This window comes from Desulfosarcina widdelii, assembly GCF_009688965.1.
Lineage (GTDB): Bacteria > Desulfobacterota > Desulfobacteria > Desulfobacterales > Desulfosarcinaceae > Desulfosarcina > Desulfosarcina widdelii.
Window position 1 is genome coordinate 4663062 of record NZ_AP021875.1, and the last position, 115343, is coordinate 4778404.

Consider the following 115343-nt stretch of genomic DNA (forward strand, 5'->3'; position numbering starts at 1 on the left):
GGCCATCCGAAATCCCGTGTCAAGCCGGGAGTGCTGTCCCTTGATGGTACCGGCTCCGAAATTGAAAACCCCCTGGGCGACAGGAGCGAGCACCCAGGGGGTTTAAAACCCTGCAGTGATAAATGAAAGACACTACAGGAGGCCTTACAGGGGCTGGTCAAGCCCCAGCAGCCGGAAACGTGGGAAAGGAGTTAGAAGCACACACCCGGCAACTTCGACGATTCTTACGGTCATCGCCGCCCGACCGCTTACGGTGACAAAAAGGCCCGCTGCCCCATGCAAGCCCTAAAGCCAATCGTAAACCCGTAAAATCATTTTCACCGACTTGCCGGCGAATCCCCGTGCTCATTTACAGCAATGCCAATGCCTAACTTTGTATAGGCGTCAGCCTCATCGACGGGAGAGGATCTAAGATCAAAGCCTTGCGGTCCGCATGGCTCGTTGCACTTTGATTGCAGGCCAATCCAATGGGCAAGAAAGACCTCTCGGATATCCGCTCCGATCCGGCCGTTTTGAATCTCGAAATATTCGGCCGGGCTCAACTCCTCGAGCTGGACGGACAGGCTGGCCAGCTCCGCCTCGATATCTTCCAGGCGCCGTTCGCGTTCATCGTCGGTCAAACCGTTGCCATAGGCTTTGAGGTTCTCGGCAGCTTCTTCGACGTCCGCCCAGGTGATCGGCGGGCCAAGCTTTTTCATGAAACGGTCGGTATCGAATTCGAGACGCCCGAAAACATCGTTTGAGCGTTCATTTTTGAGGATGTATTGCTGCAGGTAGGAAATTTTCCGTACCTGGAAGGCTTCGAAGGAGGCCTTCAGTCTCTTCAGGAGATCCTCCCGAGAGGAGGGAATGAATCGAAGCGCTCGCTTCTCTTCATTGACCCTGCGAATGATGCTCTTAATCCGTTTCGCTTCAAGAAATGCCGGAATCCATTGATAGTCTTGAAGACGGCGGTAATGTGGCACCGCAGCTTTCGATTTCCATTGAATTTGATTCATGGTTTTACGTCCGTTAGCTGGTGGAGATGTTGGAGAGGAGATACGCACAGGTTGCGGCGATATCGCTTACCACGTTGCCCGATTCATCCTTGCTCTGGATGAAAGCTTCGTCGACATGGTGGCGGACCCGGACGATATCGCAGCGTCTGGCTTCCTCGCGGTACATTTCCACGATAGGATTCTCTTGCGAATCCTCGATCCAAAGAAATGTCCGACCAACACCCGGCTGGCTGATATCCGGCCCGGAGGAAATTTTGATCAATTGGGCATATTCTTTCGACCACAAGTCCGTGATAATCGCATCCTGCCCTTTGTTTGCGCTGTTGCATACGGCGCCGCCAACGAGGACACTCTTGACATTGAGCACCTGGGCAAGCAGGCTTGCGGTCATGCTGTTTATGTCGGTTCCGGGATAGGAGTATTTCAGCCGGTCAACGATCTGATCGCAGCTTTTCAGATTGACGAATGTTGAGTAGCTGATAATCAAACCATCCGGCAGCATGCCGCATTGATTGCGAAAAGAAAGCGTGGCGTCGTTTACGTCATCGATCGGCGTGGCATCCGAAAAATTATCCCATTCGTTAGTCACGGCGTGGGCGGTAAAGTTTGCTTCGTTGAACATCCTGGAAGAGATGCGCTTTTCCTGGTTTCGCAAAATCTTTTTGTAAGCCCGTTCGGTGGCGATGAAATCGGCAGATCCGGCGGTTTCCGCGTCGAAAAGTTCGCGTTCGACATCGTCAATCGGTTCTTCAGTACCTTTTTCCGAAGTCTTATAAGTGCCCCTCTCATATTCCCAATCACTTCGACTGTAAGTAGCGCGAGGTGCCCGACTGAGATCCTTATCCGGAGCAAGGATTGCTTCGATGGGGATCACCGGAAAGGTCGACGTGTTGAGCGTGGTGCGAAAGATCGGCATGACCTCCAGGCCGATAAACTCGGTGGACTTGTCTTCTACCAACTCAAGGGCCATTGCGCCAAGGTCGGGCCGGAAGACTACGGAATTAGCAGATGGTCTCATAAGTATTAACCTTTCAAAAAATTGATTGATAAGATGGGCGATTAAGCGCCAGGTCGCCCGGGAAAAAGGGAAGACTTGTTGAAAGGTTTAACACAGGCCGTTTAAATTACACGAGAACAGGTGGCGCAGATGGCACGGGTGGCACAGATGGCACAGTTTATTTCCATGCCTCTCCACTTAAGAGGCCCTCTTCAAGCGAAAATTCGCGAATCCTCTTTTTTACATACTGGCGTGCCGATTCTGATGTTACGATTAGGGTTGAACCGGGCCCGCCAGTCCGGAATGCTACAAACTCGCCTTGAGCGATAAGCCGATATACCGCGCGTCGGCTAATGTTCAGGTAGTCGGCGAGTTCGTCGACTCGAAGATGGGCTTTCATTTTTTTCATTTCAGAACTCCAAAAGGATCGGGGACACGGTTTTAACATCTCCTTTGATCTTACCCGCCCAAAAACCACAGCTTTCGCACAAACACACACTGGGACGCGCTTGAGGCGGTCATTTGGTCCATGTAATCGAAAATTCGCTCCGGAATGGTCCAACCATGTGCCATTCCGTCAAGTGTCTCAGGTTGCAGACCGCGTGGCCGTGATAATAAAAAGAGACGGATAGGACATGCTATATAGGCGAAAATTCCGTTTTCCGTTCCTTTTCAAAATTCTAAGTGGACACGGTTTCTGAGCCTGATGCCGCCCCACTGGGTAAGGCTCCCAGAAGGACCCATAGACTCAATCTATAGCGACCAAAACATAGTCGTGGAAAGATCCGTCATGGCAATGCGCTGTACGATGTCCTAAATAATCCAGTGGATTATCTTCGATTCTACCAGCTCCATGAACATGGCGCTTGCCACACCATGGGCATCGAGGAACGATCCACTGCCTTACGGTTTCGGACTCCTTGAGGTGGCAACGGGCAATCATGGTGTTCCGTGCTTTTTCCATCATTAATAACCTCCTAACTGTTTGATAATATAATGTATGTCCAGGACGTCCACTTCTATTTTTGCCATCTGGCGACATAACACATTGTTATTGTTAGAAATGTCCAGCGCGTCCAGATGTCCAGTAATTTTTCGAAAATTCTTTATAAATCCGTAAATCGTTTTTCATCTTCTTCCGTATGCGTATCGATTAATATTCCAATAATACGCGTGGACAAGTGGACTTGTGGACATATAATGCAAATTCAACAAGTTAAGGCCTCCCAAAAATGGACACAAAGTGGACGTAGTGGACGTTAAAAAGGCACCTGGTCATCATCATCCCAGTCGATTTTAAACTTGAGTTTTGATTCGAATTGCTGCCGGCAGGCCTCCAACGGGGGTAAGCGCCAGGTACGAAACCGCTTGCCTCCAACGGTAAAGGCCTTCCTTGGCCCGCCATAAACATCAACCATCTCTTGGAGGCGCCGCTGTAATTGTGTGTGGGAGAGTCTGCGGTTGCGCACATTAATTTTGTCGCAATAGCGTTCATAAAGATGAAAGAGACCTTCTCTGGAAACAAGAGTTGGCCATCCTTCGGGTGGTTTCTCGTCGGAAGGGTCTTGTAAATTTCCCTCCTGCAAACAGTAAAACCAGAACACTTGTTCCGGCTGCATGGTCTCGATGGCCTGGTTTAGAAATTCAGGGGTTCGAGGAGCAAACCGCAAATTACTTTTGACCTTGCGAGCTAAAAGGTATTTGGCCAGATCCGCAACACCGCCGTTTTCCATCTGCTTGTAAAGCATGTTCCAATATTCGGTATCGCCAACCCGTTCATTGGAAACGTGGACAACCATAAATCGGCGCTCCTCCAATCCGGCAGGAACTACCCAAACGTTGTTGCTGGCAATAACTAGATGGCAGTGGTTTCTGATTTCAAAGGGGTCAACAAATTTATTTTCAACTAGAATTACATCCTCGCTTATAATTCCCTTCAGCAGGCCCTCTGATCTCTTGTCGCCGCCGTAAAAACTTTCATCGACAAAAACCAAAATGCCGTATTTTAAATGGCCGTTGAACCGGCCGGTAATCTGATTTTGGTGAATAATGTGGATAAAATGATTTTGAAACAATTCTCCTATGAATTTAACGAAAGTGCCTTTCCCACAGCCTTGGCTCCCGCGTGCTACTATCGACGTCCCTTGGCGTTTTTGCCCTTTGTTCTGAAAAAGCCAGGCTACCCAATCCATTAACCATTCGTAGATTTCCTCATTCCGGCTGCAAATAACGGTCTTTATAAATTCAAGAAAAAGCTCGCAAGTCCCAGGTCCAGGTTTGAGAATTGCAGGCTTATACATATTGAAAAGGCGGCTTGTCTTTAAAAACGGATCAAAGGTGATCCCATCGTATTCACGTCGATGTGGCGATTTTAACCAAATGTCGGCAAAGGTGGCGAAGGTGGGCTTGCCTTTCGTATAACCTACAATGATGCTTTTATTCTCATAACGAAAGCGGAAATCCTGCCGGCTTAAAAGGGAGAAGTCCGGTCGACCGCTCACGGGGTTTTTATGCTCGTATATTATTTGAAACTTTCCTCCGACCATGCATGTTCCATGTGCCCGGTTGATGATTCGAATAATAGCGGCCTTGGCCGTACGGATCTGCTCTTTGTCAGGTTCATCGATCTTGCGAAAATCCTTGAGGAGCTGCTCATCTGAAACGGATTCTGATTTATCTCCTCGTTTCTGTGAAATAGGGTCCTCTGCCCGGTCGGTAAAGTAACCGCGAGCCTTGTCAATTTGAGGTTGTAGCCAACGCTCCCGGCCGTTACCAAGTTCCCTATATTTCTCACCGATAGGATATGATTCAAAGAGTGAGAAAATCTCCGAATCGGACAAGCCCGAAAAAATCAAGCCGCCCAGCACGGTAAAGATAGCCTCGGACCGCTGGCCTTTAGCCGCACCATTACGAATCAAAGACCGGGTTTCGGGCTTGATCGGCAATCGGTCAATGTCATCTGCAGCTATTTTCCTTTTTGACTTTGGGGAAGGTTTCGGTTTCGCTTTCTGTTTGGAAAACTCAAGCAACCATTGAGGAGCTTTGGCCATCGGGCGGTTATTCAAAATTATATATTTTTTTCCGGTATCGGGATGGACTGATCCAGGGGCAACCACTTGACCACCATGGCCACGGACATCAAAACCCATGACCTTGCTTGTTCGGTTGCCGTATTTCTGTCCATCTTGCGGATATTGGAAATAGTAATGATGGCCACCGCTGCCGGTTTCAACAGTGTAGGTTTCCGGAACCGTCCATCCTTTTTTTTCACAAGTTGTTGTGAAGGCGCCGGCGTCATCGACATCCAGGACAAGGCACCCGGATGCCGGCCCGCAGGCAATACCGCAGTTCCGACCCTTTAGATCCGCTGGGGATAAAGGGCTCTTTTCAGCGCAATACCGCTGCCATCTCTTATCAACTGGCTTTTTGCTATGCCCTCTCAGTAAGATCAGCGAAAAATCTTCTATCTTCGGGCCTTCGGATGATTTAAACTTACTCATGAGGAATCTCTTTAACGACTAAAATAGGAGATAATAGCTTCATCCCAAGCCCTTCCTTTTGATATATCGCCGTTTGCCGGTAAGGGGATCCGTTATCCAGTTTTGTACTGGTCGATCATCATCCGGAAGGTATGCAGCCAATTCAGCTTTCATCAGTCGAATTTCCTTTTCAAACTGTTCAAGCATAAACATGGCGCGCTCTATGGGAGAGGCTTCGCGCATTAGTCAAAAAGTCTCTCACGCCTCATATTTAAAGCAGCCGCATATTTTTGTTGCTGTTTTTCCGTTAAATTAATTCTTCCGTTAATCACCATGTTTACGCGGGTGAAATGTTCACCAACCAATTTCGCAAAATCTCTTTGTGTAAGGCCTTTTTCCTTAACAGCCTGCCATAATCTCCCATTAGGTTTAATGCTCATGACAATTTCCTTTTTACAGTAATATGTAAATTAGGTTACAAAAAAAATTAGGGTTTAATACGATCATAAAGTTTCGAAATATTAACTACTAACGCGCTGGTATATTTCGATAATTTTATATCTACAATATTGGACCTTTTCATGGTCTCTCTTTCCCTAACACCGTGAAAATGAATGTCTTCTCCCCCATCAAAAATAACTAAAAAAAATCCACTTGGTTTATCCACTTGGTGTGTTGAGCAAGTAAGCATTGATGGCCAACGTTCTTTTAGAGCTTCAAACACAAATTTTATTTTTGACAGTTCAAGTCTGCAAACGCTGCTCAATTCCTCAGCAAGAAAAAGCTCAAGGAGATTATCACAGGAAAATGTTCTGCCGGTCGGTCCACGCCCAGGGTTGTCCTGGCAATTGACAAGCCCAGCATCTACAAAATATTGAATGCGCCTCGTTGGAATCCCGTATTGCTCATATATTTCTTTAGCTTTTAGTGGCATACGTCCTATTTTTCTATTTACACGATTATGTAAATTAATATAATTTGTTTGTCAATAGATTTTAATATATGTTGACCTTTATGGCAGTTGTCCAAAAAACAGACGGTCGATGGTGTGTAGTCCATTATGTTGAAGGGCGCCAGCGCTGGAAATATTTTGGCCGTGGCGCCGAAGCGGAAAAGAAGGCCCGCGACTATGATGCCTCCTTGAAAAATTCCGGTGAAGTCCGTTGCTACAGAAAACGATCCAAGACCTTCGGCCCGACATTAACCGAATTGGTTGATGCTTACCTTAAAGCGAAAATAGCAACCATCTCACCAGTCTCAATTCTTAATATGACCTGCAAGTTTGAATCGGTGATCCTGCCTCAAATCGGTCATCTTAAGGCAATGAAGCTAACTCCGAGCATTCTAGATGAATATATTGTCACGCGATCATCCGATGTGAAGATGACAACCATCCATCGTGAACTCTCGGACTTGCAGGCGGTCCTCAATTGGTCTGTAAAACGGCGTTTATTGATTCGCAATCCGGTGCAAGGTTATGAAAAACCGAAACGCGATGATGAGGTAATTCGCCCACCGTCACAGTCTGAAATTCGAGCGATCCTGAGCAAGGCCCCGGATCACCTTAAACGGGCATTGACAATCTGTTATTTCACAGGCCTGCGGCCTGGTAACAGCGAACTATTTTCCCTCACCTGGGGGGATGTCGATCTTGATGCCGATTTCATCCATATACTCTCGGCCAAAAAAGGTGGGATCCGGCATCGTTCCATTCCTCTGCATCCATCGTTCAAACGATCCTTGGAAAAATGGAATGATCAAGATAGCCCTAAAAGTAAAGATCCCGAAAAAAAGAAAGAACCGGACAAAGGGAAACCTTTGGTGCACTACCGTGGCAAATCCATCAAATCTATCAAAACCACATGGAAAACTGTCAAGAGAAAAGCAGGAATTACGAGACGCTTGCGGCCATATGATTTCCGGCATGCTTTTGCGACAGCAATGCTATCGGCCGGTGGAGACCTGAAATCTACAAGTGAGATGCTCGGGCATACAAGGTCTGACACGACCACAAGAATTTACCAGCACACAAATGAAGTGATGCACAGGCAAAATATCGACCGTTTACCGGACATTGACTAACAAAAGATATTAGCCAATTTATAGCTCTATAACATGTCGTTTTATCATTATTTTCTGAACGGCTTCTGTGTTCGCAACGCTAAGGTCAGGGGTTCGATCCCCCTCATCTCCACCAAATTACAATCCAGCTTAGTCCGACTAAGCACAAAAGGCCCTGAAAAATCAGGGCCTTTTTTATTTGTATATTCCGACGATGGTCCAATGAAATCCGTTTGCGTCCATGATAGCCGACAACTAAGTCAAAGATACTCGATTAAGTTTAACTTAGAAAAAGTCTAAGGTAAGGTTTAAACGCAGTAGATCGCCTCTGCTGCTGGCCGGTAATCTGGTTCGATTTTGTTCCTGCCAAAGAAAGAGACAAGGCCCGTGCAGGGGCCTTGTCTAAGTGAGGTGTGATTGGAGATGAGATGGAGGTTGATCTTATCCACGGTTACAGCAGGTTGCATGCCATTTTGTTTTTTACGATTTATCATAATAATAAAAGATAGTTAAGATGCCATTTAAAACAATCGAATACAACTGTCTCGATAAAATGGCGTATAATTTGAGATTTAGTCTCAAGAAATGAAATTTATTGAGACAGAAATGGGCAAGAGCACTAAACGAATTGCCACCACCCTCAAAAGGGAGAAAGATTCTTGCCGTTATCCGGATATACAATATAGATCGGTAGAAACAGAACAAGCCCTGGGCCTGGGGCTTGTTCTTGGGAGAGGAGCGAGAGGCTGTGATCCATTCCGTTGACTATCTGGTCCCACAATGGTCAGCACAGTATCAACAGAGATCAATGGGTTATAGCATCCTTCGCTGGGCAATATAAGAGCAGATGTCGTGCCAACATAAAATACAACATAATATCAAAATGTTGTCAGTTTGCAGATCTGGCTATTCGACAAACTTTGTCAAGATCGGTTGCATAAATTGTCAAAAGGAAAGCTTCCGCAGGATATGGGCTGCAGGAGCTTAAAAGGAGGTTGGTAGAATGGGGGATGATGGTATTTTTCCACTCTGTAAGTGAAGAACCAGGCATTTTGGATCGGTTACATCCCGGTTTTTCCACCCTAATACGCAGCCAATATTCACTTTTTATAAAATCCTCCACTATCCAGATTTGCTGGGAACATTGCTGACCTGTAAAGGGGACCAGAAGGCCCGGGTGAAAGCAGCGTGCATTCAGCTTGGGCTTTTTCATTACCCCTACAGCTAAGGCGCGTCCTGTGCACAAGGTTACTGCCACTGCGAGAGCGTTGGATATCCTCAACCGGAAGGGTAAGCTGCTTGAGGATGACATGAGCCAACAGGATCCGATCTATGTCAACTTGTTAGTTCCCAGACCGGGGTAAAGAACATCCTTGCAGTCCGGACATATGGTGTGGGTAAATTCGGAATCGGTGTGTTCCTGAACGTATGCATCCAACGGCCACCACTTTCCGGAATCGTCCCGGATTCTCCTGCAGCCGCTGCAAACAGGCAGCAATGCTTGCAACACCTTAATTTCTTTCAGTAGGAGTTCTTTTTCCGCCAATGCGTCAGCCAGTTCCCGGTTCTTTTTCCATTTGCAGCGCGACGGTTTTTCTGGCGGTAATATCCCGCGTAACGCCCACAATCTTGAGTGGACGGCCCGGCTCTTCAATCAACTTTGCTTTTATTTCTACCCAATGTTTATCACCGTTTTTGCGAATGGCTTCCATTTCAAATGATTTTGTCTCATGCTTGCCTTGATCGTAGTCATCAAGCGCCTGCTCCAACATTTCCACCGCAATTTCAGCATCCCGCGGAGCGAGTTCCTCGAGAATTGACCGGCCGATAAGTTCTTTTGCCGTGTAACCGTCACGTCTGTTGAAGGGAGGGGCAACATATTCGTATCTTAAAGTCGCAGCATTTAGCACCCAGATAGAATCCACCAGATTGCTCGTCAGGAGTTGGTTCTGGTTTTCAAGGTTTTTTAACTTTTCCTTGATCGATTGGCTCATGGTTTACCCTTCTTGTCGCTCCAAAAAATAGATCGGTTTTTTTGCTCATGAACTTGATTCAAAAAAACACCCTCTTTCTACAGGCAGGCACTCCTGGCGGGATACAATTACCCTGCATGGTGAACACGGTTGCCGCAGGCAACGTAAAAGATGGGTTCCGAAAGCCAGACCGAATTGTGACGAAATTAGAACAGGTGTGCATATGCCAAAATTCAGCCATTCCAACAAGTCTGGTATAGAAACATTGATAGAAGAGAGTTCAAGGAGGGTTATAGGTATGACTCGGACTGGGTAGGCCAGCCTCTCAGGGGCAATAAAAATCCGTTCCTTTGACTTTCGCCCTGGCACTTTTACCGCTGCCGTCTTCCACAATGATTTCACACGGCGGCCGGCCGAATTTGGATGTGATGGCCTCATAGCGGCCGTGGCTGCATTTCGGGGCGCTGATGATTCGCTTGTCGCCTCTGGTCCCCGGCATTACAAACAGAACATCGCCTTCATTGCCGCACGTGCCCTTGATACGCAGTTGGCCCTTGACGAACTCGCAGACGTCTATCGTCGTTTCCTTCTGATCTGGAACACCGAATCCCGGAATATTCTTGAAATCGAACCACTTGTTGTCGTCGCTGCAACCGAATAAAAACAGGGCAATTAAGGGGATAAACAGTTTCTTCATATGATCGGATCTCAACCTTGTATTGGAACCTTGCCAAAACTGAAGAATCGGCGGATTTGGTAAAAACTTGAGCGATGGCGAATATCTTAATTTTTTGCACAAGGCAACCGTAGACTTTCCGACTCAAGCCAGGTTAAAAAGGTCCAATAGATCTTATATTCATAACGAGTACAAGGGAGGGTGAATGATGGGAAAAATCAAATCGTTGGCGATGGCTTTTCTGGTTGTAGTGACAACGGCCGTCTCCGCTGGAGCCTTTGGGGTGGAATTCGCCATTGGCGGGTGGGCCCAGGAGCCAAGCGGGACCTTGGGTTACAAGGTCTTGTCCAGTAACGATATCCTGGATGTGGAGAAAGATCTGAATTACGATACGGAAAACCGGATTACCGGTCGGGTCAAGGTCGATATGCCTCTCTTGCTGCCCAATATTTACCTCATGGCCACCCCCATGGAGTTCAAAGCCATGGGCAGAAAAGAAGGCGGTTTCAAATTCGGCGATATCTTCTTCGATCCGGGTCCGTTTGAAACCGAAACTGTTCTGGATCATTTCGACGCCGGTTTGTATTATGGTATCCCCCTGTTGGAAACCGCGACCTTCAACAAGTTGAACATCGATATCGGACTCAATGTTCGTATTTATGACTACGACTTAAAAGTTCGGCAGGCATCGACCGGACTCAGTGAATCGGAAACCGGAACGTTTCCCGTGCCCATGGTCTTTGTGGCGGTTCAGTTGCGCCCCCTTGAGCTGCTTTCCTTCGAAGCCGAAGGCCGGGGCATATCCTACAGCGGCAATGACGTTTACAGCCTGATCGGACGGATCAAGTTCAATATCGCCGGACCGTTGTTTGTCGCCGGAGGATACCGCTATGAAAAGGCCAAAATCGACGAGGAAGATGTTCTTGCCGATATCGAAATCAGCGGGCCCTTTCTTGAGGCGGGATTTTCCTTCTAATCGTAACGGAATCGCAAAAAGGCCGATATCGGCGTTACGCTTCATCCTTCGCCACTGCGGAGTATAATCAATATGCCTCACACCTCAGTATGGAAGACGAATGTTCGCCGGAAGGATAAAATCGATTTATTGTTCGCTGGCGCATGATCGCTATCGCGGCCCGCAAGCCTTGATCTATGCCTTTTTGCGAGCCCGCAGGAAATGCGACTTCTGAGGAAATGACATCTAACAGGTATCGGTTATTCATTCCCGGCTTTTTTCGAAGGCCACATCAATGTGATCCACGATCTGATCGATCCAGACGCACTCCCTTTCGTTAAAGGCTTCGTCTTTCAACCGGCCCGTGAAGCAAAGACCGATAGACTGACCGTTGACGACGATAGGCGCCAGGTAGGCGTGTTTGAAAGGTATCTTTCCAAACGGCGTATGGGGAAGGCCGAGCCCATCGGGGCCGGCATGCCATTCACTGACCGAGAGCGACTCGAGGCTCCGTACAATGGCTGAATTGGCCTGGTCCATGGGAACGGCAAAATCCCGGGGGGTGATGTCCGTCACGGTGCCCACGTAAAATTTTCCCTGCAAAATCGGCCGGGGGCCTTTGATCTGAAAAGCGATGAAGATTTCGCTTTCCGGCAGGCAGCGAAACAGGGCCTCCTGGGCCAGCATCAGTAATTGATTGATTTCACCGCCGCGCTTGCGGCACAAGGCCAGTTCGGTGAGATAATTACCGATCAGAACTTCGGGCGTGTCGGCGGGGGCCGGGGCGTCGATGGAGGAACCAAAATCCATGTGGGTGACGATTTCCATGGGACTGGCCTTGCCCCACTCCAGGATGTTGACCATCATTTCCACATCGTCACCGCTTAAGTTGAAGAAGTCTTTCACATTGGCGTCGGTTTCAAAGGTCTGACGAATCAGATCGGCAACGGAAAATTTCGGTCGATCGAGAATTTTGGCGATTCTTCTTTCGGATTTGCGAAGGGTGTTTTTTCCATCCGACCGGTCTCCGAAGAGCATGGCTGCAAGGGAGGCCGATTCTCCCACCAGTGAAATCAGCGGGTTGTCCGCCGACTTTTTTTCCTGAATAACCTGCTCCAGGTCCTTCGGCAGGTTGTAAAATGCCATTACGGCATCACAGATGTCGTCATAGCGTACCTTGAAAATTTGGTGGCAGGCACGATTGACATCGATTTCTTTTTCGTTGATCAGTCGATCCATCTCCTGGAACTGCTCCGGGAAAGTGTTCGCCAGAGCCAGACCAGGCAGGCGGTACAGCAGGCCGGCAATGAAAATTTCTTCAGGATTTTTGTGGCAATAGGCTTTGGACAAGGCCATGGCGAGGATGCCGGAAAAATAGGAAACAGCATAAAGCTTAAGCAGTTTGCGTTTCTGCAGCGTTGCCATGGAGTGCCTGAACAGGCCCAGCCCCAGGGAAAGTAGATAGACCTTATCGAAGCCGAGGTAGGTCACGGCGGAAGTTATGGTTTTGATGGGAAAGCGCGGGGCATAGTATGATGAATTGACCGTGGCGAGAAGGTTGCTGGCCAGCCCGCAGTCCCGCATGATGACGGTGGCCAGGTCAAGGGCGCTGGAGTCCTGTTTTTTGGCCAGTCGCGATATTTCAATGACCGTTTCGTTCAGCGCCGGCAGGTTGCCTTTACTGCGCATCTCTTCCATCAGTTTGTTAAGCATCGGTTGTTCGTGTTCGGAACTCATCGAAAAAGATTCTCCTCGTGCGGCGTGGCTGGATGCGACAATCGTCTTATCGGCCGGTTTGACAGTATCCGTAATATCGGCCGATATGCAAATGACCTTGAATATCCAAATCATGGCATCAGACCTTCGCGGCGATATTGCCGACCTGTCAGTGCAGGCGTTTCCATTTATCGTAAAACCACATATCCTGTTTTTTTTCAGGGCCTTGATTTATATGGGGCTGGTGCGATATAAATATTTCCCTGCGGTGGTTCAATCGGGATTGTCAGTAAGCGTTCACAGGGTACTGCATCTGTTTTTTTCCCGGGCACTGAATGTTGACCAAACCGTCTGCTAACCCGGCACCTCACATCTATGGCACCCCGTGAACGCTTATGCTTGTTAAGCAGCGCCTGCGCTTTGAGTGACGTTTCGCAGTTCTTCCTTGCACGGAGCTCGATTTGGTTTTTAACTATTTGATAGTATTAATAATCAGTACCGCTCTGATTGGTTTTTCCTTCATTCCGGCGTATTCTGCGGAGGCTTTCACCAGCGGCGTGTCCGAAGAACACGCCGACGGCGTTGTTGCCCACATCATGGAGAGATTGGCAGAAAAACTGGACATCGAGATAAAGATGTGCCTGGCACCCTTTTTACATCGGCATATCCAGGCATTCGGTCTTGATGAAAGACAAAAAGAGGGTGGAAGCCGCTGTTCGCCAATTGGTCGAAACCGGCGAGATAGAAAGAATCATAGAATCTTACTATAAGCCGCTGGGAAATGGCCCCCCTGCCCCAATCGTATTAAAGAATCCAGGGTCCGATCCGGAACAATAGCAGGACAAAAGATCGCAACAACGGCAACCCATGAACAGCAATAAGACAACCGAGCATGTAGCGGGCGGACATTTGGGGACGTTTGCCGGCGTGTTTACCCCCAGCATCCTGACTATCCTGGGCATCATTCTCTTTTTGCGCCTGGGGTATGTGGTGGGCGCTGCCGGGTTGGGCCGGGCGCTGGTCATCATCGCCCTGGCCAATCTGATCAGCGTACTTACCAGTATTTCCCTTTCCGCTGTGGCCACCAACCTGACGGTCCGGGGCGGCGGAGACTATTATCTGATTTCGCGAACACTGGGGCTGGAGTTCGGCGGTTCGATCGGCCTGGTGCTGTTTCTGGCCCAAAGTGTATCCGTTGCATTTTACTGCATTGGCTTTGCCGAAGCAGCGGCTTCTTTTTTTCCCCAGGCATCTCCGGCGATCGTCCAGATGATTGCGGCCGGCGCCGTGGCTTTTCTTTTTATTTTTGCCTGGCTGGGGGCGGATTGGGCCGCCCGTTTTCAATTCGTCGTCATGGGACTGCTCATTGCGGCCCTGGTTTCGTTTTTTTTCGGCGGCGTTCGCAGTTGGGATTCTGCGCTGCTGGCCGCCAACTGGGCCACACCGGAAAACGGGGTCCCGTTCTGGGTGCTTTTTGCTATTTTTTTCCCCGCGGTCACCGGCTTTACCCAGGGCGTGAGCATGTCCGGCGATCTGGCGGACGCCGGCAAGAGCATTCCCTTGGGGACGTTTTCGGCCGTGGGGTTGTCCATTGTGGTCTATCTGGCCGTTGCCGTTCTCTTCGCAGCCGCCCTGCCCAACGCGGCTCTGTCGACGGATTACGGCGCCATGAAAAAGATCTCCGCGATAGGCTTTTTCATCGATGCCGGAGTGATCGCGGCCACGCTTTCCTCGGCCATGGCCTCCTTCATGGGAGCGCCAAGAATTCTCCAGTCTCTGGCGGCTGACCGGATCTTTTCCGTGCTGAAGCCCTTTGCCGCGGTAAGCGGGCCGACCGCCAACCCCAGGCGCGGCATCCTGCTGACCGCGGCCATCGCCTTTGTCACCATCGCCCTGGGACAGCTCAATCTGATTGCCGGCGTAGTGTCCATGTTTTTTCTCATCTCCTACGGTCTGCTCAACTATGCCACCTTTTTCGAAGCCAGAACAAACAGTCCGTCTTTTCGCCCCCGCTTCAAATGGTTTTCTCCGAAACTCAGCCTGATCGGGTTTCTCATCTGTCTGGGGGCCATGCTGGCCATCGACCCCAAAAGCGGAGCCGCCGCTATTGCCCTGCTGTTTGCCGTTTACCACTATCTCAAGCGTTCCGACGTCCCGGCACGCTGGTCGGATAGCAGCCGGTCCCATCATTTGCAGCAGGTTCGTCAACACCTGTTGGCCGCCGATGAAGATCCTGAGCACGCGCGCGACTGGCGCCCCCAGCTATTGGTGTTTACTCAGGAATCGGATCGACGAATCCCCTTGCTGACATTTGCCGCCTGGATCGAGGGCGGGAGCGGGTTTACCGAGGCGGTGCAGATTGTGGAAGGGGAAGGCCCGGCTGCCAGAAAAACGCGGGAATCGGCGCATCGCAAGCTCATGGAAGCCATTGCCCAGGGGCACCATGACATGTTTCCCCTAACCGTGAGTGCAACCGACTACGTCCAGACGGTGAGCGTTCTTCTCCAGAGTGCAGGCATCGGTCCCCTGCGCCCCAACACGGTCGTCGTGAACTGGATGGGCGACTCGGCCAAAGCCATCTCCGGCATCGGGGCATACACGTATGTCCAAAATCTTCGACTCATTTTCCGTTTGGGGAAAAACCTGGTCATCCTGCGCCAGGATGCGGAATCGTGGGATCGACTCGAGGCTGCCCCCCGAAAGGGGCGCCGGATCGACATCTGGTGGCAGGGGGACGCAACCGGCCGTCTGATGTTGCTTCTGGCGCACTTGATGACCCGCAGCGAGTCGTGGGAAAACAGTTCCCTTCGGGTATTGACCCGGGGTGACGGTTCCCGTATCGAAACGGAAAAAGAGAATTTGCAAAAAAGATTGGAACAGATTCGTATTGAAGCCGAGGCCGCCATTGTAGAGGATTTCGAGGCCGACACCATCGTGGAGCACTCGTCGGACGCGGCCTTTGTTTTTCTTCCCATGAAATTCGAATCCAACAGAATCCTCGACCCTAGCGGAAAATCGTTCGAACGGTCGCTTCCACGGCTGCCGGTTTCGGCCGTCGTCATGGCCGCGGAGGATATCGATCTCGACGCGGCGCCTGAAGAAGGCCTGGCGGCCAAGGTTGCCTTGGCCACCGACGACCTGGATGCGGCCCTTAAAAAGGCAAAAGCTTCCGAAAAAGTGGCCGCTGAAAAAAAAGCGGCTTTGGAAGAGTTGAATAATCAACTTAAAAGATTGGAAAACGAAGGCGTTTCCGGTGCGGTTCCCTTAGAGGAACGGGAGGCGCTTAAAGCGGATCTAAAGGATGCCGAGTCCGGCGCCGAAAAGGCCTACAGGCGGGCCGTCAAAGCCAAGGTCAAGGCCGACGATGCGGCCAAAACCGTCGATGCGTTGAAGCCGGGCGCGACTACGGAAGCGCAGCCACCGAAAAAGTCTTGATTGTTGATTGATTTTGGGTTCAGATAAAAAGGTTATTCGCTGATTCGAAAATGATTTGCCGGATGAAGAGGGATTGCCCAGTATCCACGGATGATCGATTATGATCGTTTATTGCGAGGAATGCGGTTTTAAAAATACGATTGACGAGGCTGACGTCGACAGTCGGAATCCCCAAATTCCCTGTCAGAACTGCGGCGACATGCTTCGTTTTTATGGGCTGAAGGCCAAAGCCATTAAAAAAGCGCCTGCGCACAAGAAAAAAGAGGCACCCAGTCATTGTCTGATCCTGAAATATGGCAAGGTCGTCGTGGTGGTGAACGAGAAAAACGCCCGCGTAGAAATCGGGCGCCAGAAGAGCAACGACATTCAAGTGGTCAACAACCGCGTTTCCCGGACACACGCATTGGTTGAACTGAGAAACGGCAAGTATTATCTCACCGATCAAAGCTCCAACGGAACCTACCTCCTCCTGGAAGGCCACAAAGGCATCACGGTCAAGAAAAAAGAAGTGTTGCTGACCGCCAAAGGGGTGATCGGACCCGGCTACAAGGTCAATCTTAAATCCACCGACGCGATTCAGATTTTATTCGAACCTGCCCCCTGACAACTTCGAAAAAAGCCCGATATCCACAAACCGCGTTAAACCCCTTCACGGCGGGGCTCCGATGCATATGCTGCCTCTTTCCTTGAGTATATCGTCATGAAGCGGCAACGACGTTTGGGTCGGCGTGAGCAATTTTGGGTTTTCAAGCCGGAGAAGCCGCCTTTTGACATCCATTCCGCCGCCGTACCCGGTCAGGCTGCCGTCGCTGCCAATGACCCGGTGACAGGGAATGATAATGGAGATGGGGTTGCGGCCGTTGGCGGCGCCCACTGCCCGCATGGCTTTGGGCTTGCCGATGCGGTCGGCGATCCAGCGATAGGACACGACGCTGCCGTAGGGAATCTCCTTTAGCGCCGCCCACACCTGCATTTGAAATGGCGTGCCCTCCGGAAAAAGCGCAGCGTCGAACGATTGGATTTCACCGGCGAAATAGGCGGATAGCTGATCTTTGAGCGCCGAGAAATACGCAGGGTCCCGCCGCCATGTTTTTCCGATGGCCAAGGGGTGCCTGCCGGCCATGAAGTTCAAATGCCGCAGGCCTTTTTCGTCACCGGCCAGAACAAGCGTTCCGGCAAGATCCGTGTCCATGGTTTCGTAAATCATCCTGCCTCCTCCAGAGAATGCCATAGATACATGCAGGCGTATGCTCGCCACGGTCGCCAGTTTTCGGCCCGTGCACTTGCCTGCTTGCCCGTGGGTCTGTCGGGACCCTCCTGAAGGGCCTTTAAAATACCCAGGTCGGACGCCGGGAAGGCATCGGGTTCATCCAGGGCGCGCATGGCGATGTAGTTTGCCGTCCACTCACCGATGCCGTATATCTGTGTCATGGCATCAATGAAGGCCGGCAAGCCGGCGGTCCCTTCCAAGGACAGTGCTCCCGAATCCACCTTTTCGGCCAGCAGTCGCAGGGTTTTCCTGCGCGCCCCGGGCATTCCGATGGCTGTCCAGTCCATGTCCGCCAACTCGGCGGCTTCCGGAAAAAAGTGGGTCAAACGAACGTCTTCAACCGTATCGTATGCTTTGCCTGCCTGACGAACAAGGCGGCCCATTTGGGTGACGGCGCCCTTGATCGAAATCTGTTGGCCGATCACGGCCCGCACCGCGGTTTCGAACGGATCCCACGAACCAGGCAGTCGCAGCCCTGGCGTTTGACGGATCAGACGCCCCAGAAGCGGATCATGGCACAGGGTCGAATGAATGGCCTGGGGGTTGGCGTCCAGGTCGAACATGCGCTTTACGCGTTCGACAGTGAACATCAGGTCCCGATCATCCGTGAGGCAAACCTCGAGCGTCAATCCAAACCCTTTGGCAGCATGCCTTACAGCGATTTCGCCCCGGCCCGAACCCAGACGCACCGTTCTCCGATAGGTGCCGTCCGACACGTGTTCCACTCCGGGGATGGCGCGTCTTTGGAAGAAGGCCAGCATCCGATCCCAATCGTAGGGCGGCCGGTAGGACAAATCGAGAATGCAGCGGACCCCGGAAGCTGCAACCGGTCTGGTTTGCGAGCGGCTGCTTCGCATCCGAGACGGCGTTCGCCCGACGCCTTTGCGAAATGCAGCGTTGAAGCGCCGCAGGCTGCCATAGCCGGAGGCCAGTGCGACCTGTGTGATGGGCATGTCCGTTTCCATCACCAGTTTTTTTGCAAACAGAAGCCGCTGGTGGCCGGCAATGACATTGGGGGTGGCCCCGATATGCTTGCGAAACAGGCGGCGCAGGTGCCGGGAGCTTAGGCCGAGACGGTCGGCCAATTGATCGACGGAACCGTCGTTCAGGGCGCCCTGTCGAATCAGGTGCATGGCCCTGGAAACCGAGGCCGAGGTTCCGTTCCAGGCCGGTGTGCCCGGTGCCGTCTCCGGCCGGCAGCGCAGGCAGGGGCGCATTCCTGCCGCAGCCGCTGCGGCAGCGGTGGGAAAATAGACGATGTTTTCCGGCCGGGGAGGGCGGGCGGGGCAGATGGGCCGGCAATAGATGCCCGTGCTCTTGACGCCGATGAAAAAAAGGCCGTCAAAACGGGGGTCGCGGGCCAATCTGGCCCGGTCGCAAACATCCCGGTCCAAGTGCATCATCCGATCTGCTTTCGCTTTTGGTTATTGTTTCAAGTCCGGTCGCATCATCGGATATTCTTAAGAGGCTGACAAGTCGTTTTCGGACCTGAAAATCAAGGTGAACGACGGGACAAAAAAAAGGCCCCCCTTCGAAAATCGAAGGGGGGCCTTTACTTTGAAACGAAGTGCTATACGACAGTTACATTGGCCGCGGCCGGGCCTTTGGGGCCCTGCTCGATGTCGAAGGTAACCCGGTCGCCTTCGTTGAGGGACCTGAATCCGGTGGCGTTAATTGCCGAATGATGTACGAATACATCCGGACCGTCTTCCTGCTCGATAAAACCAAATCCCTTGCTGTCATTAAACCACTTCACGATACCATTTGCCATGCTAACTTCCTCCTACAAATAAAAAAAAATATATCATTGCTTCAAACTTCAGGTGCCACTTTGACAAATGGATCCCCCGTAGCAAGAAACCGGCAAGCCAACAACGGCAGGCCTTGATGATCAACGAACCATATCATTAACCAAAAGAAATGCAAGTAAATTATGCAAATTTACTTGCATGTTATGAAGAAATTGGCCTTTTCAGTTAAAAATTGAATCGAATTTATTCGTTTTTCGGCCCTATTTTTTCTTGCGGACGGGCCGGTAATAATGGGTGGCCAGCCCGTGAAAACTGTCGGCAGCCTCTTTAAGGGTTTCCGAAAGCGTCGGGTGCGGATGGACGGTCAAGGCGAGATCGGTGGCGTTGGCCCCCATTTCTAAAGCCAGGGTCGCTTCTGCAATCAATTCTCCAGCCCCCGGTCCCACAATGCCCACACCCAGCAACCGCTCCGAATCGGGATCGATGAGCAGCTTGGTGATCCCGTCACTGCGGCCCAGGGTGACTGCGCGGCCGGACGCGGCCCAAGGAAAGCGAGCCACCTCAACCTTGCGGCCCATTTCCTTGGCCATCGTCTCGGTGAGGCCGACCCAGGCCACTTCCGGGTCGGTGAAGACCACCGCCGGGATGCCGGCCGCATCGGCGACGACGTCCCGACCGGCAATGGCTTCCACGGCAATGCGCGCTTCGTAAGACGCCTTATGGGCCAGCATGGGCTGGCCGGCCACGTCCCCGATGGCGAAGATGGAATACGCCGTGGTGCGGCACCGCTCGTCGATTTTTACAAAACCGCTTTCTTCCACGGTGACGCCGGTGTTTTCCAGGCCCAGTCCATCCGTCCGGGGGCGGCGTCCCGTGGCTACCAGCACCCGCTGGAACAGCCGGCCCGCCGGAGGATCGTCGCCGCCCTTGAAAGTCACTTTGACACCGTTTTTCTGGACGTTGACCGTGTCCACCGTTGTGTTCAGCAAAATTTCCTTGAACCGCTGTTTTAACGGCTTAACCAGAAAGCGTACCAGATCCCGGTCGGCGCCGGTCAACAGCTGGGGCAGCATTTCGACCACGGTCACTTCAGACCCCAGGGCGGCATACACGCTGCCCAGCTCCAGGCCGATGTAGCCCCCGCCCACAACCAGCAGCGTTTTGGGTACGCTTTCCAGTGCGAGGGCGTTACTGGAATTCCAGATGCGGTCTTCATCCGCCGGGAAAAGGGGGAGGTCGACGGCCTTAGAGCCGGAAGCCAGGATCGCATGTTTGAAGGCCAGGGTCCGGGTTTTGCCGTCGGCATTTTTCAGGATCAGCGTCTGCGGGTCGGAAAAGGAGGCCGTGGCCCGGATATAATCGATCTTGCGCTGTCCGACCAGACGCCCCAAACCCCCGGTAAGGCTGCCCACCACATCGGATTTCCACTGGCGCAGTCGCTCGACATCGATTTTGGGTTTGCCGAACGTTAGGCCCCATGCTTCGGCCTCGGCGGTTTCGTTGATCAACCGGGCTACGTGCAGCAGGGCCTTGGAGGGAATGCATCCGTGGTAAAGGCAAACGCCTCCGGGATTTTCGGCGGGATCGATGAGCGTAACGGCCATGCCCATATCGGCCGCCATAAAAGCGGCGCTGTATCCACCGGGACCCGCTCCGATGACAGCCAGTTGTGTTTCATTGTCAGCCATGAATCTTCCTCACTTTTCAACATTTAGCAGGTAACAGGTTAGCACACTCAACGGTGAACCGTTCAACAATGCCATGGACCCGCTCCGGTCAGTCCAGAAACAGTTGCAGGGGCTGTTCCAGCCCCTCGCAGATCCATCGTAGAAAGCGTGCGGCGTCGGCCCCGTCGATGATTCGGTGGTCGTAGGACAGCGAAAGGGGCAGCATGGTGCGGGGGATAAAGGCGTCCCCGTCCCAGACCGGCTTGACGGCCGATCGGCTGATTCCCAGAATCGCCACCTGGGGCCAAAGCACGATGGGAGTGAATCCCACCCCGCCGATGCCCCCCTGGTTGGAGATGGTGAAGGTACCGCCCTCCATTTCGTCGGGCTTGATCTTTTTGCTGCGGGCGCGCTTCGCCAGGTCGGCAATGGCATCGGCCAGCACAAGGATGCCTTTGCGGTCCGCATTGCGAATCACCGGCACCAGCAGCCCCCTGGGCGTGTCGGCGGCAATGCCGATATGCACATCGCGCTTGTAGACGATGCGCTGGTTGGCCATGTCCACACTGGCGTTGAACTGCGGAAAGCGCTGCAGGGCCGATGCACAGATACGGGCAATGACGGCAGTAATGGTGATTTTGGTGCCGTCGTTTGCCGCAGCCTTGCCCTTTTTGTCGATAAAGGCGGCAACATCGCTGATGTCCGCTTCGTCGAACTGCGTGACGTGGGGCACGGTTGCCCAGGAAGCGGCCGTGCTGTTTGCCGTCAGACGGCGCACCGTGTCCATTTTCTCCATGTCCACATCGCCCCATCGGCTGAAATCGGGAAGATCCGCCGTTTGCGGTGCCGGAACCACCCCCGGAGCGTCCGAACGCTCGGGCAGGCTTCGGCGGACGTGGGTTTTCACATCGGCTTCGGAGATGCGGCCGCCGGGTCCGGTGCCTTTGACATGGTAAATGTCCACCCCCAGCTCCCTGGCCAGCCTTCGGATGGAAGGCGCGGCCGCCGGCGGGGGGCGATGCTCCCTGTTATTCTGCTCTGCCGAAGCGGCCTCCGCAGGGGCTGCCGGCACGCTTCTTTTTTCTTCCGGTACGGTCTTTTCAGGCGGTTCCTCGGGCAGTACGGTTTCACCGGCACCGTCTTCCTCCTCCGAGGGTCTTGGGGGCCGGTCCGGTTCGTCGGGCGCGGCCCGGGCTTCTGTTTCCACCCTGGCGATGACGTCGCCCACGTTCATCTGGGCCCCCGCTTCCGCCAGCACTTCGGTGATCCGGCCGTTAAAGGGCGAAGGAATTTCCACCAGCGCCTTATCCGTTTCCAGTTCAATCACCGTGTCGTCCACCGCGACCATGTCTCCTGCGTTGACATGGACGGCGACGACAATTCCCGATTCCACATTCTCTCCAATTTCCGGTAGTTTGATCGCTTCTATCATGGCGCCTCCTTCTTCTAGACGAACAAGGGGTTGGAACGCTCGGGGTCGATCTTGAATGTATTGCGTGCTTTTTTCACCACGGACCGGGGAAGTGTGCCTTCCCGAACCAGGGCGGCCAGAGCGGCAAAGGCGATGTGCCTGGCATCGACCTCGAAAAAGTCGCGCAGGGCCTCGCGGGTTTCGCTGCGGCCATATCCGTCGGTGCCCAGAACCGTCACCGGACCCGGCAGGTGGCGGGCGATGGTTTCCGGCAGGGCCTTGAGATAGTCGCTGGCGGCCACGAACACGCCGGACGCGCCAGCGGTCTGGCGCTGGAGAAAACTGGCGCTGGGCTTTTTGTCCGGATTGAGGCGGTTGGTCCGCTCCGTCTCCAGGGCATCCCAGTACAGGTTCTTGTAGCTGGTGACGCTCCAGACGTCGGCCGCCACCCCGAAATTCTCTTCCAGCAGATCTCGAGCCTTGAGGCATTCGTTGAGGATGGCGCCGCTGCCCAGCAGATGGGCGCGGGCCTTGGGCTTGTCGAGAGAAGAGGGCGAGAATTTATAGATTCCCTTGAGAATGCCCTCCTCGACGCCTTGCGGCATGGCCGGCATGGGATAAAATTCGTTGGCGATCGTCAGGTAGTAAACCAGGTTCTGGCCCTCTTCCAGCATGCGGCGCAGGCCCTCGCGCACGATCACGGCGATCTCGAAGGCAAAGGCCGGGTCGTAGGCCAGAACAGACGGATTGGCCATGGCAAGAATGTGGCTGTTGCCGTCCTGATGCTGGAGGCCCTCGCCGGCCAGCGTGGTACGCCCGGCGGTGGCTCCCAGCAGGAATCCGCGCGCCTGGACGTCTCCGGCCGCCCAAATCATGTCGCCGATGCGCTGGAATCCGAACATGGAGTAGAAAAAAAAGAAGGGCACCATGTTGATGTCGAAGGTGGAGTACGCCGTGCCGGCGGCGATGAACGAGGCCATGGACCCGGCTTCGCTGATGCCCTCCTCCAGGATCTGGCCGTCGGTGGCTTCCTTGTAATACAGCAGGCTGCTTCGATCCACCGGTTCGTAGTTCTGGCCCACGTGGGAATAGATGCCGATTTTGCGGAACAGGCTCTCCATACCGAAGGTCCGGGCCTCGTCGGGCACGATGGGAACCAGGTAGCGCCCGATCTTCTCGTCCGCCAGTAGCTTGCCCAGAAGGGTCACCATGACCATGGTCGTGGCCACCTCCCGGCTACCCGAATCTTTCAGAAGTTCGGCGTACAAGGTCTTTCCCGGCGGCCGGAAAATGGGCACCGATACGCTGCGGGCCGGCAGGTAGCCACCCAGGGCCTTGCGGCGCTCCTTGAGGTAGCGGACCTCCTCGCTGTTTTCGTCGGGCCGGTAAAAGGGGGCCTCCCGAATCTGGTCGTCAGGGATGGGAATGCCGAAGCGGCTCCTGAAATGCCTCAGTTCATCCTCGTTGAGCTTTTTCTGCTGGTGGGTGACATTGCGCCCCTCACCGGCCTCTCCCAATCCGTAGCCCTTGATAGTCTTGGCCAGGATCACCGTGGGTGCGCCTTTGTGGTTCACCGCCGCCTGGTAGGCGGCATAGATTTTCTGGGGATCGTGTCCGCCGCGGCGCAGTTTGGCAAGTTGCTCGTCGGTGTAGTTTTCCACCATGCGGGTCAGTTCCGGATAGCGGCCGAAAAAATCCTTGCGGATATAGCTGCCGCCGGCCACCGAATACATCTGGTACTGGCCGTCGGGCACCTCCTCCATGCGTTTGGCCAGCAGGCCCTGGTCGTCCTGGGCCAATAGCGGATCCCAGTCGTCACCCCAGATAACCTTGATCACATTCCAGCCCGCCCCGCGGAAAGCGGCTTCCAGTTCCTGGATAATCTTGCCGTTTCCGCGCACCGGTCCATCCAGACGCTGAAGGTTGCAGTTGACCACGAAAATCAGATTATCCAGCCGTTCCCGCGCTGCCAGGGTGATGGCGCCCAGGGATTCGGGTTCGTCCGTTTCCCCGTCGCCCAGAAAGGCCCACACGCGGACGTCGTCGGGCGGCTTGATCCCCCGGTCCTCCAGGTAGCGGTTGAAGCGGGCCTGGTAGATCGCCATGATCGGCGACAGCCCCATGGAAACCGTGGGGAACTGCCAGAACTCGGGCATCAGGTAGGGGTGGGGATAGGAACTCAGCCCCCCGCCCTCGGCCAGTTCCCGACGGAAATGCTCCATGCGGTTGGCGTCGATGCGGCCTTCGAGAAAGGCCCGGGCGTAAATACCGGGGGCGGCGTGACCCTGGAAATAAACGATGTCGCCGGGGTGGCCGGCGCTTTTGGCGCGGAAGAAGTGGTTGAAGCCGACCTCGTAAAGGGTGGCGCTGGAGGCAAAGGTGGAAATGTGGCCACCGATGCCGCTGTGCTGCCGGTTGGCACGGACCACCATGGCCATGGCGTTCCATCGGATAATGCTCTTGATGCGCCGTTCGATTTCCCGGCTGCCGGGAAAGGCCGGCTGCCGGCTGGCCGGTATGGTGTTGATATAGGGCGTGTTGGCGGAAAAGGGAACCGATACGCCGCGCTGCTGCGCCCTTACCTGAAGATGGCGCAGCAGTTCCAGAACCCGTTGGGGGCCCTGATTTTCATAGACGTAATCCAGGCTTTCGATCCACTCCCGGTTTTCCAGGGCGATCTCGGAGGCAATGGCGTCGGCGTCTTCATGGGCCATGGGTACCATCCTTTCCTCGGCAGGAAATTTTTATTATCGGGCAGCATTTGCTATGATGTCAATAGGTGCGATCGATTCCCGCAGGGTGATTGTTTTCTATCACCCCACACCCCCGCCCCTCTCCCCTTAAGGGGCGAGGGGCGCTACCCGGCAATCACGGCAATTCAATGAAGGATTAACCGTTACAGTTTTCGTTCCCTCTCCCCAGGGGAGAGGGAACGGGTGAGGGAGATAAAAGTTCTATATAAATGATCGCTCCAGGTTCGGTTCCCAGGCCGATTCAGAAAAGAGATCGGAATGCGGGCATTATATCATCCTGCCAAGGCCGCCTGACACGGTAGTACAGACAGCCAACTAAAACCGCAGGTAAAAGAACTCGTAATCGCCGCCGTTAACATCAATTTTCAGGTTGTATCCGCGGGCTTCGGCAAACACGATCCAGGGCGGCCGGCCGCCTCCGCCGCATTCATAGGCAGGCCAGAACTCACCGGTTTTTTCGCTGTGGTAGGACAGCATCATGGCATTGGGGTCCATCTCCCGGGCCTTTGTTTTGGCCAGAGCCCTGGCCGCGTCAAGATCGATGTTCGGGTCCTCGGCTGTAAGGTTAACCGTCTCCAGGGGGTAGGGTGTCGATGTCGTATCCAGTTGAGCCATGAGCATCTCCTTTCGTTTTCAGTTGATATGAAGGTAAGAATCATCCGGCGTTTGTAAAACTAAAGTAGGTGTTTCGCCTTAATCGCCTCCTTTAGCTAAAACGAAGGTGCGAAAATGCGGCGGGCATAACCGTTTCTTTTTTTAGCCGGAAGGGGTATGGTGAAGAAAAATGCCTCTCTCCGGTCTCAACACCGACAGGAATTGAAAGAAAAAATGAACAAGACTCTGGAAACAGCCAATCTGGCCGTGTTCTGCGATTTTGAAAATGTGGCCCTTGGCGTTCGCGATGCCCGCTACGCCCAGTTCGACATCAACAAAGTACTCGAGCGCCTGCTGCTCAAGGGCAGCATCGTGGTAAAAAAGGCGTACTGCGACTGGGAGCGCTACAAAGAGTTCAAGGCGGCCATGCACGAAGCGGCCTTCGAACTAATCGAGATCCCCCACGTGCGGCAGTCGGGCAAAAATTCGGCCGACATCCGCATGGTCGTGGACGCCTTGGATCTGTGCTATACCAAATCCCACGTGGACACCTTCGTGATTGTCAGCGGCGACTCCGACTTCTCTCCTCTGGTCAGCAAGCTGCGCGAGAACAACAAGAACGTCATCGGAGTGGGCGTGAAGAATTCCAGTTCGGATCTGCTGATCGCCAACTGCGACGAGTTCATGTACTACGACGACCTGGTGAGAAAGAAGAAAAAGGCCAAGAAGCCGGCCCGCAAACCGCCGGCCAAGAAACCCAAGGAGCAGGTTGCCGAGACGGCCAAGGAGGACGCCGAAGCGCTGGCCCAGGAGGCATTGGATCTGGTGATGGAAACCCTGGAGGCTCTGGCCGAGGAGCGGGGTTCGGAAGAGAAGATCTGGGGTTCGATGGTCAAACAGACACTCAAGCGGCGACGCCCCGGATTCAATGAATCCTACTACGGCTTCCGCTCCTTCAAGCGCCTGTTGGACGAGGCCGCCAGCCGCGGGCTGATGGACCTGGAGCCCGATGAGAAGTCAGGCGGGTACATTATCCGCAGCTTCCACTCGGAAGACTGATTTCAAACAGGCATTTTATCAGGTATAACACAACCTCTCACTGCCACGGAATTGCCTGTTTGTGCAAAAGCCCAGATAACGGTAATGGCGGTAAATGGTCGAGATTAAACGTTTCGCGTCAACCCCAGGCTGGCATCGATCATTTCCGTGGACTCCCGGGCATCCTGGGCGGACCCCCGCCAGACAACCGCCCCGCTTTCCAGCACCGTGACATCGTCCGCCACCTCGAGGGCCCGCTGGGTGGACTGCTCCACCAGGACGATGGTCATGCCCTTGGCCTTCAGATCGGCAATGACGGCATAGCAGATATCGATCGCTTTGGGCATCAGCCCCAGGCTCAGTTCGTCGATCAAGAGCAGTTCAGGCTGACTCATCAACGCCCGGCCGATGGACAGCATTTGCTGTTCGCCCCCGGAAAGCGAACCGGCCCGCTGGTGAAAGCGTTCTCCCAGGCGGGGAAACATTTGCACCACCTGGTCGACGCCGGCGGCGGTGTCGGCTTTGGCACGGCAGTAGCCGCCGATCACGAGGTTTTCACGCACCGACAGGGAACTGAAAAGACGCCGCCCCTCGGGCACCAGGCCGATGCCGGCCTTGACCCGCTGCATCGGATTCCAACCCGTGATAGCGGCCTCCTTGTAAAGGACGCGGCCTTCAAAAACATCCACATGACCGGCAATGCACATGATTGTGGAACTCTTGCCGGCACCGTTGGCACCCAAAAGGGCAGTGATGCGGCCAGTGCGGGCCTCCAGGTCCAGAGCGTGCACCGCCCGCATCTGTCCGTAACCGCAACTCAGCGACTCAAGCCGCAGCATCGTTTGCCTCCTTGCCCACGTAGGCCGCCCGGACATTGGACATCTGCATGACGTCCCGGGGAAGCCCCTCGGCGATTTTCCGGCCGTTGTCCAGGACCACCAGGCGGTGGCCCACCCTCAGTACTTCACCGAGGTTGTGCTCGATCATGACAATGGTAAGCCCCTCCCGGTTGATCCGAACGATGGTGTCCGCCAGGTGGGCCGCCTCCACATGGTTCAATCCGGCCAGGGGTTCGTCCAGGAGCAGCAGGCGGGGTTGCAGGGCCAGGGCCCGGGCCACCTCCAGGCGCTTCAAAACGCCCAGGGGCTGGCCGGCCACCGCCTGGTCGGCATAGGTGTGGATGTCGACCATCTCCAGCAGTTTGAGGGCCTCGGCGCGCTCTTTGTTCCGATCCAAGCCACCCAGGGCGGTCCAAACCCGCCGGATGCGGCGGTGCCCCACGGCCAGGGCCACGTTGTCCTTCAGGGTCATGGATCGAAAAGGGCGCACGATCTGATGCGTCAGTGCCAGCCCCAGGTGAATCCGGCGGTGGGTGGGCAGGCCGCTGATTTCCCGGCCGTCGAGTTGGATTCGGGCTTTCTGAGGGCGAATGGCGCCCACGATGGCCTTGAGCATGGTGGTCTTCCCGGCCCCATTGGGACCGATCAGGCAGAGGAATTCGCCATCCTGCACCTCGAAGGAAACGTCGGTGAGGGCGTGCACACCGCCGAAATGCATGGTCACATCCTGCACGGTCAGCAATTCGCTCATACCGCACCGCCTTTGCGCTGGACTCGTTTGAACGCCAGCGCCGTCAACCCGGCCAGGCCGTCCGGCGCGAAACGCATGACCCCGAACAGCAGTGCCCCGTAGACCAGCAGCTTGTAGTCGCTGATGAAGCGGAAGAACTCGGGTATGAGCGTCAGAAGCGCGGTGCCGACGATCACCCCGAACACGCTGCCGATGCCGCCCACGGCAACCATGGACAACACACTGATGGAGGTGATGAATCCGAAATCGTCCGGGACGATGAATCGGGCGAAATAGCAGTACAGGCCGCCGGCCAGGCCGGCCAGGGCCGTTCCCAGGGCAAAGGCGGCGAGCTTGTAGGCCGGCACATCTACCGAAATCACCCGGGCCGTATCCTCGTCATCGGCCACGGCTTCAAAGGCAAACCCCATCCAGGAGCGTTTGATGTAAAGACTGAAAGCAACGGCCAGGACGGCCAGGACCAGGACCAGCACGAAAAATCCCATTTTACCCACACCGAAGGAGGGGATGGAGCTGATGCCCAGCTCGCCCCCCAGCAGGCTTTCCTGCTGGCGAACAATGCCCAGAAACAGAAACCCGACGCCCATGGTGGTAATTGCCAGAAAATCCTCGCGTACCCGCAGGCTGGTCATACCCACCAACACGCCCACGGCACCGGCCATGACCATGGCCGCCACGAGATTCACGGGCCCCGGCATCCCCGCCTTGGCCATGAGGGCGGCGGTGTAGGCGCCGATCCCGTAAAAGGCGGCGTGCCCCAGGCTGATCTGGCCGCAGAAACCGGTAATCAGGTTCAATCCCACCGCCAGGATGATGTTGATCCCCACCACCGTGGCCAGGGAAAGTTCATAGATACCCATGGACTACCTCCGTGCGAAAAGGCCCTCGGGGCGGATCATCAAAACAATGATTAAAAAGGCAAACGCAATGGCGTCGCGGTCTAAGATATCCCCAATGTAAATCGTACCGAAGGCCTCCACCACACCCAACACCAGCGAGGCGATCAGGGTGCCGGCGACATTGCCCAGCCCTCCTAAAACGATGATGGCCAGGGCCTTGTAGCTGGGCACCCCGCCCATGGTCGGCTCCACCAGGTTGGACAGCAGCGAGATGAAAACGCCGGCCACGGCGGCCAGAGCCGAACCGATGAAAAAATTCAGGTACCGAACGTTGAGCACGCTGATCCCGAAACTTTCGGCAATCTGCGGATCGTCCACGGTGGCGCGCCAGGCCAGTCCGATACGAGTTTTCTGGGACAGCCAGGAAAGTGCACCGAGCAGCGAAACGCTGCCCGCTACAATGGCCAGGTCCACTGTTCTCAGATAAATGCCGGCGAACTGGACCACGGACTGCAGGGGCGCATCGGTGTAAGTCAATCCAAAGGGGCCGAAGATCAGACGAAACATCTCCTCCATGGCGATGAACAGCCCGATGGAAGCGATGAGGGCTACGTAGGGCGGCTGGTCCAGGATGGGCTGGTAGCAGATGCGATAGATGGCCATGCCCACTACGCCTACCAGGGCGGCGGCCAGGGGCATGCCCAAAATGAGGCTGCCGGTGCTGTTGGTGATCAACAGCCCCATGTAGCCGCCTAACGCAAACAATCCGGCATGGGCCACGTGCAGGATGCGCAGCAGCCCGTAGACGAGGGTCAGCCCCACGGCGATGATCGCGTACATGCTGCCGTAGATCAGGCCTTGGATGAGCAGTTCGAGATATAGCATTCAGAAATTTCCCATCTGCTGATTATCTTTCCGGGAAAGCGCTGGTCTTGATGAATCTTCCCGGTTTGCCCGGATTCAGGAGCCTAAAAAGGCATAACCGCATCATCCCCCCTTTGGAAGGGGGGATGATGAACTCTCGTGATAGACGAAGTGAAGCCCTCGCTATTCCGCCGGCGGTGCCAGCAGCGCGGGATCATCGATGACGTCATAGTGATGCCAGTTGCCGTCCTTGACCACCTGAACCTGAACGGCCTTCATGACTTCGCCCAGGGCATTGAACTTGATGGTGCCGGTGGACACCTTGAGATCCGTGGCCTGGATGGCGGCCAGCACCTTCGCGGGATCGGTGCTTCCGGCCCGTTTGATTGCGTCGGCCGCTACCATTACGGCCGTATGGCCGCTGGCAGCCACCATATCCGACTTGAAACCGGCCTGTTTTTCAAACGCCGCGATGAAATCCGCAGTTTCAGGTACCTTGGAATCGCGGTCCAGACTAGTGGTGATGATAATCCCTTCGGCCGCCGAGCCGGCAATCTCGATAAATTTCTGGCTGTCATAGCCTTCCTGACCGATGATGGGGCAGGTCACACCGGCCGCCCGCAGCTGGCTGACCAGGGGGCCGGCCGTGAAGTAATACCCGGAGGCGTAGATGGCGTCCGGATTGTCCGCCCTGACCTTGGCCACGATGGAGCCGAACTGGCGATCTTTGATGGAATACTGGTATTCATTGACGATATTGATCCCGTAATCGGCGGCCTTTTCCTTGAAACCGGCGGCCAGGGATTTTCCGAAGTCGTTCTGCAGGGTGATGATGACCACCTTTTTCTTGCCCATCATGTCACCGAGCAGTTTGGCCCCGGCACGGCCCTGCACCTCTCCCAGGAAACTGGTACGGAAGACATACTCGCCGGCGCGGGTGATGTCGGGATGAATGGCATAGGCACTGATGTAAGGAATTTTAGCTTCCTGGAAAACACCGGCCGCCGATCGGGTGGCACCGGAGTAGGAACCGGAAATCCCCACCACGACTTTATCCTGGCCGATGAGTTTGTTGGCGATGGGAATGGACTGGGCCGGCTTGGCCTGATCGTCGTAGATTACCAGTTCCAATTGTTTGCCCAGGACGCCGCCTGCGGCGTTGACCTGGTTCACCGCCAGCTTGGCTCCTTCCGTCGACGACTTGCCGTCACTGGCCGCAAAGCCGGTCAGTGGCGCATGGAAACCGATCTTGATGGTGTCCGTGGCGGTTGCCATACCGGACAATCCGGCCACCAGAAAAACAGCCAATGCACAGATACCGATTTTCTTCACCATGATACTCCCTCCTTTATTTTTTTTCGGGGTTTTATGTAGCCACTCGTTATCGGTTAACGACGATTTCACCGGTCTTGATGACCTTGCTACAGGGGTTTCCGCCCAGCCGATAGGCCAGTTCGGCCGGTGTCTGGATATCCCAAACGGCCAGGTCGGCCTGCTTTCCCGCTTCCAGCGTGCCAAAGTCCGCCGCAATGCCAAGGGCATGGGCGGCATTCGTCGTGAAACCGGCCAGGGCTTCGGCGGGGGTCAGCCCAAAATTCACGCAGGCCATGTTCATCATGAGCAGGGGTGACGTACAGGGACTGGTGCCCGGATTGCAGTCCGTGGCCAGTGCCATGGGCACACCGGCCTGACGGAAGCCTTTCACAGGCGGCTTCTGGGTTTCGTGAATAAAATAGAATGCGCCTGGCAGCAGCACGGCCACCGTGCCCCGGTCGGCCAAGGCGGCCACACCATCCGGCTGAATATATTCCACGTGGTCCACGCTGAGGGCATCGTACCGGGTGGCCAGGATGGCGCCTTTCTGGTCGCTGAGCTGCTCGGCATGCAGCTTGACCGGCAGCCCGCAATCAACGGCCGCTTTAAAAACGCGCTCGGTCTGGGCCACCGAAAAAGCAATATTTTCACAGAAGACATCCACGGCATTGGCCAGGTTCGCCGCCGCCACTGCCGGCAGCATTTCTTCGATCACCAGATCGATATAGGCATCGGATCGGCCCTGGAACTCGGGCGGCTGGGCATGGGCTCCCAGGAACGTGGCATGCACCGTCACCGGATGGTCCTGCCCCAAGCGCCGTGCCACCCGGAGCATCTTGAGTTCGGAGGCGGTTTCCAGCCCGTAGCCGGATTTGATCTCCACCGTGGTCACCCCTTCGGACTGCAGCGCACGCAAGCGGGGGGTGGATTGTGCAACCAATTCTTCTTCACTGGCCGCCCGCACCGCCTTGACCGTGCTGACAATCCCGCCGCCGGCCCGGGCAATTTCTTCGTAGGTGGCACCATTGAGCCGCAGCTCAAATTCGTGCGCGCGGTTGCCGGCATAAACCAGGTGGGTGTGGCAGTCGATGAAACCGGGGGTAACCCAGGCGTTGTTCAATCGGTGAACGACACCGGTCCGTTTTTCGGCACCGGCAGGCAGCTCGGCCGCCGGCCCGATCCAGGCGATCCGGCCGTCTTTCACCGCCAGAGCCCCATCCGCGATGATGCCATAGGGCTTTGGACCGGCCATGGTGGCCAGATGGCAGTCCAGCCAGAGGGCGTCCCAGCCACCGGTCAAGCTGTTATGATTGATTTCTGACGGCATTTGCATGGGGGTTTACCCTTATTTGATAATTTGACAAAAGACACTGGAACGATCGATTTCGTAAACATCCACATCAGCCCCCAACCGCCTGGCCAGATCGGCAAAATCCTCCGGGCTGAAGGTGGTGGCCCTGAAACCATCCTGACCCACAATGACTCCGTTTCCGGTGGCGTCCTTGTCAATGGCTCCCAGCAATCCTTCATCGGCCTGGTCCCGGAACCATTCCAGCCGATGGGGCCAGAAGGCCTCGGCGTAGCTGGAAAGCAAAACCCGCCCTCCCGGACGTGTCACCCGCAGGCTTTCCCGCACAAGGTCTTCGGGTGGCACCTTACAGGCGCTGATAAAATTCTGCACCCCTATCACCAGATCGAAGCAGCCAGGCGGGAATCCGAGCCGGGCGGCATCCATCACCGCCCACCCGAGGTCAGGGTACCGCAAACGGGCCAATGCGACACTTGCAAATGCCGTATCCACGCCCCAGGCCATTCCGGCATCCCGGGCCACATGGGCCAGCACCCGGCCGGTGCCGCAGCCCAGCTCAAGCACCCGGTCCCCGGGTCGAATGGCCGCCTGAACGTGATCCATCTCCGCCTGGAGATATTGCCGCACCCGGGGACGGGCAATGGTATAGACCCGATCCAGCCGATGTGCGCTGAGCTTTTGCGCGTAATAGGCGTTAGCCGCGTTCATCCAGAATAGCCAGCACTTCGGCACACTTTTTTTTCGCCCTGTCCATCATGCCTTCGGCTTCGGCCAGGATCTCCTTTTTGAAGGCCTCGTCCCGAATGCCGCCCATATTGATCAATACGTTCTGATAAGCCCCCCAGATACCGGTTTCCAGCGCCCGCGCTCCCACCTGAACATCCGATTTGGACGCCGGATTGCCGTAGCGGGCCACTTCACACATGGCCTCCCAGGCCTCATCACCCAACTGCATGGTTTTCAAAGGCACACGGATCGCCGTCTTCAACCCCGTCTGCATTTTAGTGCTCCGGTCGGCCCGCTGCTCTTCGGTGTCCCGCGGCATGCGCAGGCCTTCCATGTATTCGGTAAAGGCATTGGTATCCGCATCGATCATGGGAATCAGCTCTTTCGAAAGGGTGTGAAGGGGCGGTATGATCTCCCGCATCTTTGCATCCAGGTCCTCGAACTTGCGCACCCCGAAGGTCAGTTTGCCCACCATGGAGCCCAATCCCGTTCCCAAAGCGGCCAGCAGGGCAGACACCGAGCCGCCCCCCGGAGCGGACGAACGGGAGGCCACCTCTTCGATAAAACCCCGCACCGGGAGACTCGCCAGGGGTTCGTCCGGCGGTTCCGCCACGATGTAATCGACGATTTTCTCCTCGGGATGGAAAGGCGCCACCGAATTGAGCCCCAGGCGCTCCACTGCCAGGCGGACCTTCTGGTCCTCGTCCAGGATGAAGAGGTTTTCCTTCTCGATGTAGTATTCGGCCGCCATGAGAATGGCTTCCAGGGGGACGACCCCAACGATTTCCGATCCGGCCACCCCCACATTCAAATCGGCCGCATCCTTTTTGACCTCTTCGTAAAGTACGTGGATCGGCGTGACGGTGTAGTCGTTGAGATTGACGGTCACCTGGGCCAGGTTGTACTCGTCCACATACCAGCCCATGCCCTTGACGTCTTTCAAACGGCCGGGTTCATCTTCGCCCCGGCCCGCTTCCCTCAGGTTCAGGGCAATGCGATGGGCCTGGTTGGAGGTCCCCAGGATGTTGACGTTGTAAGCGATGAGGAACTTGCGGGCGCCAGTGGCCGTAGCCCCCCAGGACGGCACGAACTCGGCCGGCCCGAAGTCCGGGGACCAGCGGGGATCGTCGAGTCTGGCGGCAAGCCCCTCGTATTCCCCCGCCCGTACATCCGGGAGTTTGCGGCGGTAGTCGTGCCCGGCGGCTTCTTCGTAGAGGAAAAACGGGACCTGCAGTTCTTCGGCGGCCCGGCGGCCGAAATCTTTGGCGATGGCGACGCATTCCTCCATGGTCACCCCGACCACGGGAATGAACGGACAGACGTCCATGGCCCCGAAGCGGGGATGCTCCCCTTTGTGAGAGCGCATGTCGATGCGCTTCCGGGCCACACGGGCCGCGGCCAGGGCGCCTTCCACCACGGCTTCGGGGCTGCCGACAAATGTGTATACGGTGCGGTTGGTGGACGCTCCGGGGTCCACATCCAGCAGTCGGCAATCCGGGGTCTCACGGATGGCCTGGGCAATGGCCTCGATGGTCTCCGGGTTGCGCCCTTCGGAAAAATTGGGCACGCATTCCACGATTTTTTTCATATTGGGCCTCCAAAAAGTTACGAAATCGACATCATCGGAATCTTAACCCCTCGCTCCCTGGCTGTCTTTTGCGCCAGATCATAGCCGGCATCCACATGCCGCATGACGCCGATGGCCGGATCGTTGCGCAGGACGGTGGTGACCCGTTGTTCGGCTTCAGGCGTGCCGTCAACCACACAGACCTGGCCGGCATGCATGGCATAGCCGATGCCCACGCCGCCGCCGTCGTGAAACGAAGTCCAGGCCGACCCCGAGGCGACCGAGGCCATGCAGTTGAGCAGGGCCCAGTCCGCCACCGCGTCCGAACCGTCCTTCATGGCTTCGGTTTCCCGGTAGGGCGAGGCCACGGAACCGCAGTCCAGGTGGTCGCGTCCGATGACGATGGGGGCCTTGACCCGGCCGTCCCGCACCAGGTCGTTGAAGATTTTGCCTGCCTTGTCCCGCTCGCCGTATCCCAGCCAGCAGATCCGGGCCGGGAGCCCCATGTGCTGGACCCGTTCACCGGCCATCTTGAGCCAGCGCACCATTTTTTCCTTGTAGGGAAAGGCGTCCATGAGTGCCTGGTCGGTGACCGCGATATCGGCGGGGTCGCCGGAAAGGGCGGCCCAGCGAAACGGGCCCTCCCCTTCGCAGAACAGGGGGCGGATAAAGGCCGGCGTGAACCCCGGGTAGTCCATGGCATTGGTCACCCCCACCTTGAGGGCCTGGCCGCGCAGGTTGTTGCCATAGTCAAAGGCCACCGCCCCTTTGGACTGCATGTCCAGAATGGCCCGACAGTGGGTGCCCATGGAGTCCAGCGCCTTTTCGATATACTTGTCCGGATCGGAGAATCGCAGTTTCCAGGCGTCTTCCATGGGGATGCCGGCCGGGACGTAACCGTTCAGTTCGTCATGGGCGCTGGTCTGGTCTGTGACCACATCCGGGATGAAGCCCTTGGCGATCATGTCCGGCAGCACCTCGGCACAGTTGCCGCAAAGGCCGATGGATAGGGCCCGTTTTTCTTCAGCGGCTTTGCGGGCCATGGCGATGGCTTCGTCCGTGTCCTCGGTAGTGACGTCCAGATAACGCGTATCCAGGCGCCGCTGGATGCGGTTGCAGTCCACATCGACAATGATGGCCACGCCACCGTTCATGGTGACGGCCAGGGGCTGGGCCCCGCCCATGCCGCCGAGTCCTCCGCTCAGGAAAATCCGGCCGGCCAGAGATCCGTTGAAATGCTGATCAGCCAAAGCCGCGAAGGTTTCATAGGTGCCCTGGAGAATGCCCTGGGTGCCGATATAGATCCATGATCCGGCCGTCATCTGGCCGTACATCATCAGTCCCTTTTTATCCAGTTCGTTGAAATGGGTCCAGTTGTCCCAATGGCCCACCAGGTTGGAATTGGCGATGAACACCCGGGGGGCATGGGCGTGGGTCTTGATCACCCCCACGGGTTTGCCGGACTGGACCAGCATGGTTTCGTCGTTTTCGAGGTCCACCAGGGTCCGCACAATGGCATCGAAGCACTCCCAGTTGCGGGCTGCCTTGCCGATGCCGCCGTAGACGATCAGTTCGTCGGGGTTTTCCCCGTTGTCCGGGTCCAGATTGTTGCACAGCATGCGCAGGGCGGCCTCCTGAAGCCAGCCTTTGCAGTGGAGCTGGTTTCCAGTGGGGGCTTTAACCGGACGCGGCTTGCCCGATCCAATCCGTAATTCTTTGAAAAGGGTTTCTTTCGCCGATGGGTTCATGGCGATCCTCCTGAACCGAAACAGTTCTGATGGTATGGGTGGTTGGGGCGAGATGCGGAACGCTTGGGGCGCAAAGCCGCTTTGGTGGCGTCTCGCCCTCTCCTTGAAGAAAAATAACTCCTTGACCGACGCAAGATATATATGCTTGTATATATAACCAGTCAGACCTGTCAAGAATTTTCATACTCAGAAGACCTTCAAACAACCAACATGGCAAACCGAATCCACGCATCCGACCGTTTGTCGCGCCGCCGACCCACCGCGCTTTACCAACAGGTCAAGGATTATATCCTCGCGAAAATAAGAACCGGTCAATGGTCGCCCGAAACCCGCGTGCCGTCTGAAAACACCCTCATCCAACAATTGGGGGCCTCGAAAATGACGGTGAACCGCGCCTTGAGAGAATTAACCGCCGAGGGCGTTCTCCACCGCCTGCAGGGGGTGGGCACCTTTGTGGCCCAATCCAAATCACCCTCCACCCTGCTGGACGTTAAACCCATAGCCGAAGAAATCGCCCAGCGCGGCGGTGTCCATTCCTGCGAAATTCATCGACAGACCTCTGAAACGGCGTCGCCGGAGCTGGCCCAGGCCCTCAACGTCACGGCTGGCGCCAGGGTCTTCCACGTCGTCCTGATTCATTCGGATGAAGCCGGCCCCATTCAATTGGAAGACCGCTACGTCAATCCGGCCGTGGCCCCCAATTTTCTGGAGCAGGATTTTACCGCCATTACGCCCAGCCGCTACCTGCTGAATGAACTACCCGTTTCCGAGGCCGAGCATGTCATCGAGGCCATCATGCCCGATAAGGCCACCCGTCAACTGCTTGCCATGGGCCCCAATGAACCCTGTCTGGTGCTCTTCCGCCGCACCTGGTCGGACAACCTCGTTGTCACCCGCAGCCGCTTTGTCCACCCGGCTTCCCGCTACCGCATGGGCGGACGCTTTGTTCCGGCTTCACCGTTTCATCCCATGGAAAGCTAGGGCTTCTTTCAATCGATACCATTGGGCTGGCCCATGCGCAGCGGTCCGCCTCGGGCCGTGGTCCACAAAAGGCAGTCGCATCCCGAGCCGGGAACCGAGAAGATATCCATGCCATGATCGAAGGTCTGGACCATGATCTCCAACTGGCCGTCGCCGTCCAGATCCGCAACGGTCGGAGCCGCCGGGGCCCCATTGCCGTTGCCGTTGTAGCCCGGATCGGGCAGTGCGATGTCGTACAGTTGGCTGCCGTCGGCACCCAGGATAACCAGGCGGCCGGAGTCGCTGACATCGGGGTCCCCGAAAGTCGAAAACACCACTTCGGGCGAGCCGTCCCGATTCAGGTCGGCCACCACGGGTTCGGAGGCGTACATGATCGTTTTGCCATGGGTGTAATTGTATCGCCAGATCATGCTTGCATCGGAATCGAAGCAGCTCATGAAACCGTCGTTGAGCGAAACGACGATCTCCTTTCGGGCATCTCCCTGCAGATCCACAATGGCGGCCGCCGGAACGCCGGCCGGAGGATACCATCCATCCACCTCGATGGGAAAATCGCCCCGCGGCGGCATTTCCCAGCCCGGTTTGCGCATGGCCGACCGGCTGCCGTCGCCGTAAGCCCCCTCCAGAACCACGACGGCATAGGCCTGGGTTTCGTAGGGAATGTTGCGCTCCACATTGGGCATGCCGATCACCTCGTTTTCTCCGTCCAGGTCGAGATCCGCCACGTGAGGGGGAGAGGCGGTCCACTGCAGCCATTCGGTCCAGGAGGGGTTGGGCCAGGTTCCAGTATGCAGGTGGTAGTGGTCCTCCTCCACATCCGGATCGTACCAGCGGATGAACTGCCCCCAGGTCAGGCGGGCGCCTGAGTACTCGCTGCTGCGGTTGGTGAACCAGGAAGACGCATCGATGGCTTCTCCGTCGGGGTCGAAAGCCTGGATGTGATGGTTGTCATAGGTGACGGTGATCTCCTGCTGCGCATCGTCGTCGATATTTCCCACGGCGACATTCAGACCGTAGCACCCGTATCCGCTGTGCCCCATTTCGTTGCGGTCCGCATCGCCGCCTTCGCCGGTGCGGTTGTTGTAGCGCGGCCAGGCGTCATAGGCCAATCCGTCCGGCTGGTAGAGATTGCCGTCGGCCGACCAGACGAATACCTGGGCGCCGCCCTGGTACGTTGCCAGGGTCTGAGTGGTGGTGGCAATGATCTCGATGGAGCCGTTGCCGTCCAGATCGGCTGCCGCCAGCCCGCGCACCTCCGGAGAACTGCCGGAACAGGTGGTGTCCTGTGGCCAGCCGGATTTCAGGGAGAACTGGTGGTTGATCCATTCATAGGCGTAGACGTGGCGCCCCTGGCCGCAGACGATGTCCATGATGCCGTCCCCTTCCATATCCGCCACGACGTGGGGCGCATACACACGGCTTCCGTTGCCGTCCGCTTTATCGATCAGGTCGCCGTCGGGGGTAAAGGCATACAGGGAGTAGTAGGCGGCGATGAGTTCGTTCTCGCCGTCGTCGTCCAGATCGGCCACGACGGGCGAGGCGAACCAGGAGGTCTGCCCGGACAGATTGGCCACCCATACCGGCCGCTGTACTTCTCCGTCGCTTACGCCAGCGGTGCACACCGGGTTGCGCTCTCCTCCGGTGGAGCTGCCGCTCGATGTTCCGGAGGAAGAGACTTGCCCAGAGCCACTGACGCCGCCGCCACCGCAGCTTGTCCAAATCAGCCCGAACGCCAACAGGAAGATGGGAAAAAGCCTTCCGACCATAGCGGTTCTCCTTGCTTTATCGGGTACCTTCGTAAAACAGGAAAGAGCAATAGATTGTCTATTGCAACCGGCGTTCCGATTGTTTGAAACGGCGTTTTTTGAAGCAAAGTCGAGTTGTTAGTATTTGGTAAGTGTCGGTCAGAGTGTTCGGTGAACCATCTTTGCACAGCCAACGTGAAAATTGCTGTACCTGCAAAAATTGATGAACTCGTAAAAAGTGCTGCTCTCGTCATGCCGGAATTGATCCGGTATCCAGAGCGTATTGAAAAGACGGGATAGAACTCAGGTTTCACCGCGAGCGTCGGCATGTGCCGTAATAGTCATATACACCTTCCAAAACAGACGATCATCCTCTCCGGCTTGGGGTTTAGTCCTTGATTTGTGGGGGTAAATCAGACCATAATGCCCCGAACCAACAGAAAAACCCCTTTAAAAATCTAAATGTTGTCGATTCAGAACCGTTTCGTTTAAACTACACTTTTTGCGTCAGCTGCGCACCGAAAAAACTTTTAATCGTTGTGTGTAGAAAAAATGGAATCAAAGAAAGCTTTTATCAAATTCAATAATGAAGGAATTATTATCGGACGCCTTTTGGTAGCATATGCCGACATAGAGCTTAGTCTTTTTCATTGTGTTAATGTGACGCGAGATGACTTTGATACAGTATATAAGGCTATGTTCAAGGAAAGGGGAGAATCGCGTCGTATTGGCATGGCTGACACGTTTGGCAGGCAAAATTACCATAAACTTGGACTTGGCACTCAGTTCGAAATGGCCATTAGTTCAGTTCGTTATTGCTTGAAAATTCGGAACCAATATGCCCACTGCGTTTGGTATGATGATTCTAGCGGTTTTTTGGCATATGCAAACTTGGAAGAAGGAACCGAAAGCAATAAAGCCGTGCACAATTTTAAAGAGTTGACTATCCGGCATATAGATATTGCGACCCTAAACCTTCAGGAGCAATATTTTGAATATACTGATTCCTTGTTGGCATGGGTGAATTTTGAGGGCCGGCGCATTGCTGGAAAACCATCCAAGCCTCCAAAACCCGCGCCAAAACAAATCAAACAGCCGAAACTTTATCTTGAAATATGAGAAATGGAGGCACACCATCATGTGATGGACATAGATTGGGATCTCGCTGATGATCACCCCAGCCGGTCAGCATCACGTTGGGCTTCAATGGAGAAATAGAGACTCACATTCAACCCGTTATAGAAAATTAAAGAAACAAAATGAGCAATCACGTAATTAGTGTTACACTGCACGACGAAAATTATCCATCTGATAGTGATTACCCCTTCTCTTTACCAATATTTCATGAAACGAAACGAATTACGATCGATTTTCCGGTAACTTTTTTTGTCGGAGAGAACGGCACGGGAAAGTCTACTTTTCTGGAGGCAATTGCCCTCGCAAGTGGTATTCATATCTGGCGCAAGCGTGACGGTGCGCGCTACCAGGTTAACCCGTATGAAAAACTACTACACAAATATATTTCGTTGGAATGGGCCAATGGAAAGGTTCCCGGATCCTATTTTGGCTCGGAAATCTTCAACGACTTCAGAAGAATGGTCGATAATTGGGCCGCCTCCGACCCCGGACAGTTGCAGTATTTTGGTGGAAAATCGCTTGTTACCCAATCGCATGGCCAATCGATGATGTCTTATTTTCGTTCGCGTTACAAGATAAAGGGAATCTATTTTCTGGATGAACCGGAAACAGCGCTATCTCCCAGAAGTCAACTTGAATTTCTGGATATTCTTCGTGAAAATGCCAAGGAAGGACATGCACAGTTTATCATAGCAACACATTCCCCCATTTTAATGGGTTTCGAAGGCGCTAAGATATACAATTTCGACCATAGTCCGTTGGACGCAATTGAGTACCGTGAAACCGAACATTATCAGATCTACAAGAGCCTTCTTCAGGCGAGATAAAAATTTCATTCAATTCCCTTTAAAAGAGGTAACCGATGTCAGCGAAAGAAAATTTTGCGAATGCATTTGGTACCTTAATTTGTGGTGTTGTCGCCTTTGCTTTTGGTGTTTTTATCCCCTTTAAAATAATAACTGCCGAAAACCACACAATTTTTGCAGAAATCGGAAATCTTCGTTTTATCGGCCCTGCCTTTATTTTAATTGGACTTCTCGGAACGTTGGCGTGCTACTGGAATTTTATTTTCGACGCCAAAGGCGCCCCGCTCATTGAAGGAATGCAAAAGCATCTGATTGTCAAAGGGCTTTACAGGCATGTCCGGAATCCGATTTATATTTCGTGGTACCTTATCCTATTTGGGGAGGCGGTCTATTTCCAATCTCTGGATTTGCTGATTTATCTCGCAGGTTGGATGGTTTTCTTCCATATCAAGGTTGTTTATTCCGAAGAGCCTTATTTGAGCGTTACCTTTGGAGAGTCATATGAATCCTATCGCAACTCGGTCCGTCGGTGGGTTCCACGTTTTAAAGCTTATAATGTAGAAACAAATGAGTTTGAAAATGAAAAAACCATCTAAAATTTCTCAAAATGGTACTGCACATGAGTGAAAATATGACGACTTCCCCTGAGAACTTTTCTCATAGTAAACTTCCGGTCGTGAAAAAAACTGTATTTCGTATGGGAGTCGCCGGTTCATACGGCATTGATTCCTCGGATATCCGATGGGCCGCTGAGTACGGTGCAAACTACTGGGTCTGGGGTAGAGGGTTCGGCAAGGTTACAGACGGAATCAGAGACGTCATCAAACATGAACGTGACAACCATGTGGTTAGCCTGCTGGGATGGGGTTATTTCGGGTGGCAGGTACGGCGGAGTGTTGAAAATGCCCTGCGAAAGCTGGGTACCGATTATTTGGATGTTTTCAAGTTGGGGTGGCTTGGGAGAACATCAATTTACAGCAAGGGAATAATCGATACCCTTCTGAAGCTCAAGCAAGAACAAAAGATATTGAGCTTCGGCACAAGCATTCATGATCGAAAGAGGGCCGGCCGGCTGGCGCTGAACTCGGAGATCGATCTGTTCATGATCCGCTACAACGCCAAGCATACTGGCGCTGAAGAGGATATCTTTCCTCACCTTTCGAAGCGAAATCCCGCTGTGGTCAGCTATACAGCTTTGGCTTGGGGGCAGCTGATCAGGCCGTTAAAAGGCGTTGTTATGCCTCCCTGGCCAGGAGGGGAAATTTTCAATGGCCCACCTCTTTCGCCGGAACTTTGCTACCGGTTCGTTCTGTCGAATCCACATGTACACGTTGTGTTGACCGGACCGCAGAACCGGGAGCAACTCCGCCAGAATCTGGCTGCGGTAAAGAAGGGGCCGTTGGAGGCGGATGAAATGAATTGGGTCAGGCATTACGGTCAGTTGGTCAAATCGAAGAAAAGGCTTGATTACGTGAAATAGACACCTCTTAAATTGGAGGTGCCTGACCGTGCTGAACAGTTGGTATTTTCAATATGATGAGTAAAAAAGGACCCTATCAATCTTTTTTGAATGATACTTTTACCCGTGCACGGTAGTCGGTAATTTTACCGTCTTCCACCGTCATATCTAATTTTGTAATTTCCGCCACTCTGATGTCTTTCAAAGATTCCGATGCGGCATACACAGCATTGTCCGCCGAAATTTCCCAATTTGCCTGGCTTGTTCCCACCAAATCTATGACTTTGTAAACGCTATCGCCCATTGATCTCTCCTTTTTCAGTTGATCGTTGAATTACCGTTAAAAGGAACCATTCAATTCAGCCAACAACCCCATTGATATGCTCAATAGCCAATGACTGAATCTACTTCAGGCAGACGCAAATTGGCGAAAAGTTAATGCGGTCACACCGGCGTAAGGAATACTAATTGAGAATACCTTTCGTTGGGGAGTCCTGTCAAATCTTGAATTTAATTTCTCCAGCCAACAAAATTTGGGACGCATGTAGTTACTTGCTGGAGCTTTTAGACCATGCACAATTCGCAGGATATCTCCGTCTGCTCCAAAAGGCTTTGTTTCCGTCCCGGTCACACCACGGGATTGAGCCCGGTATGTGACCCGTCTGCGGAACCGAGGCCGTGCAAAAGAAATGCAAAAAACGCGTTGCGAGTTTTTGCATTTGTTTGAATTGTATTAGAAAACCGATGGGTTACAATCGCAATCAGAAATAGAAACCATTTTGCCTGTGAAAGGAGACCCATCCATGAGAAACAACCGGTTCGCCATCAACACTGTCGTCGGAATCGTATTGTCCTTATTCACTTTTAACGGAGTCCAAGCTGCCGCCACGCCCGAGACCGAGGCCGTCATCCACTCCGAACGGCCGGCCGTGGAAGTGATGTTCGTTCTGGACACCAGATGTGATCTGGTGATTTGGCAGGAAAGCTTCGGACATTATTGGACAAAATTACCTCAGTTCCAGTTATCCAATGTGAACGTGTGTACCAGTATGTGACTGGTCTTGGCAAGCCTTTTGTCATAGATGACACCCTTGCTACGCTTACCCTTCCTGTAAATCCATCCCAATCTGCCAAAACACAATTAGCCTGTGTATGTTCGGACACTTGGAGTAATTGATCCCGTGCATGGCACGGTTGCAACAATTCCCAATGATGTGGGCAGTATGTGTAGGTAAGTGGTCAGGAATACGTATGATTTATACGAATTAGAGCTTGTCAGTTTGTGGGCAGAGGATTGTTAGTATTACTAAAGTTTTCGACAAATCTGCCGTAAAGCAAATAAAACCAGTGGAAGGAAGGGATTGAAATGGCCCAGACCATCAAGGACAAACTTAAAGAATTGGAAAGGCATAATCGTCTCCTGACGGACAATCTTGTGGATGCTGTCTGGGTAATGAATGCAGGCACCTTGGTATACGAGTACATCACTCCCTCAATATTTGATATCAGCGGATACACCGCAGATGAACTCATCAATACATCAATTGCCGAACGGCTGTTGCCAGAATCACTTAAGAAGGCCACTGATATGTTAGAAGGGGCTATTAAAGGTTATGAGCAAGGCGTTCGGGAGTCGAAAACCGTGGAACTGGAGTTAGTCCATAAGAATGGCGGAACATACTGGATAGAGGTTCAGGTAAGGTTTATGGAAGATGCTGGCAGCCCACTCAAGCTCGTAGGCGTCACCAGAAACATAACAGCCAGAAAAACAGCCGAGCTGAAACTGGAAGATCAAAATCACAAACTGGCCGAGGCTTTGGCGGAAAAAGAACGCCTACTGAAAGAGATCAAGGTTCTGCGAAGCATGTTGCCAATCTGTAGCGGTTGCAAGCGCATCCGTGATGATGACAATAAATGGTGGCCTCTCGACGCATACGTCCAAGCGCACACAGACTCAAAAATCACCCATACCATCTGTCCAGACTGCAAGGATGTGTATTACCCAAACTACGGGAAAAAATGAGGCTGTAAAGCATGCCGATACAACGACACACAGATCAGGCTTATCGCCTGACTACACTGACGGCCATAGGTGAACTGACTCCTGATGAGCTTATGAAGGTCGTTGAATCTTTCAAGATCGATCCCCCAGAACTAAATATCCTGTGGGACTTTCGTAAAGCCCATCCTTCCAGATCCTTTGGTGTGGAGTCTAGTGCTCATCCACAGGAATAACTACCTGTAATAAATAAGAAACGCGCATTTTGTAGTGGTTTTTCTCTTCTCTTTGTAGTATATTGAAAGTCGCCAAACAACCAATATCACTACAAAAGAAAGAAAGGAGCCGATCACAAAATGCGCGAAAAATGGCAAAAACAGATGCCCCTGATGCCTCAGATCAAAGACCACGCCCAAGCAAAAGAACTTACAGCTATCAGTGGTATCATCGATGCTCACCCTATCATCTGTGATCGCGTTCTTCAAGATTTGAACAAGGGCAAGCTGGTGGCCTATCGAACTGGGGCTGACGGCATGAGCGCCGACCAGGTACTGCGTTGTGCTATCGTCAAAATCCTTTTCGGTTTTACGTATGATGAACTGGCATTTCATATTGTCGATTCGCAGGCATTGAGTTGGTTCTGCCGGATCGGTATCGCCGACAAGGGATACAAAAAATCCGCCCTGAACAAAAATATCAAAGGCATATCGGACGCCACCTGGGAACTGATCAATGCGGATCTTTTGGGATATGCGAAGCAAAAGGGCATTGAAAAGGGCCGACAGGTCCGGGTCGATTGCACGTGCGTTGAAACTCACATCCATCATCCCACCGACTCCAACCTGCTGTGGGATGGTGTTCGCGTGTTGACGAGGCTGCTGAAGCGCTTCCGGGATGAATCGGGGATCACAGTTCCTGACTTCCATAACCATACCCGTGTTGCCAAACGACGGATGCTGGCGGTGATGAATGCCAAACGGAAAAACAAGCGTAAGGTTGCCTATGTGGACCTGCTCAAAACCAGTCGCAAAGTGGTTGGGTACGCTCATAAGGCAGTCGCTGCGATCAATGCCGGTGCGACCTGCGACCCGCTGGTCATGACGATTGGCTTCCAGATCGAACATTTTGTCGATCTGACCCGCAGGGTGATCCACCAGACCGAACGCCGGGTTCTTCATGGAGAAACGGTCGATGCCAAAGACAAAGTAGTATCGTTGTTCGAGCCACATACCGATATCATCGTCAAGGATAGGCGCGATACGCTGTTTGGTCACAAAATCTGTCTGACCGGAGGCGCGTCGAACCTTATTTTGGACTGTGTCATCACCGAAGGCAATCCGGCCGACGCCGACCTGACGATACCGATGCTTGAGCGGCAAAAACAAATTTATGGCCGCTATCCCCTCAAGGCCAGCTTCGACGGCGGTTTTGCATCCAAGGAAAACTTGAAGCGAGCCCAATCGCGTAAGATCAAAGACGTCTGCTTTGCCAAGAAACGAGGTCTATCTGAAACCGACATGTGCCGCAGCCAATATGTGTATCGTCGATTGCGCCGCTTTCGAGCGGGTATTGAATCCGGTATCTCCTGGCTGAAGCGTTGCCTTGGCCTGACCCGCTGTACCTGGAAAGGATGGGACTCGTTTAAATCCTATGTTTGGTCTTCGATTGTGGCCGCCAACCTGCTGACCATCGCCAGGGGAAAAACAGCCACTTGAGACCTTAATCGATTCCGCATCGTGAAAACTGGTTGAACAAGTGCGCTTGCATTAAGCCGATTTCGGTAAATTAGCCACAAACCGATGTAGCGATGGTGAGAAAAATCCTGCCGAGGATTTTACCACTCTATTTTTTTTGCGACTCGGCTCTGAAAATTACCATTTATGGATCGACACGAGTCTATAAAACAGGTAGCCGTGCTGGTAAAACAAACTATCGGTTCACGTGCAAACGGTAGAACCGCCTTTGTAGCCCCTTCTGATTTAGCATTTGGTCTCTCAAGGATGTACATGACGCATGTGGAAATTGAGAAATCAACCCATAAAACCAACGTTTTCCGCACAAAGGATGAAGCTCTTCAATGGTTGGAGGCAGAAACCGGAGAGCATAGCCTTCAGCCACTGTGCCTTATGGATTGAATTTCCGAGGTAGGGGGGGAGGTGGTCCCCCCCGGTAGGGCGTCCTGACGCATGCAGCCGACCACCTCATAGAAGTGGACACACAAATTTTTCGCAAAATTCGCTGGATTGTCTACCCGTAGACTAATAGGTCACATTGCCATCTGATGGATCTGAGCCACCATGTGTTCCTTGGTGTGCTTGACGTCCTCTAAGGCTCTTTCCGGTCCCATCCTGTCAATCTTAAAGGCAATGTACTCAGTCACTATTTCATATGCTCTGCATCCCGGAATAATTAGACCGTCTTCGTTCAGGAGAGCCATTATGGCTTTCATGGCATTGGATCTATCCATCATGATTGCTATTTCCAGTACCTATGTATGTTGGCAAAAAGTAAGATTGAGGTCGATCAGGCTGATATGGCCACACTTTTATTCAACATGTTGATGCCTGTCAATCATATTCTTCTACATATAGTGGTTGCACCTTCGTTGGAAAAACCCTTTAGAGTAGGTAGAATTATGATTTCAGATGAATAACTTGATCTCTCCTTGAAACAGAGGGAGGCTTACCCACTACCCCGGCAAGCGTCATGAAACATACCTGTACCAACCATGTGATACCAGACATGAAACTTTCCAGATTTTTTTGCTGGAGAGTTACAGCAAGCTTTAACTTGGGAGATGTTTCCCATTTTTTACATCCGTGCTATGGTAATTGTTAGTGTTTTGTTGGTGACCTCACTATTCACGATCAAATGGACTGGCACCATGGCATTAGAGTGCGTCTTTGAAATGGCTCCTGACCACGTCATTTGTAAAGTGTCGGGTCAATTCACAGCTGAAGAAGGTGTTAGGGTCATCCAATCAACAGTAGATGCCTGTATCCTGAAGGATCTTTCACATGCCTTGATTGATTCCACTGGTATAGAACACGCTGCGATGGCCACCAACAAAATTGTTACGGCACACAAGGTTGAAGAACTTTTCAACAGACTATCCGAGGTGGGCCAAAAAGTTCCCCGTATAGCAATATTTGGCTTTGCACCATTCATAGACAGATATAAACCCGCATCCGACTATTTTCAGTTGCGAAATTTACCAATCCGTACCTTTGATTCCCGTTCAGCTGCCATGAAGTGGCTCTTTGCCACAGACCCCAAGTAAGCTTCAAGACATAGCCAGTCATACAATTTCTGGCCTGCCGGGCCGGATCTGAAGATCCGGTTTTTCTCGATCAGATCACCACCATTACTCTTTGTCTACCCGTAGACAAATTGATTACATGCACATCTGGTGTATTTGGGCGAGTAGGTGAGACTTGGTATCACGTATCTGCTGTAAAGCTGCCATTGCTCCAAGTCGGTCAATCTGGGATGCAACCGTACGCACAACGATCCGGTATGCCGTGTCTCCCGGCATCAGCAGACCATCTTCATTGAGGATCGACAAAGCTTCAGAAATGGCTTGAGACTTACTCATTTGATTCCCTTTCTCCTAAGTCCAATCCGACGATACTGGCCCGTGCATAGCAATGATAGATTTATCCAGGAATGAAGCAGTTTCTGTGCCATTGTCAAACAGCAAGAGGTTAACTTACCAATAGCTGAATCGTGATGTCAATATGGGTGGAATGGAGGTAAATGGGAGGTATTGTTAGGTAAGGGTTTGCAGGGGTTGGAAATCAGTCAAGGCCACTGAGGGATTTCATATCACTTGCGTCTGTGAATCCTGCTGTGGTAGATGGTTAATACCCTCCCATTCGACTGCCGGTTTCACTGCTCGTAGCAAAATTGGGGCAATTGATCCATATCGAGCTCCATTTGGTGCCAGAGAAATGCCTGTTTCAACATCCACAGACGAATCACATGCCTTGACCATCTTTACCGTCGAAGGTGAACTGACCTTCGAAGAGCAGATGAACGCTCTCAAGGCATTCTACAGTGGCGATCCAACAGCCAACGTGCTTTGGGACTTTCGCTTGATGAAAGGGAACCGGGTGTCATCGCAGGAACTGGAGGAACTGTTCAACTTCATCAAGGCCAATCGAGCGAAACGACTTCAAGGAAAGACAGCTCTGGTCGCTACCTCTGATTTAGACTTTGGCCTTTCGAGGGTCAGCGAGGCCTATTCCCAAATCAGACAGTTGCCATGGGAAATGAAGGCATTCCGTACAATGGATGAGGCTTTGGAATGGATCGATAGAGATAACTAAACTCCGTCAGCCTATTGATCACCGTCCACCTTGCCACCACTAAGTATCCACGTACCACAGATCTGAGGGGTTTGATAAGTGGAAGCCACTTTGCCGTAAGGGTTTGCGGGGGTCGAATTCACTCGATGAATTATTTCGGGGTAGCAATATTCACTTCCAGTCAAGTAAGCCGTAGCTGTCAAGAATCTTCTTCAACTGACCATTTTGTCTTAGTCCACGGATGCCATCGCTCAACTGACGAGCCAGCATCGGTGACTCCGGCCGATTTGGTGAAAATGCGATGTAGATGTAGGCGGGTTCCTCTCCGCATCCCGCCGGTTTGATCTTGTCCAGAATGCCAAGTTTATTTGCTTTGTAGCGTATTGCAGCTTCAGTATCCACGACCACATCAATACGCCTGTAAAGCAACTTATTCAGGTTCTGTTTTAGAGGGTCGTGAGCAGAAAGCACTTGAACACGATCATCATTGCCAGAGTGCGTTCGAATGTATTCATTGAGCCAGTCACGGTAATCGTAACCACCGATCACGCCGATGGCCACAGCTTCGATTGAAGACAGTCCTTCGAATTTCCACGGACTGTCTTTCAACACGTAGAAGTTAAGTAGGTTTCTGGCCAATTCTTCATCAGGAAACACGAGACCCTCGCCATCTGTCTTGGACGCCCCGATGGCACCCGTATATTTAACAGAACGAGTACCAGAAACGGCCCGCTTCCAAGGTACATTCTTATACACCACAGTGTGACCGGCAGCTTCAAAGACGATACGGGCCACATCGACAATGTATCCTTCCTGTTCACTGCCTACTTCCATGTTGAATGGTGGCCAAGGATCGGCTACAAGAACAACTTCCGTGGCCATCGTCGTAGTAGCCACAACAAAAATGGCAATCAGATTTATGGTAAGCCTGACCAAAATAATGCATTCCTCCTGAAATATATCATCCTTCAATACTGTTCGGCCAAACCACCCATTTACTTAACCAGCTAATGAAAAATTAACACAGCGCAGATTTCCCCAAAACTACCTTCACACTGGATTGTGCCCAGTATGTGCCCGGTCTTGGAACTGAGGTGTGCTAAAGAAATGCAAAAAACCTGTTGCGAGTTTTTGCATTTGTTTGAATTGTATTAGAAAACCGATGGGTTACAATCACAGTCAGAAATAGAAACCATTTTGCCTGTGAAAGGAGACCCATCCATGAGAAACAACCGGTTCGCCATCAACACTGTCGTCGGAATCGTATTGTCCTTATTTACTTTTAACGGAGTCCAAGCTGCCGCCACGCCCGAGACCGAGGCCGTCATCCACTCCGAACGGCCGGCCGTGGAAGTGATGTTCGTTCTGGACACCACCAGCAGCATGACCGGGCTGATCGCAGCAGCCAAGGACAAAATCTGGTCCATCGCCAATACCCTGGCATCGGCCGATCCTGCCCCCGAAATCCGCATGGGGCTGGTCGGCTATCGGGATCGCGGTGATGTATACGTTACCGTTTACACGCCGTTGTCCAGCGACTTGGATGCCGTGTACGCGCAACTGATGCAGTTTGAAGCCGTTGGCGGAGGGGATGCCCCGGAAAGCGTCAACCAGGCCCTGGCCGAGGCGGTGAACCGGCCCCAATGGAGCCGGGGTGATGCAGTCTACCGGGTGATTTTTCTGGTTGGCGACGCGCCGCCCAAGATGAATTATCAGGATGATGTCAAATATCCCCTGAGTTGTACGAAGGCCGCCCGGAAAGGGATTGTCATCAACACCATCCAGTGCGGGAACATGAGTGGCACCCGTTCCGTCTGGCAGGAAATCGCCCAGCGGGGGGAAGGACGCTATTTTCAGGTAGCCCAGTCCGGCAGCGCCGTACTTTACGACACGCCTTACGACGAGCCCATTGCCCGCCTCTCCCGCACCCTGGACGACACCCGGATTTATTACGGCGATGCCGCCCATCACGAGGAAATGGAGTCCCGAAAAGAAACGGCCGATGCTATCTACAGCGAGGCTTCGCCTGCGGCTGTGGCCAAGCGGACCATTTTCAACAGCAAGAGCGCCGGAGCCAAAAATTTTTACGGTTCACAGGAACTGGTGCAGGCCGTGGAATCGGGAGAAAAGAAGCTGGCGGAAATTCCTAAAGAGCAGTTGCCGGCCAAGCTGCAGAGCATGTCCGATAAGGAATTGGCCGCCCACATCGCCAAGCGCGGCGAGGAGAGAAAAGCCCTTCAGGCCCAGATCGACGATTTGGCCAAGAAGCGGCAGGACTATATCCAGGCGAAGGTAGTCGCAGAAAAAGACAAGGGTGCCGGCTCCCTGGATTCTAAAATTTACGAGTGCATCCAGGCCCAGGCCGCCCCAAAAGGGCTGCAATATACCGAGGGGCCGGCCTATTGATGCCTGATCAAGATGGATTAATATGCCCATCGGTCGAGGTAAAGGCCGTGTTCGGTTCGACGAACACGGCCTTTACCTCAAGAACGTACCGGACGGCAACAACCGTACGGATACCCACGAAACCTGCCGGGGCCATTTCCGATCCGAGTCTTTTTCCCTGGTATTCAATGGCGAGTCGCCGGTTTGGCCAATCCGGGCAACATGAAACCCTGATTCGGTTTCAGCGCAGATGGACGGTGACATCACCGACAGTGATGTCCGTGATCATATTTTTGATCGTTCCGTCGGTGCATTCGAACTCATAGTAGTCGAGAGTCACTTGCATCCCCGTTTCGAGATCGATGTTGTATTGATTGCGCAGATAATTGATTTTTATGCCGTTGAACACGGTTTCATCGATGGTAATCGTATTCGGCTTCGTGGTAATTTCTTCTATAGCACCGGTAATTGTTTCCGCAAACGCACTCTGCACGACGATCACGCTCATGACCAGAGCAATAAGTAAAAAGAAACGTCTCAAAGAAGTCTTCATTGGTTTTCTCCTTTAGGTATTGGTGTAATCGGTCTGTCGTCAGAATTCCATTGTCCAGCACGCGTGCTTCTCTCATGTAACGCCTACAGGGCGGAAAGGTTACAATTTTTTAGGTGGGCAGTCCGCCGCAAGAGGGGATGATTTCGCGGCCGCTGTCGGGCTGGTGATTGGATCAGGAGAAAATCCAAGTTGTTGCTGTCGATCAGAAGGGCAAGCCGCATGAGACTGTCCGGCAAGATCATTATCCCATGCAGCTTGCCACAAGAGCGGAAGGCGATTAGGCGAATTGGCGCCGGATCATCCGCTTGATGGTGTATTGCATGACCGTTTCACTGTTCTGGTTGATCACCTGGTGGGAAAAGGTCACGATGCCACGGTCAGCCTTTTTCGTTTCCCGGCGATCCAGCACCTCGATTTCGACTCGGACGGTATCGCCGATGAACACCGGTTTGACCACCGTAAGTTCGACGCCCAGAAAGGCCATGCCGGTGCCATGCAGGATGCCGGAAAGGATGGTCAGGCCTTCGGCTACCGAGAAGGTAAGGGCGCCGGGCACGATGGGTTTTTCATATGGCGTGGCCTGGGCAACGTACTCCCGGTCCATGAAAAGCGGCTCGAAAAAGCCGAAGGAGGTGGTGAAATTGACATGGTCGGCTTCACCAATGGTTCTGCGGTCGGTTGCATAGCTTCGGCCGGGAGTGAAATCTTCAAAATGGAGCCCACGTACATTCATCATCTTTCCGCTTTCTGGTTATTGCCGCTCATAGTCCCACTGCCTTTCCACGATGTTCCGCAATGCCTGTTTGCCCGCATCGCTCAATCCTAACCGTTCGATGTCCCGCTCGAAATGCTCTTTGCTGCCGTTGCCGCCGGCATAGCCATTGATGCGCCCAACTGCCGTGGAATCGACGAAATCGCGATGCGAAGGATAGATGCGGGACATCTCGGCCTTCAGTCGGTGCTGCTGTTTGAGAAGATACTTCTGGTGATAGTCTTCGGCCATGGTAAAGGAGTGCAGCGGCACCACCCTGGTGTGAACACTACGGCCAAGTTCTTTTTCCAGGGCGGCCTTGGAGGCTTCGGCCTGCCCGCGCTGGTTCTCGTCATGGTAGAATACCGCCCGCATATACTGGCCGGAGCGGGAGGGGCTGTTCGGCGTATGGCTCTTCCAGAAGAAGTCCAGCAGTTGCCCATAGGTGATGCGTTTAGGGTCGTAGTCCACCTGAACCGTTTCCGTGTGATCGCCGATATGACGATAGGTTGGATCGGGCCGCCGGCCACCGGCGTAGCCCACGCGGGTGCGGATAACTCCGTCGATAATCCCGAACCGGGATTCGATGCCCCAGAATCACCCCAAGCCGAACGATGCGGTTTCGAACGCATCCGGCAGCTCCGCATCGATGGCCGGAATGGCAGAGATCGTTTTGTCGTTTGTCTGATGTGCCGAATTCATTGCGTACATGTTGTTGTCCTGTGAAATCATTGCCGTTGTTGCGATGGCTACAACTGCGATCATGCCAATGGATGGTAACCACCCGATGCCCGATTTGCATCTTATTTTTTTCATGTTAATGGTCCTTTCTTTTCGTTTTCCCCCGCTGGAAGAATCGCTTAGCGTTTCCCAAACACTGATGAAGCCCGAAAAGTTGATTTTTGGACGGTGGCGTAAAAAGTACGAGATCAAGGCTTGCGAGTCCCGAGGAAGGAGGTGTACCTAAACGTACTCCGGACTGACGAGGGACGAAGCGTAACGAAGATATCGGGCTTTATACGATGCCGTCCCCTAACCATAACCATTAATTGACAAACGGCGTGTAAAGATTCAATAAAGATTGAATTCGCAGACCACCGGCGTGCCGCTTACGAAAGGAGTTGGTCATTTTCGTGAAAAAGCAGATGGACCCCTGCATGCACAGCACCGAACACATTCTCAACCAGGCCATGGGGCGCCTGTTCGATTGCGACCGATGCTTTTCCGCCCATATCGAGCGCAAGAAATCCAAGTGCGACTATCGATTCGGCCGATCATTGACGGTTGAGGAGCTGGCTGCTTTGGAAAAGGAAGTGAACGGGGTGATCGAAGCGGATCTGCCGGTTGCCGAAAGCTTCCTTGCTATCGACGATGCCCGCGAGGTTTTCAACCTGGGCCGACTGCCCGACGATGCCGGAGAACGCATCCGCATCGTGAGCATCGGCGATTACGACCATTGCCCATGCATCGGCCCCCATGTGGCATCTACCGGTGAGATCGGCTCTTTCCGGATTACTTCGGCGAGCCATGAGGACGGGGTGCTGCGCATCCGGTTCAAGCTTAAGCGACCCTGATTATTTATAATGGGACTTTTTATGGAAGAGAAAAACGATACCGGACCGCATCATTTCAGTATGCCCGCCTGGATCAGCTGCGCCCCCTTCGAGCAACTGCTGGTCATGGAGATCGTCCGTGCCCAGTCCGGCGAAGCCGTTTTGAAAATGCCCTTTCTCAAGCAGTTCGCCCAGGGCGCGGGGCTGATGCACGGCGGCGCGCTAGTGAGTCTGGCGGACACCGCCGTGGTGATGGCCATCAAAAGCGTTTTGGATCCTGAAACCCATTTCGGTACCATTTCAATGGAAAGCCGGTATCACCATCCGGTGAAAAAAGGGATTCTTACTGCCAGGGCGGTTGTCACCGAACGCCAGGGGAGGACGTTGAAGGGGGCTTGCGATGTCATCGACGAAGCGGGCCGCACGGTAATGACCTTCACCTCCGTTTTCAAAGTGGCCAGGGATGCGGCCATCCGGGGTATCTCTTTTCAGAAGACGGACGCGGAAGCAAAATAGGAATAACGATCCCGGCAAAAACGGTTCCCCGCTTCAGCGTACACTTTGATATCCGGGCCGCAGCCCGTTCCTGGAAAAGACGATCTGCCAAAGCTGGTTTCTGCGGGCGCGGAAAGAGCCGGCGCAGGCCAGCAGGTAATAAGACCACATGCGGAAAAACCGCTCGTCGTAGTCGCTTCGAATCCGCTCCCAGTTCTCCGTAAAATTGCGATGCCAGGCCATCAGGGTGGGATCGTAGTCCGGGCCGAAGCTGTGCCAGTCCTCCAGGACCAGCAGTTTCTCCGCTGCCGACGAAATCTGCCGGCTGGAGGGCAGCATGGAATTGGGGAAGATGTATCGGGAAATCCAGGGATCGCAGGAGCGGCGGGACTGGTTGCCGGCGATGGTGTGCAGCAGAAACAGCCCGTCTGGCGCCAGGCAGCGCCGGATCGTGCGCATGTAGGTGCGATAGCGGCGGGCACCCACATGTTCGAACATGCCTACCGAAACGATACGATTGAAGGTGGTTTTCAGGTCGCGATAATCCATCAGGTCGATGGTTACCGGCAGCCCTTCGTTGCGCTGCCGGGCCAGTTTGACCTGTTCCCGAGAGACGGTGATGCCCGTGACCTCGACCCCATAATGTTGGGCCGCGTAGGCCGCCAGACCGCCCCATCCGCAGCCGATATCCAGGAGGCGCAACCCCGGTCTCAGTTGCAGTTTGCGGCAGATCAGGTCCATTTTGGCCTCCTGGGCCGCGTCCAGGTCCTCGCCTCCTTTCCAGTATGCACAGGAGTAATTCATCCATTTGTCCAACATCAGGAGAAAAAGTTTGTTGCCGATGTCGTAATGGCGGCGGCCGATATCGAAGGCGCGGAAACGTCCCGGCGAGTGCGTGAATGCCGCTTTCAAACTGCACCACAAGGCTTTTGCCGATTTTTTAACCTGTTGATCCAGGCGGATTTTAAGGATGCGGTCGAAAAATTCGTCCAGGGCCGGGCAGTCCCACCAGCCGTCCATGTAGCTTTCTCCCAGGGCCATGGACCCGCCGGCAAACAGCCGTTTGTAAAACCGTTCGTGGTGAACCTGAATGTCCCATGGCCGGTGGCCATCGATCTCGATGTCGGCCCCGGCGAAAAACTCCCTTACCAGTCGTTCCGGTGCAGTTGCGTTCATGACAGGGCCTCCCTGTGCTGATGAAAGGCGGCAGTTGCCGTATGATGAAAGGTATTCCTCGGCACAAAATGGCCGACACGTCAGAAAAGACCCTCGCGGGGCGAAAAAAATGATGGCTGGAAGCTTGCTGCAGACAAACAAGACTGCCGGTCATTGGGGGAAAATGCCGATTTTCCGAGCTTTTACTCAATAATAGGACAACCGGTGGGGCGTGGCAAGGAAAAAATACGCCCGTATCCGATGAGGGCTTGTCGCCGCCGACTGCCAGGCGGGGGCGACGGGTTCAATGCCCGGACTGGCTTTCGATCACCTTGATGATGCGCTGCACGGTGGCATTGACCGGAGTAGGTATATTGTATTTCCGGCCCAATTCCACAACGCGGCCGGCAAAAAGCTCTACCTCGGTTTTTCTGCCGGCTTCTACATCCTGAAGCATGGAGGTTTTGCCCGTCGGCGAGAGCGTCATTAAAATCCGCTCCCACTCGTCGATATCCCCGGTGCCCAGATCGATGCCGGCTTTGGGTGCCAGGGCGACCACCTCCTCCATGAGGGATCGCATCAGGCCCCGGGCGTCCGGGCTGGATCGAAAAACGCCGTAGGGAGCCCGCAGCACGGCCGAGGCCTGGTTGGTGCCCACATTGACCATGAATTTCCACCACATGGCGCGCAGAATGTTCGGCGGCACCTCGTTGGGGATGCCGGCCCGGTCCAGGGCCTCCCGGATGCGTTCGAGATCCGGGCCGCTGTTGTCATCGGCTGTGGGACCGAAAACGATTTTTCCGGGGTTTGCATAGGTGAACCGTCGGTTTTCGTGCACGGCATCGATGCCGATGGCAATGGCATAGACCAGCTTGTCCATGCCGCATACGGCGCCGATCGTTTCCTCGCTTTCCAGGCCGTTCATTACCGACAGGATGGCCGTGTCCGGCCCTGCCAGGGCGGCGATGTCGCTCACGGCGTCGGCCAGGTGGTGATGCTTCAAGGCCACGATTACCAGGTCGGCTGGGGTGGAGACCTTGTCCGGGTGGATCACGCCGATATTGTACAATCGTTCGTTCACGGTCATGGAGCGATGCTTTAATTGCTCGTAGCGCGTGCCGCGGGCAACGAAAGAGACGTTGAACCCAACTGCGTCGGAGAACATGGCGGCATAGGCCGCTCCCATGGCACCGGCTCCCACAATGGCAATGTTTCGAATCGGTTCCATCCTTAAATCTCCTTTGTTCTCATTTCAATTTAACAACCTGTCAGGAAAATTTCCATCCCAACCCTCTCCTTGGCCGCAGAATGGGTTGAATTGCGGCACATTGGTCATGGCATCTTTTTTGCTGTTCCTGTTTATGTACGATTCCGAAAACATCGGCGCCAAGGACGGTTTTCACCCGTATTTTCCACCCGTGGCGTGACGCCGCCAGAAAGAACAGGAAAGGGGGAGCCATGATTCAATCTCCGTGTCGCAATTGCCCGAACCGGTACAAGGACAAACGCCTTTGTATGGAGTCTTGCGTTCTGCTGCATCGCGTACAGGCGTTTCATGCCGGACGACGGGACCCGTCGATCTATACGGCCGTGAATTATGCCGACGATAACCGCTACCGGTTGGCAACCGCCCATGACTTTCATCGGTCCGTCATGGACAGTTCCGCTCTTTTTTAAACCTGAGCACCTCTCTTCTCATCCGGGCCATCCGTCGTTCCACGGCCGAACTTTTTCATAGGCGCGGGCTGCTTGTAGAATCAGATCCTCCCGGTGCCGGGGGGCGACGATCTGGAGCCCGGCCGGCAGCCCGGTCGGTGTCAACCCGGCCGGTACCGAGGCGGCGGGATGGCCAGAGAAATTGAACGGATAAGTAAAGGCCACGGCGCCCAGAAGGGGAATGGGTTTTCCGTCGATCTCGGACGGCGGCGGTCCTTCGGCCGCAAAGGCTTCCGTAGGCATAGTGGGCGTCAAAAGAAGATCGAATTCATCGAAAAGTGACTCCAGAACGGCGTTGAGCCGGGCACGCAACTGCTGAATGGTGGTGAACCGGGCGATTGTCATGTCCCGGGTCCCATCCAGTACGGCAACCAGGGTCCGTCCGATCTGTTCCCGCTCCTTTTCCAGCACCTCGCAAAGCTGGGCATAGATGTCCGTGGCGATCAGCGCCCCCCAGACGTCGCCCGTATCCGGCAGGCTTCCCGACCACAAGTCCACATCGTGGCCCATCTCTTCGAAGGCTTTCACCGCTTTTTCCACGCAGGACATGATTTCCTTCTGGACGACGGCATACCCCAGATCGGGGCTGAAAGCGATCTTCAGCCGCCGGGGGCATTCCTCGATCCCTTTCAGATAGGGCGCAGCCGGGGCGGGCAGGGAATAGGGGTCCGCCGGGTGCTGGCCCGCCGTGCAATCCAGGTAGAGGGCGGCATCGCGCACGCATCGCGTCAAGGGGCCCATCACCACCATGGTGCTGGTGCTTACAAAAGGCGCCGGCCCGGCTGGAATCCGTCCGAAAGTCGGTTTGATCCCGAAACAGCCCGAATACGATGACGGAATCCGGATGGATCCACCCGCATCGGAGCCGGTGCACAGGGGTGCCAGACCGCCGGCGATGGCCGCAGCCGCACCACCGCTGGATCCCCCCGGCGTCCGCTCCGGATTCCAGGGATTGCGCGTGATTCCGTGCAGCCGGTTTTTGGTGAAGCCGGTGAATCCGAATTCCGGCACATTGGTTTTTCCCACCACGATGGCCCCGGCCGCCTTGAGCCGGGCGACCTGGATCGAATCCTCACGGGCCATATTGTCCCTGAAGGGAATGGAGCCGTAGCTGGTCACCATGCCGGCGGTGTCTTCCAGGTCCTTGACCCCTAAAGGCAGGCCGGCCAACGGCCCGGGATTTTCTCCTTTTGAGATGGCTTTGGTCATGGCTGCAGCTTCGGCCAACGCTGCTTCCGGGCGCAGGGCAACAAAGGCATTCAGTCCCGGATTGACCTGCTCGATGCGCTCCAGGGTGTCGCGCATGAGTTCCAGTGGAGAAATTTCCTTTTTGGCGATAAGGTCGGCCAGTTCCCAGGCCGGTTTGTAGCAAATCGATGTCATGGAGGCTCCTTTTGGCTGCCGTCGGCGGGCGGGTTGTTTCTCAGGGTGGACCCTGCGGAAAATACATGATCCCGCTGCACCCGTCAATTGCGTTCCACTGCCGGCCAAAGGGTGGGTGCCAGGCGGGGTGAGAAAGATTTCGCATTATGAATATTCTTCATAAAATTTTAAATCATGCGAAAGCAGAATGTCGATAAAAAAGTGCTTGACAAACAGTAGCGATAAAAATAATGTTTCCAAAAAGGAAACCATCTAATTTTATTTTATTATAAATATTTCCAATATATTGTGATCTTAATCGTTTTTAAATATGCTTTTTAGGAAACTTTAGTCGGTTTTCCTGCAACGGAGACGACCCGGACAATCATCGCTTCCAGGAAGCGAAAGAGAATCCCTCATGATCCCGGAATCCCAAATCGGAAAAAACATCAAAGCACTTCGACTTTCCCAGCAGCAAACCTTGGAGGCCTTGGCCGCAAAAGCTGGGATTACCAAAGGCTATCTGTCGAAAGTCGAAAATTCGGACAAGGCGCCGCCGGTTTCGACTTTGCTCGTTATCGCCAAAGCGCTGGGTGTAACCATGTCTCAGCTTCTCGGGGAAGATAACCCTCCGGTAAGGTGTTCGGTCGTCAAAAAGAGCGAACGCAAGCTGATGGCACGCAACGGGACCGTTTTCGGTTATTCCTTTGAAACGCTTGCCCACCATTACTTCAACAAAAAGATGGAGCCTTATATCCTCACCATTCCGGCAGCGTCCAAGGAGAGTGCCATATTTCAGCATGAAGGCGAGGAGATGATGCTCGTGGTAGAAGGAACCATGCTGTTCTATCACGGAGGCGAAGAGTACATTGTTGAAACCGGAGATTGCGTCTACTTCGATTCCAGCATCCCCCATTACGGTCTTGCGGCCGATAACCGCGACGTAAAATGCGTGATGGTGATTTACGTACCTTAGACTTAAATCGTCGATGAGGACTTTGAGGAAATCGCATGTTTATAACTGAAAAGCCAACCATTGGTGTATTGGGTGCCGGCCTGATGGGACACGGGCTGGCGCAGGTATTCGCCGTCAAGGGGTGCGACGTTACACTCTATGATCGCGATGAGAAAATCCTGGCCGCCAGCCTGGACCGCATTCGCGACAACCTCAACGTGTTTGTGCGTTTGAAAATCGTGGCTGATAACGAGGTTGAACCGACGTTGAAGCGCATACGGCGGGTGAACAGCCTGGAAGAGATGTGCCGGGACCGGATGTTCATCGTCGAAGCGGTCAGTGAAAACCTGTCTCTCAAACGCAAGGTTTTTGAGGAAATGGAACCACTTGTGCCCGCCGACACAATTCTCTCCAGTAACACTTCGGCCATTAGCATTTCCATAATTGCCGAGGGGCTTCAGCACCCCCAACGCGTGCTGGGCACCCATTTCTGGAATCCGCCTCACATTGTGCCATGTGTCGAGGTGATCAAGGCCAACCAGACGGACGACGACGTTTTCGAAACCGTCTATCGGCTGATGGCGCAGGTGGGCAAAACGCCGGTGCGAGTCTTGAAGGACGTCCCCGGTTTCTTGGGCAACCGCATGCAGCACGCCCTTTGGCGCGAGGCGATCAAGCTGGTCGAAAACGGCATAGCCAGCGCCGAAGATGTGGACAAGGTCGTGAAAAGCGCTTTCGGGCTGCGACTGGCGTTTCTTGGCCCACTTGAAACCGCCGACCTTGCCGGTCTGGACCTGACCCATGAAATTCACCAGGATCTTCTCCCGGAGCTGGATCGTTCGACCACGCCGTCACCGCTGCTGGAAGAGAAGGTCAAACGGGGAGAGACCGGAGCCAAGAGCGGTCAGGGATTCCATTCCTGGCCGCCTGAAAAACTGAAACGTCTGGTCGAACAACGGGACAGCGTTCTCCTGCGAATTCTACAACAGGTGAACAGCGAATAAACCAATGAAGATGGCCTACCCGGCTTGGCCGCAAAGCCATCCGGGGTTCCAATGGGAAAACGTCACATGAGCGAAGCCTTCGTTTTTTTTCTGCATGGATTGGCCTACGCCGGGTTGCTGTTTCTGGTTTCCTCGGGCCTCACGCTGGTGTTCGGCATGATGAATGTGCTCAATTTTGCCCATGCGGCCTTTTACATGCTGGGCGCCTATCTAGCTTTCTCCATTATGCAGTTCAGCGGAAGTTTTTTGCTGGCCATGGTGATCAGCCCCCTGGTGCTTCTCGCCCTGGGGGCCATTGTCGAGAAATTCCTGCTGCGCCGAGTCCACTCCGGCGGGCATGTCTACGAACTTCTGCTCACATTCGGCCTGGCCTACGTGATCCAGGAAGCCGTGAAATTTATCTGGGGAACGACGCCCCAGGCGATTGTGGTTTCCGGGCTGCTGGCCGATACCGTGAACCTGTTCGGCGTGACCTATCCGGTCTATCGGCTGTTCATTTTCGGCCTGGCACTGACCGTCGGCCTGGCCATGGCTCTGATCCTGTATCGCACCCGGGTGGGCATCATCGTCCGCGCCGCTGTGGATGACAGCGAGATGGTGGGGGCTTTAGGGATCAATGTGCCCTTTTTCTTCATGGGGGTCTATGCCGCGGGCGCGGCCCTGTCCGCCTTCGCCGGAGCGGTTGCCGGACCGTTGTTGAGTGTGTTCCCTGGCATGGCGGAAGCCATTTTGATCGATGCTTTCGTTGTGATTGTCGTGGGCGGCATGGGCAGCTTGGGAGGGGCGGTGCTGGCTTCCTTCATTATCGGCGAACTGCAATCCTTCGGCGTGCTCTGGTTTCCAAAATTCTCGCTGGCCTTGATTTATATGCTGATGGCACTCGTCCTGATTCTCAAGCCGGAAGGGCTGCTGGGAGAAAAACAATGATGAGCAGCGGACGAATGCAGCGCTATGGGCTGCTTTTATTTTTTGGTTTCGGGGCTTTGATCGCCATGCCCTGGGTGCTCGGCGGATACACCCTGCGCCTGTTGACTGAATCCATCATCTTCTCTCTTTACGCCGTAAGCTACAACATGCTGCTGGGATATGCCGGCTTGCTCTCCTTTGGCCACGCCATGTTCTTCGGGGTCGGGGCCTTCGCCACAACGGTGGCCCTGGAACATATCGCCGGTCTGCCGCTGCTTTTGGCGGTGACGATGGCCACCGCGTTCACGGCCTTGGTGGGCCTGGTGGTGGGCATCCTTCTGTTGCGTGTCAAGGGGACGCCCTTTGCCCTGCTGACGCTGGCATTCAATGCCCTGTTTTTCTCGATCGGCATCAAATGGACTGCCGTTACCGGCGGTGATGACGGTGCGATCGTCAACGTTCCCGACATCAATATCGGTCTGATCCGCCTGAATCTGTTCGATGGGCCGACGGTATACTTCGTAACCCTGGCAGTCGTGGGGTCGGTGATCGCCTTCTGTTGGTATTTCACGCGCACGGCCATGGGCCAATCGGTGCTGCTGATCCGCGAAAACGAGGAGCGCATGCGTTTTCTGGGATACAACACCCATGTGTCGCGCCTGATCCTGTTTGTCTTCAGCGGATCCCTGGCGGGACTGGCAGGTGCGTTTTACGCAGTTCTGCATGGGTTTGTTTCCCTGGACGCCGTCAGCATCGCCATGACCACAAAAGTCCTTCTAATGACGTTTATCGGCGGGATCGGACATTTTGTCGGCCCGGTTCTCGGTGCCGTTTTTTACACGTATTTTCAGAATTTTATCAGCGAATTGACCGACAGCTGGCCGTTGATCATGGGGGTTTTGTTCATCGCCATGGTGCTCTGGACCCCGGGTGGTCTGGCAGGCATGATTCAATCCGCCGCAGCATGGATCGCCGGCCGTAAGGCCTCCGATGGGGCACCGGCCGAGGAACGCTAGATTATGGCTATCTTGCAGGCAAAGGATGTCAAAAAGCATTTCGGCGGTCTGAAGGTCCTGACCGGAGTGACCTTTTCGGTGGGCGAAATGGAAAAACTCGCCATTATCGGTCCCAACGGCGCCGGCAAGACCACCTTGTTCAACATCGTCAGTGGAAAATTTCCGGCCACCTCCGGGAAGGTGGAATTTTGCAGCCGGGACGTGTCCGGCGATTCATCCTACCGCCGTTCACGGCTGGGAATGGCCCGCAGTTTCCAGATTACGAATATCTTTCAGAAGCTGTCGGTCATCGATAATGTGCTGGCCGGCGTGCGTTCCCGGGCCGGGCTGCGGCATCATTTGTTGAAATGCCCGCACAAGGACCGTAAGCTGATCGAGCGCAGTGAGGCCATCCTTGATCGGGTCGGGCTGCTCGATTACCGCGATACGCCGGCCCAGGACCTGGCCTATGGGCAGCAGCGAGCCCTGGAACTGGGTGTCACCCTTTCCATGGACCCCCGCCTGATTCTTCTGGACGAACCCACGGCCGGCATGAGCCGCCAGGAAACCAACGATGCCATCGAGATGATTCAGCGGGTCACCCGTGACATCGCCTGCGTGATTATCGAACACGACATGAATGTCATTTTCTCCCTGGCGGACCGCATCGCCGTTTTGCATTACGGAACGATTCTGGCATGCGATGCGCCGGACGTGATCCGCAGCGATCAACGGGTAAAGGATGCCTATCTGGGCGAGGAGACCCAATGATTCTGGACGTCTGCAATATGCACAGCTACTACGGCAAGAGCCATGTCCTGCAAGGTGTCGACCTGGCCCTGGCCTCCGGTGAGATGGCCTGCCTGTTAGGGCGTAACGGCGTCGGCAAATCGACTACCTTGAAATCGATCATGGGACTGGTCAAACCCCGCGAGGGAACCATCCGCTTCAAGGAGGGCGACATCCAGGGCTGCCAACCCTATGAAATCGCCCGGCGCGGTCTCGGCTATGTTCCCGAAGAGCGGCGCATTTTCAAGAGCCTGACGGTTTACGAAAACCTTCTGATCGGGGTCAAGAAACCTTCCGGGGAGAGCAGCGGCCAGGTCTGGACCGTCGAGCGCATCTTCGAATCCTTTCCCCGCCTGGAAGAGCGCCGCAACCTCATGGGCGGCTATCTTTCCGGCGGCGAGCAGCAGATGCTGACCATCGCCAGGACCCTGATGGGCAATCCGGAGCTGATTCTCGTGGATGAACCTACGGAGGGACTGGCTCCGCTGGTGGCCGAGGCGGTACTGGAAATGCTGGCCACCATCAGCGCCACCGGGATCGCCATTCTGCTTGTGGAGCAGAACTATAAGGCCGCCCTGAAGCTGGCCCAGGGCTTTTTCATCATGTCCAAAGGGCGCATCGTTTTCCAGGGCGATGGAAAGGCGTTGCTTGAAGCGGAAGAGGTCCGCCAGAAGTACTTGGAAGTCTGAAAAGAAAAACAGAGCGTTGATTTGCCGCTACAGGCACGACGCGTAAACCTAATCGTAAGGGGAGGAGACTCATGAAAACGAAGCATGTCGCAGGGCTGTTGGCACTCATTCTTTTCTTCACCGTTTCTCCGGTCTGGGCCGCGGACACCATCAAACTCGCGGTAATGGAGCCGCTGTCGGGAACTTTCAAGGACATTGGTGACCGCTACCTGGAGGGAGTTCAATACGCGGCCGAAGTCTTGAATGCCAACGGCGGCATCAACGGTCAGCAGGTGGAAGTCATTCCCGTGGATAGCGAACTCAAACCGGCTATCGCCACCACCAAGGCGACCAAGTTGATTCTCACCAAAGGGGTTAAATACTTTTGCGGCGGCACGGGGAGTTCGGTGGCCGGCGCCATGGAAGTGCTGGCCCAGAAGCATTCACTGATTTTTTACACTTACGGCATGGCGGCGGCCAGCCTGACCGGCGAAAAATGCAGCCCAAACTTCTTTCGGGTATGCGCCAACACGGACACCCATTCGGCGGCCCTGGCTACCTGGGTGGCGTCCAAGGGATTTAAAAAAGTTGCCTGCATTGCCCAGGATTACTCCTTTGGCAAGGAGGCAACCGCAGGCTTCGTCAACAAGCTCAAGGAGCTCAACCCTGACGCTGAGGTTGTCGCCCAGATTCTGCACCCTATCGGCACCAAGGATTTCGCCCCTTATGTCAGCCAGATCATCAATTCCGGCGCCGAAGTGGTCTTCACCTCCAACTGGGGCAGCGACCTGACGCTGCTTTTGAAACAGGCCAAACCGTTGGGGCTCAAGGCCAAGTTCGCCTGCTACTATCTCAACGACGATTACGCCATCACGGCGGTGAGCAACGACGAAGCGGTAATCGGCAGCGTGGGGGCTGAAGTATACATGCTGACCATTCCCGGCACGGCCAACGAGAAATTCATCGAGGGTTTCAAGAAGTCCAAAGGGTACTACCCGACCTGGCTGCGGGGCAAAGCGTACCTGGCGACAATGATGTGGGCCGAGGCCGTGAAGAAAGCGGGCAGCGTCGATGTCGATGCCGTCCGGACAGCCTGGGAGGGGCTCAGCTATGACGGGCTGGCCGGCACGTGGACCATGCGCGCCTGCGATCACCAGGTCCAGCAACCGGTATGGACCGCCGAAGTCGTCGCAAAGAATCCATTTTTCAAGCATGCCTACGTCGGCCCGGCAACCATGGTGGCGCCGGAAAAAATCAACGTGCCGTGTGAGGCCACAGGCTGTAAGGGGCTTGCGAAGTAAGCTTTCGAAAATGTGAAAAAATAAAAACAGGATCATCGCAGGGGCGAAACGTGTTTCGCCCCTGCACCGAAAATGAATGAGTAGAAAATGAATGCTTTAATTACCGGCGGCAGCGGACTGCTCGGATCCGAACTGGCGCGCTGGCTGATTTCCAAGGGACAGCGGCCGGTGTTGATGGATATCGCTTCGCCGGAAAAGCGGCTTCATGGGATACCATCGGAGGCCTTCGACTTCGTCAGTGGATCATTCATCGACCACAACCTTTTGGGGGAAACGATCCATACCCACGGCATCGACACCCTGTTTCATTTAGGCGGCATGCTTTCCCTGCCGTCTGAAGATGATCCGGAAAAAGCCATTGGGGTAAACGCCGTCGGTACGCTCGATGTGTTGGAGGATGCCCGGTCCGCCGGGATGCAGCGGGTCGTCTTTGCCAGCAGCATCGCGGTTTACGGTTTGGATCTTCCCGAGGGGGCGATCGGCGACCGCTGCCTGCAGCGTCCCACCAGCATCTATGGCATTTGCAAGTCGTTCAGCGAACAGATAGGGCTGTATTTCCACCGGCGCTACGGCCTGGATTTCAGAGGATTGCGCATCCCGTCGGTGGTGGCGCCGGGATGCCGGGTGGCGCACATGTCGATCTACAACTGCTGGGCCATCGAGGAACCACTCAAGGGGAATCCCTACCGGATACCGGTCGATCCGTCTCTGCGCTGCCCAACCATTTACTATAAAGATGCGGTCCGGGCGCTCTGGGAGCTGAGTGTTGCAGACGGCTCGACCATAAAGACCCGTGTATACAATCTGGCCGGCTGCCGACCATTTTACTCCGCTGGTGACCTCTGCGACCGGGTGCGACGCTTTTTGCCGGAAGCCGATCTGGATTTCGACGTCGATGAGAGAATCAACACCCTGCTCGGCGGTCTGGCGAAAATCGATCTGGATGACGGTAATGCCAGGCAAGATTGGGGCTGGCGGCCTGCCTTCGATCTCGATGCCATGATTGCCGATTTCTCGAAGATGATCATAGACAGGGCCGCCGTCCCGAAATAATGGCGGTTCAGGCATGCCGATATCGGCGCAACGATACCGGCATGCCTGAATCGCTTATTGAGATTGGAATGTTTACCCTGGCATCAAAAAATAGATTAAAAAATTGGAAAGGAATGTCTATCCTATGATCACGAGTCTTCCCCGCAAAGCCATCATCACCGCTGCCGTATCCGGCGCCATCCACACCCCCACCATGTCTCCCCATCTGCCGATTACGCCGCAGCAACTGATCGAAGACATCATGAGCGTCTATGAAGCCGGCGGGGCGGTGGCCCACCTGCATGTGCGCGATCCGGAAACCGGTCAACCCAAGGCGGACCAGGAGATTTTCAAGGAAGTGGCCGCCGAGGTCAAAAAACGCTGCGACATCGTTTTGTGCATGACCACCGGCGGCAGCCTGGGCGACACGGTGGAAAATCGTGCCAAAGTGGTCTCAACCCTCGAACCGGAGCTGGCTTCCCTCAACGCCGGCTCCCTCAATTTTGCCCTTTTCCACGTAGTGCCCAAGTATGAGGGCCAGTGGAAATACGACTGGGAGCGGCAGTACCTGGCCGGAACCGAAGATTTCATCTTTCCCAATACCTTTTACACCATCCGCAAATTCACAGAACTGATGGGGCAGTACGGAACCAAACCCGAGTTCGAAATCTACGATGTGGGCATGATCAACAACCTGGCCTACCTGATCGACACCGGCAAGATCGAAACGCCCGTCTACCTGCAATTCGTGCTGGGCATCCTGGGAGGCATCCCCGCTACCGTGGAGAACTTGGTGTACCTGGTGCAGACCGCCCGCCAACAGATCGGCGATTTTCAATGGTCGGTGTGCGCGGCCGGCCGCACGCAGCTGGCCATGACCACCCATGCCCTGCTCATGGGCGGCCATGCCCGCGTAGGCCTGGAGGACAACCTTTACCTGGAGAAGGGCACCCTGGCAAAAAGCAGCGGAGAACAGGTGGCCAAGCTCAAACGCATTGCCGATGAACTGGGCGTGGAGACGGCCACGCCTGAAGAAGCCCGCCAGATATTGGGGCTTAAGGGGTTGGACAAGGTCAACTTTTGAGCCCGCCCAGAAACGGCATCTTTCGGCCCCTGACTTTGTTCTCGCTCATTTTCAATCCTCGAAATAGCTCACTATTCCTGTGGTTGAAAATGCGCTCGGCCTTGTCAGGAACCAAAATCTACCATTTCTGGACGGACACTTTTTAGAAAAGGAGGCAGCATGAACGATCCGAAAAAGCTCTGGCAGCCATCGGCGGCCTTTACCGGGAAGTCCAACATGGTGCGCTTCATGAACGAGGTCAACCGGCGCCACGGCCTTTCCCTTTCCACTTACGGGGAGCTGTGGCAATGGTCCGTGGACCACATCCCTGAGTTCTGGAACCTTTTCTGGGAGTTTGCCGGCATCATCGCCAGCAAGCCCTATGACCAGGTGGTGGACGATCCCGGCAAGATGCCCGGGGCCAAATGGTTTGCCGGCGCCGAACTGAACTTCGCCGAGAACCTGCTGCGCTTCCGGGACGACGAAACGGCCCTGGTTTTCCAGGGAGAAGGCCAGTCTTTGGTGTCGTACACCTACAAGCAGTTGTACGACGAGGTCAGCCGCATGGCCCAGGCCCTTGCGGCTGCCGGCGTCCAGAAGGGCGACCGGGTGGCCGGATTCATGCCCAACATGCCCCAGGCCATCATTGCCATGCTGGCCGCGGTGAGCCTGGGCGCCATCTGGTCTTCGTCCTCCCCGGACTTCGGCATCAAGGGGGTGCTGGACCGCTTCGGCCAGATCGAACCCAAGGTGCTCTTTACGGCCGACGGCTATTTCTACAACGGCAAATCCTTCGACAGCCTCGAAAAGGTGGGCGGCATCTTAAAGCAGCTTCCCATGGTGGAAAAGGTGGTCGTGGTGGGTTACACAACCGATCAGCCGGATCTGTCCAAGGTGCCCAACGCCGTTTTCTGGGAGTCTTTTCTGGCCCCCTACACGCCAGCCGAGATCGAATTCGTGCAGGTGCCGGCCGAACATCCCCTTTACGTGATGTATTCTTCCGGCACCACGGGCAAACCCAAATGCATGGTCCAGAGCCATGCCGGCATTCTGACCAACCAGCTCAAAGAACACCTCCTGCACTGCGACCTGCGGCGTGAGGACGTGCTGTTCTATTTCACCACCTGCGGCTGGATGATGTGGAACTGGCTGGTCTGCGGCCTGGGCGTGGGGACCACCCTGGTGCTGTACGACGGTTCGCCCTTTTATCCCGGCCCGGAAGTGCTCTGGAAGCTGGCCGAGAAGGTTGGGATGACCATTTTCGGCACCAGCGCCAAGTATATCTCGGCCCTGGACGAGGCCGGCTACAAGCCCGGCAGCGACTGCAACCTGGAAAAGCTTCGCATGATCTGCTCCACCGGCTCGCCCCTGGCCGTATCGGGCTTCGAGTACGCCTACCGCGAAATCAAATCCAACATGCAGCTGGCCTCCATCAGCGGCGGCACGGACCTCAACGGCTGTTTCGCCCTGGGCAACCCCATGCTGCCGGTCCACGCCGGAGAACTGCAGGGGCCCGGGTTGGCGCTCAAGGTGCACGCCTTTAACGACGACGGTGTGCCGGTCACCGACGAAACCGGCGAACTGGTCTGCGCAGCGGCCTTTCCCAGCATGCCGGTCTACTTCTGGAATGACCCGGACGGCGAGCGATACCAGAACGCCTACTTCACCAAGTATCCGGGGGTCTGGACCCACGGGGATTTTATCAGCGTCAACGGCAGGACCGGCGGCATCACCATCTACGGCCGCAGCGACGCGACCCTCAATCCGGGCGGGGTGCGCATCGGCACCGCCGATATCTACACGGCCCTGGAATCGCTGGAGGCCGTGACGGACAGCGTGGTGGTCGGCCAGCAATGGGACGACGATGTGCGGGTAGTTCTGTTCGTCACCCTGGCCAAGGGCGTCGAACTGGATGACGCGCTGATCAAAGAGATCAAGACGACCATCCGGATGGCCTGCAGCCCGCGCCATGTGCCGGCCAAGGTGATCCAGGTGCAGGAGATTCCTTACACCATCAACATGAAGAAGGTGGAGCTGGCCGTGCGCAACGTCATTCACGGAAAGCCGGTGACCAACCGCGACGCCCTGGCCAACCCGAATTGCCTCGGCGAGTACGAAGGACTGAAAGAACTGCAGGAATAATCGAAGAGTTGTGCCCTTAGGGCATTGGGAACCAGCGACCTTGGCAAACACCGGGCCACTGGCTTGTGCGCGGTGCCAGTGATCACACTGACACCGCAGAAGCTCAACCAAAGGAGGAAAGAAATGCTGGGTAGTATCGGAACTTTTTTTGCGGAACGGTTTCGGCGATGGCTGCCGGATTCCTACATTTTTGCCCTGATTTTGACCCTCATCGCGGCAGTTTGGGCCCTGTTCGCCGTGGATGTCGGTCCGGTGAAAATTGCCGAAGCCTGGTACAAGGGGTTCTGGATCCTGCTGAAGTTCGCCATGCAGATGGTCTTGATCCTGGTCACCGGATACGCCATTGCCATCAGCCCCATCGCCAGCCGATTCATCGACTGGATCGCCAGTCGGATCAAGAGCCCGGTATGGGTCTACGCCAGCGTCATTTTTGTGGGACAGATCTTTTCCATGGTTTCCTGGGGCTGGATCGTGCTCACAGCCGTACTGGCCAGAGAGCTCTCCACGCGGGTCAAAGGCGTGGATTATCGCCTCGTCGCCGCGGCCGTGTATGCCTCTTTTCTGCCCTGGCACGGCGGCTTGTCCGGATCGATTCCTTTGGTGCTCAACACGCCCGAGAACTTTTTGATCAAGGCCGACGTTCTCACGGAAATCATCCCGACCACCCTGACGTTGGGCAGCCCGATGAACATCGTGATCAACCTGGCGCTGCTGTTCACCCTGCCCATGCTGTTCATGATGATGCGCCCTTCGGAAGACAAATTACAAACCTTCGACGATTTGCGCGAAGGAGACGCCCCGACCAAGCCCATGACCGTCGAAGAAGAGGCTGACAGCCTCTGTCTGCCGGACAAATGCATCAGCGACATGCTCAACGCTTCCTGGATCATCAGCGGTCTTGTGGTAATCATGGGGCTTTACATCATCGTTTCCCATTTTTATTCCAAAGGTTTTGACATCAACCTGAATATCATGAATTTTCTGTTCATTATCCTGGGTATGATGGCACACAAGACACCCATCCGCTATGTGGTGGCCATGAAACGGGCCTGCTCCAATGTCTCCGGCATCATCCTGCAGTTTCCTTTTTATGCCGGCATCATGGGCATCATGATCTACACCGGCCTGGGCAAACAGGTAGCCACTTCCCTGGCGGCGGCCACCTCGCCGGGAAGTTTTCCCTTCGTGGCTTTTCTCACTGGCGGTCTGCTCAACATTTTCGTACCCTCCGGCGGGGGTGAATGGGCCGTGGTAGGGCAGCCCATTGTTGAGGCGGCCAAAACCGTGGCGGCCAATACCGGCATGACGGCCGAGGCCACCCAGGCCTTCATCGCCAAAGTATCCATGTCCGTGGGCTACGGCGACAGTTGGACCAACATGATCCAGCCGTTCTGGACCCTGGCTTTCTTTCCCATTGTGGCGGCCGGCAGCAGCCTGCAGGCCCGCGACATCATGGGGTACACCTTTGTGGCCATGCTCTGGTCGCTGATCATCTTCGGATTGGGCGTCACCTTCCTGCCCATGTAACCATCGCCAAGGGGGTGCCTTTTTGCCTCCGCAGACTCTTATAGGGAATGCCTGAACAACCGGTTCGTTATTCAGGCGTTCCTTTTTTTTATTCCCCCAACAGCCCGCCTCGAGACGCTTGTTTCCCAAACCAAAAAGCACCCAGCATTTGCCTGATCGGATTTGAAAAACCGGCACAAGGCCTTATGTTTTATCCCATCGTCGGATCGAATCGATGCAATCAACGAGTCCAATCGTTCGAACGGGAGAATATGTCCATGGCCATCCTTCAGGCCTATAACCTGACCAAGACCTACAGTGTCGATCACCGTGTCATTTCCGTTCTGGAAGACGTGTCCCTTTCCGTGGAAAAGGGGGCGTTTGTCGTTATCAGCGGCAGCAGCGGCAGCGGCAAGACCACACTGCTGACCCTTTTGTCCGGTTTGGACCGCCCCACATCGGGGCAGGTTCTGATTGACGGCCAGAAAATTTCGGCGGCATCCGAAGAGGAGCTGGCGCCGCTTCGCAACCGCACTATCGGATTCGTCTTCCAGTCTTTCCACCTGGTTCCGTCCATGACCGCCGTGGAGAACATCGGGTTTCCGGCCGAACTGGCCGGTGATTCCGATGCGGATGACCGAGCCCGGCAATTGCTCTCCCGGGTGGGTCTATCCGACCGGGCGGACAATTTCCCCAGCCAGCTCTCCGGCGGCGAAAAACAGCGCATTGCCCTGTGCCGGGCCCTGATCAACCGCCCCAAACTGCTGTTTGCCGACGAGCCCACCGGCAACCTGGATTCGGAAAACGGCGGCATCGTGCTCAGCCAGCTCATCGATCTGAAAAACGAACACGGGGCCACGCTGGTGCTGGTGACCCACAATCCGGAAATCGCCAGGGTTGCCGACCGGGTGTTCACCCTTGCCGATGGACGGCTGAAAGGATAGCCGCGCGATGCGCCATCTGCCGACCGTCATCCGCCAGGTTCGCCGTTCGTCCACCCAGGCCGTTCTTTTCGTTCTCTGCGTGGCGCTTTCCCTGAGCGCCCTGACCGCTTTTTCAGGCTTTGGCAGAAGCGTGAAGCTTGCCCTGCAGGACGACGCCCGCATCCTACACGCCGCAGACATTCTGGTTCGATCCTACGATCCCATCTCCACCCCCTTGCTTCAAGCAACTGACCGCCTGGTGGAACAGGCGCGCGTCCGGCGAGCGATGGTGCATGAGTTTTACAGCGTGGTTCGGGATACGGGAAAAACCGCCTCAGTACTCTCGCGGCTGAAGGTCGTCGAACCGGGCTACCCCTTTTATGGGCTGGTGGTTCTGAAATCCGGGCGGTCCTTCGAACAGGTCCTGACTCCCGGCGCCTGCATCGTGGAGCAGACCCTGCTGGACCGCATCGGCCTGCAGGTGGGCGACCGTTTGCAGGTGGGTTATGCGACCCTGAGAATCGTGGACGTGGTTACCGCAGAGCCGGACCGCCCCCTGGAACTTTTCGCCTTCGGCCCGCGTGTGTTCATTCACAATGACGACCTGGAATCTTTGGGACTGATGGCCACGGGCAGTCGTATCCGCCGCACGCTGCTGCTTCAGGTTGCCGATCCCCTCGAGGTGGATGCCATCGCCGAGGAACTGCAACGGGCGGCGGCCGAGGGCGGCGAACGCATCGATACTTACCGGACCGCCGGATCGGCGGTTACCCGTTTTTTCGACATGTTTCTCTTTTTTCTCAAATTGGTGGGTCTGTTTATCCTGATGATTTCCGGTATGGGCATTCAGAGCACCCTGACCGCCCTGCTCAATGAAAAACGGCCCGCCATCGCTATCATGAAAACCGTGGGGGCCACCGGTCGTTTCATCACTACCCATTTCCTTTTTCTGGTGCTGGTACTGGGCGCTATCGGCACTGCTGCGGGCATTGTTGCCGGCGGGGCCATGCAGGCCATCCTGACCTGGCTGCTGGGTTCTTTGCTGCCCGGCGGCCTTGCCAAGGGCATCTCCTGGGCCGGGGTGGCGGAGGCCGTTTTGATGGGGGCTACCGTGGTGATCCTGTTTTCTCTGATTCCCCTTTACCGGGCCCGGCAGATGCGTCCGCTGGTCCTCTTCAAGCGGAAGGCAGCCCCTGACGCCGGACGCTGGCCGACCCTTCTTTCCGCCGTGCTGATCCTGCTGTTTTTTCTGTTTCTGGTACTGTGGCACATGCGGGACGTTCGCTTCGGGATCGCTTTTGTCGGCGCGCTCGCGGGCATGGTGCTGGCGGCGGGCCTGCTGGCCCAACTGGTGCTGGCAATCCTCCGGCGTTTGCCCGTGCGCCATCTGGCCATGCGCCAGGCCATCCGGGGCCTGTTTCGCCGGGGCAACGCCACCCGGGCGGTGATGATCACCCTGACCGTTTCGCTGGCCCTGATTTTCGGCGACCGGTTAATCGAAAAAAATCTGAGGGCCACCTTCGTGCGCTCCTTTCCCGCCGATGCGCCCAACGCCTTTTTCGTGGACATCCAGCCCGGTCAAAACGAGGCTTTTTCAGCCGCCGTCGGCCGGCCGGTCACCTTTTATCCCGTCGTGAGGGCCCGCGTCGCGGCCATCAACGACCAGGCCATCGACCGCCGTCGGGAAGGCCGAAAACGGCGCGACAACCTGTCGCGGGTGTTCAACCTGACCTACCGGGAAAGCCTGCTGGAAGACGAAAGCCTGATCGAGGGGGATACGCTGTTCCGGAGCGACTGGACCGAGCCCCAGGTTTCGGTTATGGACACCGTGGTTGAGATGCGCGATATGAAGATTGGCGACCGCATCCGTTTCACGATCCAGGGGGTTCCGATTACCGCGCGCATTGCCAGCATCCGTACGCGGGACAACCGAAGCATGAATCCGTTCTTCTATTTCGTTTTTCCGGAAGCGGTGCTGGGCAAAGCCCCCCAGACCCTTTTCGCCGCCCTGAAGGTGCCTTCCGGCGAGTTGGGGGCACTGCAAACGACAGTTGTTTCCCGGTTTCCCAACATCAGCGTTATCGATATCTCCCAGGCCATCGGAATCCTGGCGAAAATGATGGAGCGGCTTTCCCGGATTGTGCGCCTTTTCAGCCTGTTCAGCGTCGCTGCCGGCATCCTGATTCTGGTCAGCGCCGTATTCGCCACCCGAGCTGAACGGATGATGGAGTCGGTATACTACAAGGTCCTGGGTGCCGGCCGGCGCTTCGTGGTGACTGTTTTTGCCCTGGAGAACCTGATCATCGGCCTGCTCAGCAGCCTTTTGGCCCTGGCTTTGGCCCAGGCCGGGGCCTGGTGGGTCTGCCGGATGAAATTCGACATCGGCTACCAGCTTTTTCCGGCGGACTCTTTGTTCATGGCGGGAGTTACCGTTTTTGTAGTGGTCGCTGCGGGCCTGGCCGCTTCGCGATCGGTCATGGCCAAAAAGCCGGTGGTCTATCTAAGGGAGCAGCAGAATGAATAACGATCTATGGTATCATCGACGGACGGTCCGGTTGAAATGGCTTGTTCTTGCGATTGCTTTCAGTTTATTATTTCTCGGTTGCAGTCCGGACTCGCCTGAACCGGCAACAGTTGCGCCTGCTCCGCCTGCACCTGCCTACGAGGGCACCATCGTTGCGGTAGGGGACAGCCTGACCGCCGGACTGGGCGTTGACGAAAAGATGGCCTATCCGGCCCAATTGGAGCGCCGCCTTACAGCCGACGGGTACAATTTCCGGGTGGTGAACGCCGGGGTAAGCGGCGAGACCAGCAGCGGCGCGCTTTCGCGCATCGATTGGGTGGTTGCCAGTTTGCAGCCGGATATCGTCATTCTGGAAACCGGCGCCAACGATGGCCTGCGCGGCCTGGACCCCGGCCTGCTGGAGAGCAATCTAAACCGCCTGGTAGAGAGGCTGACAAGACAGAATATTCAGGTGATCCTGGCCGGCATGCAGATGCTGCCTAATCTCGGACCGGACTACATCAGGGCCTTTGCCGACATTTACCCGCGGATTGCAGCCAAACATGGAATTCTTTTGATTCCCTTTTTTCTCGAGGGGGTGGCCGGCCGGCCCGAGTTGAACCAGGACGACCGGATGCATCCCACAGCCGAAGGGTATGTCCGCATCGTGGAGACCGTTTATCCAACCGTGGTTACTGCTATCCAGCGACGCCGCTTGCGCTAAAATCCGGTGATCAGTAAATCGAGTGCTGCAATGATTTCATTTCGTTGGTCTTTCAACGATCCGATCTTTTCATTAAGCGATAGTCAGTCAAGAGGATTCACTTCTGCGAACGGATGTGGTAGGGGTGCCCTCTATTGCGCGACCGAGCCAACCGTTCGGGCCGCCAGATCCAAAGCAGGGAGATCCATTTTTCATGTCATGGCATGTAATCCGATCCTTTGGTGACTCGGGCCACCAAGCCTATATGCGATTTTGGGACCCGGAAAGCAGCTCTTTCCGTTTCCGGACCTTGACGTGTGCCGAGTTGACGCGCGAAATGCGCAAGACAGACCGATGGTATGTCGCCGGTTGGAAAATCCACCTCTCCATATATCCCGCCGATTACGCAAAGGCCCTGCCCGCCCTGAGATTGTTCGAGGATCGGGTGGAGTCCGCCGGTCTGGTCTATAAATACGCGGCATCCAGAGGTTTGTATGAAGGCTTCGAGGGGGAGGTGAAAGGCAAATTTGTCACCATTTACTGCCAAACACCTGACGAGATCCCACCGGTGATCCATCTGATCAATCAACTTTTCACCCAGGAGGGGATTACGCCCGTTGCCCGTTCCAAAATCGACGAACTGGAGGGCCTGCGCCATGAACTTCCTCTGCTCGGTGGATACGGCTTCGTGCGCTATGGCGCGTTCTGCTACACAAACGGACTTCTCGACCTCAGCGATCCGAGTCGGGCGCCCATGCGCGACAATCGCCATTTGCCGTTTCCCCGGTTCAGGGACCCCGCCAGGCTGGCCAAAGAAATCGATCTTTTCAACGATTTGATTCTACCGATTCGATAGTAAACAACGGTAGGGCGACTGTCGCTGCCATGCTCTGCCCGTCCGATGGACTGCCGACCCGTCATTGTTCCCGCAACCGAAAACGGTGGTTGATTTCCAGGCGCTCCAGCGAAAGATCGACGACGTCCTTCAACCGGGGTTGCCGCCGGGCCAACTGTTCGCAGAAGGCCCGGGTGCGAGGCGGTTCTATCAGGCCGGGAACGGGAACGAAGGTGGCTACCACCCGCTCGAAGAGAAGGGGATGCATCTTTTGGAGGCGCGAAAAATTGGCTTCAAACCAGGCCCATAGACGATGCGTAACCGCCGGATTGCCGGCGGCGGCCACCAGCGGCATGAAACGGATGCGGTCGGGCAGCTTGTCCAGGGCATCGTCCAGCGCCGCTGCCAGTTCCGTCCACTGGGAACAGGCGCCCAGGGCGGCTGCCAGGGTGGTGCGTTCATGCTCGACCTTACTGGAGGCCAACCGGCGGACCATGGTGTCCAGGGCGTCTTGGCCGCCGGCAACGGCGCCGGCAGTCATCACGCTTCTGAAAATATCCGGAGGCACCGGGTGGCCGTTCGCAAAAGCATGGAAATAATCGATGAGGAAGGAAAGAGCGTTTTTGTTGCCGATCAGGCTGCCGTGAACCAGGAGCTGATCGCGAAGCATGGCCGTTGCATGCGATTCGTCCTTCGCCGGCTCAAATCCGATGTGATCCAGGGCGGCATCCATCAGATCCATGGCCGTCCGGCCGATCCTGTTGCGGATGTTCCCTTCCAGCACCAGATAGGCTTCAAAGAGGTGGCCGTCCAGGCTGGAAAGGGGCAGGTAGGTCCGCTCGCCGCGATAATGATCAGCCCAGACCAGAAAGGCGTCCATGGTCAATTCACCGGCTTTGACCAGTGCAAACAGGTCGTTTTGAAGTCCCCAGCGGTCCAGGGCCGGTATCTGCCGCTTTTTAACCCGATCTGCCAGGCGGGAGAGATTTTCCGCTTCGGCGTATTGGACGTGGTAAAAGCCGGTGTGGCCGGGATTGAGGATGTACGTTTGGGTGCCGGAAGGCAGGTCGATGTCGGCCCGAGGCTCTTGCAGTAAAACCGTAAGGGTTTCATGGCTTCCGTCCGCTGCGTAGGCGGTGACCGACAGGGGCACCATCCACGTCTGATCCCCATCTTCGGGCAGGCAGGTAAAGCGCCGCTGGTGTAAACTCAGGCGGTTGCCGTTTCGCTGGGCGGTGATCAGGGGAAATCCCGGCTGGGTGACCCAGCTTCGCATCAATTCCGACACCGGCATTTCCGATGCGTCGGTGAGCGATTCCCACAGGTGGTGGCTGGCGGCGCAGCCATAGGCGAAGTCCTTCAGGTAGCGCCGAAGACCGGATTTGAAGCGATCCGGGCCGATCCAGGCTTCCAACTGGCGCAAAATGCTGCCCCCCTTGCTGTAGATGATGGGGGCCGTGCTGGTGGTGATGGCCACCGGTGCATCGCCGGGCATTTCGATGGCAAAGGTTTCATGCAGGGCGTCCCGGGCCAGGGCCGCCTCGGTCTGGTTTCTGACGAAAGCGTGCCAGATCTGCCATTCAGGATAGTAATGGTCCACCATGCCATATCCGAAGTAGGTGGCGAAGCTTTCGTTCAGCCAAAGGTATTTCCAATCTTCTGGTGTGACCAGGTTGCCGAACCATTGATGGGTGATTTCGTGGGCGATGATTTCACAGATGCGGGTGCGGGCTTCGCGCGAGGTTACCCCGGGGACGTTCAAAAGCAGGTTTTCACGGAAGGTGATGGCCCCCCAGTTCTCCATGGCGCCGAAGGCAAAGTCCGGAACGGCGATCAGGTCCAGTTTGGTCAGGGGATAGGGGATGCCGAAATAGTCTTCGCCATAGGCCAGGGCCTTGCATCCGAAGTCCCGGCCGAAGCGGGTCTGATCCCCTGCTCCGGGCAGGCAGACGGCCCGCATCCGGTGGTCGTTTTCGTCGCGATGGATCTCAAAGGGCCCCACCCCGAAAAAGACCAGGTAGGTGGACATTTTGGGCGTCGGGTAAAAGGTAACCCGCCGCCGGCCCGCTTCCAGCGCTGAAATGGTCTGGATGTCGGCGTTGGAAATAGCGGTCAGATTGTCATCGATCACCATTTCTACGGTAAAGACGGCTTTTTGCATGGGGTGGTCGAAGCAGGGGAAGGCGCGCCGGGCGTCGCTTTCCTGGAACTGGGTGACGGCCATATGGTCCGGCGCCCCCGCGACCTGGATGCCGCTGCGGTAAAAACCGGCCATGCTGTCGTTGATTTTGCCGGTGTAGTCGATCACCAGTTCAACGTCACCCTTAAGGGGGCCGGGAAAATGAACCGTCAGGCCCGATTCGGCCGGATCGACGGCAAACCGGCACTCCCCCTCGGGATGCTTTTTGTCTTCCGTTTTCACCCGGCATTGCCGGATGTCCAATTCGAGGCTGTCCAGGCGGATGGCCTCGGTGGGCTTTAGGGCACGGGCGTTGAGGGTCATCTGGCCGGCAAACGTAAAATCTTTCAGATTCGGCGTGATGACGATATGGTAGCGTTGCGGTGTGAAAAGATCGTTCATGGGGTGCTCCGTTGGATGAGACCGGCCGTAAAGGAATCAGAAGAAGCGGGGCAGGATAAAGCGGAAGATCGTATATGCCACCCCGGTGAAAATAAAGATTGCAGCCGAACCGCCATGGATCCAGAGGGCCGGTCCAATCCGGCCGTTTTCTTTCCTGGTTTGGTTCATATAGGTCCGGTAAATCTCCCGCAGGTCCGGTGCCTGCATATTGCGGTCGGCCAACCCGCGTTCGAACAGATACCGGACGATGACTGAAAATGAGGCGGCAGCAACGAGCGCTGCTATCCCCATGAGGATAACGATGGCAGTGTCCGTGGCCGTCACGCGGCGACCTGTTGGCGTGTTTGTGCTGTATCGTCTTTGTTCATTGTTTCAGCCATTGAACACTTACGGGTCAGGCCGTTGCAGCACATTGGGCATTTCAACCCCGTGAACGGGTAAGGATGGTTTCCCGATCCTATCACGGCAATAGAGGCGGTGCAACCGTGCAGCAAAGAGCCGAATGCGGGCATGAAACGTTTTTTGTGCCATCGCGTCCGGCGTTCCTTTCCTAAAATAGGAAAGATATTGACACGGATTGGCAACATAATGAAAAATATTGGATTTGAAACGGATTCGGTGCAAGAAACGATTTTACTGGAGCGGACGATGAAGCGGACGTTCGGTTTCCTTGTTCTTTTTTGGGTTTTTTCCCCTTTGGCGCTTTCGTCGGCCGCCGAAATGAGCCTCATCACCGAAGAAGTCGCCTCTTTCAATTATACCAAAAACGGGAAACTAACGGGCGTCACAACCGGTGTGGTCCGGGAGATTGCCCGGCGGTTGGGAGTCGACTGCAACATCGAGGTTCTGCCTTGGGCCCGCGGATACCAGCGGCTGCGCAGCGAACCCAATGTGGCGCTGTTTACTACGGCGCGGACGCCGGAGCGCGAGGCGCTGTTTCATTGGGTCGGACCGCTTTATGTCAGCAGTATGGCCTTTTACGCCCGCAGCGACGATCCGCGGCGCATCGATTCCATCGACGACGCCAAGCAGGTAAATTCCATTGCGACCTATAAGGACGACTCCGCGGAACAGATTTTAAAGTCGCTGGGATTCACCAACCTCGACAGTTCCAACAGTCCGCTCAGCAACGTCCGCAAACTGGCCTCCGGGCGGGTGGACCTTTGGTTTTTCCACAGCCTGATCGCACCCGCTGTCGCCCGTGAGGCCGGGGTCGAACCACGGGCAATCCGGGCGGTCCACACCTATCGGAAGAATTATTTTTACATCGCGATTTCAAAAACCACCGCGCCGGAGGTGGTGCGGGAATGGCAGGCTGCCCTGGATGCCATGAAAGCGGACGGCACTTTCCGGTGGCTGACGCGAAAATGGCTGCCCGAGGATTCCATCATGGTTTCGGATGGCAAGACTCCCGGGGGCAGGCCCTTTTCCCTGAAGGCGTACACCGAGGATTACCCGCCATCGGCCTATGTGGAAAACGGAAAAATCAAAGGACTTTCCGTTGAAATTGTCCAAGAAATTCTCCGGCGTACCGGCCAGCCGGATACGATAACAATCGTCCCATGGGCCAGGGGGTACCAGCTGGTGCTTTCGGATGCCAACACCGTGCTTTTCTCGACCACGCGACTGCCCCAGCGGGAAGATTTGTTTTTCTGGGTGGGGCCGCTGTATCGGCAGCGATGGGGCTTTTATCGATGGAAAGGATCGGGTGTATCCGTTGCCGACATGGAAGCAGCCCGGAACGTAGCACGCATCGGCACCTATCATCAGGATGCCAAGATGCAATACCTGCTGGCACAAGGCTTCGACAATCTGGTGCCCACCAATATAAACATCACCAATGTGGCGCATCTTGAACGGGGCAATATCGATTTGTGGGTCAGCTCCGATTTCAACCTCGACCATCTGGCCAGGCAGGCCGGCGTGTCTCCCGACCAACTGGAGCTGGCTTACGCGTTTCATACCGTTCGCAACTATATCGCCTTTTCCAAAGCGACATCGCCCCATGTCGTTCGCCTCTGGCAGGCGGTTCTGGAGGAAATGAAATCCGACGGCAGCTATCGACGCATCTGTAAGAAATACAACTATTCGCCGGAATAACGGGCTCAAGGGGTAAAACCGGTTCCCGGCGCAAACAGAAGAGATGCCTGTGAAACGGCCCACATCACCATCGTTGACATTGAAAAATATCAAGATCAGGCGGGGACGGTCCATTTCTACGGAGCTGACCGTCAGCCTGGTGGTGCTGGTATTGCTGGTGGAAGTTGTGCTCCTGCTTCTGATTTACAACCGCCAGACCGACGAATTGTACCGGCGCCTGGAGGAAAAAGCGGATGAATACGCCGTTAGCCTTTCCGAAACCCTGGCTGTGCCGATTTGGGATCTGGATGACGAGCAGATCCGACGGATCGGAGAGGGCTTCGCTCGCAACGAACTGGTGGCATCGGTTGTCATCCGGGGCGCCGAGGGAAACGTTTTTTACCGGTTCAGCCGCCTGACTGAGGATTATCCGATTCGCCGGGAGGTCCCCATTGTTCACACCGGCAGGACCATCGGGCATGCCGAAATTTCCCTCTCGCTGGCGACCTACCGGCAGGAACTGGCCTGGCTTCGTAATACGGCCTTAATGGTGCTGGCCGTGTCCCTGGTGGTCATCGTCGTTGCCACCGGAATTATTTTGCGGGTGCTCATGCGCAAACCGCTGGACATCCTGCGGGAGGGAATGGATCGCATTGCGCGTGGAGACGGAGACTACCGCTTCGACAAGATTCACCACGAGGAATTGGCGGACATCGCCCGACGGTTCGAAAACATGGCCGACACGGTTCGCCAACGCGAGCAATCCCTGAAAAAGGAGGTCGCCGAGCGAAAACGGGCGGAAGAGAAAATCAGACAGAGCGATATCCGCACCCGGGCCATCCTCAATGCCATTCCCGACATTCTGTTTCAGTTCGATCGTAATGGCCGCTTTGTGGATATGAGGGGAAACCCGGAGCGTCTGGGAGTATCTCCGGATCGCTGCATCGGGTGGAAAATCGAACAGGTCATGCCGGAAAAATTAGCTCGCCTTTTCCGAAGGCAGCTTTCCCGATCATTCGAGACCGATAAAGTGGTTGTGTTCGAGTACGATCTGCCTTTCGGGGAGGACGAGAGATATTATGAGGCCCGATTGTTGGCGGTGTCGGACGAATTGGCGCTGGGAATGGTGCGGAATATCACCGAACAGGTGACTGCGGCGGAATCGAAGCAGCGGTTGCTGGAGCAGTTGCAGCGGGCTCAAAAAATGGAAGCCATCGGCATGCTGGCCGGCGGTGTGGCCCACGACCTCAACAATGTACTGTCCGGTGTGGTCAGCTATCCGGAGCTGCTCCTCATGGATTTGCCGGAAGACAGCCCCTTGCGGCAACCCCTCCGTACCATCCAGACGTCCGGCGAGCGCGCCGCCCACATCGTTCAGGATCTGTTGACCCTGGCCCGAAGGGGGGTATCGGTCTCCGAAATCGTCAATCTCAACCAGATTGTCCGGGACTATTTGAGCAGCCCCGAATGCAGAAAATTGCAGACCTACCACCCCGGTATCCAATTGATACCGGAACTTGCCGACGACCTTTTGAATATCTCGGGTTCTCCGATCCACCTGACCAAGACCGTAATGAATTTGGTTTCGAATGCTGCGGAAGCCATGACCGACGGCGGTGTGGTCCACATCAGGACCCGCAACCGCACCATCGACACCCCCATCGACGGATATGACGACATCGAGAAAGGCGATTATGTGGTGCTGACGGTCAAGGACAACGGCATCGGTATTTCGGAAGAAGACATCGATCGGATTTTCGAGCCGTTCTACACCAAAAAGGTGATGGGCCGCTCCGGCACCGGCCTGGGCATGGCGGTGGTTTGGGGCACCGTCAAGGATCACCACGGACATATCGATATTTCCAGCAGTCCGGACCAGGGCACCACGGTTGCCATTCATCTGCCGGCAACCCGGGAACAACGGATGCAAACCGGCGGAGAAGAAACCATCGAGACCATGAAAGGCGATGGAGAGCGCATCCTCGTGGTGGACGACGTGGCGGAGCAGCGGGAACTCGCCACACAAATGCTTACCCGACTGGGTTATTCCGCCACCAGCGTTGCCGATGGGGAAGCGGCCGTCGTCTATCTCCGCGACAGGCAGGTAGATCTGGTGGTGCTGGACATGATCATGGATCCCGGCATCGACGGGCTGGAAACCTATCGGCGGATTCTCCGGATTCATCCCGGCCAGCGGGCCCTGATCACCAGCGGATATTCGGAATCGGACCGGGTCCAGGAAGCACGCAGGATCGGGGCCGGCGCCTACGTGAAAAAGCCCTATCGAATCGAGACCCTGGCCCGGGCGGTGCGGGCCGTTCTGAAAGGATAGGCCCCGAAAGGTAAAATCGTTTTAGCCGGTGGTCAGATTCGGTCGCATGCGGACACTAACGGACCGGTTCGACGGCCACCCAGTCATTGTTGGAATGCTGGTTGGGATCAAATCCCGCATCGTTGGAAAGCATGTATTCGCCCAGAGAGTTGGCCCAGACGTGGTCATACCCGCCGGGCAATTCCACCGAATGGCCGCTTGTCGGGTCGTTATAATTCTCCGTTCCGCGGATGTATTCACTGAATTCACGGCTGGCGCGGTCTTCGGCCTGTTGGCGGGTCCTCCATGACTGCGTCAGGGCCGCGTCGAAGGCGTCGTTGCTGCGGCTGATGGCGCGGCTCAGGGCGCCGGCGTTGGCGATGCCCTGCTGCTGGGCGGCGATCCACTGCTGCTGGACTTGATTGAACCGTGCGAACCAGCTGCGGTCGACGCGGAATGAATTCACGAAAGCGTTGGCCAGGGGCTTGAGGGCATCCAGCTGGCCCTTTCTGGCGCGCACGGAAAGATTGCGATCCGCCTGCCAAAAGATGTTCTGTGGCCCCATGTTGGGCTGTACAACCAATACCACACAGTAAAAATCCTCTTCCCAGGCCACCCCGTTTTCCGTGTAGGCAAAACGGGCGCAGGTACCGAATCCGCGGCAGATTCCACCGGGCTGCTGGTTGGCGGCCGCAATACTGTTGCCCCATTCCGGCAGGTCTTCCTGCCCGACCAGTCTTACATTGCGTGCCCCCGGCCGCTGTTGGGGCAGGACAATCTGCTGAACAAAGGCAGCCGGGCTGTTGGGAATGGGCATGACGATCATTCCCAGATAGAGCTGGCCCTGCTGCCACTGGTACTCGATTTGTCCGCTGATGAACAGGTTCGACGGATGAACGAAAACGCCCGCTGTGCTATCGGGTGCGGTAATGGCCACATTGGCCGTGACCAGATTGGCCAGGGCGGTATTCCAGGTCAGGCCGCCCGCCGGCCGCCAGTCGGACGGGGCCATGACCCGCAAGGCCGGGATGCCGCCCATCTTCGGGTCGGTGATGACAAAGGATTTCATGCGCAGCGGCGGGGCTGCGGCCGATTCTGTCGGAATCGACCCCATCAGGACAAAGATCAGCAACAGTCCGAAAAAGCAACTCAAGGCCGTACCTTTCAATTTGCACCTCCTGACCCGAAAAGGTCGCTCATGGCAAAAGGCGGTCGCGGATCTTCCGCCGTTGCGTGTTGATGAACCGCTATCGATACGAGCGGGATTGGCTACAATCAAAATTATCGTCCGTTGCTATCGAATAGCTTAGGATTTTTTTGAGAAAAAGGTGAGGATTTATGGCGGTGGCGACTTGAATTACACCCGACCCGCAGGTATACTGCCCCTATTTGGTCAGAATCGAGAGTCTCAATTATAATAGGGTGTTGGATGACAAAGGGGCTGGGGGCGTGACAGCTGTGCCGACCTTCAACAGTGTGGTCTTTGCCGGCGGCGGCTGCCGTTGCGTGTGGCAGGCCGGGTTCTGGGCCGTGGCCGCAGAACCGCTGGGCTTGGATCGGGCGGTGATCGGCAGCGTCAGCGCCGGGGCGGCCATGGCCTGCCTGGTGCGAAGCGGCCGCATTGACAAGGGGTTGGCCCTGTTCAAACGCCGCTTTGCCGGCAACTCCAGAAACATCTACCTGACCCGCTGGGGAACCGGCCGGCCGGTTTTTCCCCAGGTTGCGATCTACCGGGAAGGCGTTCTTTCGGTCATGGACGACAGCGCCATGGACCGCATGCGGCGAGGCCCCGACATTCGCGTGCTGATGGCCAGGCCCCCCGCCTGGTTATCTCCACAGGTGGCCCCCGCATTGGGCATCGGCACCTACCTGACGGAAAAGCATTTGAAAAAGCCGATGCACCCCACCTGGGCGACCAAAGTGGGCTTTCGCCCGTTGGTGGCTTCGGTCCGGGAGTGTCGAAGCCCGGGCCAACTGGCCGATCTGATCCTGCAATCCTCGTGCACCCCGCCCTTCGTACCGCTTCAATATCGCGGCCGGCAGCCCGTGCTCGACGGAGGTCTGATCGACAACTGTCCTGTGGCGACGGTGGCCGATGTCTCCGGGCCGATGCTGGTGCTGTTGTCGAGACGCTATCCCTCGGACCGAATTCCCCATGGCGGCAAACGACTCTACCTCCAGCCGTCCAAAGAGCCGCTCATCGGCCGCTGGGATTACACCAATCCCGGCGGGTTGCAGGCAACCTTCGACCTGGGGCGCCGGGATGCAGAAACGTTCCTTTCACGGTTGAGAAGATAGTGCCCGATTTATAAGAATTTGACCCAATCCCCGGCCAGTGGTACCCTATTTACTATCATCCAAGTCCGGTTCTTCACGCCTAATTTCGAATTTTGATTCTCGCGTTCACGTCTGGATGAAATCGGTCGATGCCCTACCGGGATAGCCGCATGTTGCCGTTTTTCCGGTGGCAGATTGGCAAACTTCTCGTCAGGGAGGCGTTTATGGCAAGACGCGGTTTTTATCGGAGAATAAAAAATATCGGTTTCGTCTCTACCCGCCTGGCGGGTACCGATGGTGTTTCCCTGGAGACAGCCAAATGGGCCAACGTTTTCCAGTCGGAGGGGTTCAACTGCTTTTTTATGGCAGGAGAACTCGACAGCCCCGAAAACATCTCCATGCTTGTCCCCGAAGCGCATTTTACCCATCCCCGCATCCGGGCCATCAACAGCCATGTTTATGACAACCAAAAGCGCGACCGGAAAATTACCGCAGAGATCCATCGGCTGCGCCTACTTCTCAAGGATCGGCTGTACGCGTTTGCCGAGAAATTCGATATCCAACTCCTCGTCCCTCAGAACGCCTTGACGATTCCCATCAATATCCCATTGGGGCTGGCCTTGACCGAATTTATTGCCGAAACCGGGATGGCGACCATCGCTCACCACCACGATTTTTACTGGGAGCGCGACCGATTTATGAGCAATGCCGTCGGGGATTATCTGAAAATGGCTTTCCCGCCGGACCTGGAATCCATCAAACATGTGGTGATCAACAGCTTTGCAGCCCAGCAGCTCAGCCTGCGTACAGGTATCTCCGCGGCGTGCATCCCCAATGTCATGGATTTCGAGCATCCTCCTGAACCGCCGGATGCATACACCGTCGATGTCCGCAAAGATCTGGGGATCGCGGATGACGAATTTTTTATCCTTCAGCCCACCCGCGTGGTGGCCCGAAAGGGGATCGAGCATGCCATCGAGCTGGTGCACCGATTGGGCTTGAAGTCCAAGCTGGTGATTTCTCATGCCTCGGGCGACGAGGGCTACGATTATGAAAACCGGCTGCGCGATTATTCCAAGCTGATGGGGGTGAACACGGTGTTTGTGGCCAACATCATTAACGAGCAGCGCGGCAAAACGTCAGATGGCAGAAAAATCTATACCCTCGAGGACATCTATCCACACGCCGACCTGGTGACTTATCCGTCTACCTTCGAGGGGTTCGGCAATGCCTTTCTCGAAGCCGTGTACTTCAAACGGCCTATCGTGGTGAACAAGTACTCCATCTACGCCAAGGACATCGAACCCAAGGGCTTCAATGTGGTTGAGATCGACGGTTACGTGACCGATCAAGCGGTGAAAAAGGCCCGGCAGTTGCTCACCGATCCGGAACTTTGCCGCCAGACCGTGGAGCACAACTATGCCGTCGGCCGGCGGTTTTTTTCCTACCGGGTGCTTTCCAAGCGTTTGCGGGGCTTCATCCAGATGAGCCTGGGCGGCATCGGCAGGGAGTAAGACTGCTCCGAGACCATTGTTCTGGCTGAGACGGGCCGGCGGATTTTATATGGGCTTGCCGTCTGCATATTCAAATATCGTGCGGCTCTTTTCCCAAAACTTTCGGCTGCCGGCCCACCCTTTGAAAACCAGACCGCGTCTTTGGACACGACATGGCTGGGATGTTCCAACGGCGTCAGGAAATCAACGCTTTGCTGGCAGACAGTGACGGTTGATCGGCAGCGGTTCGATGGCTTCATTATAATCATATGATATCATAAATATTTTCAGTAACTTCCGGTTAAGTTATTGCACTAACGTTTTCTAATTTTGGCTCTTTTTCATATCGCTGATCACCGGCATCCACAGGCCAGCATCGCAGTTCATTTTCGATCTGAGTACGCAACTGCCTCACCCGCCGGATGGATACCTTTTCCTTAAAATGGTTGTGACAGTATATGGCCAACAACAGATAAGTGATCAGGCCTGAAAGGATCTGGACCATGAGGCCATAGGAACTGCGGGCAATCAGATGGTAGACCTTCAGGTGTCTTTTCCACCAGGCAAAAAAGTTCTCAATGTTCCAGCGCAATTTATACGCCTGTGCGATCTGCTCCGACGATAAATCGTAGCGATTGGTGGCAATCCAGTATTTGACACGGTCGACTTCGTAACCCACCAACCGTAAGGGGCGTTGGCTCTGGTTTATACCCGCGGTACCCAAAAGTACCATGCCATCGAAGAAAACAATGCTGTCAGCAGGTATCGCGTGCTGAGAGACGATCTTTTTCTTGGTGCTGGCCTTGATTCGGCAAATAAACAACTGATCGTTTTCTTGCCATTGATCGAACAGTTCGTGGCATTGATATCCACGGTCCAGAACCCCGGTTTGCCCTTTCGAAAGTATCTTAGAGACAAAAGGCCTTTCCGCACCGTTGCCGTCGGTGAGATAAACTTTCCTGGGAATGGATCGATTCAGGTCAAAGCCGACATGAACTTTTGCCTTTTTGGATGCTTTTCGATAATCGGCCCAAAGCATGGATAAGGTGCCATCAATCAAGGAACCGTCAATCCCAACCAATTGGCCAAGCTCCTTATTGGCCTCCGGTAACAAATGGGATGCTTGCTGTTGGAGATTTTCGAATACATGTAAGAACTGATCAAGCCCACGCGTGTTTGTGGCCTCGGAGAAACTGCTCTTTTCAATGCCATCTTCAGGAGCAATATGTTCTCTGGCAAAGTTGTCTTCTTTGAGAGTTTGCAAAAGGTGTTGTGCCGATGTGTGTTCTTCAAGATGGAAAAAGACCAATGCCCGCAGCTGCTCCTCGAAAGACATTTTCAAGGGGCGATTCCCTCTGGATTGAAGTTCAGGCATCGTATTCATGGCATTAAGAGCAGGTTTCAATAAGTCGAAAAAAGAAATGGAGCTTGGCTTTTTGCATGGGTGAAATGTGCGCGGCATGTATAACCTCCTGTAATAATGAGTTATACAAAATCGCGCCGCTTATTGACCGCTTGTTGTCAAGCATAAAATTGCGTCATTACAAAATAATCTCAAATGCTTATATGCAAAAGCCTATCCGGAAATTACTGAAATATTTTATATCAATGGGCCTGGTATGAATGTTGAATGGTTGTTGATCGTGCCTATCCGAATGGAGGGCCGCAATATGGAAAACGCCACAATTGCGAGATCAAGATGATTTCAAAAACCCAAATGACCATCGACATGTACCTGAAAAATGCGGGCTTCAAGACCGAAGCTACGGCGACCCGGAAAAACTTCATTCCCCTGAAAAACGTTTCCGGCAGTCAGTTTCAGGATGTGCTTGACAGCGTTTCCGCGAACGAGGAGCAGACCGCCGAAGACCCTGTTCGGGGAGCGACCCTGGCTGACTACCGCAAGCAACGGCATTCCGATCCGGCGGCTGCCTTTTTCAGCCAATCCACACGCTTTGGCGGCCTGCAACGGGGTTCTGATCCAGGGCTTTATGGCGGTCCTTCATACGCGGCCTTGCACAGCCCGTCTTCCAGTCCGGAATCCATCGATGCGTTGGCAACGGATGTCGGTACGAAGTCGGATACCGGATCGGATCGCGATGGATCGATACAGGACAGCATCCGACAGGCGGCGGCAACATACAACCTGCCAGAGAAGTTGATCGAAAGCGTCATCCGGGCCGAGTCCGGCTTCCAGCCCGACGCCGTATCGCCGGCGGGAGCCCAGGGCCTGATGCAGCTGATGCCGGCCACGGCCAATGAACTGGGAGTGGCGGACCCCTTTGACATCGGCCAGAACATCGACGGCGGCGCCAAGTATCTTCGCCAGATGCTGGATCGGTTTGATGGAGATCTTAAGGTGGCCCTGGCTGCGTACAACGCCGGCCCCGGGACGGTGGCGCGCTACAACGGCGACGTTCCCTACCGGGAAACCCGAGACTATGTCAAACGGGTTCTGGCCGGAATGGCTTAATTAGAGGGTTCCCTCTCGCTCCATTTGGGATGATACGGCTTTTTCCTTCTTCAAGGAGGCCTATATGACATCCACCGAACGCATCCAAGACCTGTTAAACCGAATCTACGGCCCGGAAAAAGGCCGTCAGGTCCATGACCGCCTGATGCCCCTGATCGAAGGATTCGACAAAAAGCCGGGTCGAAACGCCTCCCGGTTTGTCCAGGGCGAAATGGTGCTGATTACTTATGGTGACACATTGCGTCACCCAGGAGAAAAACCGCTGGCCACTTTTCACCGTTTTGCCCGGCGGTTTCTGAAAGATGCGGTTTCCAGCGTTCATTTCCTGCCGTTTTTCCCCTATTCATCGGACGACGGTTTTTCGGTGAAAGATTTCTTTCGGATCGACGAAACGTTGGGAGACTGGAACGACGTGGCGCGCATCGGTGAGGATTTCAAGCTGATGTTCGATTTTGTCATCAATCACTTCAGCGCCGAAAGCCAGTGGTTCCAGAACTATCTCGAGGACAGGCCCGGGTTCGAGCATTTTGCCATAGAAGTCGATCCAGCAGAGGATCTTTCCGCGGTTACCCGCCCGCGATCTTTGCCTCTGCTGACCCCTTTTACCAAGAGAGACGGACGCCGGGTGCACCTGTGGACCACCTTCAGCGCCGACCAGATCGATTTCAATTACGCCAGCCTTGACGTTCTTGAGAAAATGGTCCAGGCACTGCTTTTCTATGTGGAAAAGGGAGCGACCATTTTGCGGCTGGACGCCATCGCCTATCTGTGGAAAACTGTCGGCACCACCTGCATCCATCTGCCCCAGACCCATGACATGGTGCGCCTGTTTCGCCAGATTCTCGATATAGCGGCGCCGGAGGTCATGCTCATCACCGAGACCAACGTGCCGCACGAGGAGAACATCAGCTACTTCGGCAGCGGCCGGGACGAAGCCCAGATGGTTTACAACTTCACCCTGCCGCCGCTGCTTTTATACACCTTCGTAAAACAAGATGCTACAATTCTCACCCGCTGGGCGCGGGGGCTGAATCTGCCATCGCCGGAGACTGTCTTTTTCAATTTCACGGCCTCCCACGACGGCATCGGTGTGCGGCCACTGGAAGGGATTCTGCCGGCTGAAGAGATCGATCTTCTCGTCAAGGCAGTCACGGCCAATGGCGGCCAGGTATCCTGCAAAGACAATCCTGACGGCAGCCAGAGCCCGTACGAACTCAACATCACATACATGGACGCTATTTTGGCAGACGAGCGTTCGGACAAGACCGACAAGTTCCTGGCCTCACAGGCCCTCCAGTACAGCCTGCCGGGGGTGCCGGCCACCTATATTCACAGTCTGCTGGGATCGCGCAACTGGCACACGGGCGTTCGCAAGACCGGCCGGGCGCGGAGCATCAACCGGGAGAAGCTGAACCTGGAGCGGGTCCTTGAGGAGTTGGACGACCCGGCTTCCTTCCGTTCACGGGTCTTTTTCCCTTATCTGCAAATGATCGGTACATGGAGGCGGCAGCCGGCCTTTCACCCCCAGGCCGCGTTCGAGGTCCTGGACGCCGGTGCCGGTTTGTTCGCTATCCGACGCACCGGTGGCGGCCAGACCATTCATGCCGTGACCAATGTGTCTGCCAGGCCGGTTACTCTGGACATCGAGCGCCTGCGCATCACCCGATCCGGCCGCGATCTGGTATCCGGCAACCGGATCGACAGCGCCACATTGGTTCTGGCCCCCTATCGGTTTGCCTGGCTGGAGGCCCCATAAGACGCCGATATCATCCTCCTTGACAGCCGAACCTGTTTTGACTATCGGTTCCTTGATTCTTGAAAAACAGTAATACACCTCGTTCCCATGTTGCGCCGGGGGGCGCCAATAGCATTGGTTCCCACGAAGGAGTATGGGAACCAGATAGAACTTCAATGGTGAGAACCTATGGGCGAGATTAAAAGCACGTTGGATCTGGTCATGGAGCGGACCCGCCACCTTTCGCTTTCCGATGAAGAGAAAACCCATCAACGTAAAGAGGACTTCCGGAAACGGTTGCAGGGCCTGTTGCAGCGGTATGCCGACGGTGCGCTGACCGTGGAAGACCTGCGGGAAAAAATTAAAGCCCTTCAAGCGGAACTGAAGGTTGACGATCCGATGGTTGCGGTAACGGCCGTGGCGGGACGCATGGAACCCGACCGGGACAATCGTATCTGGCTGGACCTGCTGGCGGTTTTTGCGCCGGCTGTTTGCGGGTCCCTGGAAGCAGCGCTTAAAGTTTACCGCCGACAGCGGGACGACAGTTTGTGGGAAGGGGTCGAACGCCTGAGGCGTCGGTTGGCGCAAGACCACGGTATTTCAGGCACGGCCGTGGCTCCCAATCCGCACAAAGACCCCGAATGTCAGGCGCAACTGGTCCGTTTACGGCAGCAGGCGAAAAGCCGGTTGGCGGCTATCGTAGACGAGGGCAGCCAACCGCCCCAGCACAACGAATAACCTTCCAACGAGAGTCATCAGACGTAGCCGAACCACATCTGCTCGACCTGTTTGAAGTTGGTTTTTACCGCTTCTGTGCCGGACACCACCTCCCCGTGGCCGGAGAGCAGCCAGTGGCTGTCCAGGGCGCCCATGCGGCGGATGCTCTCTTTTAGCTGCCGGCCGTTGCCGCCGGGCAGGTCGGTGCGGCCCAACCCACCCTTGAAGATCAGGTCTCCGGTAAAAAGGGCCTTTTCCGTCGACCAGTAAAGGGTGATTCCGCCGGGCGAGTGTCCGGGGGTGTGGAAGACCTCCAGTGAGATGTCGCCAACGGTCAACTCTCCCTCTTCCAGGAAAAAATCGGGCCGGAACATTTCCAGTTCGATCTCCATGGAGGCCTTGAGCATCGGCGCCATTTTCTCGACCAGGGCCCACTCAGCGGCATGCAGAGCAAACCGGGCCGGGGCATCGTTGAAGAATTGCACCGCCTCAATGTGGTCCGGGTGGGCATGGGTGCAGATCACCAGGTCGATATCGTCGATGGCCAGGTCGATGCGATCCAGTTCATCGCGGACATGCCCGAAATGGGCCGCGTGGCCCGGATCGATCAGGATGGTTTTTTCCGGAGAGCAGATCAGGTACGTATTGCAGTTGTTGGCGGTCGGCGAGCTCCACAAAAAGGCGTGCAGGTTGGGTTTCAGTTTCATTTGATGTACTCCTTGATGGTTGATCCGTCGGTCAATCTGTGTTTAACTGCCTGTATTTGCCATCATCTGCTGCAACGAAAAGGAATTGTGATGCCTTTTTCGAGAATATTGGTTTTTTTGTTGTGCATTCTGTTCCTGGGATGTGCGGTGCTGTCGGAAAAATACAAAATGGAAGAGTACGGCCGCACCATCGATTCCTATGAAACCGCCATGCGGGTGTCGGATTTCAACGTTGCGTGCCAGTATATAGCTCCCGATGTGTTGAGGCATGAAGATTGCATGCAGCGATACGAAAATGTGAAGATTGCCAGCTACAGTGTGCGTTCCGCAAAGGTTGCCGATGACAAACAAAAGGTGGACCTGAAAGTTGAAGTCTCCTATTTTCTTCTTGATCGCTATGTGGTGAAAAAGATTATGCTCGAACAATCATGGCAGTATGAAGAGGCGTCGAAACGCTGGCTTCTCAAGACTGCGCCACCCAATTTCAATTAATGACGACTGTGTAATAAAGCCGAAATCTGCGTTACGACTCCGAAACGTCCGCGATCTCGGCATGTGCCACCGCAATCAACTCCTCCGAAGACACTTTCACCAGGGCGTCAATATCACCCCCGCCACCGTACATCTCTTCCCGCTGGGCCGCAGTCCGATCCACTATCGTTCGCAATGGCTTGCGGTGGCCGAAGGGCGGCATGCTTCCCACTACATAGCCGGTGATCTTCAGAGCCTGCTCTGCCGTGGCGAATTTTACCCGTCTGCGATTCATGCTCAGGTAGTCCGCAAGTTTCTTGCGGTCCACCCGTGCCGTACCGCTGTTTACAACCAGGAAGGGCTGGTTTTCGGCCAAAAAGACCAGTGACTTGATGATCGACAAGGGCTCCACCCCCAGGGCCCCGGCGGCATCGGTGACCGTGGCGGTGGGCATCGCCATGGGCAGGATGGTGGCATTCAGGCGATGGGTATCGATGAAGGACTGCAGATTTTCACGCCCCAATGGTGTCGTCATGGTGTTTTCAAAGCCCTCGGACGCTTGTGGTGTCATCGAAAGGCCAGGTTCGTTTCAGGTTCTTGAGCATGCTGCGCACAACGGGCCCGTGCCTGGCCAGAAAGATCGTCAACTCCTCGAGGGCGTATTCGTCGATCTCGATTCCGCTGGATTCGATCAGATCCGCCAGGTCCGCAGCTGCATCGAGCACGCGGTCCCATGCGTCGGCTTCCTGTTTGGAAATGGCGGCCATGGGGCCTTTATTTGCCTTTGGGGCCGGTTTTGGCTGCCGGAGCCTTCTTTTTTACGGCCACTTCCTGGGTTTCGCCGTTTTTCGCCTGGGGTTTTTTGGCCGGAGCCTCCATGGGCTTGAGCCCTTTCAGGATGCGGACGACTTCCGGCCCGTTTTTGGCGAGAAAGACCGAAATGGCATCGACGGTGCTGTCCTCCAGCTCGATATCCAGATCTCTATCCTTGATGAATGCAGCCAGGTTCTCGGCTGCATCGAGCATCTTGTCATAGGCCTCGGCCTCTTTCTTGACCAGAAACTCCTTGTCCAGTTCCACGCCATTTCGAACCACGACATACTTGGTTATAACAGCCATGATCGATACTCCTTCGAGGGCTATTGTGCTCATCCAGAAATGCCCAATTTGCCCGATATCTTTAATTTTACCCTCGGAATATCAACTATATGCCTGTGGTAAAACCCGAGCTAAAATTGGTCGTGCGCCTCGATCTCGACCAAATTGGCCTATTTCTGGATGAACACATTTATTGACGTTTTATAAAATTGAAATCGGGGGCGGTGGGCCACACAGGCAAAGGCAGGCAACACCATTCCGGGGCGTCGGGCTTTTACGTAAGCGTCAAGGGGAAAAGTGGCCATCATTTCCGACGCTGCAGGTACTTGCGCTGCAAGTCGTAAATAACCTGGATCAGCCGCTGCTGCTCTTCTTTTCCCATATCCTTGAATTCAAAGGCGTAACGGTAAAAGCCGCGATCCTTGTCATGCTCGATCCGTTTGACTTCCGCGTGTTTGACATAAACCGTTTCATCGGGCTCGTTTTCGTCACCGGGAAAGATGATGCGGATATCGTAAACCTGCTGATCCATTTTCAGCACGGATCCTCGCATGAACTTGAAATTGTGCTTGACCAGAACCCCGTAAGCGCCACCCTGGCTGACATTGATCAGGTCAATCACGCCCTTGATTTTTTTAAGGGTGAAATGCATGCGTGTTCCGGTCAGGGCATCGACCCGGAAGTTGCGACGCCGCTGCAGGCGCTCTACGTGCTCGGGAAAAGGAATTTTCAGGCCCTGTTCGACAAGTTCCCCGCCCCGGGTGCTGAAGATGTATTCCAGTTGGTCCGGCCCGTTGAAATTGAAGCGCAGGTGCCAAAGGTCCTGGTCGGCGGCGGCCTCCTTGAAATCCTCCGGGGGATCGACGAGCAGGTAGTCGTCTTTGCCGTCTCTGGAAATACCGGTGATGCAGGTGAGACGGTCGAAGCCGGCGCCCACGACATTCATTGAAATGATAATTTTTTTTTCAATCAGCTCGTTGAACAAATCGGCGAGCTTTTCCCCCTGGACTTTACCTGCATCCCCCATAGTTAAAGACCTTTATCCCGACGCCAATTTCGTACGATCTATGGTTTCCTTTTTCCTTAATTAAAATTGCCCGTGATTTCATTTTCGGTCAATCTCGCAGGTTCTTTACCACAGAGCCAAGCGAACGATGCAATAATTTTTTTATGTCCAATGGATATCGTTACTATTGATCATCGTTCCGGCTGTCTAGTTGCTTCAATCTTTCGGCCTGCCTGGTTTCTATTTCACCCAGTTCATCCTTCATATTTTGATAACGATCCAAGTCCTTTTTTCCGGCCAGCTCTTCTACGGTATTGTCCACTTTTTCGCGGTTTTCGGTACCCTCGCATCCGAAGACCGCCAGCAATATACCAAGAAAACATGTACAAAGCAGCTTTCCGGAAATACTGCGAATATACATCGGTTCCCCTTTCAGTTGGTATTTCAATCTTTTTTCAAGGCTGCTTTCAAGGCCGCCAGGGCTTCGTCGGGCATGCCGAAGCTGTGCTCGGGCGCCGGGAAGCTGCCCGCCCGGACTTCCTGGCCATAGGCCTTGATGGCATCGATAATCGTGGGGCGGACCTTCGTGTACTGCTTGACGAATTTGGGCACGAAGCGGTCGAACAGGCCCACCATATCGTGGGTGACCAGCACCTGGCCATCCACACCCACCCCGGCACCGATGCCGATCACCGGCACGGCAACCGATTCGGCCAGCAGGGCGCCCAGCGGCGCCGGGACAGCCTCGGCCACGATGGAAAAGGCACCGGCGGTTTCCAGGGCGCTGGCGTCTTCGACGATTTTACGGGCCGCTGCCGCGTCCTTGCCCTGCATTTTGAAGCCCCCTAACGCGCTGGCCGTCTGGGGCGTCAGCCCCACATGCCCCTGGACGGGGATGCCGGCCTTGACAATGGCCTCCACCACCGGCGCGAAATCCACGCCGCCCTCCAGCTTGACGGCATCGCAGCCACCTTCCTTCATCAGCCTTCCGGCATTGATGACGGCATCACGGATGCCCGTGTTATAACTCATGAAGGGCATGTCCCCAATCACCATGGCCCGTTTGCATCCGCGCACCACCGCCTGGATGTGGTGGATCATCATTTCCATGGTCACCGGCACCGTGCTGTCCAGTCCCAACACCACCATGCCTAAAGAGTCGCCCACCAGGGCCATATCGACGCCGGCCTCGTCGGCCATGAGCCCGAAGGGGTAATCATAGGCGGTCACCATGACCAGTTTGCGGCCCTCCTTTTTGGCCTGAATGATACCGGGAACGGTTACTTTGCCTTCAGCCATGAATGCCTCCTCTCCGATTACCTGCTGTTGGATTGCAACGTCCTTTTTTGCCTTAAAGATGCGGCGATTTCAATAGTGGGCCTGAAGCGTCTCCACCAAGGCGGAGAGGGTCTGGTTGACCGGCGCCGGCACCCTGACCTTTTGGGCCTCACGGACGATGAAGCCGTTAATGGCGCCGATTTCAGTCATCCGGCGGCTGTCCACATCCTGGCCCATGGACGACCGGTTGGTCCCGGTGGCCTGGGCCACCTGAAACACCTTTTCCACCGGATCGCCCTCGATGGCGATGCCCCGGGCCTCGGCAACGGCCATGGCCTCTTCGACCGCATCCCGGGAAAGCCGACGGGTCTGTTCCAGGTCCAGCAGTTGGCCGTTCTTGATGCCCGTCAGGGCTGTAATGGCGTTGATGCCCACGTTGATGAACAGCTTGGCCCACATGACGCTTCGCACCTCGGCCACCACCCGGGTGGCGATGCCCGCCTTGTCGAATGCTTCGGCGACGGCCTCGGCACCGGCCGTTCCCTCCTCGTACCAGGGGCCGATGACCGTATCCCCGCTGCCGGCGTGGCGAATCGCTCCTGGACCCAGAAAGGTCGCGCCGTGGGACGTCGTTCCGGCGATGATCCGAATGGGGTCGAGGGCCTCGGCGAGGGCTTCGGCATTGCCCATGCCGTTTTGCAGGGTCAACACCGGCGCCGATGGTCCAGCCAGCCGGGCGACGGTCCGGGCCGCTTCCGCTGTCTGGGTGGATTTGACGAATACGATGCACAGATCCGTGGGGCCGACGCTGTTCGCATCCTGCGTCGCCCGAATCCGGATTTGGCGCCGGGTGCCCTCTTTTTCGACGACAAGGCCCTCGGCGTTGACGGCATCCACGTGATCCTGGCGGATGTCCAGCAGGGTGACCTCCTGTCCGGCTTCGGCGAGCAGGGCGCCGAACAGGCTGCCCATGGCGCCGGCACCGATTACTGCGATTTTCATCACGAACCTCCAGTCGTTCCCTGGCCGCCATTGAGCCAACAGGCAAGTTGATGGTTGCCATCCACCGTAATTAATGGCGGCCGGTTTGTCGTGCAGTGCTGCATCGCATGGGGACAGCGGGGATGGTAGGCACAACCGGCGGGCAGCGCCGCCGGGTCCGGCGGTTCGCCCTCCACCGGTATCGTGGAGAAATCGACCCGGGGATCGGGCCGGGGGATGGCCGACACCAGGGCCCGGGTATAAGGATGCCTGCAATGCCGATGAAATCCGTCGGCAGCGGCGATTTCAACAAGATGGCCGGCGTACATGACGGCGATTCGATCGCAGAAACGTTCGACCACGCCGATGTCGTGGGAGATGAAGAGATACGCCATGCCCAAACGATCCTGCAGGTCCTTCATCAGGTTGAGAATTTGGGCCTGGATGGAGACATCGAGGGCGCTGACCGGTTCGTCGGCAACGATCAGATCCGGCCGTACGGAAAGCGCCCGGGCAATACCGATTCGCTGACGCTGACCGCCGGAGAATTCGTGCGGAAAGCGGTCCAGATCGCTTTTCCCCAGGCCCACGGCCGCCAGCAGTTCAGTGGCGCGATCCCTTCGCTCCTGACCGGAGAGAACGGTGCCGGTATTCAATAGCGGTTCAGTGACGCTGGCAGCCACTGTCATGCGAGGGTCCAGGCTGGCGTAAGGATCCTGGAAGATGAACTGCATCCGTTTTCTCAGGGGCCGCAAGGACTGACGGTCCAGGCTGCCGATTTCCCGGTTGTCGAAAAAAATGGCTCCGCCGGTCGGAGCAATCAATCGCACCACCGTGCGGGCCAACGTGCTCTTGCCGCATCCCGATTCGCCTACCAGGCCTAAACTTTCTCCCCGGCCGATGGAAAAGTTGATGCCGTTGACCGCCCGCACCCAACCTCGGGGGCGGGAAAACAAACCGCCGCCCAGCGGAAAATGCTTGGTCAGATCGGTAACGGTCAACAGGGAAGAAGCGTTCATGAATTGGTCCGGCGTTTTTCTCTATGGTGATCTATCCACACTTCATGAAGAAGTGCAATTGAGAAATTGTGGAATCTTTGGATAAAATCGACGATTGGCAAAATTCAGCCAAGCCCTCAATTCCCGAATTTCTCATCACTTTGGTCGTTATACAGCCAACAGGCGACCTGCCTGCCCGCTTGAACCGATTCCAGCCGCGGCGTTTGGATGCCACAGCGGTCGAACGCGGATTCACAGCGCCCGGCAAAGGGACAGCCGCAAACGGGTTCCGTGGCGGCCGGAACCGTGCCGGGAATTTCGTGCAGCCGGCCGGGTGCGGCCCCCAGCCGAGGCACGCATTGAAGCAGCCCGCGGGTGTACGGGTGCAGCGGCTCGTCAAAAAGGGGCCCGACGCCGGCGGTCTCCACTACGCGGCCGGCGTACATCACCGCCACGGTCCCGGCCGTCTGGGCCACCACGCCCAGGTCGTGAGTGATGAACATCATGGCCGAACCCGTTTCGGATTTCAGCTCCGCCATCAATGCCAGTATCTGACGCTGCAGGGTGACGTCCAGCGCCGTAGTGGGCTCGTCGGCAATCAGCAGGCGCGGGCGGCAGATCATGGCCATGGCGATCATCACCCGCTGGCGCATACCGCCGGAAAGCTGGTGGGGGTAGCTGTTCATGCGCTGCCGGGCCGAGGGGATGCGCACCCGGTCGAGCCATCGAACCGCCTTTTTGCGGGCCGTCTCTTTTGAAATGCCCAGATGGGTCGTCAGCGGTTCCACCATCTGACGGCCGATGGTCAACACGGGATTCAGGGCGGTCATGGGTTCCTGGAAAATCATGCCGATTTTGCGGCCCCGGATGCGGCGAAGGGTTTCCGACGGCGCCTGGAGCAGATCCTGCCCTTCGAACAGAACCCTGCCGTCCACCACACGGCCCGGCGGCGACGGCACGAGACCCACCACGGCCAGGGCGGTTACGCTTTTGCCGCAACCCGATTCGCCCACCAGTCCCAAGGTTTCGCCGGGAGCAATGGAAAGGTCGACCGAAGAAACGGCCCGGCCAATGCCCTCGGGCGTTTTGAAGTGGACCGACAGATCCCGGATGTCCAGCAGCGGATCACTCAACCATCCATCTCCGGATCGAGGTAATGCAGTGCCGTCAGGGCATAGATGCGGGCTGTATTCACCAGTTGGTCCAAGTCCACCCATTCGTCTACCTGGTGGGGCACCTGGCGGTCGCCCGCGCCCATTGTGACGATGGGGATATTTTTGCAGGACCAGAGAAAGGTTCCGTCGGTGGCGCCGGGAACGCCGGCAAATTGAGGCTCCTCTTTTTCGATCCGTCGGCTGGCCCACACAGCCGAAGTGACCACCGGATCGTTTTCGTCGGTGCGGGTGCAGGGCCGGTCGGAAAGAAATTCCACGGTAACCGAGATTTCATCGGGACGCTGGATGTCCAGCCGCCGGTCGAGTTCCCGGTAGTGCCGATGGGTCTCTACGGTTGTCCGCTCGGCCAATTCCAACAAGGCGCTGCGGATGGCGTCATGCTGCTGATCGGGAGTGGTACGGACATCTACAAGAATTTCAGCCTCCCCGGGCATCACATTAAGTTGGGGCGGTCCCTGGGCCGGCGCCTGAATCACCGTGGGAGTGAAGCTGGGCCAGCCCAACAGGGGATCTTTGCCAGGGTGCTCGATGGCCTCGGATTCCAGATCGGCCAGGCCGTCGATGATCAGGGCCACGGCCGGCGCCGGGTTGAGGCCGGAAAGGGGCATGGCCCCATGGCTCATGCGGCCGTTTACGACAAAGCGGGCGCGCACGGCCCCTTTTTGGGCAATGCAGATCAGGCCGTCCTGGGGTTCGCAGATCACCGCGGCCGTTACTGTATCGGCATGGCCTTGGTCGATAAAATGCTGCACGCCGGTCATCATGCCTTCTTCGTCGCACAACACCCCACCCACGACCGCGCCGGCCAGGGGCAGGCCCGCCGCTTTGAGCGCCGCCATGGCCACCAGCATGGCGGCCAGGTTGCCTTTGGTATCGTTGGTGCCCCGGCCGAACATGCGGCCTTTTTCAATCTGGGCTCCGAAGGGGTCATATCTCCAGCGGGATCGGTCTCCGGCGGTGACCACGTCGGTATGCCCCTCAAACATGAGGGTGCGGCTGCCAGGGCCGCCCTCCCAGCGGACGATCACATTGGGCCGGCCCGGTGCCACTTCCTCCGTGGTGACGTCAAACCCACGCTGGCTGGCCCAGCAGGCGGCCAGCTCCGCCGCCGGCCGTTCGCTGGTGCCAGCCCCGGGGTCCCACACCGTGTTGCAGCGCACCAGACTGGCAGTCAGGTCGATTACCTCTCGGGGATCAATCTGGGCAAGGACTTTTTTTACAGATTTTTCCGATATCATCAGACTCCCCTTAATTGTTTAAATTATCTCAACCTGGGATCCAGGATGTCCCGCAGCCCGTCTCCCAGCAAATTGAAGCCCAGCACAGCCCAGGCAATGGCCAGACCGGGAAACAGCGCCATCCAGGGCGCCAGTTCCATGAAGGTCTGAGCCTCGTTCAGCATCCGGCCCCAGGATGGGTGCGGCGGCTGGGTGCCCAGACCCAGATAGCTCAAACCGGCTTCGGCCAGAATCGCCACGGCGAATTGCACCGTGGCCTGGACGATCAATGGAGAGAGAATGTTGGGCAGCACATGGCGGCGCACAATTGCCGCCTCTCCCTGTCCGGCAATCCGTGCTGCGGCAATGTAGTCCAGCTCTTTGACCGTCAGGGCACTGGCCCGGGCGAGCCGGGCGAACACCGGGATATAGAAGATGCCGATGGCCAGCATGGCGTTGATCACCGACGGCCCCAGTATCGCGGTGATCAGGATGGCCGACAGCACGGCCGGAAAACTGAAGAGCAGGTCCGAAACGCGCATGACGGCCTCGTCGACCAAACGGTGTCCCCAGGCGGCGGCCAGCCCCAACAAAACGCCTGCGCTCATGCCGATGGCCACGGTCATCAGCCCAACGATGATAGAGTTCACCGCTCCGGCCATGACCCGGGAAAGCATGTCCCGACCATACTGGTCCGTTCCAAGCGGATGGGCCGGGGAAGGGGCTTCCAGCCGGTGGCGGGCGTCCATGACCGTCGGTTCGTACGGTGTCCAGAACAGACTGATCGCCGCCATGCAGACGACGACGGTGCAAAGGCCCAGCCCCAGAGAGAAGTTCAGGTTGCGAAAGCAGCGCCCCATGGCCGTTATCTTTCCAGCCGGATGCGTGGATCCACACCGGCATAGGAGAGATCCACGAGAAAGTTGACGATGACCACACCAGCCGCCATGAAGACCACCACGTCCCGCACCACGGGCAGGTCCCGCTGGCCGATGGCCTGGAACACCAGCCGGCCCAGGCCCGGCAGGGTAAACACATTTTCGATGATGATGGCGCCGGCCAGAAGCTGCCCCATCTGCAGGCCGAAAATGGTCAATACCGGAATCAGGGCGTTTTTCAAGGCATGGCCGTAGACAACGGTTCGCTCCCTGAGCCCCTTGGCCCGGGCGGTGCGTACGTAATCCTCACGCAGCACTTCCAGCATGGAGGAACGGATCAAACGCGCCAGGATGGCCGCCCGGATCAAACCCAGGGCCAGGGCCGGCAGGAAAAGGGCTTTCAACGATCCCCAGAAATTCTCGCTCCACCCGGGAAAGCCACCGGCGGAGAAGATCCCCCAGTGGACGGAAAAGAGCAGCATCAGCAAAATTCCCAGCCAGAATTCGGGAATCGCAAGACCCAACTGGGTGCCGACCATTACGGCGGCATCCTGGGGCCGATTCTGATGGCGGGCGGCGAAGATGCCCAGGGGCAGGGCCAGGACCGCGGCAATGCCCATGGCCATGAAGGCCAACGGGGCGGTCACCGCCAGGCGGGATCCGATCAGGGCCGCCACCGGAACATCGTAGGTGATGGAGTGCCCGCCGCTTCCCCTGATCAGGCTGCCCAGCCACTGGCCGTACTGGACCAGAAAGGGCTGGTCCAGTCCCAACCGGGTGCGCAGGGCTGCCAGGGTTTCGGGCGAGGCGTTGATCCCCAGGATGATCTGGGCCGGGTCGCCGGGCAGGACGAACAGCACCGAGAATACGACCAGGGAAACCAGAACGAGCAGGATCAAAAGGGACGTCGTTTTTTTGACCAGATAGCCGATCATGGGTTTCCGCTTGCCGGAATCACGGCTGCCACCAGACGGCTGTACAGTCCAGGGCGATGGTGGGATAGTTCTCCCACCAGCCCATGATACCGGCCTTCATTGCCGGTAGATTGGGGGCGGAAAAGAGAAATCCGTTGACCGCGTCATCGGCTATGATCTCCTGGCAGCGGCCGAACCACTCGGCTTTCTGCGCTTCGTTGGGAGCCTGCAGGGCCTTTTTGTAGGCATCGCGAAAAACCTGCGAGTCGTACTGAAAGTAATAGTCCGGTTTGGCGTAGATGCCGATATCCCAGGCTTCCACGTGGCCGATCATGGTGAGCTGATATTCTTTGTTTTTAAAAACACGGTCGATCCACTGCCCCCACTCCACGATTTCGATGGTCAGATCGATGCCCACCTTGGCCAGCATATCAGCGATCACTTCTCCGGCCCGTTTGGAGTAAGAGTAGATGGCGGGCAGCTTGATGGTGGCCGCAAAGCCGTCCGGATAGCCGGCCTCGGCCAGAAGGGCTTTGGCCTTGTCCGGATCGTAGGGAAAGCGGTCCGTGAGATCTTTGTAGTAGGGGGTGGAGGGCGACCAGTGGGAGCCGATGGGGGTGCCGTAGCCGAACATCACCAGATCGACGACCGCCTGGCGGTCGATGGCGTGGGCCATGGCCCGGCGAACCAGCAGGTTGTCGAAGGGAGCGGCCCGGTTGTTGGTGGACATGATCACTTCGCCGGTAGTCGTCCCGGCGTAGACCTTGAAGCGCGGGTCCTTTTCCAGCAGCATGGCCGATTCGGGGGCTAGTATATAACCTATTACATCGATATCGCCGGCCTTGAGGGCGGCAACCTGGGCGGCCGGGTCGCTGATGAAGCGGAAGACGACCCGGTCCAGATAGGGCAGGAAAGGATTCCAGTAGTCATCATAGCGGGCCATTTCGACCCGGTCGCCCCGCACCCATTTGACGAATCGAAACGGCCCGGTGCCGATGGGATTGGATTTGGCTTCTTCGTAGCCTTTGGTGGGAAGCATGACCGCATCGCCCTCGGCCATATGAGCGATGAAAAGGGCATCCACGGCTTTGAGCCGCAGGATCAGGGTGTGGCTGTCCGGCATTTCGATGGCCTCGATGCCGTCGAAATACTCGGGATGGGGATTGCCGTTTTTCGGATCGGCGGCCCGCTCCAGATTCCATTTGGCCACCTGGGCGTCGAAGGCTTCCCCATTGTGAAAACGGACCCCTTTGCGCAGGTGGAAGGTGTAAACCCGGCCGTCGGCGGACACATTCCATCCATTGGCCAGGCCGGGCAGAAAATTGCCGTTGCTGTCGACCTTCACCAGGCCCTCGTAGATGTTGGCGTACACCACCCGGTCAATGGCCGCTTCCGTACCGGCCGTGGGGTCCAGTCCCGGCGGTTCGGCCGGCTGGCAAACCGTCAGAGACCCGCCCCGGACAGGCGTCTGGGCGTTGGCAGGGGGCATCCACAGGACCAATGAGGAGAGGAACAGTAGAAAAAAGAACCGGCCGGTAGTGCTCATTTTTACTCCTTTCTGCACGGATATGGGGGTAAAACGAAAAGGAGCCGTCAGCGGCGATCGAGATCGCGATAGGCGGTCATGCCGTAAGCGCTTTCGGCATCCAGAATCGCATGGATGATTGCCCGGGCCAGGCAATCGGCGGCGGCATGGCCCAGTTCGTTGATGGCCGGGGCCAGCGGTGCCGCAAAAAAACCGTCTGTTTCCGGAAGGGGCTGCCTGCCGGTGGAGAGGCAAAAAACGATGTCGCCGTCGAACATGGTATGGGCGGGACGGATAGCTCGGGCCATCCCGTCGTGGGCCATCATGGCGATTTTTTTTGCCTGGGCCTTGTTCAAGACGGCACCGGTGGCGACCACGGCCAGGGTGGTGTTCTGTCCCGGCTTACCCGGTGATGGACCGGGAAGGGCAACCGGTTGGCGCAGGCGACCGCCGAATTCTTCATCCATTTCCAGCCGGGCTTCCCAGAAGATGCCCGTAGACGGATTGATGGTGGAACCCAAACTGTTGACTGCTGCAAGGGCGGCGACGGTGACGCCGGTTTCCAGCACCACGCTGGCGGTGCCCAGACCGCCTTTGATACCGCCGGCCATGGCACCCGTTCCGGCACCCACACAGCCGGTCTGCACCAGTCCTGAATCGGCGGCCCGGCAGGCCGCCTGGCCCCACTCGCCGTCCACCGATGGTCTGAAATCCGAACCGCGTCCCAGATCGAACAGAACGGCTGCCGGTACAATGGGGGCGACGTGGTCGTCATCCAGGGCAAATCCCATCTTCCGGGGTTCGAGGTGCCGCACCACGCCGTCGGCCGCAGCAAGACCGAAAACCGATCCGCCCGACAGGCAGACGGCGTTGACTTTTTCAACCAGGTTTTCCGGGGCCAGCAGATCGGTTTCCCGGGTGCCCGGGGCGGCCCCGCGAACATCGACGCCGCCGATGGCTCCGTCGGGGCAAAGGACGACCGTGGTGCCGGAAGCGGCTTGCGTATCGGTGTAGCTCCCCACCCGGATGCCGGGAACATCGGTCAGCCCGTTGTGTTTACCGGTTGCTGGCATGGCTACTTCGGATCGAGGAAGCCGGATTCGAAAAGCTCGTCGGCCTGGGTGTCGATGACCCGGGAAAGAGAGAGGTATCGGTCCATGAGAATGTGGGCATAGGGGGTCAGGGTGGAGCCGCCTCCGCTGCTGCCACCCTGACTCTTGACCAGCAGCGGTTTGCCCAGGGCCTCTTCGGTGACTTTGATCTTGCCCCAGACCGCCCGGTAGCTCATTTTAAGCGCCTTGGCCGCAGCGTTAAGAGAGCCGCATGCTTCAACGGCTTCCAGGATTCGCATCCTGCCGAGGCCAAAAATGATGCGGCCTTTACTGTCCTCCAGCCAGACTTTGGATTTGACGTGGACCGTTCCGGTTTTTGCAGCCATTGCACCTCCTGTCAGCCGGGGAAATATTCCATGTAACGCCAGTAAGATAACAGGCACGGAAGCAGGCGGCAAGGAAAAATCCGCTTTTTAGGATACGAGCAAGAGTCGGGTCACGTCATCCAGGTAGGCAAAGTAAAAGTGATCGGCACCTTCGATGATTTCCATTTCGGCGCCCCGGTTCCAGTTTACCAGCAGGGGCCGGATCAGGTAGGGCGGTGCAAATTCGTCCTGGCTGCCGGCCACGACTTTCGTAAGGCCCGGCAGGCGGATTCCGTCCGCAAAGTCGATGAAGGCCACCGGCGGGGCCACCATGGTCATCCCGTCGACCGCCAGTCCGTTTTGCACGGCCATGGCATTGACCCAGGCACCGAAGGAATATCCGGATAGATGGATGCTCTCAACACCCTCGCTTTTAAGATAGGCAACGGCAGCGGCGACATCCTCTCGCTCCCCGATCCCGTTGTCGTGTGTTCCGGCGCTGTTTCCGGTGCCCCTGAGATTGAAGCGCAGGGTGGAAAAACCGGCCTTGCGGTAAGCGGTTTCGATGGCCTCGACCACCGGATTGAACATATCGCCGCCGTACAGCGGGTGGGGGTGGGTGATGACGGCGCCTTTTTGAGGCGTTCCGACATCCAACAGGCCCTCCAAATTACCGCATGCTGACGCAAAAGTAATTTTTTCCGCCATGGATATGACCTTCCTCAGGTTTATAAATTCTTCGTAGGCAAATTGCGGCGGCCGGCGAAGCGGCTGCCGATATTCGTGAAATAATGCAAGCAGAAGCAATGATCGTCAAGGGTTGGTAAATCTCCTGGCCAGATCGTTGTCGATCACGTAAATGCAGATGGCTTGGGCACCCTGTTCCGTGTACCGATACCGTTTCATTAAATTGGCGATCAAAAAGGACACGTCTTCCCGGATTTTTTTGTCGTAGGTTTTAAAATCCTCACCGGCATAGTCCTTGATCGCTCTTCGAAAGTTTTCGTTTTCGAGAAAAGGATCCAAAACTTTTTCCTTGAGGTTGAACTCGTAGCGGTCTTTCAAGGATCGGAAAAGTCGCGTTTCCGTCGGTGGCTTTTCGGCGACCATGATTTCCTGGGTCAGGGTGCGCGAGGTATACTCTTTCTGGGTATCTTTTCTAAGATTGAGCAACTTGATTTTTTCGACCTTTTCTCCAAGCATGCGCCGTTCGAAACTGTCCAGCATCTCCTCGGTGATGTGGAGCTGATCGCCGGTAAAGCGACAGGTTTCCGTCGAACCGGGTTCGAAATTGACGGCGAACATGTAGTTCAGAATCTCCCGGTGAATCTGTTCTTCGTTGTAGTAGTAGAGCGACTCTTTGACTTCCTGGAGAATGGTGAAATCGTACAGGGTCAAAAGCGAATCCAGCAGTCCATCCGGAATCGAGGCCTTCAACTCCTTTTGTCCGTGGAAGAACTTGCAAAGCATGGCCATATCGATCAATTCGCCCGACTTGGCGTATGTGGCGTAGAAGGTGTTGAAGATTTTGATGGAATCCCTACCGGATATGCCCTGGCGACCTTCGCTTGTCGATTCCCCGATGATGCGCCGCCGCCGCTTGGCGGTCAGGGCCTTGCGGTCTTCTTCCGACAGCCACTCCGGGATGTGGCCGGTGTAGATCTCCATCTTTAGCAGTTGAAGGTTTTTATCGCAGTACCGGCGGTATTTCTCGGGCTCCGGAATCCATTCCAGCATGGCCTCGGATCGCAGGCTCAACCGCGACGAAATGATGACCCGGGCAAAGTTGTGCAACACGCGCGGCAAAAAGCTTTCATCAATGTGTGCACCGAATACATCGCGGTAAATTTCGACTTCCGTATTCAGGTCGAGGACATAAGGGATGGTGATGTAGACGATACGGTCGGAAAAGGACTGAAAATCCTTGATGTTCTTCTTGTCTTCCGGATTCATTACGGCCAGGAACAGGGAATTGACGCTCTCTTCGATGTCCTCCACCTTGTGCAGGCCTTCGCTGATGACGTTGTGCAGTTCGATGAGCCGTTCGATGTTGTGGGATTTGATATCCATCAGGGCGTAGATGCCGTTGTTGGTTCTGGCGAAAGGGGAGTGGATGTAGCGGACCTGGTTGCTGTCCGAAAAGAGCTGGTTGATCATGCGCTGGAGAATTTCATTGGTCTGGATTACCTGTTTGATGGGCCGGTCTCCCGGAGAAAAGACGCTGATGCCCCGACCCAACCGGCGATTGAAGTGATATGGGACAGCGTAAACCATTTCGAAGACTTTTGCCGGACTTTTCAGCCGGGTGATCAGGGCGTCGTAAATGGACGTGCAAATCGTGCACGGAAGATCGTGGAAGATCCATTCGTAGGCCTTGTCGGTAAAAAGAGTGTATTTGAAGGCGTTGTTGTCGAACAATTCGTCCAGAAATCGTCTTCTCTGGGCCTTGGGGATCATCAACAGCGGATTGTCGTGGCAGGGGCATGGCACTTCCACATATGGGCTGTTGGCCTTGTGCTTGGCCATGGCCCGCACGATATCGAACTGCCGCTTTTCGGAACGGCTGGTTTGCAGCAGGCTTTCCAGAATGGAAGCCGTTTCGCTGCCATCTTCTTGGGGTAACTGACTCCGATCCAGCCGCCACACCGTTTCGTAGCGCGTTCCCGCTTCCATATTGGCATATTCTTCGAAACGTTTGAGCAGATTGTTCAAAAAGGTGCTTTTGCCGCAACCGTGGGGGCCGTCGAAGATGTAGATCTTGTTCTGCTGGGCGCCCGCCCGCAAGGCGTCCACATGGTTGACCAGCCGATTGGCAAAGAGCCGGTCGGCGAAAAAGGGGTGGTCGGCATCCTTTACGAACAGCTCGCTGCAGTCGTAGCTGACGTATTGAATGGATTCCGGATCATTGGGGTACTCATCGACCCCCTCGCCCACATATTCCTTGAACAGGTCGTGAAAGACCTGAAACACATTGCGAATGGTGGCGACAGGGTTTTCGTGAACCAGGTGGAGGAACGCCTCGAAGGAGATGGGCTCGCGATGGTTGGTTTCGTCGCTTCCCGTGTCGATGTGTCGCATGGCGTTGGATATGTTGTCCATGGCGGCCTCATAGAGCTATAGAACTGTTTTGCTGAACTTGCGGTCTTTCATGGTATAGCGAACCCGCTGCCATTTGATCTCCCGGGGTTTTTCCGCCTCGGTCTGCGGTGCAGGCATCCCGGGAATGACGGGCAGGGTCTGGGAACGCGGCGTCGGGACCACTTCCATGGTTTCCAGTTCTACCAGACCGCCCCAAAGATATTCGATCCCCAGCATGGTGTTGGAGATGTATTCGGTGAGCAAAGGCTTGCCTTCGAAGCGGTGGTTCAGATAGATGCCGTTGTCCCCGGTTTTTTCCGGGTCGATTTCGATGCACGGTGGATGGTACATGGTGTCCATGAGCATCTTTCTGTAATCGTCGGCGTTGCGGCTTTTGACATAGTATTCCCAAACCATTTTTTTCTGGTTCAGGCGCCGGCCGGCAACAAAAAGCTTGTTGGCCGTAACGAAATCCTGGTTCACGAAGCTGTTGACAAAGGTGAAGTCCGAGAAATTCTCGCGAACGTCGAAAATAAACGTCTTGCCGCGGCCGGTTTTGGCATCGAAGTTTTTGCGCTTCCCGGCGTGGACCAAATGTTGGTATTCCCAGGAAATGCGCCCCTTTTCCGCCATTTCCTCCAAAAAGTAGAACAACCGCATGCCCAGGGCGTAGGGGTTCAGCCCTACACGGGGCATGGCCGTCACCCCGGCGTTGACCCTGGCAAAATCGATCTCGTGTCCCTGGATGCGATCGTCCTGCATATACAGGGTTTCATGCCAGTAGGACGCCCATCCTTCGTTCATGATTTTGGTACGGATCTGGGGTTGAAAAAACAGCGCCGTTTTGCGGACGATCTGCATCACCATCAACATCCACCGGTTTTCTTCGCGGCGGAGTTTCTTGGAATGCTCCATGATGAATTCCAAAAGATCCCGAGGTTTGTTTTTCTTCGTTTCCTGATATTTCTTGAACAGATTGCCGAACTCGGGACGCCTGCGGTCTATTCTTGAAAAAAAGGTCTGCTCGCCCAGCAGCGGATCTTCACGAATACAGGCATTGTACTCCTCCAATGCCTTGATGTATTTGCCAGTATTGACTCGAACAATGTCCTGCAGATAGACATCGAAATAGTAATTCACCTTCTCGGAAATATCGGCATCCGGAACGGAAAAGAGTGAAGACAACAGTCCGTGATAGCCGACGAGATTGTCGATTCCGCGGGTGAATTCAATCACGTAATCCACCCAGCGTCCCTGTTCGGTGCGCAGCCGGGCAATGGTGCGTTTGTCTGAAAGCGCTTCGCCGTTGAAATCGTAGTCCCAGGTGTGCCGAAAGTAGAGGTTGTTCTGGAAAAAATCGATATGGGCCAACACGTGATAGAAGATCATCACATTGAGCCAGTCCGGATTGTTGTCGTTGTAAAAAGAGATCGCCGGGCGGGTGTTGATCACCGTTTCGTAAGGGTTGCTGGGGTAGAGTTCATACTTGCCCTTTTCTTTGAGCACCTCCACATCCTGGACCCAGTAGTCATAAAGGGTCGGAATCATCATTTTGGGGGAAAGCTCGATCAGGTCCCGGTTGGTGACGATGTATTCCAGGCTCTCCTCTTCAAAGCGCAGTCCTGCGTCATGGGCCCGCAGCTTGCAGCCCTCCATGATGGTTTTGGTGTGCTGGTCGATCAGTTCCATAGGCAATCCGCTTTAATGGGGCCTTCAGGAGATCAGCCGTTTGATCCCCTCGATCAGCCGTGGTTCGTCCGCGCTTTCATGGAGTACGTCCAGGCGAATGAGATTGGTGTGCTTTTCTAGCAATTGGGACTTTTTCAGGTAGCGCTCCACCTCCGTCCGGTTCTCGGGACCACCTCCGTGTTCGACCACGGTCACCCCGATGCGGCTGGCAACCTTCATCATTTCACGCAGGGCTGGAATGGCTTTTTTGCCTTCCGTGTCCCAGTCGTCTCCATCGGTGCCGTGAAACACGTAGATGTTGTAATCCGCCGCCAGATTTTCCTCTTTCACGATCTGGTTGACCTTCTCGTAGGCGGAAAACACCTGGGTGCCTCCGGCGACCTTGGAGTTGTAGTAAGTATAAAAATCCTCGACTTCCTTGGCCTGGGTGTCATGAAGGATAAATCGGGATTCCACCTGATTGGCGTATTGGTACAGCAGCCAACTGTAGATGAGCACGTGCTGGGTTACCACCAGTTCGGTTGCTTTTCCGGCCATGGATCCGGAATAATCCCTGAGAAAAAAGACCACCGCCTGGGATTCGAAATCCTTTTCCTTGGAAAGGATGCGGTAAATCCTGTCCCGGGGAGAAATGATGAGCTGCGATGGATCGATATCCTCCACATCCGGGAGATTTCCCAGATGAATGTTGGTCTCGATGATTTCCCGTAAGGTGGCTTTTTTGTCCAGTACCTGGCCGAAGCCACGGTTGCGGTCGGTCATGTCGTACGTGTACCGGGTCAAAGAGCGCTTTTTGCCCTTGTCTTTCAGATTGGGCAGTTCGAACTGCTCGGTGAGAATCCTGCCCAGATCGTAGGCCGAGGACTCCATTTCATGCTGGCCGCCATCGCCTTCGCCGGGTCCCCCGGCGCCGGCCTGATCGGGATCGCGGACCGGCTGTTCGCCGATCACTTCGCCTTCTTCGCCATCTCCGCTGCCGCCCTGTCCCTGGCCTTCTTCCTGGGCGGTGAAGCGGGGATCGTGGATGAATTTTTCTTCCACTGTGGTGGGCACTACCACCACCTTGCCCTTGCCCGCCCTGCCGGGTTTGATCATTTTGCCGACCCGGATTTTGCGGGGAAAGCCGTCTTTTTCCCGCTGGCGGTCTTTTTCGAGTAATTCGTCGATGGAGCGGATATGGCTGACGTAGGATCCCCGGGGTTGGGCCATGGCCTGCAGGAACATCAGGTCGTTGTATCCGTACAGATTAATCAGTTGGATCTCGCCTTTGTCGGTGCGCACCAAAGCCATGTCGCCCGGGACCGCGGGCATCTCGTGCGTGCGTTCGTCGTTGAGTTCCAGGAGAATTTTTTCCTCCTGTTCGGCGGTCAAGCCGGCTTCGCGAAGCTTGGCATAAATTTCTTTGAGTGCAGTTTTCATAAATTTACAAACTTCATTGATATTGGCTTGATTACTGTTTTACTTTTCTTTCTTTTGAGATAAACATGCCCGCCAGAAAAGTAAAAAGGTATTTCAATGGTTCATGCATTTTGTCAAAAGGCTGCCAATCCTGATTGAAACACCCACAAAACAAACAAAGAATCAGTACAAAACAAGCTGTAAAAGTTATTGTGTTTTTGACCAAATTTTTACCTCAATAAATGATACTTGTTGGGTTTTACATATGTTCGTCCACAAATGGTAGATTTCGGTTCAGGACAAGGCCGCAACGAGGTCGAAACCGAAAGCGTAGCAGCGCTACGTTGAGGATTTCGCCCGAGTGAGAACGCCGGCCTGGGCCGAAAGATGCCGTTTGTGGCGAACATTTTAGTTTTCGTCCTCCTGTGTACAAAAGTACTCGATCGTCTTCTGCGCACACGTCCTGCAATACCCCAGCTTGTTGAGCATGGTATCCACCATGCGGTCGTAGAGCTTCTGGTTTTCCTCGTTGGTGCGGTTGGCCAGGGCGCCGATGAGGCTGCCGGCGCCGGCGATGTCCGATTTCAGACGGACATCGGTGACCGCCTTGACCAGTTCCAGGTTGTCCATGAAGTCATAGTCCGGGTTCACGGAGATCTTCTGCCCGTAAATTTTGCGGATGGAAGTGCGGAAGGTCTCGGTTTGTTCGGATGTTTTCAATCCCAGGCGCTCCTCGACGCTTTTGATGTAGCGTTCGTCGATTTTCAGGGCCCGCAGCTCGCCGGTCTGGGGGTCCTTGTATTTCCACATCTTGTCCGGGCCCAGGTCCTCGGCATCGATGCCGATGATCATGTTGACATAGTTCATCACGTCCTTGCGGATGGCCAGCGGTTCATCCATGTACGCATTGAACATCTCAGTCATGATGCGTTCCCGGTAAAGACCTTTGGCCGTCTTGAGATCCTCCAGATATTTGGCCCGGTCATTGGCCTCGGTGACGTAATCCAGAACGATACGTTCCAGGGCCTTGAAGATGTCATGGGCGAACATGCATTTGCCTTCATTGGTCTCCGAGCTTTCGATGAGCAACTGGATGGCCCGACCCAGGTTGCGCTGCCCCAATCCTTTCTGGCCGAAGCGCTTGGTGATGTCCGGGTCCTGGTTGAGGGTGTCGATGACTTCCGCCAGGGTCTTGATGCTCTTTTCTCCGGCCACTTCACCGGCGGCCAGCTTCATGGTTTCAATGGGTGTGAGCTTTTCCGATCGGGCCAGGCGGGTGAGCACCACGGCCACGGAGACGGCATAGTTGAGGTTGGGGTCCTGGTGCAGGTACTCCCGGGTCAAGGTGGTGCGGGTTTCGCTGCCGATGGCATAATTGGTCAGGTCTTTCTGCAGTTTATAGTTGGTGTTGTGGGAAACATAGCAGATGCGGCAGCGGTCGACGATGGGAGCTTCCTCCTTTTCAGCCAGGAACCGATTGAATTCGGAATTGTTGCTGGTGGCGATGATCAGGGTGTCGATGGGCCACTTGTAGCCGTCGATCTCTATATTTCGGTTCTGGATGACACCCAGATAGACCTGAACCAGGTCTTTCTTGTTCTTGAAGATCTCGTCGGCGAAATGCACACCGCCGCCGGCCACCCGTGCCAGGGCGCCGCGGCGCAGATCGAAGCGATAGGGGTTGTTGGTGTCCGCAATGTGCAGCAGCCGCTGGATGGATTCCTCGCCCAGAAGATCTACTGCCGATGACGTGATTTTGTCTTTGGCCGGATACTTGCCGGTGACGGTGCCCAGGCTTTCGGTCATGGGGACCGGAATGATCTCGACAAACTCGAGCATTGCCGCCAGGTCGCCGCCGGTATAATTACGGATGTCGTTCCAGATGAAAGCGCTGCAGGCCCCCAGGGGGCGGTAGTCCACCCAGAGGTTTTCGATTTCGTTGTCGGAGAAGCCGATATCGCGGGCCAAAAAGGACCGACAGGCGTCCGGGTCGTCATCGATGTTCATCCCCAGGATCATGGGGTCCTCGTAAGACTGGGATTCGATGGTGACGATTCTTCCATACCCGCCGAGTTTGTCCAGGCCGATAAACCGAAAGGAGTACTTGCGGTTGTCTTCCTGGGATAGAAATTTTCTGTAATGGCTGCAGATATACTCCACCAGAAAGGTTTTTCCGTTGCCCGGTTCGCCTACCAGCACAAAGGCCATCTCCTTGGAGGAACCGTTTTCCGCGGCATCCTTGACGTAGGAAACGAAACTGTTGATTTCGTCATACATCCCGATGATATGTTTTTTACCGGTTCGGAACAGGCTGAAGTCGTAGGTGGTTTTGCCGTTGACGACCACCTTTTGGATCTCGCTTTCCAGAATCATGCGGGCCACACCCTGAAAGGCGTTTTCAAAACAGCGTTTTCCCTCCTTGACTTCGAGCAGGTGCCGATGGAGCGCCGAAGTGTTCTTGTTTCCCATGATATCCCCCTAATAGTTGTATAACGGGTGCAGCGGATGGCGGAACGGCTTCATGCTGAATCGAAAAGCAATGGAATCGGCAGCAATGAAAGGTGAGCTCTCGATAGTTGAGCAAACGCAACTTGAGGATTAGAACGAGAATTCCATTGCCATAATTTGAGTATAGCACCCTGCCACCAAACTGCAACCGGTAAAACTTAGGACTTGCCGACAGGCGCAGAACCCGTATTGACAGGACATAAACAAAACTGGTATGACCTCTTACCAGTTGGCCAAGTACGCCTATTCATAAAGATGATGGTATTCGATTGCCGCTGCACCCCGGCTCGCGGCGTTACTCGGCACGTAAACAGGCTTTGGCTGTTCACGCTTCTTGCGCCTTGCGATCCGGGCGCAGCAACAATCTCGGTACATCACCTCATTTATGAACAGGTGTACCAAGGAGATTTTCCATGAAACCGACATCGTCTTCACCGCCGATCCGGCCCGCTCAGCGGGCAGAGCACAAGATCGTCACCGGCATCCTGGACGGCACCTTTGCACCCGGCAGCGTTCTTCCAAGCGAACGGCAGTTGGCGGAGATCTTGTGCGTTGCCCGGCCGCCGCTGCGCGAAACTCTCCAGCGGCTGGCCGCGCAAGGCTGGCTGACCATTGCTCACGGCAAGCCCACCGTGGTCAACGACTACTGGGAAAAAGGCGGTATGGGCCTGCTCAGCACGCTGGCCAGGTATGTCGATACCTTACCGCACGGTTTCGTTGTCCACCTGTTGGAGGTCAGAAGCCGTCTGTTGCCCATTATTGCCGAGTTGGCCGTAAAACGGGCGCCGGATGCCGTCCTGGCGTTTTTGGATAAGGTCGAAAGCCTGGAAGACAACGCACCGGCTTTTGCCGTTTTCGACTGGCAGCTTCAGCTTTTCA

108 protein-coding genes and 1 pseudogene (1 of these 109 only partly in view) are annotated in these 115343 nt (G+C 55.5%); 46 read left to right on the forward strand and 63 right to left on the reverse strand.

The window, feature by feature from the left end:
• Positions 1-317: 317 nt before the first annotated feature.
• From GN111_RS21445 to GN111_RS21475, 7 genes are all read right to left on the reverse strand, one after another.
• Positions 318-998, reverse strand: a complete 681-nt coding sequence (locus tag GN111_RS21445; RefSeq protein WP_155305716.1) for a hypothetical protein — start codon at positions 996-998, stop codon at positions 318-320.
• Positions 999-1011: 13 nt separating this feature from the next.
• Entirely contained in the window at positions 1012-2016 is a 1005-nt protein-coding gene (locus tag GN111_RS21450) for a hypothetical protein (RefSeq protein ID WP_155305717.1), read from the reverse strand.
• A gap of 157 nt (positions 2017-2173) precedes the next feature.
• Positions 2174-2404: a helix-turn-helix domain-containing protein gene (locus GN111_RS21455; protein WP_231715519.1), complete on the reverse strand. Its 231-nt coding sequence runs from the start codon at positions 2402-2404 to the stop codon at positions 2174-2176.
• A gap of 339 nt (positions 2405-2743) precedes the next feature.
• The gene (locus GN111_RS21460) at positions 2744-2962 is read right to left on the reverse strand and encodes a hypothetical protein (protein WP_155305718.1); all 219 of its coding nucleotides are present in this window, start codon (positions 2960-2962) and stop codon (positions 2744-2746) included.
• Between the two features lie 292 nt (positions 2963-3254).
• Positions 3255-5495 (reverse strand): bifunctional DNA primase/polymerase, encoded by a 2241-nt coding sequence (locus GN111_RS21465; protein ID WP_155305719.1) that lies wholly within the window; start codon positions 5493-5495, stop codon positions 3255-3257.
• Positions 5496-5716: 221 nt separating this feature from the next.
• Positions 5717-5914, reverse strand: a complete 198-nt coding sequence (locus GN111_RS21470) for a helix-turn-helix domain-containing protein (RefSeq protein ID WP_155305720.1) — start codon at positions 5912-5914, stop codon at positions 5717-5719.
• A gap of 47 nt (positions 5915-5961) precedes the next feature.
• On the reverse strand, positions 5962-6408 hold the full coding sequence (locus tag GN111_RS21475) for a hypothetical protein (RefSeq protein ID WP_155305721.1): 447 nt from the start codon (positions 6406-6408) through the stop codon (positions 5962-5964).
• An 80-nt stretch (positions 6409-6488) separates the two neighbouring features.
• Between GN111_RS21475 and GN111_RS21480 the strand changes: the two genes are divergently transcribed.
• Positions 6489-7556 carry a tyrosine-type recombinase/integrase gene (locus GN111_RS21480; protein ID WP_170302399.1) on the forward strand — a complete coding sequence of 356 codons (1068 nt, stop codon included), beginning with the start codon at positions 6489-6491 and terminating at the stop codon, positions 7554-7556.
• A 1529-nt stretch (positions 7557-9085) separates the two neighbouring features.
• Here GN111_RS21480 and GN111_RS21485 read toward each other — a convergent pair.
• Both GN111_RS21485 and GN111_RS21490 read right to left on the reverse strand, forming a co-directional pair.
• The gene (locus GN111_RS21485) at positions 9086-9529 is read right to left on the reverse strand and encodes a PAS domain-containing protein (protein ID WP_155305723.1); all 444 of its coding nucleotides are present in this window, start codon (positions 9527-9529) and stop codon (positions 9086-9088) included.
• 304 nt (positions 9530-9833) lie between these two features.
• Positions 9834-10205, reverse strand: coding sequence for a hypothetical protein (locus GN111_RS21490; RefSeq protein ID WP_155305724.1), 372 nt, complete (start codon positions 10203-10205; stop codon positions 9834-9836).
• 184 nt (positions 10206-10389) lie between these two features.
• On the opposite strand from GN111_RS21490, the gene GN111_RS21495 reads away from it, so the two are divergent.
• Positions 10390-11160: a TIGR04219 family outer membrane beta-barrel protein gene (locus GN111_RS21495; RefSeq protein ID WP_155305725.1), complete on the forward strand. Its 771-nt coding sequence runs from the start codon at positions 10390-10392 to the stop codon at positions 11158-11160.
• A 243-nt stretch (positions 11161-11403) separates the two neighbouring features.
• On the opposite strand, the gene GN111_RS21500 is transcribed toward GN111_RS21495, so the two are convergent.
• The gene (locus tag GN111_RS21500; RefSeq protein WP_170302400.1) at positions 11404-12876 is read right to left on the reverse strand and encodes an HDOD domain-containing protein; all 1473 of its coding nucleotides are present in this window, start codon (positions 12874-12876) and stop codon (positions 11404-11406) included.
• Positions 12877-12967: 91 nt separating this feature from the next.
• Here GN111_RS21500 and GN111_RS21505 point away from each other — a divergent pair, with 91 nt between their 5' ends.
• The 4 genes from GN111_RS21505 to GN111_RS21520 all read left to right on the forward strand — a co-directional run bounded on the left by GN111_RS21505 (position 12968) and on the right by GN111_RS21520 (position 16894).
• Positions 12968-13213 (forward strand): hypothetical protein, encoded by a 246-nt coding sequence (locus tag GN111_RS21505; protein ID WP_155305727.1) that lies wholly within the window; start codon positions 12968-12970, stop codon positions 13211-13213.
• Positions 13214-13316: 103 nt separating this feature from the next.
• Positions 13317-13625 carry a hypothetical protein gene (locus GN111_RS21510; RefSeq protein ID WP_155305728.1) on the forward strand — a complete coding sequence of 103 codons (309 nt, stop codon included), beginning with the start codon at positions 13317-13319 and terminating at the stop codon, positions 13623-13625.
• Between the two features lie 97 nt (positions 13626-13722).
• The gene (locus GN111_RS21515; protein WP_155305729.1) at positions 13723-16290 is read left to right on the forward strand and encodes an amino acid permease; all 2568 of its coding nucleotides are present in this window, start codon (positions 13723-13725) and stop codon (positions 16288-16290) included.
• Positions 16291-16390: 100 nt separating this feature from the next.
• Positions 16391-16894 (forward strand): FHA domain-containing protein, encoded by a 504-nt coding sequence (locus tag GN111_RS21520; RefSeq protein ID WP_155305730.1) that lies wholly within the window; start codon positions 16391-16393, stop codon positions 16892-16894.
• 45 nt (positions 16895-16939) lie between these two features.
• Here the strand turns inward: GN111_RS21520 and GN111_RS21525 are convergent, their stop codons facing one another.
• From GN111_RS21525 to GN111_RS21555, 7 genes are all read right to left on the reverse strand, one after another.
• Positions 16940-17497 (reverse strand): methylated-DNA--[protein]-cysteine S-methyltransferase, encoded by a 558-nt coding sequence (locus tag GN111_RS21525; RefSeq protein ID WP_155305731.1) that lies wholly within the window; start codon positions 17495-17497, stop codon positions 16940-16942.
• A complete protein-coding gene (locus GN111_RS21530; protein WP_197740395.1) occupies positions 17494-18963 on the reverse strand; it encodes a DNA-3-methyladenine glycosylase 2 in 1470 nt (489 codons plus the stop codon). The genes GN111_RS21525 and GN111_RS21530 overlap by 4 nt, the downstream gene beginning before the upstream one ends.
• A gap of 167 nt (positions 18964-19130) precedes the next feature.
• Positions 19131-19331, reverse strand: coding sequence for a cold-shock protein (locus GN111_RS21535; RefSeq protein ID WP_155305732.1), 201 nt, complete (start codon positions 19329-19331; stop codon positions 19131-19133).
• Between the two features lie 240 nt (positions 19332-19571).
• The gene (gene lpdA / locus GN111_RS21540; RefSeq protein ID WP_155305733.1) at positions 19572-20999 is read right to left on the reverse strand and encodes a dihydrolipoyl dehydrogenase; all 1428 of its coding nucleotides are present in this window, start codon (positions 20997-20999) and stop codon (positions 19572-19574) included.
• A gap of 88 nt (positions 21000-21087) precedes the next feature.
• Positions 21088-22410: a 2-oxo acid dehydrogenase subunit E2 gene (locus GN111_RS21545; RefSeq protein WP_155305734.1), complete on the reverse strand. Its 1323-nt coding sequence runs from the start codon at positions 22408-22410 to the stop codon at positions 21088-21090.
• Positions 22411-22424: 14 nt separating this feature from the next.
• A complete protein-coding gene (gene aceE, locus GN111_RS21550) occupies positions 22425-25103 on the reverse strand; it encodes a pyruvate dehydrogenase (acetyl-transferring), homodimeric type (protein ID WP_155305735.1) in 2679 nt (892 codons plus the stop codon).
• A gap of 354 nt (positions 25104-25457) precedes the next feature.
• The gene (locus GN111_RS21555) at positions 25458-25757 is read right to left on the reverse strand and encodes an AF1514 family protein (protein ID WP_155305736.1); all 300 of its coding nucleotides are present in this window, start codon (positions 25755-25757) and stop codon (positions 25458-25460) included.
• 213 nt (positions 25758-25970) lie between these two features.
• Between GN111_RS21555 and GN111_RS21560 the strand changes: the two genes are divergently transcribed.
• Positions 25971-26795 (forward strand): NYN domain-containing protein, encoded by an 825-nt coding sequence (locus GN111_RS21560; RefSeq protein ID WP_155305737.1) that lies wholly within the window; start codon positions 25971-25973, stop codon positions 26793-26795.
• Between the two features lie 104 nt (positions 26796-26899).
• On the opposite strand, the gene GN111_RS21565 is transcribed toward GN111_RS21560, so the two are convergent.
• The 9 genes from GN111_RS21565 to hutU form a co-directional block, all read right to left on the reverse strand.
• Positions 26900-27613: an ABC transporter ATP-binding protein gene (locus GN111_RS21565; RefSeq protein WP_155305738.1), complete on the reverse strand. Its 714-nt coding sequence runs from the start codon at positions 27611-27613 to the stop codon at positions 26900-26902.
• Positions 27600-28364, reverse strand: coding sequence for an ABC transporter ATP-binding protein (locus GN111_RS21570; RefSeq protein ID WP_155305739.1), 765 nt, complete (start codon positions 28362-28364; stop codon positions 27600-27602). The genes GN111_RS21565 and GN111_RS21570 overlap by 14 nt, the downstream gene beginning before the upstream one ends.
• Positions 28361-29224 (reverse strand): branched-chain amino acid ABC transporter permease, encoded by an 864-nt coding sequence (locus tag GN111_RS21575; RefSeq protein ID WP_155305740.1) that lies wholly within the window; start codon positions 29222-29224, stop codon positions 28361-28363. The genes GN111_RS21570 and GN111_RS21575 overlap by 4 nt, the downstream gene beginning before the upstream one ends.
• Positions 29225-29227: 3 nt before the next feature.
• A complete protein-coding gene (locus GN111_RS21580) occupies positions 29228-30088 on the reverse strand; it encodes a branched-chain amino acid ABC transporter permease (RefSeq protein WP_155305741.1) in 861 nt (286 codons plus the stop codon).
• Between the two features lie 162 nt (positions 30089-30250).
• A complete protein-coding gene (locus tag GN111_RS21585) occupies positions 30251-31402 on the reverse strand; it encodes an ABC transporter substrate-binding protein (RefSeq protein ID WP_155305742.1) in 1152 nt (383 codons plus the stop codon).
• Positions 31403-31448: 46 nt separating this feature from the next.
• Positions 31449-32714, reverse strand: a complete 1266-nt coding sequence (hutI, locus tag GN111_RS21590) for an imidazolonepropionase (RefSeq protein ID WP_231715520.1) — start codon at positions 32712-32714, stop codon at positions 31449-31451.
• 12 nt (positions 32715-32726) lie between these two features.
• Complete coding sequence (locus GN111_RS21595; protein WP_155305743.1) at positions 32727-33398, reverse strand: class I SAM-dependent methyltransferase; 672 nt, start codon at positions 33396-33398, stop codon at positions 32727-32729.
• Positions 33385-35004, reverse strand: coding sequence for a glutamate formimidoyltransferase (gene ftcD / locus GN111_RS21600; RefSeq protein WP_155305744.1), 1620 nt, complete (start codon positions 35002-35004; stop codon positions 33385-33387). Before ftcD ends, GN111_RS21595 begins: the two co-directional genes overlap by 14 nt.
• A 17-nt stretch (positions 35005-35021) precedes the next feature.
• Positions 35022-36731, reverse strand: coding sequence for a urocanate hydratase (gene hutU, locus GN111_RS21605; RefSeq protein ID WP_155305745.1), 1710 nt, complete (start codon positions 36729-36731; stop codon positions 35022-35024).
• A 210-nt stretch (positions 36732-36941) separates the two neighbouring features.
• Between hutU and hutC the strand changes: the two genes are divergently transcribed.
• Complete coding sequence (hutC, locus tag GN111_RS21610) at positions 36942-37712, forward strand: histidine utilization transcriptional repressor HutC (protein ID WP_155305746.1); 771 nt, start codon at positions 36942-36944, stop codon at positions 37710-37712.
• 8 nt (positions 37713-37720) lie between these two features.
• On the opposite strand, the gene GN111_RS21615 is transcribed toward hutC, so the two are convergent.
• The gene (locus GN111_RS21615) at positions 37721-39478 is read right to left on the reverse strand and encodes an FG-GAP repeat domain-containing protein (protein ID WP_155305747.1); all 1758 of its coding nucleotides are present in this window, start codon (positions 39476-39478) and stop codon (positions 37721-37723) included.
• A 531-nt stretch (positions 39479-40009) separates the two neighbouring features.
• On the opposite strand from GN111_RS21615, the gene GN111_RS21620 reads away from it, so the two are divergent.
• From GN111_RS21620 to GN111_RS21635, 4 genes are all read left to right on the forward strand, one after another.
• Positions 40010-40576: a hypothetical protein gene (locus GN111_RS21620; RefSeq protein ID WP_155305748.1), complete on the forward strand. Its 567-nt coding sequence runs from the start codon at positions 40010-40012 to the stop codon at positions 40574-40576.
• A 140-nt stretch (positions 40577-40716) separates the two neighbouring features.
• The gene (locus GN111_RS21625; RefSeq protein WP_155305749.1) at positions 40717-41421 is read left to right on the forward strand and encodes an AAA family ATPase; all 705 of its coding nucleotides are present in this window, start codon (positions 40717-40719) and stop codon (positions 41419-41421) included.
• Between the two features lie 35 nt (positions 41422-41456).
• A complete protein-coding gene (locus GN111_RS21630; RefSeq protein WP_155305750.1) occupies positions 41457-41996 on the forward strand; it encodes a methyltransferase family protein in 540 nt (179 codons plus the stop codon).
• Positions 41997-42019: 23 nt separating this feature from the next.
• Positions 42020-42880 (forward strand): aldo/keto reductase, encoded by an 861-nt coding sequence (locus GN111_RS21635; protein WP_170302401.1) that lies wholly within the window; start codon positions 42020-42022, stop codon positions 42878-42880.
• A gap of 76 nt (positions 42881-42956) precedes the next feature.
• Here the strand turns inward: GN111_RS21635 and GN111_RS21640 are convergent, their stop codons facing one another.
• On the reverse strand, positions 42957-43163 hold the full coding sequence (locus GN111_RS21640) for a dodecin family protein (RefSeq protein WP_155305752.1): 207 nt from the start codon (positions 43161-43163) through the stop codon (positions 42957-42959).
• Between the two features lie 499 nt (positions 43164-43662).
• On the opposite strand from GN111_RS21640, the gene GN111_RS21645 reads away from it, so the two are divergent.
• The 3 genes from GN111_RS21645 (at position 43663) to GN111_RS21655 (ending at position 46573) form a co-directional block, all read left to right on the forward strand.
• The gene (locus GN111_RS21645; protein WP_155305753.1) at positions 43663-43914 is read left to right on the forward strand and encodes a hypothetical protein; all 252 of its coding nucleotides are present in this window, start codon (positions 43663-43665) and stop codon (positions 43912-43914) included.
• A 311-nt stretch (positions 43915-44225) separates the two neighbouring features.
• Positions 44226-44882 (forward strand): PAS domain-containing protein, encoded by a 657-nt coding sequence (locus GN111_RS21650; protein ID WP_155305754.1) that lies wholly within the window; start codon positions 44226-44228, stop codon positions 44880-44882.
• Positions 44883-45214: 332 nt separating this feature from the next.
• Positions 45215-46573 carry an ISNCY family transposase gene (locus GN111_RS21655; protein WP_155302183.1) on the forward strand — a complete coding sequence of 453 codons (1359 nt, stop codon included), beginning with the start codon at positions 45215-45217 and terminating at the stop codon, positions 46571-46573.
• A gap of 551 nt (positions 46574-47124) precedes the next feature.
• On the opposite strand, the gene GN111_RS21660 is transcribed toward GN111_RS21655, so the two are convergent.
• On the reverse strand, positions 47125-47328 hold the full coding sequence (locus GN111_RS21660) for a hypothetical protein (RefSeq protein ID WP_155305755.1): 204 nt from the start codon (positions 47326-47328) through the stop codon (positions 47125-47127).
• A gap of 414 nt (positions 47329-47742) precedes the next feature.
• Between GN111_RS21660 and GN111_RS21665 the strand changes: the two genes are divergently transcribed.
• A complete protein-coding gene (locus tag GN111_RS21665; RefSeq protein WP_170302402.1) occupies positions 47743-48138 on the forward strand; it encodes a hypothetical protein in 396 nt (131 codons plus the stop codon).
• 114 nt (positions 48139-48252) lie between these two features.
• On the opposite strand, the gene GN111_RS21670 is transcribed toward GN111_RS21665, so the two are convergent.
• On the reverse strand, positions 48253-48453 hold the full coding sequence (locus GN111_RS21670) for a hypothetical protein (RefSeq protein WP_155305757.1): 201 nt from the start codon (positions 48451-48453) through the stop codon (positions 48253-48255).
• Between the two features lie 355 nt (positions 48454-48808).
• Here GN111_RS21670 and GN111_RS21675 point away from each other — a divergent pair, with 355 nt between their 5' ends.
• The gene (locus GN111_RS21675; protein ID WP_155305758.1) at positions 48809-49186 is read left to right on the forward strand and encodes an STAS/SEC14 domain-containing protein; all 378 of its coding nucleotides are present in this window, start codon (positions 48809-48811) and stop codon (positions 49184-49186) included.
• A gap of 150 nt (positions 49187-49336) precedes the next feature.
• Here GN111_RS21675 and GN111_RS21680 read toward each other — a convergent pair whose 3' ends face one another.
• Complete coding sequence (locus tag GN111_RS21680) at positions 49337-50101, reverse strand: substrate-binding periplasmic protein (RefSeq protein ID WP_155305759.1); 765 nt, start codon at positions 50099-50101, stop codon at positions 49337-49339.
• Positions 50102-50386: 285 nt separating this feature from the next.
• Here GN111_RS21680 and GN111_RS21685 point away from each other — a divergent pair, with 285 nt between their 5' ends.
• A complete protein-coding gene (locus tag GN111_RS21685; protein ID WP_155305760.1) occupies positions 50387-51571 on the forward strand; it encodes a vWA domain-containing protein in 1185 nt (394 codons plus the stop codon).
• A gap of 22 nt (positions 51572-51593) precedes the next feature.
• Complete coding sequence (locus GN111_RS21690; RefSeq protein ID WP_155305761.1) at positions 51594-51776, forward strand: hypothetical protein; 183 nt, start codon at positions 51594-51596, stop codon at positions 51774-51776.
• Positions 51777-51791: 15 nt separating this feature from the next.
• Here GN111_RS21690 and GN111_RS21695 read toward each other — a convergent pair whose 3' ends face one another.
• The 4 genes from GN111_RS21695 to GN111_RS21710 all read right to left on the reverse strand — a co-directional run bounded on the left by GN111_RS21695 (position 51792) and on the right by GN111_RS21710 (position 53670).
• On the reverse strand, positions 51792-52103 hold the full coding sequence (locus GN111_RS21695; protein WP_155305762.1) for a hypothetical protein: 312 nt from the start codon (positions 52101-52103) through the stop codon (positions 51792-51794).
• Positions 52104-52380: 277 nt separating this feature from the next.
• Positions 52381-52839 (reverse strand): MaoC family dehydratase, encoded by a 459-nt coding sequence (locus tag GN111_RS21700; protein ID WP_155305763.1) that lies wholly within the window; start codon positions 52837-52839, stop codon positions 52381-52383.
• A 15-nt stretch (positions 52840-52854) separates the two neighbouring features.
• Positions 52855-53442 (reverse strand): peptide-methionine (S)-S-oxide reductase, encoded by a 588-nt coding sequence (locus tag GN111_RS21705; protein ID WP_155305764.1) that lies wholly within the window; start codon positions 53440-53442, stop codon positions 52855-52857.
• Between the two features lie 9 nt (positions 53443-53451).
• Positions 53452-53670 carry a hypothetical protein gene (locus tag GN111_RS21710; RefSeq protein WP_155305765.1) on the reverse strand — a complete coding sequence of 73 codons (219 nt, stop codon included), beginning with the start codon at positions 53668-53670 and terminating at the stop codon, positions 53452-53454.
• Positions 53671-53987: 317 nt separating this feature from the next.
• On the opposite strand from GN111_RS21710, the gene GN111_RS21715 reads away from it, so the two are divergent.
• Positions 53988-54428, forward strand: coding sequence for an alanyl-tRNA editing protein (locus GN111_RS21715; protein ID WP_197740396.1), 441 nt, complete (start codon positions 53988-53990; stop codon positions 54426-54428).
• Between the two features lie 21 nt (positions 54429-54449).
• Entirely contained in the window at positions 54450-54923 is a 474-nt protein-coding gene (locus GN111_RS21720; protein ID WP_155305766.1) for a PaaI family thioesterase, read from the forward strand.
• Between the two features lie 33 nt (positions 54924-54956).
• Here GN111_RS21720 and cfa read toward each other — a convergent pair whose 3' ends face one another.
• Together cfa and GN111_RS21730 are read right to left on the reverse strand one after the other, a co-directional pair.
• The gene (gene cfa, locus GN111_RS21725; RefSeq protein WP_155305767.1) at positions 54957-56078 is read right to left on the reverse strand and encodes a cyclopropane fatty acyl phospholipid synthase; all 1122 of its coding nucleotides are present in this window, start codon (positions 56076-56078) and stop codon (positions 54957-54959) included.
• Positions 56079-56361: 283 nt separating this feature from the next.
• Positions 56362-57285: a ketopantoate reductase family protein gene (locus GN111_RS21730; RefSeq protein WP_155305768.1), complete on the reverse strand. Its 924-nt coding sequence runs from the start codon at positions 57283-57285 to the stop codon at positions 56362-56364.
• A gap of 287 nt (positions 57286-57572) precedes the next feature.
• Here GN111_RS21730 and GN111_RS21735 point away from each other — a divergent pair, with 287 nt between their 5' ends.
• Positions 57573-57734, forward strand: coding sequence for a hypothetical protein (locus GN111_RS21735; RefSeq protein ID WP_155305769.1), 162 nt, complete (start codon positions 57573-57575; stop codon positions 57732-57734).
• Between the two features lie 18 nt (positions 57735-57752).
• Here the strand turns inward: GN111_RS21735 and GN111_RS21740 are convergent, their stop codons facing one another.
• Positions 57753-59156: an amidase gene (locus tag GN111_RS21740; RefSeq protein ID WP_155305770.1), complete on the reverse strand. Its 1404-nt coding sequence runs from the start codon at positions 59154-59156 to the stop codon at positions 57753-57755.
• A 397-nt stretch (positions 59157-59553) separates the two neighbouring features.
• Here GN111_RS21740 and GN111_RS21745 point away from each other — a divergent pair, with 397 nt between their 5' ends.
• From GN111_RS21745 to GN111_RS21815, 15 genes are all read left to right on the forward strand, one after another.
• Complete coding sequence (locus GN111_RS21745; protein WP_155305771.1) at positions 59554-60111, forward strand: helix-turn-helix domain-containing protein; 558 nt, start codon at positions 59554-59556, stop codon at positions 60109-60111.
• Positions 60112-60146: 35 nt separating this feature from the next.
• Positions 60147-61094 carry a 3-hydroxyacyl-CoA dehydrogenase family protein gene (locus tag GN111_RS21750; RefSeq protein ID WP_155305772.1) on the forward strand — a complete coding sequence of 316 codons (948 nt, stop codon included), beginning with the start codon at positions 60147-60149 and terminating at the stop codon, positions 61092-61094.
• A gap of 66 nt (positions 61095-61160) precedes the next feature.
• Positions 61161-62021, forward strand: a complete 861-nt coding sequence (locus GN111_RS21755; RefSeq protein ID WP_155305773.1) for a branched-chain amino acid ABC transporter permease — start codon at positions 61161-61163, stop codon at positions 62019-62021.
• Positions 62018-63016 carry a branched-chain amino acid ABC transporter permease gene (locus GN111_RS21760; protein ID WP_155305774.1) on the forward strand — a complete coding sequence of 333 codons (999 nt, stop codon included), beginning with the start codon at positions 62018-62020 and terminating at the stop codon, positions 63014-63016. The genes GN111_RS21755 and GN111_RS21760 overlap by 4 nt, the downstream gene beginning before the upstream one ends.
• Positions 63017-63019: 3 nt before the next feature.
• A complete protein-coding gene (locus tag GN111_RS21765) occupies positions 63020-63766 on the forward strand; it encodes an ABC transporter ATP-binding protein (RefSeq protein WP_155305775.1) in 747 nt (248 codons plus the stop codon).
• Positions 63763-64473 (forward strand): ABC transporter ATP-binding protein, encoded by a 711-nt coding sequence (locus tag GN111_RS21770; protein ID WP_197740397.1) that lies wholly within the window; start codon positions 63763-63765, stop codon positions 64471-64473. The genes GN111_RS21765 and GN111_RS21770 overlap by 4 nt, the downstream gene beginning before the upstream one ends.
• A 71-nt stretch (positions 64474-64544) precedes the next feature.
• Positions 64545-65753 carry an ABC transporter substrate-binding protein gene (locus GN111_RS21775; RefSeq protein WP_155305776.1) on the forward strand — a complete coding sequence of 403 codons (1209 nt, stop codon included), beginning with the start codon at positions 64545-64547 and terminating at the stop codon, positions 65751-65753.
• An 87-nt stretch (positions 65754-65840) separates the two neighbouring features.
• On the forward strand, positions 65841-66806 hold the full coding sequence (locus GN111_RS21780) for an NAD-dependent epimerase/dehydratase family protein (RefSeq protein ID WP_155305777.1): 966 nt from the start codon (positions 65841-65843) through the stop codon (positions 66804-66806).
• A 124-nt stretch (positions 66807-66930) separates the two neighbouring features.
• Positions 66931-67869, forward strand: a complete 939-nt coding sequence (locus GN111_RS21785) for a beta-keto acid cleavage family enzyme (protein ID WP_155305778.1) — start codon at positions 66931-66933, stop codon at positions 67867-67869.
• A 159-nt stretch (positions 67870-68028) separates the two neighbouring features.
• Positions 68029-69990 (forward strand): acetoacetate--CoA ligase, encoded by a 1962-nt coding sequence (locus GN111_RS21790; RefSeq protein WP_155305779.1) that lies wholly within the window; start codon positions 68029-68031, stop codon positions 69988-69990.
• A 123-nt stretch (positions 69991-70113) separates the two neighbouring features.
• Positions 70114-71517: a short-chain fatty acid transporter gene (locus GN111_RS21795; RefSeq protein WP_155305780.1), complete on the forward strand. Its 1404-nt coding sequence runs from the start codon at positions 70114-70116 to the stop codon at positions 71515-71517.
• Positions 71518-71774: 257 nt separating this feature from the next.
• Entirely contained in the window at positions 71775-72440 is a 666-nt protein-coding gene (locus GN111_RS21800) for an ABC transporter ATP-binding protein (protein WP_155305781.1), read from the forward strand.
• Between the two features lie 7 nt (positions 72441-72447).
• Positions 72448-74943 carry an ABC transporter permease gene (locus GN111_RS21805; protein WP_155305782.1) on the forward strand — a complete coding sequence of 832 codons (2496 nt, stop codon included), beginning with the start codon at positions 72448-72450 and terminating at the stop codon, positions 74941-74943.
• Entirely contained in the window at positions 74936-75646 is a 711-nt protein-coding gene (locus GN111_RS21810) for an arylesterase (protein WP_155305783.1), read from the forward strand. The genes GN111_RS21805 and GN111_RS21810 overlap by 8 nt, the downstream gene beginning before the upstream one ends.
• Positions 75647-75839: 193 nt before the next feature.
• Positions 75840-76481, forward strand: a complete 642-nt coding sequence (locus GN111_RS21815; RefSeq protein WP_155305784.1) for a hypothetical protein — start codon at positions 75840-75842, stop codon at positions 76479-76481.
• 61 nt (positions 76482-76542) lie between these two features.
• Here GN111_RS21815 and GN111_RS21820 read toward each other — a convergent pair whose 3' ends face one another.
• On the reverse strand, positions 76543-79041 hold the full coding sequence (locus GN111_RS21820) for a M1 family metallopeptidase (RefSeq protein ID WP_155305785.1): 2499 nt from the start codon (positions 79039-79041) through the stop codon (positions 76543-76545).
• A gap of 36 nt (positions 79042-79077) precedes the next feature.
• Positions 79078-79365, reverse strand: a complete 288-nt coding sequence (locus GN111_RS21825; protein ID WP_155305786.1) for a hypothetical protein — start codon at positions 79363-79365, stop codon at positions 79078-79080.
• Between the two features lie 324 nt (positions 79366-79689).
• On the opposite strand from GN111_RS21825, the gene GN111_RS21830 reads away from it, so the two are divergent.
• Together GN111_RS21830 and GN111_RS21835 are read left to right on the forward strand one after the other, a co-directional pair.
• Positions 79690-81141: a substrate-binding periplasmic protein gene (locus GN111_RS21830; RefSeq protein ID WP_170302403.1), complete on the forward strand. Its 1452-nt coding sequence runs from the start codon at positions 79690-79692 to the stop codon at positions 81139-81141.
• A gap of 49 nt (positions 81142-81190) precedes the next feature.
• Entirely contained in the window at positions 81191-83452 is a 2262-nt protein-coding gene (locus GN111_RS21835) for a hybrid sensor histidine kinase/response regulator (protein WP_170302404.1), read from the forward strand.
• A gap of 55 nt (positions 83453-83507) precedes the next feature.
• On the opposite strand, the gene GN111_RS21840 is transcribed toward GN111_RS21835, so the two are convergent.
• The gene (locus GN111_RS21840; protein WP_155305789.1) at positions 83508-84599 is read right to left on the reverse strand and encodes a hypothetical protein; all 1092 of its coding nucleotides are present in this window, start codon (positions 84597-84599) and stop codon (positions 83508-83510) included.
• A 281-nt stretch (positions 84600-84880) separates the two neighbouring features.
• Here GN111_RS21840 and GN111_RS21845 point away from each other — a divergent pair, with 281 nt between their 5' ends.
• Both GN111_RS21845 and GN111_RS21850 read left to right on the forward strand, forming a co-directional pair.
• Positions 84881-85729 carry a patatin-like phospholipase family protein gene (locus GN111_RS21845; protein WP_170302405.1) on the forward strand — a complete coding sequence of 283 codons (849 nt, stop codon included), beginning with the start codon at positions 84881-84883 and terminating at the stop codon, positions 85727-85729.
• A gap of 203 nt (positions 85730-85932) precedes the next feature.
• Positions 85933-87222 carry a glycosyltransferase family 4 protein gene (locus GN111_RS21850; RefSeq protein ID WP_155305791.1) on the forward strand — a complete coding sequence of 430 codons (1290 nt, stop codon included), beginning with the start codon at positions 85933-85935 and terminating at the stop codon, positions 87220-87222.
• Between the two features lie 361 nt (positions 87223-87583).
• Here the strand turns inward: GN111_RS21850 and GN111_RS21855 are convergent.
• Positions 87584-88663, reverse strand: a pseudogene (locus tag GN111_RS21855) (IS4 family transposase); the annotation flags it as partial.
• Positions 88664-88900: 237 nt separating this feature from the next.
• On the opposite strand from GN111_RS21855, the gene GN111_RS21860 reads away from it, so the two are divergent.
• From GN111_RS21860 to GN111_RS21870, 3 genes are all read left to right on the forward strand, one after another.
• Complete coding sequence (locus GN111_RS21860; RefSeq protein WP_231715522.1) at positions 88901-89674, forward strand: lytic transglycosylase domain-containing protein; 774 nt, start codon at positions 88901-88903, stop codon at positions 89672-89674.
• A 64-nt stretch (positions 89675-89738) separates the two neighbouring features.
• Positions 89739-91430, forward strand: coding sequence for an alpha-amylase family glycosyl hydrolase (locus GN111_RS21865; protein ID WP_155305792.1), 1692 nt, complete (start codon positions 89739-89741; stop codon positions 91428-91430).
• Between the two features lie 168 nt (positions 91431-91598).
• Positions 91599-92147 (forward strand): hypothetical protein, encoded by a 549-nt coding sequence (locus GN111_RS21870; RefSeq protein ID WP_155305793.1) that lies wholly within the window; start codon positions 91599-91601, stop codon positions 92145-92147.
• Positions 92148-92164: 17 nt separating this feature from the next.
• On the opposite strand, the gene GN111_RS21875 is transcribed toward GN111_RS21870, so the two are convergent.
• Positions 92165-92833, reverse strand: coding sequence for an MBL fold metallo-hydrolase (locus tag GN111_RS21875; RefSeq protein WP_155305794.1), 669 nt, complete (start codon positions 92831-92833; stop codon positions 92165-92167).
• 90 nt (positions 92834-92923) lie between these two features.
• On the opposite strand from GN111_RS21875, the gene GN111_RS21880 reads away from it, so the two are divergent.
• Positions 92924-93325 (forward strand): hypothetical protein, encoded by a 402-nt coding sequence (locus GN111_RS21880; protein ID WP_155305795.1) that lies wholly within the window; start codon positions 92924-92926, stop codon positions 93323-93325.
• A 31-nt stretch (positions 93326-93356) separates the two neighbouring features.
• On the opposite strand, the gene GN111_RS21885 is transcribed toward GN111_RS21880, so the two are convergent.
• From GN111_RS21885 to GN111_RS21980, 20 genes are all read right to left on the reverse strand, one after another.
• A complete protein-coding gene (locus tag GN111_RS21885) occupies positions 93357-93839 on the reverse strand; it encodes an aminoacyl-tRNA deacylase (protein WP_170302406.1) in 483 nt (160 codons plus the stop codon).
• Positions 93840-93846: 7 nt separating this feature from the next.
• Positions 93847-94071 (reverse strand): YebG family protein, encoded by a 225-nt coding sequence (locus tag GN111_RS21890; protein ID WP_155305797.1) that lies wholly within the window; start codon positions 94069-94071, stop codon positions 93847-93849.
• Positions 94072-94078: 7 nt separating this feature from the next.
• Positions 94079-94423, reverse strand: a complete 345-nt coding sequence (locus tag GN111_RS21895) for a YebG family protein (RefSeq protein WP_155305798.1) — start codon at positions 94421-94423, stop codon at positions 94079-94081.
• A 283-nt stretch (positions 94424-94706) separates the two neighbouring features.
• Positions 94707-95429, reverse strand: a complete 723-nt coding sequence (locus tag GN111_RS21900; protein ID WP_155305799.1) for a flagellar brake protein — start codon at positions 95427-95429, stop codon at positions 94707-94709.
• Positions 95430-95592: 163 nt separating this feature from the next.
• Positions 95593-95829, reverse strand: coding sequence for a hypothetical protein (locus tag GN111_RS21905; protein WP_155305800.1), 237 nt, complete (start codon positions 95827-95829; stop codon positions 95593-95595).
• A gap of 23 nt (positions 95830-95852) precedes the next feature.
• On the reverse strand, positions 95853-96707 hold the full coding sequence (gene panB, locus GN111_RS21910) for a 3-methyl-2-oxobutanoate hydroxymethyltransferase (protein WP_155305801.1): 855 nt from the start codon (positions 96705-96707) through the stop codon (positions 95853-95855).
• A gap of 69 nt (positions 96708-96776) precedes the next feature.
• Positions 96777-97688 carry a ketopantoate reductase family protein gene (locus GN111_RS21915; RefSeq protein WP_155305802.1) on the reverse strand — a complete coding sequence of 304 codons (912 nt, stop codon included), beginning with the start codon at positions 97686-97688 and terminating at the stop codon, positions 96777-96779.
• The gene (locus GN111_RS21920) at positions 97688-98686 is read right to left on the reverse strand and encodes an ABC transporter ATP-binding protein (RefSeq protein WP_155305803.1); all 999 of its coding nucleotides are present in this window, start codon (positions 98684-98686) and stop codon (positions 97688-97690) included. The genes GN111_RS21915 and GN111_RS21920 overlap by 1 nt, the downstream gene beginning before the upstream one ends.
• A 116-nt stretch (positions 98687-98802) precedes the next feature.
• Complete coding sequence (locus GN111_RS21925; RefSeq protein ID WP_231715523.1) at positions 98803-99798, reverse strand: ABC transporter ATP-binding protein; 996 nt, start codon at positions 99796-99798, stop codon at positions 98803-98805.
• Positions 99795-101078, reverse strand: a complete 1284-nt coding sequence (locus GN111_RS21930; protein ID WP_155305805.1) for a M20 family metallopeptidase — start codon at positions 101076-101078, stop codon at positions 99795-99797. The genes GN111_RS21925 and GN111_RS21930 overlap by 4 nt, the downstream gene beginning before the upstream one ends.
• A gap of 23 nt (positions 101079-101101) precedes the next feature.
• Positions 101102-101917, reverse strand: a complete 816-nt coding sequence (locus GN111_RS21935; RefSeq protein ID WP_155305806.1) for an ABC transporter permease — start codon at positions 101915-101917, stop codon at positions 101102-101104.
• A 5-nt stretch (positions 101918-101922) separates the two neighbouring features.
• Positions 101923-102870 carry an ABC transporter permease gene (locus GN111_RS21940; protein WP_155305807.1) on the reverse strand — a complete coding sequence of 316 codons (948 nt, stop codon included), beginning with the start codon at positions 102868-102870 and terminating at the stop codon, positions 101923-101925.
• 19 nt (positions 102871-102889) lie between these two features.
• A complete protein-coding gene (locus GN111_RS21945; RefSeq protein WP_155305808.1) occupies positions 102890-104395 on the reverse strand; it encodes an ABC transporter substrate-binding protein in 1506 nt (501 codons plus the stop codon).
• Between the two features lie 47 nt (positions 104396-104442).
• On the reverse strand, positions 104443-105447 hold the full coding sequence (locus GN111_RS21950; protein WP_155305809.1) for a P1 family peptidase: 1005 nt from the start codon (positions 105445-105447) through the stop codon (positions 104443-104445).
• Between the two features lie 2 nt (positions 105448-105449).
• Positions 105450-105812 carry a winged helix-turn-helix domain-containing protein gene (locus GN111_RS21955; protein ID WP_155305810.1) on the reverse strand — a complete coding sequence of 121 codons (363 nt, stop codon included), beginning with the start codon at positions 105810-105812 and terminating at the stop codon, positions 105450-105452.
• An 87-nt stretch (positions 105813-105899) separates the two neighbouring features.
• Positions 105900-106499: an alpha/beta hydrolase gene (locus GN111_RS21960; protein WP_155305811.1), complete on the reverse strand. Its 600-nt coding sequence runs from the start codon at positions 106497-106499 to the stop codon at positions 105900-105902.
• A 105-nt stretch (positions 106500-106604) separates the two neighbouring features.
• Positions 106605-108890 (reverse strand): serine protein kinase PrkA, encoded by a 2286-nt coding sequence (locus GN111_RS21965; RefSeq protein ID WP_155305812.1) that lies wholly within the window; start codon positions 108888-108890, stop codon positions 106605-106607.
• A gap of 15 nt (positions 108891-108905) precedes the next feature.
• Positions 108906-110558: a SpoVR family protein gene (locus GN111_RS21970; protein ID WP_155305813.1), complete on the reverse strand. Its 1653-nt coding sequence runs from the start codon at positions 110556-110558 to the stop codon at positions 108906-108908.
• 24 nt (positions 110559-110582) lie between these two features.
• Complete coding sequence (locus GN111_RS21975; RefSeq protein ID WP_155305814.1) at positions 110583-111977, reverse strand: DUF444 family protein; 1395 nt, start codon at positions 111975-111977, stop codon at positions 110583-110585.
• Between the two features lie 387 nt (positions 111978-112364).
• The gene (locus GN111_RS21980) at positions 112365-114425 is read right to left on the reverse strand and encodes a serine protein kinase PrkA (RefSeq protein ID WP_155305815.1); all 2061 of its coding nucleotides are present in this window, start codon (positions 114423-114425) and stop codon (positions 112365-112367) included.
• 452 nt (positions 114426-114877) lie between these two features.
• Here GN111_RS21980 and GN111_RS21985 point away from each other — a divergent pair, with 452 nt between their 5' ends.
• On the forward strand, positions 114878-115343 hold the 5' portion of the coding sequence (locus GN111_RS21985) for a GntR family transcriptional regulator (protein WP_155305816.1). 239 nt of this gene lie beyond the right edge of the window; the window shows 466 of its 705 coding nt (coding positions 1-466); it begins with the start codon at positions 114878-114880; its stop codon lies beyond the right edge, outside the window.

Excerpts from the sequence above, each read along its gene's own strand:
- GN111_RS21675 (WP_155305758.1), top strand. The coding sequence starts at position 48,809 with ATGCCTGTTTCAACATCCACAGACGAATCACATGCCTTGACCATCTTT.
- GN111_RS21980 (WP_155305815.1), bottom strand. The coding sequence starts at position 114,425 with ATGGGAAACAAGAACACTTCGGCGCTCCATCGGCACCTGCTCGAAGTC.
- hutU (WP_155305745.1), bottom strand. The coding sequence starts at position 36,731 with ATGAACCCATCGGCGAAAGAAACCCTTTTCAAAGAATTACGGATTGGA.
- GN111_RS21490 (WP_155305724.1), bottom strand. The coding sequence starts at position 10,205 with ATGAAGAAACTGTTTATCCCCTTAATTGCCCTGTTTTTATTCGGTTGC.
- GN111_RS21745 (WP_155305771.1), top strand. The coding sequence starts at position 59,554 with ATGATCCCGGAATCCCAAATCGGAAAAAACATCAAAGCACTTCGACTT.
- GN111_RS21520 (WP_155305730.1), top strand. The coding sequence starts at position 16,391 with ATGATCGTTTATTGCGAGGAATGCGGTTTTAAAAATACGATTGACGAG.
- GN111_RS21565 (WP_155305738.1), bottom strand. The coding sequence starts at position 27,613 with ATGCTGCGGCTTGAGTCGCTGAGTTGCGGTTACGGACAGATGCGGGCG.
- GN111_RS21720 (WP_155305766.1), top strand. The coding sequence starts at position 54,450 with ATGGAAGAGAAAAACGATACCGGACCGCATCATTTCAGTATGCCCGCC.
- GN111_RS21560 (WP_155305737.1), top strand. The coding sequence starts at position 25,971 with ATGAACAAGACTCTGGAAACAGCCAATCTGGCCGTGTTCTGCGATTTT.
- GN111_RS21920 (WP_155305803.1), bottom strand. The coding sequence starts at position 98,686 with ATGAACGCTTCTTCCCTGTTGACCGTTACCGATCTGACCAAGCATTTT.
- GN111_RS21640 (WP_155305752.1), bottom strand. The coding sequence starts at position 43,163 with ATGGGCGATAGCGTTTACAAAGTCATAGATTTGGTGGGAACAAGCCAG.
- GN111_RS21595 (WP_155305743.1), bottom strand. The coding sequence starts at position 33,398 with ATGAACGCGGCTAACGCCTATTACGCGCAAAAGCTCAGCGCACATCGG.
- GN111_RS21735 (WP_155305769.1), top strand. The coding sequence starts at position 57,573 with ATGGAGTCTTGCGTTCTGCTGCATCGCGTACAGGCGTTTCATGCCGGA.
- GN111_RS21785 (WP_155305778.1), top strand. The coding sequence starts at position 66,931 with ATGATCACGAGTCTTCCCCGCAAAGCCATCATCACCGCTGCCGTATCC.
- GN111_RS21770 (WP_197740397.1), top strand. The coding sequence starts at position 63,763 with ATGATTCTGGACGTCTGCAATATGCACAGCTACTACGGCAAGAGCCAT.
- GN111_RS21475 (WP_155305721.1), bottom strand. The coding sequence starts at position 6,408 with ATGCCACTAAAAGCTAAAGAAATATATGAGCAATACGGGATTCCAACG.
- GN111_RS21865 (WP_155305792.1), top strand. The coding sequence starts at position 89,739 with ATGACATCCACCGAACGCATCCAAGACCTGTTAAACCGAATCTACGGC.
- GN111_RS21465 (WP_155305719.1), bottom strand. The coding sequence starts at position 5,495 with ATGAGTAAGTTTAAATCATCCGAAGGCCCGAAGATAGAAGATTTTTCG.
- GN111_RS21695 (WP_155305762.1), bottom strand. The coding sequence starts at position 52,103 with ATGAAGACTTCTTTGAGACGTTTCTTTTTACTTATTGCTCTGGTCATG.
- GN111_RS21860 (WP_231715522.1), top strand. The coding sequence starts at position 88,901 with ATGATTTCAAAAACCCAAATGACCATCGACATGTACCTGAAAAATGCG.
- GN111_RS21495 (WP_155305725.1), top strand. The coding sequence starts at position 10,390 with ATGATGGGAAAAATCAAATCGTTGGCGATGGCTTTTCTGGTTGTAGTG.
- hutC (WP_155305746.1), top strand. The coding sequence starts at position 36,942 with ATGGCAAACCGAATCCACGCATCCGACCGTTTGTCGCGCCGCCGACCC.
- GN111_RS21900 (WP_155305799.1), bottom strand. The coding sequence starts at position 95,429 with ATGGGGGATGCAGGTAAAGTCCAGGGGGAAAAGCTCGCCGATTTGTTC.
- GN111_RS21795 (WP_155305780.1), top strand. The coding sequence starts at position 70,114 with ATGCTGGGTAGTATCGGAACTTTTTTTGCGGAACGGTTTCGGCGATGG.
- GN111_RS21880 (WP_155305795.1), top strand. The coding sequence starts at position 92,924 with ATGCCTTTTTCGAGAATATTGGTTTTTTTGTTGTGCATTCTGTTCCTG.
- GN111_RS21955 (WP_155305810.1), bottom strand. The coding sequence starts at position 105,812 with ATGGCTGCAAAAACCGGAACGGTCCACGTCAAATCCAAAGTCTGGCTG.
- GN111_RS21830 (WP_170302403.1), top strand. The coding sequence starts at position 79,690 with ATGAAGCGGACGTTCGGTTTCCTTGTTCTTTTTTGGGTTTTTTCCCCT.
- GN111_RS21445 (WP_155305716.1), bottom strand. The coding sequence starts at position 998 with ATGAATCAAATTCAATGGAAATCGAAAGCTGCGGTGCCACATTACCGC.
- GN111_RS21945 (WP_155305808.1), bottom strand. The coding sequence starts at position 104,395 with ATGAGCACTACCGGCCGGTTCTTTTTTCTACTGTTCCTCTCCTCATTG.
- GN111_RS21570 (WP_155305739.1), bottom strand. The coding sequence starts at position 28,364 with ATGAGCGAATTGCTGACCGTGCAGGATGTGACCATGCATTTCGGCGGT.
- GN111_RS21965 (WP_155305812.1), bottom strand. The coding sequence starts at position 108,890 with ATGGACAACATATCCAACGCCATGCGACACATCGACACGGGAAGCGAC.
- GN111_RS21905 (WP_155305800.1), bottom strand. The coding sequence starts at position 95,829 with ATGTATATTCGCAGTATTTCCGGAAAGCTGCTTTGTACATGTTTTCTT.
- GN111_RS21645 (WP_155305753.1), top strand. The coding sequence starts at position 43,663 with ATGAGAAACAACCGGTTCGCCATCAACACTGTCGTCGGAATCGTATTG.
- GN111_RS21450 (WP_155305717.1), bottom strand. The coding sequence starts at position 2,016 with ATGAGACCATCTGCTAATTCCGTAGTCTTCCGGCCCGACCTTGGCGCA.
- GN111_RS21515 (WP_155305729.1), top strand. The coding sequence starts at position 13,723 with ATGAACAGCAATAAGACAACCGAGCATGTAGCGGGCGGACATTTGGGG.
- GN111_RS21700 (WP_155305763.1), bottom strand. The coding sequence starts at position 52,839 with ATGATGAATGTACGTGGGCTCCATTTTGAAGATTTCACTCCCGGCCGA.
- cfa (WP_155305767.1), bottom strand. The coding sequence starts at position 56,078 with ATGAACGCAACTGCACCGGAACGACTGGTAAGGGAGTTTTTCGCCGGG.
- GN111_RS21635 (WP_170302401.1), top strand. The coding sequence starts at position 42,020 with ATGAGTGAAAATATGACGACTTCCCCTGAGAACTTTTCTCATAGTAAA.
- GN111_RS21930 (WP_155305805.1), bottom strand. The coding sequence starts at position 101,078 with ATGATATCGGAAAAATCTGTAAAAAAAGTCCTTGCCCAGATTGATCCC.
- GN111_RS21620 (WP_155305748.1), top strand. The coding sequence starts at position 40,010 with ATGGAATCAAAGAAAGCTTTTATCAAATTCAATAATGAAGGAATTATT.
- GN111_RS21625 (WP_155305749.1), top strand. The coding sequence starts at position 40,717 with ATGAGCAATCACGTAATTAGTGTTACACTGCACGACGAAAATTATCCA.
- GN111_RS21805 (WP_155305782.1), top strand. The coding sequence starts at position 72,448 with ATGCGCCATCTGCCGACCGTCATCCGCCAGGTTCGCCGTTCGTCCACC.
- GN111_RS21615 (WP_155305747.1), bottom strand. The coding sequence starts at position 39,478 with ATGGTCGGAAGGCTTTTTCCCATCTTCCTGTTGGCGTTCGGGCTGATT.
- GN111_RS21655 (WP_155302183.1), top strand. The coding sequence starts at position 45,215 with ATGCGCGAAAAATGGCAAAAACAGATGCCCCTGATGCCTCAGATCAAA.
- GN111_RS21665 (WP_170302402.1), top strand. The coding sequence starts at position 47,743 with ATGGCATTAGAGTGCGTCTTTGAAATGGCTCCTGACCACGTCATTTGT.
- GN111_RS21660 (WP_155305755.1), bottom strand. The coding sequence starts at position 47,328 with ATGATGGATAGATCCAATGCCATGAAAGCCATAATGGCTCTCCTGAAC.
- GN111_RS21820 (WP_155305785.1), bottom strand. The coding sequence starts at position 79,041 with ATGAACGATCTTTTCACACCGCAACGCTACCATATCGTCATCACGCCG.
- GN111_RS21850 (WP_155305791.1), top strand. The coding sequence starts at position 85,933 with ATGGCAAGACGCGGTTTTTATCGGAGAATAAAAAATATCGGTTTCGTC.
- GN111_RS21585 (WP_155305742.1), bottom strand. The coding sequence starts at position 31,402 with ATGGTGAAGAAAATCGGTATCTGTGCATTGGCTGTTTTTCTGGTGGCC.
- GN111_RS21895 (WP_155305798.1), bottom strand. The coding sequence starts at position 94,423 with ATGGCTGTTATAACCAAGTATGTCGTGGTTCGAAATGGCGTGGAACTG.
- GN111_RS21470 (WP_155305720.1), bottom strand. The coding sequence starts at position 5,914 with ATGAGCATTAAACCTAATGGGAGATTATGGCAGGCTGTTAAGGAAAAA.
- GN111_RS21775 (WP_155305776.1), top strand. The coding sequence starts at position 64,545 with ATGAAAACGAAGCATGTCGCAGGGCTGTTGGCACTCATTCTTTTCTTC.
- GN111_RS21650 (WP_155305754.1), top strand. The coding sequence starts at position 44,226 with ATGGCCCAGACCATCAAGGACAAACTTAAAGAATTGGAAAGGCATAAT.
- ftcD (WP_155305744.1), bottom strand. The coding sequence starts at position 35,004 with ATGAAAAAAATCGTGGAATGCGTGCCCAATTTTTCCGAAGGGCGCAAC.
- GN111_RS21545 (WP_155305734.1), bottom strand. The coding sequence starts at position 22,410 with ATGATAGAAGCGATCAAACTACCGGAAATTGGAGAGAATGTGGAATCG.
- GN111_RS21710 (WP_155305765.1), bottom strand. The coding sequence starts at position 53,670 with ATGAAAAAAATAAGATGCAAATCGGGCATCGGGTGGTTACCATCCATT.
- GN111_RS21630 (WP_155305750.1), top strand. The coding sequence starts at position 41,457 with ATGTCAGCGAAAGAAAATTTTGCGAATGCATTTGGTACCTTAATTTGT.
- GN111_RS21765 (WP_155305775.1), top strand. The coding sequence starts at position 63,020 with ATGGCTATCTTGCAGGCAAAGGATGTCAAAAAGCATTTCGGCGGTCTG.
- GN111_RS21455 (WP_231715519.1), bottom strand. The coding sequence starts at position 2,404 with ATGAAAAAAATGAAAGCCCATCTTCGAGTCGACGAACTCGCCGACTAC.
- GN111_RS21960 (WP_155305811.1), bottom strand. The coding sequence starts at position 106,499 with ATGGCGGAAAAAATTACTTTTGCGTCAGCATGCGGTAATTTGGAGGGC.
- GN111_RS21975 (WP_155305814.1), bottom strand. The coding sequence starts at position 111,977 with ATGAAAACTGCACTCAAAGAAATTTATGCCAAGCTTCGCGAAGCCGGC.
- GN111_RS21800 (WP_155305781.1), top strand. The coding sequence starts at position 71,775 with ATGGCCATCCTTCAGGCCTATAACCTGACCAAGACCTACAGTGTCGAT.
- GN111_RS21555 (WP_155305736.1), bottom strand. The coding sequence starts at position 25,757 with ATGGCTCAACTGGATACGACATCGACACCCTACCCCCTGGAGACGGTT.
- GN111_RS21935 (WP_155305806.1), bottom strand. The coding sequence starts at position 101,917 with ATGGGGCGCTGCTTTCGCAACCTGAACTTCTCTCTGGGGCTGGGCCTT.
- GN111_RS21480 (WP_170302399.1), top strand. The coding sequence starts at position 6,489 with ATGGCAGTTGTCCAAAAAACAGACGGTCGATGGTGTGTAGTCCATTAT.
- GN111_RS21940 (WP_155305807.1), bottom strand. The coding sequence starts at position 102,870 with ATGATCGGCTATCTGGTCAAAAAAACGACGTCCCTTTTGATCCTGCTC.
- GN111_RS21580 (WP_155305741.1), bottom strand. The coding sequence starts at position 30,088 with ATGCTATATCTCGAACTGCTCATCCAAGGCCTGATCTACGGCAGCATG.
- GN111_RS21950 (WP_155305809.1), bottom strand. The coding sequence starts at position 105,447 with ATGCCAGCAACCGGTAAACACAACGGGCTGACCGATGTTCCCGGCATC.
- GN111_RS21970 (WP_155305813.1), bottom strand. The coding sequence starts at position 110,558 with ATGGAACTGATCGACCAGCACACCAAAACCATCATGGAGGGCTGCAAG.
- GN111_RS21500 (WP_170302400.1), bottom strand. The coding sequence starts at position 12,876 with ATGAGTTCCGAACACGAACAACCGATGCTTAACAAACTGATGGAAGAG.
- GN111_RS21525 (WP_155305731.1), bottom strand. The coding sequence starts at position 17,497 with ATGATTTACGAAACCATGGACACGGATCTTGCCGGAACGCTTGTTCTG.
- panB (WP_155305801.1), bottom strand. The coding sequence starts at position 96,707 with ATGGCTGAAGGCAAAGTAACCGTTCCCGGTATCATTCAGGCCAAAAAG.
- GN111_RS21885 (WP_170302406.1), bottom strand. The coding sequence starts at position 93,839 with ATGACGACACCATTGGGGCGTGAAAATCTGCAGTCCTTCATCGATACC.
- GN111_RS21890 (WP_155305797.1), bottom strand. The coding sequence starts at position 94,071 with ATGGCCGCCATTTCCAAACAGGAAGCCGACGCATGGGACCGCGTGCTC.
- GN111_RS21740 (WP_155305770.1), bottom strand. The coding sequence starts at position 59,156 with ATGACATCGATTTGCTACAAACCGGCCTGGGAACTGGCCGACCTTATC.
- GN111_RS21530 (WP_197740395.1), bottom strand. The coding sequence starts at position 18,963 with ATGATGCACTTGGACCGGGATGTTTGCGACCGGGCCAGATTGGCCCGC.
- GN111_RS21535 (WP_155305732.1), bottom strand. The coding sequence starts at position 19,331 with ATGGCAAATGGTATCGTGAAGTGGTTTAATGACAGCAAGGGATTTGGT.
- GN111_RS21505 (WP_155305727.1), top strand. The coding sequence starts at position 12,968 with ATGACCTTGAATATCCAAATCATGGCATCAGACCTTCGCGGCGATATT.
- GN111_RS21875 (WP_155305794.1), bottom strand. The coding sequence starts at position 92,833 with ATGAAACTGAAACCCAACCTGCACGCCTTTTTGTGGAGCTCGCCGACC.
- aceE (WP_155305735.1), bottom strand. The coding sequence starts at position 25,103 with ATGGCCCATGAAGACGCCGACGCCATTGCCTCCGAGATCGCCCTGGAA.
- GN111_RS21460 (WP_155305718.1), bottom strand. The coding sequence starts at position 2,962 with ATGATGGAAAAAGCACGGAACACCATGATTGCCCGTTGCCACCTCAAG.
- GN111_RS21815 (WP_155305784.1), top strand. The coding sequence starts at position 75,840 with ATGTCATGGCATGTAATCCGATCCTTTGGTGACTCGGGCCACCAAGCC.
- GN111_RS21670 (WP_155305757.1), bottom strand. The coding sequence starts at position 48,453 with ATGAGTAAGTCTCAAGCCATTTCTGAAGCTTTGTCGATCCTCAATGAA.
- hutI (WP_231715520.1), bottom strand. The coding sequence starts at position 32,714 with ATGCAAATGCCGTCAGAAATCAATCATAACAGCTTGACCGGTGGCTGG.
- GN111_RS21690 (WP_155305761.1), top strand. The coding sequence starts at position 51,594 with ATGCCCATCGGTCGAGGTAAAGGCCGTGTTCGGTTCGACGAACACGGC.
- GN111_RS21870 (WP_155305793.1), top strand. The coding sequence starts at position 91,599 with ATGGGCGAGATTAAAAGCACGTTGGATCTGGTCATGGAGCGGACCCGC.
- GN111_RS21780 (WP_155305777.1), top strand. The coding sequence starts at position 65,841 with ATGAATGCTTTAATTACCGGCGGCAGCGGACTGCTCGGATCCGAACTG.
- GN111_RS21790 (WP_155305779.1), top strand. The coding sequence starts at position 68,029 with ATGAACGATCCGAAAAAGCTCTGGCAGCCATCGGCGGCCTTTACCGGG.
- GN111_RS21485 (WP_155305723.1), bottom strand. The coding sequence starts at position 9,529 with ATGAGCCAATCGATCAAGGAAAAGTTAAAAAACCTTGAAAACCAGAAC.
- GN111_RS21755 (WP_155305773.1), top strand. The coding sequence starts at position 61,161 with ATGAGCGAAGCCTTCGTTTTTTTTCTGCATGGATTGGCCTACGCCGGG.
- GN111_RS21730 (WP_155305768.1), bottom strand. The coding sequence starts at position 57,285 with ATGGAACCGATTCGAAACATTGCCATTGTGGGAGCCGGTGCCATGGGA.
- GN111_RS21750 (WP_155305772.1), top strand. The coding sequence starts at position 60,147 with ATGTTTATAACTGAAAAGCCAACCATTGGTGTATTGGGTGCCGGCCTG.
- GN111_RS21915 (WP_155305802.1), bottom strand. The coding sequence starts at position 97,688 with ATGAAAATCGCAGTAATCGGTGCCGGCGCCATGGGCAGCCTGTTCGGC.
- lpdA (WP_155305733.1), bottom strand. The coding sequence starts at position 20,999 with ATGGCTGACAATGAAACACAACTGGCTGTCATCGGAGCGGGTCCCGGT.
- GN111_RS21760 (WP_155305774.1), top strand. The coding sequence starts at position 62,018 with ATGATGAGCAGCGGACGAATGCAGCGCTATGGGCTGCTTTTATTTTTT.
- GN111_RS21810 (WP_155305783.1), top strand. The coding sequence starts at position 74,936 with ATGAATAACGATCTATGGTATCATCGACGGACGGTCCGGTTGAAATGG.
- GN111_RS21575 (WP_155305740.1), bottom strand. The coding sequence starts at position 29,224 with ATGGGTATCTATGAACTTTCCCTGGCCACGGTGGTGGGGATCAACATC.
- GN111_RS21685 (WP_155305760.1), top strand. The coding sequence starts at position 50,387 with ATGAGAAACAACCGGTTCGCCATCAACACTGTCGTCGGAATCGTATTG.